This is a genomic window from Pontibacter mangrovi (assembly GCF_006385705.1).
Taxonomy (GTDB): Bacteria; Bacteroidota; Bacteroidia; order Cytophagales; family Hymenobacteraceae; genus Pontibacter; species Pontibacter mangrovi.
This window is the reverse complement of record NZ_VFRQ01000001.1, coordinates 346,029-461,371: the sequence shown is the minus strand read 5'-3', so window position 1 is coordinate 461,371 and position 115,343 is coordinate 346,029. Positions and strand designations below refer to the sequence as shown.

Annotated in this window: 104 protein-coding genes, 1 tRNA gene and 1 other RNA gene (2 of these 106 cut by a window edge); 34 read left to right on the top strand and 72 right to left on the bottom strand. The window is 50.1% G+C overall.

What is annotated here, in order from left to right; all coding sequences use genetic code 11:
- Both FJM65_RS02070 and FJM65_RS02065 read right to left on the bottom strand, forming a co-directional pair.
- Positions 1 to 118: the 5' end (the start) of a M16 family metallopeptidase gene (locus FJM65_RS02070; RefSeq protein WP_140618907.1), read on the bottom strand. It extends 2,732 nt beyond the left edge of the window; the window shows 118 of its 2,850 coding nt (coding positions 1-118); it begins with the start codon at positions 116 to 118; the stop codon falls past the left edge of the window.
- An 80-nt stretch (positions 119 to 198) separates the two neighbouring features.
- Complete coding sequence (locus FJM65_RS02065) at positions 199 to 603, bottom strand: hypothetical protein (RefSeq protein WP_140618905.1); 405 nt, start codon at positions 601 to 603, stop codon at positions 199 to 201.
- A gap of 726 nt (positions 604 to 1,329) precedes the next feature.
- On the opposite strand from FJM65_RS02065, the gene FJM65_RS02060 reads away from it, so the two are divergent.
- Positions 1,330 to 2,418, top strand: a complete 1,089-nt coding sequence (locus tag FJM65_RS02060; RefSeq protein ID WP_140618904.1) for a DNA topoisomerase IB — start codon at positions 1,330 to 1,332, stop codon at positions 2,416 to 2,418.
- A gap of 61 nt (positions 2,419 to 2,479) precedes the next feature.
- Here FJM65_RS02060 and FJM65_RS02055 read toward each other — a convergent pair whose 3' ends face one another.
- From FJM65_RS02055 to FJM65_RS02045, 3 genes are all read right to left on the bottom strand, one after another.
- Positions 2,480 to 3,169 carry a hypothetical protein gene (locus tag FJM65_RS02055; RefSeq protein WP_140618901.1) on the bottom strand — a complete coding sequence of 230 codons (690 nt, stop codon included), beginning with the start codon at positions 3,167 to 3,169 and terminating at the stop codon, positions 2,480 to 2,482.
- Between the two features lie 80 nt (positions 3,170 to 3,249).
- Entirely contained in the window at positions 3,250 to 3,873 is a 624-nt protein-coding gene (locus FJM65_RS02050) for a DNA-3-methyladenine glycosylase family protein (protein ID WP_140618899.1), read from the bottom strand.
- Between the two features lie 226 nt (positions 3,874 to 4,099).
- Positions 4,100 to 5,146, bottom strand: a complete 1,047-nt coding sequence (locus FJM65_RS02045; protein WP_140618897.1) for a threonine aldolase family protein — start codon at positions 5,144 to 5,146, stop codon at positions 4,100 to 4,102.
- A gap of 80 nt (positions 5,147 to 5,226) precedes the next feature.
- Between FJM65_RS02045 and FJM65_RS02040 the strand changes: the two genes are divergently transcribed.
- The gene (locus tag FJM65_RS02040; protein WP_140618895.1) at positions 5,227 to 5,418 is read left to right on the top strand and encodes a hypothetical protein; all 192 of its coding nucleotides are present in this window, start codon (positions 5,227 to 5,229) and stop codon (positions 5,416 to 5,418) included.
- A 112-nt stretch (positions 5,419 to 5,530) separates the two neighbouring features.
- Here FJM65_RS02040 and FJM65_RS02035 read toward each other — a convergent pair whose 3' ends face one another.
- Together FJM65_RS02035 and FJM65_RS02030 are read right to left on the bottom strand one after the other, a co-directional pair.
- Positions 5,531 to 6,031: a metallophosphoesterase family protein gene (locus FJM65_RS02035; protein ID WP_140618893.1), complete on the bottom strand. Its 501-nt coding sequence runs from the start codon at positions 6,029 to 6,031 to the stop codon at positions 5,531 to 5,533.
- An 88-nt stretch (positions 6,032 to 6,119) separates the two neighbouring features.
- Entirely contained in the window at positions 6,120 to 7,154 is a 1,035-nt protein-coding gene (locus tag FJM65_RS02030; protein WP_140618891.1) for a COX15/CtaA family protein, read from the bottom strand.
- A 148-nt stretch (positions 7,155 to 7,302) separates the two neighbouring features.
- On the opposite strand from FJM65_RS02030, the gene FJM65_RS02025 reads away from it, so the two are divergent.
- Together FJM65_RS02025 and dapA are read left to right on the top strand one after the other, a co-directional pair.
- On the top strand, positions 7,303 to 8,076 hold the full coding sequence (locus FJM65_RS02025; RefSeq protein WP_140618889.1) for a creatininase family protein: 774 nt from the start codon (positions 7,303 to 7,305) through the stop codon (positions 8,074 to 8,076).
- 206 nt (positions 8,077 to 8,282) lie between these two features.
- Positions 8,283 to 9,152, top strand: coding sequence for a 4-hydroxy-tetrahydrodipicolinate synthase (dapA, locus tag FJM65_RS02020; protein ID WP_140618887.1), 870 nt, complete (start codon positions 8,283 to 8,285; stop codon positions 9,150 to 9,152).
- Positions 9,153 to 9,216: 64 nt separating this feature from the next.
- Here the strand turns inward: dapA and FJM65_RS02015 are convergent, their stop codons facing one another.
- Positions 9,217 to 10,038: a hypothetical protein gene (locus tag FJM65_RS02015; protein WP_140618885.1), complete on the bottom strand. Its 822-nt coding sequence runs from the start codon at positions 10,036 to 10,038 to the stop codon at positions 9,217 to 9,219.
- A gap of 226 nt (positions 10,039 to 10,264) precedes the next feature.
- On the opposite strand from FJM65_RS02015, the gene FJM65_RS02010 reads away from it, so the two are divergent.
- The gene (locus tag FJM65_RS02010; RefSeq protein ID WP_140618883.1) at positions 10,265 to 10,456 is read left to right on the top strand and encodes a cold-shock protein; all 192 of its coding nucleotides are present in this window, start codon (positions 10,265 to 10,267) and stop codon (positions 10,454 to 10,456) included.
- Positions 10,457 to 10,517: 61 nt separating this feature from the next.
- Here the strand turns inward: FJM65_RS02010 and FJM65_RS02005 are convergent, their stop codons facing one another.
- From FJM65_RS02005 to FJM65_RS01970, 8 genes are all read right to left on the bottom strand, one after another.
- Positions 10,518 to 11,255 carry a LytR/AlgR family response regulator transcription factor gene (locus tag FJM65_RS02005; protein WP_140618881.1) on the bottom strand — a complete coding sequence of 246 codons (738 nt, stop codon included), beginning with the start codon at positions 11,253 to 11,255 and terminating at the stop codon, positions 10,518 to 10,520.
- A gap of 4 nt (positions 11,256 to 11,259) precedes the next feature.
- Positions 11,260 to 12,297 carry a sensor histidine kinase gene (locus FJM65_RS02000; RefSeq protein ID WP_140619482.1) on the bottom strand — a complete coding sequence of 346 codons (1,038 nt, stop codon included), beginning with the start codon at positions 12,295 to 12,297 and terminating at the stop codon, positions 11,260 to 11,262.
- A 351-nt stretch (positions 12,298 to 12,648) separates the two neighbouring features.
- Positions 12,649 to 14,667 (bottom strand): NAD-dependent DNA ligase LigA, encoded by a 2,019-nt coding sequence (gene ligA, locus FJM65_RS01995; RefSeq protein WP_140618879.1) that lies wholly within the window; start codon positions 14,665 to 14,667, stop codon positions 12,649 to 12,651.
- A gap of 271 nt (positions 14,668 to 14,938) precedes the next feature.
- An RNA gene (rnpB, locus tag FJM65_RS01990) (RNase P RNA component class A) lies at positions 14,939 to 15,328 on the bottom strand.
- Between the two features lie 128 nt (positions 15,329 to 15,456).
- On the bottom strand, positions 15,457 to 16,410 hold the full coding sequence (locus FJM65_RS01985) for a Smr/MutS family protein (RefSeq protein WP_140618876.1): 954 nt from the start codon (positions 16,408 to 16,410) through the stop codon (positions 15,457 to 15,459).
- Positions 16,411 to 16,551: 141 nt separating this feature from the next.
- Positions 16,552 to 17,391 carry a DUF2279 domain-containing protein gene (locus FJM65_RS01980; RefSeq protein WP_239022789.1) on the bottom strand — a complete coding sequence of 280 codons (840 nt, stop codon included), beginning with the start codon at positions 17,389 to 17,391 and terminating at the stop codon, positions 16,552 to 16,554.
- 630 nt (positions 17,392 to 18,021) lie between these two features.
- Entirely contained in the window at positions 18,022 to 19,005 is a 984-nt protein-coding gene (locus FJM65_RS01975; RefSeq protein ID WP_140618872.1) for a pyruvate dehydrogenase complex E1 component subunit beta, read from the bottom strand.
- An 88-nt stretch (positions 19,006 to 19,093) separates the two neighbouring features.
- The gene (locus FJM65_RS01970) at positions 19,094 to 20,875 is read right to left on the bottom strand and encodes a tetratricopeptide repeat protein (protein ID WP_181163613.1); all 1,782 of its coding nucleotides are present in this window, start codon (positions 20,873 to 20,875) and stop codon (positions 19,094 to 19,096) included.
- A gap of 138 nt (positions 20,876 to 21,013) precedes the next feature.
- Here FJM65_RS01970 and FJM65_RS01965 point away from each other — a divergent pair, with 138 nt between their 5' ends.
- Entirely contained in the window at positions 21,014 to 21,232 is a 219-nt protein-coding gene (locus tag FJM65_RS01965; RefSeq protein ID WP_140618868.1) for a PspC domain-containing protein, read from the top strand.
- On the opposite strand, the gene FJM65_RS01960 is transcribed toward FJM65_RS01965, so the two are convergent.
- The 12 genes from FJM65_RS01960 to FJM65_RS01905 all read right to left on the bottom strand — a co-directional run bounded on the left by FJM65_RS01960 (position 21,227) and on the right by FJM65_RS01905 (position 36,172).
- On the bottom strand, positions 21,227 to 22,249 hold the full coding sequence (locus tag FJM65_RS01960) for a glycosyltransferase family 2 protein (RefSeq protein WP_140618866.1): 1,023 nt from the start codon (positions 22,247 to 22,249) through the stop codon (positions 21,227 to 21,229). The genes FJM65_RS01965 and FJM65_RS01960 overlap by 6 nt on opposite strands.
- Complete coding sequence (locus FJM65_RS01955; RefSeq protein WP_140618864.1) at positions 22,239 to 22,574, bottom strand: YbaB/EbfC family nucleoid-associated protein; 336 nt, start codon at positions 22,572 to 22,574, stop codon at positions 22,239 to 22,241. Before FJM65_RS01955 ends, FJM65_RS01960 begins: the two co-directional genes overlap by 11 nt.
- A 117-nt stretch (positions 22,575 to 22,691) precedes the next feature.
- On the bottom strand, positions 22,692 to 24,641 hold the full coding sequence (locus tag FJM65_RS21140) for a T9SS type B sorting domain-containing protein (protein WP_181163612.1): 1,950 nt from the start codon (positions 24,639 to 24,641) through the stop codon (positions 22,692 to 22,694).
- Positions 24,642 to 24,740: 99 nt separating this feature from the next.
- Positions 24,741 to 26,231 carry a histidine ammonia-lyase gene (gene hutH, locus FJM65_RS01945; protein WP_140618862.1) on the bottom strand — a complete coding sequence of 497 codons (1,491 nt, stop codon included), beginning with the start codon at positions 26,229 to 26,231 and terminating at the stop codon, positions 24,741 to 24,743.
- Between the two features lie 4 nt (positions 26,232 to 26,235).
- Positions 26,236 to 27,630 carry a histidine--tRNA ligase gene (gene hisS / locus FJM65_RS01940; RefSeq protein WP_140618860.1) on the bottom strand — a complete coding sequence of 465 codons (1,395 nt, stop codon included), beginning with the start codon at positions 27,628 to 27,630 and terminating at the stop codon, positions 26,236 to 26,238.
- 91 nt (positions 27,631 to 27,721) lie between these two features.
- A complete protein-coding gene (locus FJM65_RS01935; protein WP_140618857.1) occupies positions 27,722 to 29,104 on the bottom strand; it encodes an undecaprenyl-phosphate glucose phosphotransferase in 1,383 nt (460 codons plus the stop codon).
- 81 nt (positions 29,105 to 29,185) lie between these two features.
- Positions 29,186 to 30,313, bottom strand: coding sequence for a DUF1972 domain-containing protein (locus tag FJM65_RS01930; protein WP_140618855.1), 1,128 nt, complete (start codon positions 30,311 to 30,313; stop codon positions 29,186 to 29,188).
- Positions 30,310 to 31,590, bottom strand: a complete 1,281-nt coding sequence (locus FJM65_RS01925; protein ID WP_140618853.1) for an O-antigen ligase family protein — start codon at positions 31,588 to 31,590, stop codon at positions 30,310 to 30,312. Before FJM65_RS01925 ends, FJM65_RS01930 begins: the two co-directional genes overlap by 4 nt.
- On the bottom strand, positions 31,571 to 32,743 hold the full coding sequence (locus FJM65_RS01920; RefSeq protein WP_140618851.1) for a glycosyltransferase: 1,173 nt from the start codon (positions 32,741 to 32,743) through the stop codon (positions 31,571 to 31,573). The genes FJM65_RS01925 and FJM65_RS01920 overlap by 20 nt, the downstream gene beginning before the upstream one ends.
- Positions 32,715 to 33,932, bottom strand: a complete 1,218-nt coding sequence (locus FJM65_RS01915) for a hypothetical protein (RefSeq protein ID WP_181163611.1) — start codon at positions 33,930 to 33,932, stop codon at positions 32,715 to 32,717. Before FJM65_RS01915 ends, FJM65_RS01920 begins: the two co-directional genes overlap by 29 nt.
- Positions 33,933 to 33,942: 10 nt before the next feature.
- On the bottom strand, positions 33,943 to 34,908 hold the full coding sequence (locus FJM65_RS01910) for a glycosyltransferase (RefSeq protein WP_140618846.1): 966 nt from the start codon (positions 34,906 to 34,908) through the stop codon (positions 33,943 to 33,945).
- A complete protein-coding gene (locus tag FJM65_RS01905) occupies positions 34,877 to 36,172 on the bottom strand; it encodes a flippase (protein WP_181163610.1) in 1,296 nt (431 codons plus the stop codon). The genes FJM65_RS01910 and FJM65_RS01905 overlap by 32 nt, the downstream gene beginning before the upstream one ends.
- A 214-nt stretch (positions 36,173 to 36,386) precedes the next feature.
- On the opposite strand from FJM65_RS01905, the gene FJM65_RS01900 reads away from it, so the two are divergent.
- Positions 36,387 to 37,262, top strand: a complete 876-nt coding sequence (locus tag FJM65_RS01900; RefSeq protein ID WP_181163609.1) for a chain length determinant protein — start codon at positions 36,387 to 36,389, stop codon at positions 37,260 to 37,262.
- 73 nt (positions 37,263 to 37,335) lie between these two features.
- Here FJM65_RS01900 and FJM65_RS01895 read toward each other — a convergent pair whose 3' ends face one another.
- The 9 genes from FJM65_RS01895 to FJM65_RS01855 form a co-directional block, all read right to left on the bottom strand.
- Positions 37,336 to 38,886, bottom strand: a complete 1,551-nt coding sequence (locus FJM65_RS01895) for a bifunctional GNAT family N-acetyltransferase/carbon-nitrogen hydrolase family protein (protein ID WP_140618840.1) — start codon at positions 38,884 to 38,886, stop codon at positions 37,336 to 37,338.
- Between the two features lie 168 nt (positions 38,887 to 39,054).
- Positions 39,055 to 39,711, bottom strand: coding sequence for a CoA transferase subunit B (locus tag FJM65_RS01890; RefSeq protein WP_140618838.1), 657 nt, complete (start codon positions 39,709 to 39,711; stop codon positions 39,055 to 39,057).
- Between the two features lie 12 nt (positions 39,712 to 39,723).
- Complete coding sequence (locus FJM65_RS01885) at positions 39,724 to 40,422, bottom strand: CoA transferase subunit A (RefSeq protein ID WP_140618836.1); 699 nt, start codon at positions 40,420 to 40,422, stop codon at positions 39,724 to 39,726.
- 218 nt (positions 40,423 to 40,640) lie between these two features.
- Positions 40,641 to 41,573, bottom strand: coding sequence for a bifunctional riboflavin kinase/FAD synthetase (locus FJM65_RS01880; RefSeq protein ID WP_140618834.1), 933 nt, complete (start codon positions 41,571 to 41,573; stop codon positions 40,641 to 40,643).
- Positions 41,557 to 42,255, bottom strand: coding sequence for a tRNA pseudouridine(55) synthase TruB (gene truB / locus FJM65_RS01875; protein WP_140618831.1), 699 nt, complete (start codon positions 42,253 to 42,255; stop codon positions 41,557 to 41,559). The genes FJM65_RS01880 and truB overlap by 17 nt, the downstream gene beginning before the upstream one ends.
- A gap of 2 nt (positions 42,256 to 42,257) precedes the next feature.
- Positions 42,258 to 43,091, bottom strand: a complete 834-nt coding sequence (locus tag FJM65_RS01870) for an undecaprenyl-diphosphate phosphatase (protein ID WP_140618829.1) — start codon at positions 43,089 to 43,091, stop codon at positions 42,258 to 42,260.
- On the bottom strand, positions 43,092 to 43,310 hold the full coding sequence (locus tag FJM65_RS01865) for a DUF3098 domain-containing protein (protein ID WP_140618827.1): 219 nt from the start codon (positions 43,308 to 43,310) through the stop codon (positions 43,092 to 43,094).
- A gap of 4 nt (positions 43,311 to 43,314) precedes the next feature.
- Entirely contained in the window at positions 43,315 to 44,211 is an 897-nt protein-coding gene (locus tag FJM65_RS01860) for a cell division protein FtsX (protein ID WP_140618825.1), read from the bottom strand.
- Between the two features lie 97 nt (positions 44,212 to 44,308).
- Entirely contained in the window at positions 44,309 to 48,796 is a 4,488-nt protein-coding gene (locus tag FJM65_RS01855) for a translocation/assembly module TamB domain-containing protein (RefSeq protein ID WP_140618823.1), read from the bottom strand.
- A gap of 65 nt (positions 48,797 to 48,861) precedes the next feature.
- Here FJM65_RS01855 and tsaD point away from each other — a divergent pair, with 65 nt between their 5' ends.
- The 11 genes from tsaD to cphA all read left to right on the top strand — a co-directional run bounded on the left by tsaD (position 48,862) and on the right by cphA (position 60,042).
- Positions 48,862 to 49,869 carry a tRNA (adenosine(37)-N6)-threonylcarbamoyltransferase complex transferase subunit TsaD gene (gene tsaD / locus FJM65_RS01850; RefSeq protein ID WP_140618820.1) on the top strand — a complete coding sequence of 336 codons (1,008 nt, stop codon included), beginning with the start codon at positions 48,862 to 48,864 and terminating at the stop codon, positions 49,867 to 49,869.
- An 83-nt stretch (positions 49,870 to 49,952) separates the two neighbouring features.
- Positions 49,953 to 50,372 (top strand): thioesterase family protein, encoded by a 420-nt coding sequence (locus tag FJM65_RS01845; RefSeq protein WP_140618818.1) that lies wholly within the window; start codon positions 49,953 to 49,955, stop codon positions 50,370 to 50,372.
- Positions 50,373 to 50,840: an SsrA-binding protein SmpB gene (smpB, locus tag FJM65_RS01840; RefSeq protein ID WP_140618816.1), complete on the top strand. Its 468-nt coding sequence runs from the start codon at positions 50,373 to 50,375 to the stop codon at positions 50,838 to 50,840.
- A 145-nt stretch (positions 50,841 to 50,985) separates the two neighbouring features.
- Positions 50,986 to 51,762, top strand: coding sequence for a C40 family peptidase (locus FJM65_RS01835; RefSeq protein WP_239022788.1), 777 nt, complete (start codon positions 50,986 to 50,988; stop codon positions 51,760 to 51,762).
- Between the two features lie 81 nt (positions 51,763 to 51,843).
- Positions 51,844 to 52,347, top strand: coding sequence for an HNH endonuclease (locus FJM65_RS01830; RefSeq protein WP_140618813.1), 504 nt, complete (start codon positions 51,844 to 51,846; stop codon positions 52,345 to 52,347).
- Between the two features lie 507 nt (positions 52,348 to 52,854).
- On the top strand, positions 52,855 to 54,738 hold the full coding sequence (gene rpsA / locus FJM65_RS01825; protein ID WP_140618811.1) for a 30S ribosomal protein S1: 1,884 nt from the start codon (positions 52,855 to 52,857) through the stop codon (positions 54,736 to 54,738).
- A 436-nt stretch (positions 54,739 to 55,174) separates the two neighbouring features.
- Positions 55,175 to 55,837: a hypothetical protein gene (locus FJM65_RS01820; protein WP_140618809.1), complete on the top strand. Its 663-nt coding sequence runs from the start codon at positions 55,175 to 55,177 to the stop codon at positions 55,835 to 55,837.
- Between the two features lie 89 nt (positions 55,838 to 55,926).
- Complete coding sequence (locus FJM65_RS01815; protein WP_140618807.1) at positions 55,927 to 56,451, top strand: hypothetical protein; 525 nt, start codon at positions 55,927 to 55,929, stop codon at positions 56,449 to 56,451.
- 83 nt (positions 56,452 to 56,534) lie between these two features.
- On the top strand, positions 56,535 to 56,696 hold the full coding sequence (locus FJM65_RS21135) for a hypothetical protein (RefSeq protein ID WP_181163608.1): 162 nt from the start codon (positions 56,535 to 56,537) through the stop codon (positions 56,694 to 56,696).
- A gap of 331 nt (positions 56,697 to 57,027) precedes the next feature.
- A tRNA-Cys gene (locus FJM65_RS01810) sits at positions 57,028 to 57,098 on the top strand.
- Between the two features lie 316 nt (positions 57,099 to 57,414).
- On the top strand, positions 57,415 to 60,042 hold the full coding sequence (cphA, locus tag FJM65_RS01805) for a cyanophycin synthetase (protein ID WP_140618805.1): 2,628 nt from the start codon (positions 57,415 to 57,417) through the stop codon (positions 60,040 to 60,042).
- A 395-nt stretch (positions 60,043 to 60,437) separates the two neighbouring features.
- Here cphA and FJM65_RS01800 read toward each other — a convergent pair whose 3' ends face one another.
- Entirely contained in the window at positions 60,438 to 61,379 is a 942-nt protein-coding gene (locus tag FJM65_RS01800; RefSeq protein WP_140618803.1) for a GumC domain-containing protein, read from the bottom strand.
- A 110-nt stretch (positions 61,380 to 61,489) separates the two neighbouring features.
- Here FJM65_RS01800 and FJM65_RS01795 point away from each other — a divergent pair, with 110 nt between their 5' ends.
- Positions 61,490 to 62,128, top strand: a complete 639-nt coding sequence (locus FJM65_RS01795) for a methyltransferase domain-containing protein (protein ID WP_140618801.1) — start codon at positions 61,490 to 61,492, stop codon at positions 62,126 to 62,128.
- Positions 62,129 to 62,271: 143 nt separating this feature from the next.
- Positions 62,272 to 63,081 (top strand): 3-deoxy-8-phosphooctulonate synthase, encoded by an 810-nt coding sequence (gene kdsA, locus FJM65_RS01790; protein ID WP_140618799.1) that lies wholly within the window; start codon positions 62,272 to 62,274, stop codon positions 63,079 to 63,081.
- 65 nt (positions 63,082 to 63,146) lie between these two features.
- Here the strand turns inward: kdsA and FJM65_RS01785 are convergent, their stop codons facing one another.
- Both FJM65_RS01785 and apaG read right to left on the bottom strand, forming a co-directional pair.
- Positions 63,147 to 63,932 (bottom strand): O-methyltransferase, encoded by a 786-nt coding sequence (locus tag FJM65_RS01785; protein ID WP_140618797.1) that lies wholly within the window; start codon positions 63,930 to 63,932, stop codon positions 63,147 to 63,149.
- Positions 63,933 to 64,016: 84 nt separating this feature from the next.
- Complete coding sequence (apaG, locus tag FJM65_RS01780) at positions 64,017 to 64,403, bottom strand: Co2+/Mg2+ efflux protein ApaG (RefSeq protein ID WP_140618795.1); 387 nt, start codon at positions 64,401 to 64,403, stop codon at positions 64,017 to 64,019.
- A gap of 99 nt (positions 64,404 to 64,502) precedes the next feature.
- Between apaG and ung the strand changes: the two genes are divergently transcribed.
- Complete coding sequence (ung, locus tag FJM65_RS01775; protein ID WP_140618793.1) at positions 64,503 to 65,165, top strand: uracil-DNA glycosylase; 663 nt, start codon at positions 64,503 to 64,505, stop codon at positions 65,163 to 65,165.
- Positions 65,166 to 65,277: 112 nt separating this feature from the next.
- Here the strand turns inward: ung and FJM65_RS01770 are convergent, their stop codons facing one another.
- A complete protein-coding gene (locus tag FJM65_RS01770) occupies positions 65,278 to 66,822 on the bottom strand; it encodes a hypothetical protein (protein WP_140618790.1) in 1,545 nt (514 codons plus the stop codon).
- Positions 66,823 to 66,987: 165 nt separating this feature from the next.
- On the opposite strand from FJM65_RS01770, the gene FJM65_RS01765 reads away from it, so the two are divergent.
- The 4 genes from FJM65_RS01765 to leuB are packed head-to-tail and all read left to right on the top strand — an operon-like array spanning position 66,988 to position 71,252.
- The gene (locus FJM65_RS01765) at positions 66,988 to 68,154 is read left to right on the top strand and encodes a 2-isopropylmalate synthase (protein ID WP_140618788.1); all 1,167 of its coding nucleotides are present in this window, start codon (positions 66,988 to 66,990) and stop codon (positions 68,152 to 68,154) included.
- 1 nt (position 68,155) lies between these two features.
- Positions 68,156 to 69,550: a 3-isopropylmalate dehydratase large subunit gene (gene leuC / locus FJM65_RS01760; protein WP_140618785.1), complete on the top strand. Its 1,395-nt coding sequence runs from the start codon at positions 68,156 to 68,158 to the stop codon at positions 69,548 to 69,550.
- Positions 69,550 to 70,146, top strand: a complete 597-nt coding sequence (gene leuD / locus FJM65_RS01755) for a 3-isopropylmalate dehydratase small subunit (protein ID WP_140618783.1) — start codon at positions 69,550 to 69,552, stop codon at positions 70,144 to 70,146. The genes leuC and leuD overlap by 1 nt, the downstream gene beginning before the upstream one ends.
- Positions 70,134 to 71,252 (top strand): 3-isopropylmalate dehydrogenase, encoded by a 1,119-nt coding sequence (leuB, locus tag FJM65_RS01750; protein ID WP_140618781.1) that lies wholly within the window; start codon positions 70,134 to 70,136, stop codon positions 71,250 to 71,252. The genes leuD and leuB overlap by 13 nt, the downstream gene beginning before the upstream one ends.
- Positions 71,253 to 71,390: 138 nt before the next feature.
- On the opposite strand, the gene FJM65_RS01745 is transcribed toward leuB, so the two are convergent.
- Positions 71,391 to 72,158, bottom strand: coding sequence for a LolA-like protein (locus FJM65_RS01745; protein WP_140618779.1), 768 nt, complete (start codon positions 72,156 to 72,158; stop codon positions 71,391 to 71,393).
- Positions 72,159 to 72,280: 122 nt separating this feature from the next.
- Here FJM65_RS01745 and arsC point away from each other — a divergent pair, with 122 nt between their 5' ends.
- Positions 72,281 to 72,622: an arsenate reductase (glutaredoxin) gene (gene arsC, locus FJM65_RS01740; RefSeq protein ID WP_140618777.1), complete on the top strand. Its 342-nt coding sequence runs from the start codon at positions 72,281 to 72,283 to the stop codon at positions 72,620 to 72,622.
- A 70-nt stretch (positions 72,623 to 72,692) separates the two neighbouring features.
- Here arsC and FJM65_RS01735 read toward each other — a convergent pair whose 3' ends face one another.
- From FJM65_RS01735 to FJM65_RS01720, 4 genes are all read right to left on the bottom strand, one after another.
- Positions 72,693 to 73,766: an outer membrane beta-barrel protein gene (locus FJM65_RS01735; protein ID WP_140618775.1), complete on the bottom strand. Its 1,074-nt coding sequence runs from the start codon at positions 73,764 to 73,766 to the stop codon at positions 72,693 to 72,695.
- Positions 73,767 to 73,901: 135 nt separating this feature from the next.
- Positions 73,902 to 75,206 carry a UDP-N-acetylglucosamine 1-carboxyvinyltransferase gene (gene murA, locus FJM65_RS01730; RefSeq protein WP_140618773.1) on the bottom strand — a complete coding sequence of 435 codons (1,305 nt, stop codon included), beginning with the start codon at positions 75,204 to 75,206 and terminating at the stop codon, positions 73,902 to 73,904.
- Between the two features lie 3 nt (positions 75,207 to 75,209).
- Positions 75,210 to 75,860: a DUF4290 domain-containing protein gene (locus FJM65_RS01725; protein ID WP_140618771.1), complete on the bottom strand. Its 651-nt coding sequence runs from the start codon at positions 75,858 to 75,860 to the stop codon at positions 75,210 to 75,212.
- Positions 75,861 to 76,032: 172 nt separating this feature from the next.
- A complete protein-coding gene (locus FJM65_RS01720; protein ID WP_140618769.1) occupies positions 76,033 to 78,282 on the bottom strand; it encodes an ATP-dependent helicase in 2,250 nt (749 codons plus the stop codon).
- Between the two features lie 265 nt (positions 78,283 to 78,547).
- Here FJM65_RS01720 and FJM65_RS01715 point away from each other — a divergent pair, with 265 nt between their 5' ends.
- The 3 genes from FJM65_RS01715 (at position 78,548) to FJM65_RS01705 (ending at position 81,379) form a co-directional block, all read left to right on the top strand.
- On the top strand, positions 78,548 to 80,221 hold the full coding sequence (locus tag FJM65_RS01715) for an ankyrin repeat domain-containing protein (RefSeq protein ID WP_181163607.1): 1,674 nt from the start codon (positions 78,548 to 78,550) through the stop codon (positions 80,219 to 80,221).
- Positions 80,222 to 80,353: 132 nt separating this feature from the next.
- Positions 80,354 to 80,944, top strand: a complete 591-nt coding sequence (locus FJM65_RS01710; protein WP_140618765.1) for a DUF3109 family protein — start codon at positions 80,354 to 80,356, stop codon at positions 80,942 to 80,944.
- A 27-nt stretch (positions 80,945 to 80,971) separates the two neighbouring features.
- Complete coding sequence (locus FJM65_RS01705; RefSeq protein ID WP_140618763.1) at positions 80,972 to 81,379, top strand: hypothetical protein; 408 nt, start codon at positions 80,972 to 80,974, stop codon at positions 81,377 to 81,379.
- A 109-nt stretch (positions 81,380 to 81,488) separates the two neighbouring features.
- Here FJM65_RS01705 and accC read toward each other — a convergent pair whose 3' ends face one another.
- From accC to efp, 3 genes are all read right to left on the bottom strand, one after another.
- Positions 81,489 to 82,835, bottom strand: a complete 1,347-nt coding sequence (gene accC / locus FJM65_RS01700; protein WP_140618760.1) for an acetyl-CoA carboxylase biotin carboxylase subunit — start codon at positions 82,833 to 82,835, stop codon at positions 81,489 to 81,491.
- A 102-nt stretch (positions 82,836 to 82,937) separates the two neighbouring features.
- Positions 82,938 to 83,429, bottom strand: coding sequence for an acetyl-CoA carboxylase biotin carboxyl carrier protein (gene accB / locus FJM65_RS01695; protein ID WP_140618758.1), 492 nt, complete (start codon positions 83,427 to 83,429; stop codon positions 82,938 to 82,940).
- Between the two features lie 3 nt (positions 83,430 to 83,432).
- Positions 83,433 to 83,996, bottom strand: a complete 564-nt coding sequence (gene efp, locus FJM65_RS01690) for an elongation factor P (RefSeq protein WP_140618755.1) — start codon at positions 83,994 to 83,996, stop codon at positions 83,433 to 83,435.
- A 436-nt stretch (positions 83,997 to 84,432) separates the two neighbouring features.
- Here efp and FJM65_RS01685 point away from each other — a divergent pair, with 436 nt between their 5' ends.
- From FJM65_RS01685 to FJM65_RS01670, 4 genes are all read left to right on the top strand, one after another.
- The gene (locus FJM65_RS01685) at positions 84,433 to 85,212 is read left to right on the top strand and encodes a TIGR02757 family protein (RefSeq protein WP_140618753.1); all 780 of its coding nucleotides are present in this window, start codon (positions 84,433 to 84,435) and stop codon (positions 85,210 to 85,212) included.
- A gap of 362 nt (positions 85,213 to 85,574) precedes the next feature.
- Positions 85,575 to 86,399, top strand: a complete 825-nt coding sequence (proC, locus tag FJM65_RS01680) for a pyrroline-5-carboxylate reductase (protein WP_140618751.1) — start codon at positions 85,575 to 85,577, stop codon at positions 86,397 to 86,399.
- 258 nt (positions 86,400 to 86,657) lie between these two features.
- Entirely contained in the window at positions 86,658 to 87,749 is a 1,092-nt protein-coding gene (gene proB / locus FJM65_RS01675; RefSeq protein WP_140618749.1) for a glutamate 5-kinase, read from the top strand.
- Between the two features lie 3 nt (positions 87,750 to 87,752).
- Positions 87,753 to 89,000, top strand: coding sequence for a glutamate-5-semialdehyde dehydrogenase (locus FJM65_RS01670; RefSeq protein WP_140618747.1), 1,248 nt, complete (start codon positions 87,753 to 87,755; stop codon positions 88,998 to 89,000).
- A gap of 75 nt (positions 89,001 to 89,075) precedes the next feature.
- Here FJM65_RS01670 and FJM65_RS01665 read toward each other — a convergent pair whose 3' ends face one another.
- From FJM65_RS01665 to FJM65_RS01635, 7 genes are all read right to left on the bottom strand, one after another.
- A complete protein-coding gene (locus FJM65_RS01665; RefSeq protein WP_140618745.1) occupies positions 89,076 to 90,494 on the bottom strand; it encodes a SusD/RagB family nutrient-binding outer membrane lipoprotein in 1,419 nt (472 codons plus the stop codon).
- Between the two features lie 11 nt (positions 90,495 to 90,505).
- Positions 90,506 to 93,628 (bottom strand): SusC/RagA family TonB-linked outer membrane protein, encoded by a 3,123-nt coding sequence (locus FJM65_RS01660; RefSeq protein ID WP_140618743.1) that lies wholly within the window; start codon positions 93,626 to 93,628, stop codon positions 90,506 to 90,508.
- Between the two features lie 460 nt (positions 93,629 to 94,088).
- The gene (locus FJM65_RS01655; protein ID WP_140618741.1) at positions 94,089 to 94,472 is read right to left on the bottom strand and encodes a DUF3037 domain-containing protein; all 384 of its coding nucleotides are present in this window, start codon (positions 94,470 to 94,472) and stop codon (positions 94,089 to 94,091) included.
- Positions 94,450 to 95,250, bottom strand: a complete 801-nt coding sequence (locus FJM65_RS01650) for a HipA family kinase (protein WP_140618739.1) — start codon at positions 95,248 to 95,250, stop codon at positions 94,450 to 94,452. The genes FJM65_RS01655 and FJM65_RS01650 overlap by 23 nt, the downstream gene beginning before the upstream one ends.
- Positions 95,251 to 95,267: 17 nt before the next feature.
- The gene (locus FJM65_RS01645; protein WP_140618737.1) at positions 95,268 to 95,765 is read right to left on the bottom strand and encodes a GNAT family N-acetyltransferase; all 498 of its coding nucleotides are present in this window, start codon (positions 95,763 to 95,765) and stop codon (positions 95,268 to 95,270) included.
- 94 nt (positions 95,766 to 95,859) lie between these two features.
- Positions 95,860 to 97,254: an MATE family efflux transporter gene (locus FJM65_RS01640; RefSeq protein WP_140618735.1), complete on the bottom strand. Its 1,395-nt coding sequence runs from the start codon at positions 97,252 to 97,254 to the stop codon at positions 95,860 to 95,862.
- Between the two features lie 138 nt (positions 97,255 to 97,392).
- Complete coding sequence (locus FJM65_RS01635; protein WP_140618733.1) at positions 97,393 to 97,848, bottom strand: YhcH/YjgK/YiaL family protein; 456 nt, start codon at positions 97,846 to 97,848, stop codon at positions 97,393 to 97,395.
- A 203-nt stretch (positions 97,849 to 98,051) separates the two neighbouring features.
- Between FJM65_RS01635 and FJM65_RS01630 the strand changes: the two genes are divergently transcribed.
- Positions 98,052 to 100,448, top strand: a complete 2,397-nt coding sequence (locus FJM65_RS01630; RefSeq protein ID WP_140618731.1) for an endonuclease MutS2 — start codon at positions 98,052 to 98,054, stop codon at positions 100,446 to 100,448.
- Between the two features lie 38 nt (positions 100,449 to 100,486).
- On the opposite strand, the gene FJM65_RS01625 is transcribed toward FJM65_RS01630, so the two are convergent.
- From FJM65_RS01625 to FJM65_RS01550, 16 genes are all read right to left on the bottom strand, one after another.
- Complete coding sequence (locus tag FJM65_RS01625) at positions 100,487 to 100,891, bottom strand: hypothetical protein (RefSeq protein ID WP_140618728.1); 405 nt, start codon at positions 100,889 to 100,891, stop codon at positions 100,487 to 100,489.
- Positions 100,892 to 101,051: 160 nt separating this feature from the next.
- Positions 101,052 to 101,513 (bottom strand): hypothetical protein, encoded by a 462-nt coding sequence (locus FJM65_RS01620; protein WP_140618725.1) that lies wholly within the window; start codon positions 101,511 to 101,513, stop codon positions 101,052 to 101,054.
- A gap of 328 nt (positions 101,514 to 101,841) precedes the next feature.
- Positions 101,842 to 102,243 carry a hypothetical protein gene (locus FJM65_RS01615; protein WP_140618722.1) on the bottom strand — a complete coding sequence of 134 codons (402 nt, stop codon included), beginning with the start codon at positions 102,241 to 102,243 and terminating at the stop codon, positions 101,842 to 101,844.
- A gap of 314 nt (positions 102,244 to 102,557) precedes the next feature.
- Positions 102,558 to 103,661: a signal peptidase I gene (gene lepB, locus FJM65_RS01610; protein ID WP_140618720.1), complete on the bottom strand. Its 1,104-nt coding sequence runs from the start codon at positions 103,659 to 103,661 to the stop codon at positions 102,558 to 102,560.
- Positions 103,662 to 103,675: 14 nt separating this feature from the next.
- Positions 103,676 to 104,392 (bottom strand): 4-hydroxy-tetrahydrodipicolinate reductase, encoded by a 717-nt coding sequence (gene dapB / locus FJM65_RS01605; protein ID WP_140618718.1) that lies wholly within the window; start codon positions 104,390 to 104,392, stop codon positions 103,676 to 103,678.
- Positions 104,389 to 105,039, bottom strand: coding sequence for a DUF5683 domain-containing protein (locus tag FJM65_RS01600; RefSeq protein ID WP_140618716.1), 651 nt, complete (start codon positions 105,037 to 105,039; stop codon positions 104,389 to 104,391). The genes dapB and FJM65_RS01600 overlap by 4 nt, the downstream gene beginning before the upstream one ends.
- 5 nt (positions 105,040 to 105,044) lie before the next feature.
- Positions 105,045 to 105,959: a ParB/RepB/Spo0J family partition protein gene (locus FJM65_RS01595; protein ID WP_140618713.1), complete on the bottom strand. Its 915-nt coding sequence runs from the start codon at positions 105,957 to 105,959 to the stop codon at positions 105,045 to 105,047.
- Between the two features lie 11 nt (positions 105,960 to 105,970).
- Positions 105,971 to 106,753 carry a ParA family protein gene (locus tag FJM65_RS01590; RefSeq protein WP_140618711.1) on the bottom strand — a complete coding sequence of 261 codons (783 nt, stop codon included), beginning with the start codon at positions 106,751 to 106,753 and terminating at the stop codon, positions 105,971 to 105,973.
- 7 nt (positions 106,754 to 106,760) lie between these two features.
- Positions 106,761 to 107,441, bottom strand: coding sequence for a metal-dependent hydrolase (locus FJM65_RS01585; RefSeq protein ID WP_140618708.1), 681 nt, complete (start codon positions 107,439 to 107,441; stop codon positions 106,761 to 106,763).
- Between the two features lie 588 nt (positions 107,442 to 108,029).
- Positions 108,030 to 108,836, bottom strand: coding sequence for a YsnF/AvaK domain-containing protein (locus tag FJM65_RS01580; RefSeq protein WP_140618705.1), 807 nt, complete (start codon positions 108,834 to 108,836; stop codon positions 108,030 to 108,032).
- Positions 108,837 to 108,888: 52 nt separating this feature from the next.
- Entirely contained in the window at positions 108,889 to 109,392 is a 504-nt protein-coding gene (locus FJM65_RS01575) for a YsnF/AvaK domain-containing protein (protein WP_140618703.1), read from the bottom strand.
- A 267-nt stretch (positions 109,393 to 109,659) separates the two neighbouring features.
- Positions 109,660 to 111,321 carry a beta-N-acetylhexosaminidase gene (locus tag FJM65_RS01570; protein WP_140618700.1) on the bottom strand — a complete coding sequence of 554 codons (1,662 nt, stop codon included), beginning with the start codon at positions 111,319 to 111,321 and terminating at the stop codon, positions 109,660 to 109,662.
- 68 nt (positions 111,322 to 111,389) lie between these two features.
- On the bottom strand, positions 111,390 to 111,857 hold the full coding sequence (locus tag FJM65_RS01565; RefSeq protein WP_181163606.1) for a DUF6438 domain-containing protein: 468 nt from the start codon (positions 111,855 to 111,857) through the stop codon (positions 111,390 to 111,392).
- Positions 111,858 to 111,885: 28 nt separating this feature from the next.
- Positions 111,886 to 112,482, bottom strand: coding sequence for a hypothetical protein (locus FJM65_RS01560; RefSeq protein ID WP_140618696.1), 597 nt, complete (start codon positions 112,480 to 112,482; stop codon positions 111,886 to 111,888).
- A 79-nt stretch (positions 112,483 to 112,561) separates the two neighbouring features.
- The gene (yidC, locus tag FJM65_RS01555) at positions 112,562 to 114,385 is read right to left on the bottom strand and encodes a membrane protein insertase YidC (protein ID WP_140618694.1); all 1,824 of its coding nucleotides are present in this window, start codon (positions 114,383 to 114,385) and stop codon (positions 112,562 to 112,564) included.
- A gap of 29 nt (positions 114,386 to 114,414) precedes the next feature.
- On the bottom strand, positions 114,415 to 115,343 hold the 3' portion of the coding sequence (locus FJM65_RS01550) for a CTP synthase (protein ID WP_140618692.1). 685 nt of this gene lie beyond the right edge of the window; 929 of the gene's 1,614 nt are visible here — the last part of the coding sequence; its start codon lies off the right edge, out of view; it ends in the stop codon at positions 114,415 to 114,417.

The following is a 115,343-nucleotide window of genomic DNA, read 5'->3' as shown; positions in this document are numbered from 1 at the left end:
AAGGAATCACCAGCTCGTCGCCTTGCCTGGTAACCTTTTCTACGAGTTTGGTCTGAGCTTCGGCTACGCTTACCACACTAGCGGTAAGCAGGATGCTCAGCACGGTTTTGTTCATCATGTGCTATAATGTTTAGGTGAATGTTTACCTAACAATATAGCAAATGGGAGGTGAAATTTGAAAATAATATAGACGAACCGCTATTTTGTTTCGCTGAAAACTTGTTTAGCAAACATCACGGAAACCGTAAGGGTAAGCAGTGAAATGACCAGCATGGCTGTGGTGAGCAGAAACGCCATCCCTGCGGTTTCTGTTGCGTCTGGGCCTTGTGGCTGCTGCACAATGCTGAGCAGGCGGATAAAGTAGGTGGCAGCACGCCATCCTAGCAGCAGCGTAAGCAAACCGGCCTCTATCGTGCCAAGTATGAATCCCCAGCGTTTACCCCTGTTCAGAAAATGCCCTGCTGTCAGTCCTATCAGGCCACCGGCAGCGCCTGTGAAAAGAGCAGTATTGGCTTGTTCGCCGGCCAGGTCTACGGCCACAACACCGCAGCCAAGCAGAAAGAAGCCGAAAAAGGCATAGAGGTAGGATATGTTCTTGTGCATGTTTTTGATACAAGTATAAAGCGGCTGTAAAGATAGAGGAGAAAACGGAAGTATGAAATGGCGCTGGTTGCTGATGCTGCGAACAGGCTGTATTTCCCTAGCCTTCTCTGGCGCAAGGCCTCATTTAGCCGGCGCTTCCTGCAACGTGAACTCAGCTATCTTTTCTAGCTTCTGTTTATCCTCAGTCTTTCATTCCTTTCGCTGCATTTCCAACTTTGGCTCCCTCCGAGGCCGGGAGGCCTCGTCCTGGGGGTAGGGGCCCTCGATTAGGGCATCGCGCTGTCTACATTTCCTTTGCTCCTGCGTCGCAATGCCTCGCTGTCGCTCGTCACCGGAAATCTAGAAGGCGCTCTTGTCGAGGGCCCCTAACCCCACCCAAGGACTGGGATAAATTCAATAGCCACAGCTTATGCAACCAGAACCTAGCTCCCTCCCCTGTTTTTAGGGGAGGGCTGGGGTGGGGTAAATTCCCCTACTCTGGACTACCGAGAACGGGAGTTCGAAGGTAGCGAGCGTAGCTCTAAGGGGTGGGTTAATTGTCTGCAGAAATCTCCCGGCTTGTTTCGGGGGAGGGATAGGGTTACGAAGGTAGGCACAGGTAGTAACCTTTACGCGCCATTCAGCCAGCTATGAAATTTATACGTCAGCCTAGCAGAAAATAGTACAACTTTAGCACCGAACTAAAGTATGAATCTCTGAGGCCGTGTTAAGAAGAAGCCTCTGACGATGACGAAAAAAGAAATTCACGAACTATACGCTGACCCAAGTAAGTCGGCAGCCTGGGCTGGCCTGCGCTATACTTCTGATGCCAAGCCAGGGTATACCCGCAAAAAAGCCGGTAAAGGATATTATTACCTTGATGAGAAAGGCGAAAAGATAAGCGATGAAAAAAAAATATCCAGACTGCAGGGGCTGGTTATTCCACCGGCCTGGACCGAGGTATGGATCTGCAAGTCTCCCAATGGGCACCTGCAGGTAACGGGGCGCGACGCGAAGGGGAGAAAGCAGTATATTTACCATCCGCAGTGGCAACAGGCCCGCAACCTGACAAAATTCGGTCGTATGATCGAGTTCGGGCAGGCGCTTCCGAGGCTTCGTGAGCGGCTGGAACAGGATATCAGCTCTCGCCAACTGGACCGCCATAAGGTGACGGCCCTTGTACTCACCATCATGGACAATGCACTTATCCGGATTGGCAACCGGAACTATGCAAAGGCAAATAAATCCTACGGACTAACCACATTGCGCGATAAGCACGTGAAGATAAACGGCAGCAGCTTAAAGTTCTCTTTTGTAGGCAAAAAAGGGGTGGCGCAGGAAGTAGACCTGAAAGACAGGCGCCTGGCCCGGCTGGTTAAAAAGTGCAGGGACATTCCTGGTTATGATTTATTTCAGTACTACGACGAGAACGGGGAGCGGCAGACGCTGGAGTCGGGAGATGTGAACGAGTATCTGCGCGAGGCCACCAAGTATGATTTCACGGCGAAAGACTTCAGGACCTGGGGCGGCACGGTGCGCATGGTAGAGTGCTTGGAAAATGTACTGGACGAGCAGCCTGAACTGGACAAAGAAAAAGCCATTAAAGCCGCTGTAAAAGATGTTGCCAATGGTTTGGGCAATACACCCAGCGTTTGCAGCAAATACTATATCCATCCGGAGGTAGTAAACCTTTTCCGGGAGGACAGGCTGATGAACTACCTCAAGCGCCACGATGCCACCAAGCCAAAATCAAAATACCTCTCGGGTACCGAAGAACTGGTGCTGAAGATGTTGCAGCGGGTGGCGAAGGAAAAAGAAAAGAAGGTGGCGGCGTAATTTATACTTTATACTTGTCCGGTTTGCCAACTTCCGGATTGGTCTCAGCCTGAAGTATAAATCAATAGCTGATTTCGTAAAAAGCGGTATCGCGCTCTACAAGTGGGATACGGATTCTTTTGTTTTCTGTAGCGCTCTCTGTTGTTACTTCCCAACTTAGAAGAACGAATGGGGTTCGTTTAAAGTAAAAGCCGCGCAATAGCTCTGCCGTTGGAACCACTGCATTGTAGTTAAAGATTTCTGCACTATACATCGTTCCAGGAAATGGAGGGGCCGATGCATCGTGCGGATATGAAAGTGTTACTTTTAAATCTTTATCGGGACTAGCTGCGGATGTCTTGTTTATATTTAATTTGAGATAAGAGGCTTTGGCCAAGTAGGTGTCCAGCACATTTCGTTCATGTGGCTTTATCAGTTTACCTATCGCATCTTTCACCTCCACGTATCCCACTTTCTCAGGAGCCACCCAATAAATTGTTTGGCCCTCACGAGATTTTTTTGCAAAGCTGTACTCTCCTTTACTGTTGGTGCTCCCTTCTATAACTTCAGGTGTTGTAAGACTAGTTTCACTCGAAAAGCCATTCCAAATCAACAAGTTTACTTTCGTGTCGGAAACAGGTTGGCTTGTGTCTAGGTCTATTACTTTTCCGGTAAATGCGGTAGTACTTTCTTCTTTTTCGCAGCCTGCCAGTAGCGCCAGTAGCAGCAAGATGCCTGTAAGTTTGCTTAGTCTTTTTATGAGGTACAGCATAGGATTGCCTTTATATAACAGACACAATATCCTGATAAGGTATGACTTTGCAAACAATCCTACCTGAAAATATGTAGCCACTACTTCGGCATGTTATCCAACGACTGCCAGAGGTATTTGCTGGCAATGGTGCGGTATGGGCGCCAGTTTTCCGCAATTTGCTGCATCTGCAGGCGCAGTGCCTTGCCGGTAGCCTCCAGCCCATAGTGCCGCTTCATGGCGTTCTGTATCCCCAGGTCATCCACAGGAAAAACATCGGGCCGCTCCAGGGCGAACATGAGCAGCATCTCTACGGTCCAGCGGCCCACGCCTTTAATCTGCGTCAGGTGCCGGATCAGATCCTCGTCCTCCATGGCATCTATGGTGGCGTGCTGCAGGTTGCCTTCGGCGGCAAAGGCAGCCACGTTGCGCACATACCCAATTTTTTGGAAGGAGAGGCCGGCACTTCGCAATTGCTCGTCGGGTGCAGCCAGTACGAGTTCCGGGTGCGGGTACTCTTCAGGAAACAGCTCTCTGAACCGCCTGAAAATTACTGCCGCCACTTTGGTGCTCAGTTGCTGCGACACTATGGAACCCAATAGCTTAAAGTATAAATCTTCGGATCGGGAAGACTCCAAAGGCTGACTGTTTTGGATAATGCCGCAGATGATTGGATCAGCGGCAAAGGCGGCCATTATTTCAGGGGTAGGGAAGGAGGCATTCATAGTTTTTAATATTTATAGATATAGAGAAGAAGGTAATGCACCATGAAAGGGCAGACGCGCGCATCCTCGCTTGTGACCAGCTATCATTTGGGCGCTGGCCCAGTTGAGTTGCAAGCTCAATACCCTGGCAAGCTACAAGTAGAAAGCTTGCGGCAGGTTTATTTGAAATGAAGCGCCTCAACACCGATTCCTCCTTGAAGCTAGGGGTTGAGGCACTTCTAATATCCTACGCCTTCACCTTCTCCTTGCCCAGGGAAGCTAAAACCTGCAGCAGGTGTTGGTGCATCTCTTCGGTGATGTCCAGGTGCGTAACGAAGCGGATCATCTGCGGGCCGAAACTGGAGGCAATGATGTTATACTTCGCCAGTGCCTGAATAAAAGCTGCATCCGTTGTGCGTTCGTTCAATTTAAAGATAACGATGTTGGTCTCCACGGGCATCACATACGCTACATAATTTGTTTGCAGCAGTGCCTGCTCCAGTTCTTTGGCCCGGCGGTGGTCTTCGTGCAGCCGCTCTAGGTGGTTATCCAAGGCATAGATGCCGGCAGCGGCCAGGAAGCCGGCCTGCCGCATGCCGCCGCCCAATACTTTGCGCACTCTTCGGGCCCGCTTGATAAAGTCTTGGGAACCCAGCAAGACGGAGCCAACCGGTGCTCCCAGGCCTTTTGAAAGGCAAACAGAGATGCTGTCAAAGTATAAACCGTAATCTTTGGCAGCATCGCCGGAAGCGGCCAGGGCGTTAAATACGCGGGCGCCATCCAGGTGCAGGGCCAGGCGGTGGCGCTTACAAACTTGGGAGATAGCCGCAATCTCTTCTAAAGTATAAAAGGAGCCGCCGCCTTTGTTGCAGCTGTTCTCAAGGGCTACCAGCCTGGTTTCAGGGAAGTGCACATTGTCGAGGGGCCGGATGTTGGCCTCAACCTGTTGTGGCAGCATTTTGCCCCGCTCTCCGTGCACCAGCGCGGTGGAAGCCGCAGCGTTGAAGGCAATGCCCCCGCCTTCATATTGGTGAATGTGGGCCGTCACGTCGCAGATTACTTCGGTAAGCGGCTGCGTGTGCACTTTAATGGCGATCTGGTTCGTCATAGTGCCGGAGGGGCAGAAGAGGCCTGCTTCGAGGCCAAACATCGCGGCAGCTTTGGCTTCCAAGGCATTAACAGTGGGGTCTTCGCCGTATACATCGTCGCCAACAGGAGCGGCAAACATGGCCTGCAGCATTTCTGGCGTAGGTTTGGTTACGGTGTCGGAGCGGAGGTCTATTGTTTGTATCATGAATTTGCTTTCGGAAAAAACTTTACATTGTAAAAATAATAACTTACTTTTGCCCTTCAAATTAAAAAAACATTGCAACGATGGGAGTTACTAGACTAAAAAGAAAAGATCGCAAGAATAAGGCAAGAGCTAACAACAAGCAAGCTAAAATTAAGCAGCTGCTGCTGACGCCAGTTATCAAGAATGTTGACATGGATGAGCTGAGAACGCAGTTCGGTGAGGCTCCAAAAAACAAGCCAGCTGAGCAGAAAGAAGAAGCTGCCGCTGAGTAATCTTTATTTCCCGAGAGAGTAAGTCCATCTGCTGCCGCTGCTGTTTAAAGCGAATGGCGGCGGCTTACTAAACAAGACTTCAAGTGTGTTTGCTAAAGCAGGCACACTTTTTTTATGCCCGCTTGCCTAGCTCCACAACTTGAAGGTCCTGTACCTTGCCATCAGTTATACTAAACTTCACCATCGTCCGGACCTTGTGGAAGCCGTGCCTGCCTGCCGCGCCGGGGTTAATGTGCAGCAAATTTTTCAGGCTCTTGTCCGTCATGATTTTGAGGATGTGCGAGTGACCGGTGATGTAGAGCTGCGGCGGGTGCTGCTTTATTATGTTGCGCACGTCGGGGTGATATTTGCCCGGGTAACCGCCAATGTGCGTCATCAGCACGTCCAGACCTTCCGCCTCAAAGCGGTTTACCTTTGGGTGCACCTGCCGGATGGCTGCATCATCAATGTTGCCATACACCCCACGCAGCGGCGCCAGCTGCTGCAGCCTGTCCGACACTTCCATACTTCCAAAGTCCCCGGCATGCCATATTTCGTCGCGGTCGGAGAGGTGGCGCAGGATTTGGTCGTCGAGGTAGGAGTGGGTGTCGGAGAGGAGGCCGATCTTGAGCATGGCTTTCGTTGTTTTGGTGAAGATAGAAAAACTCCTGCCCCGGTTGCAAACCGGGGCAGGAGTTTTTACGCGCGCTCAGCTGTAAGGATTAACTCGCTACGATATACTTTAGGCGGTGCACCAGCAGTAAGGCCACGGCAAACAGCACTACGGCCACCACCTGGTGCAGCACGCCCAGGCCTACCGGCACTGCCAGCACCAGCGTTGCAATGCCCAAGGCTACCTGCGCCAGGCAGGCCAGCAGCAGGAGCTGCGTGTGCCGCTTCACGATCCGGATGCCATCTTCCCGCCATACGCGAAGTGAAAAGGATGCTACCGCTATCAGTACAAGTATGGCCACCCAACGGTGGGCGAACTGCACCACCACGCCATTCTCCAGCGTCTCCTGCCAATCTACATGCTGCCAAACACCAGACGGGAAAAACTCGCCCTGCATGAGCGGGTAGGTGTTGTAGGAAATGCCCGCTTTCAGCCCTGCTACAAAAGCGCCCAGTATAATTTGTGCCACGATGGCTGCAAGTATAATATTGGCTCCTAAGCTAAGCGTTGCTGCCGATGCAGAACGTTGCCGGGTTCTGCCATACTTTAGGTCTGCCACGGTCCATAGAATGACGCCGATGAGCGTGAGCGCCAGGCACAGGTGCGCCGCCAGCCGAAAATGACTCACGTGCGGGTTGTCAACCAGGCCGCTTTTTACCATCAGCCACCCCATCAGCCCTTGCGCCATGCCTAAAGCAAGTATAAACAGGAGCCGGCGCAGCAGCCATCCCTTTACCCACCCCTTCCATACGAAGTATAAAAACGGCAGTATAAATACGAATCCTATCAGTCGGCCGAGCAGGCGGTGCAGGTACTCCCACCAGAAAATCTGCTGGAAGCCTGCCAGCGTCATGTGCATGTTCAGCTTCTGGTACTCCGGAAACTGTTTATACTTCTCGAAGGCTGTGAGCCAGGCCGCGTGCGAGAGCGGCGGCAGCGTGCCCGAGAGGAGGTTCCACTCCACAATGGAAAGACCCGAGCCGGTAAGCCGGGTAATGCCCCCGATCACGACCATGGCAAGTATAAGTATGGCCCCGCTCAGGAGCCAGTAGATGATATTCCTGTTGTTGGCTGAAGTTCTCATACGCGGCAAAGGTCCGCCAAAGAAAAATTATTTATGCTGACAATTGTCATTGCCTGTAAAGATTACACCTCTTACAAAGCCAATGGAAAAAGGAAAGTATAGTTTGGCTGGAAATCTTATCTTTACCTTGAACTCAACATAAAACCGCATGAGACCATACATTTTAGCTGAAACGAACTGGAAAGCACTGAAAGAACAGGAAGTGTCCTTGGCTGTACTGCCCTGGGGAGCCACGGAGGCCCACAACTACCATTTGCCCTACGCTACCGATGTGATAGAGGCGGACGCCATTGCCGCGGCCTCTGCCAAGATAGCCTGGGAGCGCGGCACGAAAGTGATGGTGCTGCCTACCATTCCGTTTGGCGTGAACACAGGCCAGGCAGACATTAAACTGGACATCAACCTGAACCCAAGCACCCAGCTGGCCATACTGGATGATATTGTGGCTGTGCTGAACAGGCAGGGCATCAAGAAGCTGCTGGTCATTAACAGCCACGGCGGCAACGATTTTAAGCCAATGCTGCGCGAGTTGGGCCTGCGCTACCCGGAGATGTTTCTGGTGAGCTGTTTTTGGATACAGGCTGCCGACCGCAAGAAGTTCTTCAGCGTGCCCGGCGACCATGCCGATGAGATGGAAACAAGCCTGCTGCTCCACCTGCGCCCGGACCTCGTGTTGCCTTTGGAGGAGGCAGGAGAGGGCAAAGAGCGTAAGTCCAGGATACGGGGCATACGCGAAGGCTGGGCCTGGGCGGAGCGGCAGTGGTCTATGGTGACGGAAGACACCGGCGTCGGAAATCCTAAGGAAGCCACCCCCGAAAAAGGAAAGGCGTTTTTGGAGGCAGCCGCAGCCAACATCGCCGACCTGATGGACGAGCTTGCAACGGTTGACATAAACGATCGCTATGCGGACAGCAATGCCTAGGAAGGAATGCTTAAATCGCTGGCTTACTTTTGTTTAGCCTAAACCCGTATAACCCAAGTATAGCCAATGGTGTAAAATGGGTAGCATCCCGGTTATGTATGATAATAGCAGGAGGGTCGCATCTTTTGCGGGGATGCAGATATACCTAGTGCGATAGTTGCAGATAATAAACCATAATCTGAACTTCGCACTCACAAGTGAAGAGGATGATTCAAGAACGATTAAGAGGAACAGGCGTGGCACTGGTAACGCCTTTTACAAAGGAGCTGGACGTAGACTACGAGGCGCTGCGAAAACTGCTGGATTTTGTGCTGGATGGGGGCGTGGATTACCTGGTGATAAACGGCACCACAGGGGAAAGTGTGACCACATCCGCAGCGGAAAAGGCCGAAATACTGCAGCAGGTGAAAAGGCACGTAAACGGCCGGGTACCGCTGGTTTATGGACTTGGCGGCAACAACACGCAGCACGTGCTGGACAGCGTGGCGGCAACAGACCTGCAGGGTATAGACGCCATACTTTCGGTGAGCCCGTACTATAACAAGCCATCGCAGCAAGGCATTTACCAGCATTATGTGCAAGTGGCCAATGCCTTGCCGGTGCCCGTTATACTGTACAACGTGCCGGGCCGCACGGGAAGCAACGTTACAGGAGAGACAACCCTGAAGCTTGCCAACCACGACAACATCATTGGCGTGAAAGAAGCTTCGGGTAACCTGGAGCAGTGCATGCACATTGCCAAGCACAAGCCAAAGGATTTCATGCTGATCAGCGGCGACGATTTGCTGACGCTGCCCATGGTTACGTTTGGGGCAGAGGGCAGCATCTCTGTGCTTGCCAATGCCTTCCCGGGCAAGTTTGCAGGCATGGTGCGCCAAGCACTGGACGGAGACTTTAAGCAGGCCTCAGCCACGCTGCTCAGCTTTGTGGACATCAACCCGCTTATGTATGAGGAGGGCAACCCGGTGGGCGTGAAGGCGGTGCTGGAGCGCTTTGGCGTGTGCAAGCCGTATGTAAGGCTGCCTTTGATAGAGGCGTCTTCCGGTTTAAAGGACAGGCTCTATAAATTACTCTAAAAAATATAGCTCAAAAAAGGCCTGCACGTCGCAAAGAGGTGCGGGCCTTTTTATGTCTTCTGATTTACTCCGAACAGCGGTAGGTATAAGTATATTTTACTTCGCGCCCGTCGCCATAGGTAACAGTATAGGTTTCAGGATAGCCCCGTTCATTCAGTTCATACGCGCTGGTAAAGCTGGCTTCCAGCACGTTCTCCTCCTCGTTTGTAGCATTCAGCTCCGTCATCAAACGCTGGTTAGGGTAGCCAATCCCTGGTTTGCGGAGTTGGTAAACCGGCACTGCCGACAAAGGGTCGCGGGAAACAGGATCAGTTATGGTTGTGGCCTTGTACAGCGTTTCTCCCTGCCTGCCCTTAACAGTGGCTACCACCGCTTTGTCTATCGGGTAGCTGATGGTGACAGATCCGTTAGCTCGCTCTTTGTTGTTGAGGAACAGGTAATCGGTGGCGGAGGTTAAGCGCCCTTGATTATCATATACCGCTTTAAAAGACGATAGCCGGTGCACCGTCTCCAGGCCCGGTATCTCCTGCTTCACTTCATACCTGGATAGCCGCCCTTTTGAGTCGTACGCATACACCATAAACATCTCCTCGGTGCTGTCGGGCTTAAGCACGTGCTCCTCCGCCAGCTTGCCTTCTGAAGTATAAGTATACCTTCGGATAGCCAGCAGATCCTCCTGCCTCAGGTGCTCTGTCTGCACCACCTGGTTCTGGTCGTTGTATGTATAGCGTATCGTGCTGTCGCCGTTCTCTGTCTCTATGTGCTGCTCCTCCAGGTAGCAGAGGTCCTGCGGCGCCGGAGTCGGCTTCACCACCGGCTCCTCATCCTCGCTGCAGCCCGTCAACAGTAGCAGGCCCAGCATCGGCACAAGCAGTTTGGTTTTCATAAGCATGTAATTTCTGATGACGAAGATACAGCATCCCCGCCTTTTATACTACCACCCCCTTGTTTTAAGTTTAACGACACCAGTTGGGCATTATGAGCCAAAATAGCCTTTTGAAATATAGCTGAAATGGCTTCTAATCAACTCTTTAAAAAATAATTCATAATTTCTTGAAAATTATGAACACTTTTGTGCTTTCAAACGTCTTACAGATACAATAAAAAAGATTATGAATAGAGGAAAAGTAAAATTCTTTAATGGAGAAAAAGGTTTTGGCTTCATTAAGGACGAAAGTTCAGAGCAGGAGTATTTCGTACACGTTACTGGATTAGTAGACGAGATCAGAGAAAATGACGAAGTAACTTTTGAGTTGCAGGAAGGTAGAAAGGGACTAAACGCCGTTAACGTTAGACGCGCTTAGTATAAAGATACGAGTTATTGAACAAAAGGCCCCGCATGCTTATGCAGGGCCTTTTGCTTTTTTACTGGATGTTGTTTTCCTCCACCCACTTCAGGAAAGCCTCTTTGTATACTTCGCCAATCGGAATTTCTTTGTTGCCGATTCGGATGCGGCTTTTTTCGATGCTGTCTATTTTCTGCAGCGACACGATAAAGGAGCGGTGCACCCGCAGAAATTTCGAGGAAGGCAGCTTTTCCATCATCTTGTTCATGGAGAGCAGCGTGATGATCTTCTGGTCCTTTGTCTGGATGATGATATAGTCTTTCAGGCCCTCTATCCAGAGGATGTCCTTAAAATCAACCCGGATGGTTTTGTAGTCGGCCTTCACAAACATGAAGTCGTGCTCTGGAGCGGCAGCGGGCGGGGCAGGAGCCACTTCGGCAGTACGGGCACTGCCAGTACGCTGCAGCCGCTCCTGTGCCTTTGTCACGGCCTTCAGGAACCTGTCGAAGGGGATAGGCTTGAGAAGGTAATCCACGGCATCCTGGTTAAAGCCTTCCAAGGCATAGTCGGGGTAGGCCGTTGTGAAGATGATCAGCGGCTGGTGCTTGAGGATGTTGAGAAACTGTATACCCGTTAGCTCCGGCATTTCGATATCCAGGAACATCAGGTCTACCTGCTCTTCCTGCAGCACCTGCATGGCCTCGGTGGCGCTGGAGCAGGTCTTTACCAATTTCAGGAAGGGTAACTTACTGATGTAGCTCTCAATGATGTCAAGGGCCAGGGGTTCATCGTCAACGGCAAGGCAGCGGATCGTCATAGTTTTATTTGTTTAATGGCTTGAAGTATAGTTTTAAGGTGGCGTAAAATGTGCCGTCTTTTTCTTCTAATGTCAGCGCGTGGCGCTTATCGTAAAGCAGGTTCAGGCGGCGCTTCAGGTTCTCCAGGCCAATGCCACCAAACTCGCGCTTCTTATGCGGGCTGGAGTTGTTTATGGTGCTGAAGACCAGGGCATCATCCTGCACCTTCAGGTTAAGTATAATACCTATCTCGTTTTTGCTGACAAGCCCGTGCTTAAATGCGTTTTCCACCAGCGTCATCAGCAGCATAGGCGCAATCTGCTTGCCCCGCAAGTCTCCGTCTATATTGAATTTTATACTTGTCTGCTCTCTCAGGCGCAGCTTCTGCAGTGCTATAAAATTATGGATATGGTCAACCTCCTTCTCCAGGCTCACCAGCGTGTCGTTGCTCTCATACAGCATATAGCGCATCAGCAGCGAAAGCTTCATAATGGCGTCCGGCGTTTCGGGGTGCTGTTTGTAGGCCAGCGAGTAAATGTTGTTGAGGGTGTTGAACAGAAAATGCGGGTTCACCTGCGATTTCAGGAAGGCCAGCTCTGCCGTTAGTTTCTGCGTCTCCAGCTCTTTGTTGCGCCGCTCGTTGCGGATGTAGTTGCCCGTTACTTTCAGCGCAGAGGAGATAAACGTCAGCACAAGGCCGCCCATGATATACTGCAAGATGCGTTCGCCGGTGTATACCTGCGTCATATCGCGGTTAAAGTCATGGAACAGGTAGAAGTCCAGCGGTGCCCGCAGCAGGGCGACTGCCACAAGGGTGGCCAGCACTGCTGCTATGTATAAGAAGATGCGGTTGCGCGCCAGGAACCTGGATATCAGCACATACCAGTTGAAGTAAAAGATAAAGACGTTGATCAGCAGGCCGACCAGCACATCCATTACCCTGCTAAACGTGAGGGTGCTGTTGCCATACAGAAAGTAGAATACCCAGGCGCCAAACAGCACCCAGGCCGCTACGTGCAAGGCAATGGTATAGCGCCTTTTGACAGCTCCCTGCGGTAACACTAAGTTGACTTTAGGCAATGTGGTATCCAAGTGATGTTAGGCTGTAGATTTTTATAGATAAAGATAAGCAAAGTATGGAATTTGTTTCCATCAACTGTCCAACTCTATACAAACCCGGCCATTACTGCTACTAAATATCTGATTGTTGCGATCAAACAAGATGCCTGCTTATTTTATACTTGGTCTATGGTTTTCAGGCGTTTGTATAGTATAGTTTTTTAGAAGTCATAAAGTTTGCTCTTTTGTGATAGGCATTGCAGCTATGCTAATGTAGCTTGAAAGAAGACTTCCTGATTGTTTGTTGTTTGTTAAAGTGAAAGGGCGGTACCTGTTTGCAGTACCGCCCCTTTTTTATCTCTCCTGGCTAACCATGTCCAGAAACTCACCTTCAGAAAGCATTTTTATACCCAGCTTATCAGCTTTCTCAAGTTTCGACGGTCCCATTTTGTCTCCTGCCACCAGGTAGGATAGTTTTTTGGAGATGGAGCTTACCACCTTACCGCCGTGGCTTATGATGAGCTGTTGCAGCTCATCGCGGCTTACGCTCTGGAACACGCCCGAAATCACGAAAGTTAAACCTTCCAGCTTGTTGCTCTGTACTTCCGGTGCCGTGTTTTCTGATTTAAATTTCAGTCCGGCAGCCTTTAGCCGCTCCAGCAGTTCCACATGGTCCGGGTCCTGGAAATAATGCAGAATAGAGTTAGCGATGCGGTCGCCGATCTCGTTGATCGCCACGAGCTCATCGTACGCAGCCCCACGCAGCGCCTCCAAATCCGGGAGCTGCTCGGCCAGCTTTTTAGCCACTGTGCTGCCCACAAACCGGATGCCCAGTGCAAACAGCACGCGCTCATACGGCGTCTCTTTTGACTTTTCGAGGCTGTTCAGGATGTTGTTGGCAGACTTCTCACCCATGCGGTCCAGCTGCACCAGTTGCTCAAAGGTAATGTCGTAAAGGTCAGCTACGTTGCGCACATAACCTGCCTTGTAAAGCTGCTCCAGTGTTTTAGGCCCGAGCTCATCCACGTTCATGGCTTTGCGGGAGATGAAGTGCTCCAGTTTGGCCAGTATCTGCGGTTCGCAGCCTTTTTCGTTCGGGCAGTAGAACTGTGCCTCGCCTTCTGAGCGCACAAGCTCAGTGCCGCAGGCAGGGCAGTGAGTTGGGTAAAATATAGGCTGGCTGTCGTCAGTTCTTTGGGCAAGGTCAACGCCGGTAATCTTAGGTATAATCTCGCCGCCTTTCTCCACAAAAACGGTATCGCCCAGGCGCAAGTCCAGGCGCTGAATTTCGTTGGCATTGTGCACGGAGGCGCGCTTTACCACAGTGCCGGCCAACTGTACCGGCTCTAGCAAGGCAACGGGTGTAACAGCCCCGGTGCGGCCCACCTGGTATTGCATGCCCAACAGCTTGGTGGCGGCATTTTCAGCGGCATACTTATAGGCAATGGCCCAGCGGGGGCTTTTGGCAGTAAAGCCCAACTCTTCCTGAAGGGCATAGCTGTTTACCTTTACCACCACGCCGTCTGTGGCAATCGGAAGCTCTGAGCGGCGCTTTTCCCACTCGTTGATGTAGTCCAGCACTTTGTCTATGCTGCTGCACTTGCGCCAGGTGTCGGAAACCTTAAAGCCCCACTTCTGTATGGCCTGCAGGCTCTCGGAATGGGTGTCGAAGGGTAAATTGTCAGCTAGTAAGCCATAAGAAAAGCATCCCAGCTTACGACTGGCAACCACCGAGGAATCCTGTTGCTTTAGGGTGCCGGAGGTGGCGTTTCTGGGGTTAGCCAGCAGCTGCTCTCCGGCTTCTTCCCGTTCTAAGTTTAGCTCCTCAAATACCCGGAATGGCATAAACACCTCGCCCCGAACTTCAAACAGGGCAGGATAGTCCTCGTCGGCAGCTTGTAAGGGTATGTCGCGTATGGTTTTTACGTTTGCCGTGATATTGTCGCCCCGCGTGCCATCACCGCGTGTGGCGCCCTGCACCAGCTTCCCGTTTTCATAGGTAAGGCTAATGGCTACACCGTCGAACTTCTGCTCGCACACATACTCCACGTCATCGCCCACGGCCTTTCGCACGCGCTTGTCAAACTCGCGCAGTTCCTCCTCAGAGTAGGTATTGCTGAGTGAGAGCATCGGCCAGCGGTGATACACAGTCTCAAAAGATTTGGTGATGGTGCCGCCTACACGTTGGCTCGGAGAGTGAGGTAATTTATACTCAGGATATTTTGTTTCCAGTTCTTCCAGTCGCTTCAGCATCTTGTCGAACTCAAGATCCGATACCTCCGAAACACTGTTCTGGTAATACTGGTAATTCAGGTGATTTATCTTCTGCGTCAGCTCCTGTATCTCCAGGGCCGGGTCTTGTGTCGTTGCCATTTCTCGTGCTTTATACTTCCTGTAAAAATAGGAAAAATGTCTGAATCTGGATTGGCGGGATGAGCAGGGATGCACAGCATGAATTAAAAATTTACGTTAAGGCGAAAGCGTCCGCTTGTGCCGCAACTTTACAACTGTTACTGCGCTAAGGTCTTAAAAGGCTCTACTTGTTTGTGCTGTTACACCGATAGAAACGGCAGGTGTTTTTGTGGGATCAAATGTAGCACAAGCGGACGCTTGCGCCAGGGAATTCGGAAGTATAAAACAAAACATCAACGGTAAGCCTGTAAGCCGGGTTCTGTCGCTGAGTTTGCACCCAACGTCTTATCATTTATCTAGGCCTGCACTCACGCACAGGCTCCATCGACCTACCCACTGACATCGGACGAGCAGCCCTTAGCCCCGCCGAAGCGAGGCGCTGTCAGCCTATTTGGTCTTTCAACTCCTAAGGTTTACCCAGCCGGACTGGTCACCCAGCCGCTGGTGCGCTCTTACCGCACCTTTTCACCCTTACCAGCACAAGGCTGGCGGTAATTTTCTGTGGCACTGGCTGTATCTGTTTCGTCTCCAAAACAGACCCTTCCCGTTAGGAAGTAGGATGCTCTGTGTTGCCCGGACTTTCCTCTCCCCCCGAAGGGGCAGCGATAAGACGGCTCACCGTTGATACTTTGCTGTGTGCAAAGATAACACAAATCCCGAACCGGAGGTTCGAGTATAGTTCTGAGTTCCGGGTTCCGGATTTCGAGTTAATTTTAGTCTAACTCATAACTAGTAACTCGGAATTCAGAACTACTTCAGTCTCACCAGGGTGGCGCCGTAGCCGAATTTTTCTTTGCGCGCGTCTTCGAAGTACTTGATGCCGGGGGTGCGGCTCAGGATTTTCTGCAGCTCCTTACGCAGTACGCCGTTTCCTGCGCCGTGGATGAAGACGATCTCGTGCATATTGGTAGCCATGGCCCTATCCAGCGCATCCTGGAAACGCTCCAGCTGAGTTTTGATGATGGCGCTGTTGCTCATGCCGCTGTGATCGTCCACCAGCTTCTCGATGTGCAGGTCTACCTCGTGCTCGGGCGCTGTGAGCTTATAGTTCTCGCTTTTCTCCACGGCCTCCGCCAGTTGCTCTTTTATCTTGTCCGGGTTAACAGAAACAGGTTTCTGGTCGAGCTGGAACAGGTAAGCCTCTTTGTTGAGAACGGGTGCTGTGCGCTTGCTCTTGTAGAAAGAACTGGCTTTAAACTGCACGCGCTTTACCACCGGCTCAAATAGGGTTGGGCTGCCGTTGCGATGCTGGATGAACTGGATAAGCAGGTTTGGCCACTTCTCAAATTCCTTCAGGTGGTAGTGCGTGATAACGCGGGTAGCTTTGGGCGCCAGTTTGTCGTTTTGCAGGCCACGGTAGTTTTTCTCGCGCTCCTCACCGCTGGTAAACAGCACATCGTAGTCTGAGTTATTGATCATGGTCACTGCCAGCAGCTCCTCTGACTGATGCACCAGCGCCAGGTATACCCCCTGTGCGGCCAGTACGGGGGCAACCGGTTCTTTGCGCTTGCTTGGCTGTAGGGTTGTCTCCTCCTGGCGCATGTATTTCTGTTCCTCGGCAGCAATCACTACCACCTCGCGCTTGGCAACCGGTATGGTAAAATCATTGTCTATGGCTACCTCTACCAAGTTATTATCTAAAATGCGCGTTATGATGCCTTCCTCACGGCCAGACATCAGGCGCACGCGGTCTCCTACGTTCATCTTTCGTTGTTAGATTATAGTTGTTCGTTGATCGCGCTCCGGATGCCTGTGCATACTTGCGGATCAACCTTATTTAAACAAAGATACGAATTGTGGCAGACACTGGCGGTAGGAAGGGGAAGAGCCTGGTGGAAGGGAGGATTAAAAGTATAGCGGGTGCAGCTTCAGGCCGTTCTTTCGGTTGTATTCTAAGGCTGGTGCTGGCACTTTGATGATGCTGAGCACGTAGAGGGCGGTATTCCATACTTTGCTGCGGCCTTTGAAATGCATCAGGTTTAGGTCGGGGCTGAGGTAGAACTGGCGGTAAGCATCCAAACCTGCGGCTGCGTTGGCCTCCGGGTCGTTGTACACCATTTGCTGGGCTCCATAACCCACGGCAATGTTCAGCCACTTCGGGTATTTGCTTTCCTCCTTCAGAAAAGCCCCCACATCCACCGACAGCCAATAGGTTTGTCCGTTATAATCTTTCAGCGCCTGTTCTCCCAGGTTACTACCTAGCACATTAGGACGCCTATCGGCATAGCGGGTAGTATGGAAAGAGTACTTCGGCATGATGCGTACTTCCTGCCAGGCCAGCTCCTGTGCCACCAAATTAGCAGCGCCCACCGTATTGGCCACTATATCGCCGGCAGAGGCGCCATAGTCGGATTGGTACCCGTCAAAGATTTCAATGGGCGTTTGCAGAAGGATTCCTGTGAGCCCGCCGTAAAGTATGGCTTTTTTCTCCGGCACGCCTGCCCAGCGCAGCATGTCTATGCCTGCTCGGCTCTGATGAAATGCTCCCCAGAAATGCCCCACCTTATCTACCTGTCGCCACTCTTTATTATCGTTAAACCAATGGAAGTCGGTTCGCTCCTCCTCCGAATACCAGGCATGGTTGAGCGAGACCAGCAGGGAAGTATAACCCACGGCAAAAGTGGAGCCCAAAACCAGCAGCCGTTTCTTATTCACTGCTGTGGTATCGGTTGCTGCCTGTGCCATACTTAGCTTTGGCAGGCAAAGCAGGAGCAGGAGGTATAGTATGAGTCGCTGGCGCATTGTGGCAAAGATAGGGATATTCAGTTTATGTGGTTAGTGTTAGCTGGTAGTGGAGGCTTAGGGGGTTGACTATACTTTCATAGCTGCTGCTTTTTACAGCTTGATCAAGCTATCCTTACTAGCTGCTGCTGATCCGCAGTCTTGTATACCTATAGTTTTATCTCTGGCTTTGGTTCCCTCCAGGCCGGGAGGCCTCGCCTTGGGGGTAGGGGCCCTCGATGAAGGGCATCGCGCTGTCTACATTTCCTTTGCTCCTGCGTCGCAATGCCTGCGGCACCGGAAATCTAGAAGGCGCTCTTGTCGAGGGCCCCTACCCCCACCCAAAGGCTGGGATCAGAAAAGATAGCCACGGCTTTGCGCACAGTCCCCCTTCGAAGGGGGCAGGGGGATGATTACACCTGCGGAAAATTCCCCTCCTTGGACAAGGAGGGGCAGGGGTGGTTGGACACGGCACAGCAAGCCAATCCTACTCATCCGCTAATCCTGTAAATCCTGATTCTGACAAGTGCTCCAAAACAAAAGCGGCGAAGCATTTCTGCTCCGCCGCCGGGTATATTCTAAAGCAATTTATACTTATGCTTTCTTGTACATTACTGCTTTAACAGCCTCTACAGTACGGTCTACGTTTGGCAGTGATGCCTCGATCAGCGTTGGGGCGTAAGGAAGGGGCACATCACGGCAGGTCACGCGCTTCACCGGAGCATCCATGTAATCAAAGGCGTTGCTCTGGATGTGGTACGCCAGCTCGGCAGAGATAGAAGCCAGTGGCCAGGCCTCTTCCACCACCACCATACGGTTTGTCTTCTTAACAGACTCCACCAGGGTTTTGTAGTCGATCGGGCGAACAGTGCGCAGGTCAATAACCTCAGCGTTGATACCGTCTTTGGCTAGTTCTTCGGCAGCAGCCAGGGCCACTTTCATCATCTTACCGAAAGAAACGATCGTTACGTCAGAGCCTTCACGTTTGATGTCGGCCACACCGATCGGAATAGTATACTCTTCCTCCGGCACCTCGCCTTTGTCGCCATACATCTGCTCCGACTCCATGAAGATCACCGGGTCGTTGTCGCGGATGGCTGATTTTAACAGTCCTTTAGCATCGTATGGGTTAGAAGGCACTACTACCTTCAGGCCTGGCGTGTTGGCATACCAGTTCTCGAAGTTCTGAGAGTGCTGCGAAGACAGCATTCCGGCGCTACCAGTCGGGCCACGGAACACCATCGGCGCGCCGTACTGGCCACCTGACATGGACATCAGCTTGGCGGCAGAGTTGATCACCTGGTCGATGGCCACCAGCGAGAAGTTAAATGTCATGAACTCAATGATAGGGCGCAGGCCGTTCATGGCGGCTCCTACACCGATACCAGCAAATCCAAGCTCGGCAATCGGGGTATCGATCACACGCTCCGGACCGAATTCGTCCAGCATGCCTTGGCTAACTTTGTAAGCTCCGTTGTACTCGGCAACTTCCTCGCCCATCAGAAACACGCTCTTGTCGCGGCGCATCTCTTCAGACATCGCTTCGCGCAGGGCTTCTCTAAACTGTATACTTCGCATATATGATGTTTAATTCTCGGTTCAGCAGGTAAAATTAAGAGAACTCTATCAATTTACAATGTACAAACTCGTTTTCTACAACCTAATCTTATTGAATAAGGGCTTCTTTATAGGCAGGCTTGTCGCGATACGCCTCAAACTCAATATCATTGATCGCTTTCTGCATAAAGTTTCTGTCGGCATTCACGGCACGGCGCAGGCCTTGCTTTAGCATTTCCTCTTTTTGGGTGCGGGCCCCGATAATGGCCAGGCTATAGTAAGCCAACGCATCGTCCGGTTTCAGTTCCAGTGCTTTCAGGTAAAATTCCTCCGCGCCTTCGTAGTTTTCCTTCAGCAGGTAGCTCAGGCCCAGGTTCATGTTGGTCTGGTAACTATCCCCGGCGTAGCGCAGGCTGGCGATGGCATCGTCATACCTTCCGGTTTCAATCTCCAGTGCCGCCTTATCTGCAAAAATCTGCTGCAGCAGCGCCTCCTCACCGCCTAATGACAAAGCATACTCATAAAACTCCAGCGCCTTGTCGTTCTCTCCCAGTTGATGGTAGGCACTGGCGATGCTGTAGTTCATTTCGGCTGTTGGGTGTCGGTAACTGGCATACGTTAGATTATGAATAGCTTTCTGCAGCAGCGCCTTTTTAGCGGCAGGCCTAAAATCCTTGCTAGCCATTTCTTTGTACACCACGCCAAGGTTGTAATAGGCGGGCCACTTGTCAGTGGTTTTTACGGCTGCTTCGTAGAGTTTGCGCTTCTCGGCCAGAATGGGAGTGAGGGTGGCAGCGTGCTGCAGCTCGTCCTCTGTCAGGGCATCAGCATCAAGCTGGTCATTTGCAATGCGCTGGGCCATCACGTACAGCTCATAATCCGGGCGCCGGCTGCGGTTGTAGTTAAACTGCACTTCAGCAGCCTGCAAGCTTGGCAGAACATACTTTTGCAGGTAAGCGTAACCGGCAGTGTTCTGTAGCGCCTCTAGCTTTTCCCTTTCACTGAGCGGGCCTTGCAGTAGCGCCAGTACTTCCTGTTTTTGAGCTTGGGGCAGGGCCGATTTCTCTACTTTTTGCTGCAGTAATTTTATTGTATTATCCTCTGCCGTTATTACGATGTTTACTTTTTTGCCGCTGTAGTCCAGCGTTTTCATTTTCTGGCGGTAATAGTTTTCAAGCGTCTCGGCCCGCTTTCGGGCCAGCTCGTTTCCTTTTTCTCCCGGCGCTCTCATGCCTATAATCCTGATATCCTGGGCCGCCACATTGTCCAGCACGTACTGGTCGAGCGTCTTTAGCTTTTCGTCTGAGAGGTCGTTTAGTTTAGACTGGTTCGCCTCAAAGAAAAAAACGACCCGCCCAATACTGTCTGTAGACGCGGCATATTGGTCATCGGCAAAGGTAAACGCGTTGTTGCGCACCAGCAGCAGTCCGGTGGTGTTCAGCCCTACGGCTACTTGTTCAGGATCTGTGTAGGCAATATCGTTGTCCTTTTTGTCCATGGCACGGCCCTGCACCATGAGGCGCCCTTTTGCTTTTTCGGGGGCATAAGGGAAAGACAGCTGCTTCAGGATGGTAGGTTTCTGGTCTTCATACACAAACTCTCCGATGGAAAAGTTGTAGGTGGCGATGTTTTCGCGCTGCTCGTTGCCGTAGGTATAGTATACATCCATTTTGTATACTTCTTTGTCGCGGATGAGCTTCTCCGGCACCTGGGCCTTTAGCTCAAACTCCACGCGCTCGCCATTAGTAACCAGCGGAGAGGGCAAGACTGTTACTTGCTGGTGTTTTTCGGCGGTTTTTACCATGCGCTGCAGGGTGCACCCAGAGCTGCCGATGCCCAGGCCGATGGTGATAAGAAAGATATAGGTGTTACTTTTTTTGTACTGTTGCATGTCCTGTTTTTTTCGCTTGCCGTAAATACGGGGTACACCATAAACTGATTTTTCCCGTTTAATGTTAAACTTCTTCAGCATAGCACAGTTTTGAAAAGTGGGGAACAACGTCTAAATTAGAATTTTAATCAGATGATCATGAAACGGCTTCAGTACTTTATCGAATCACAGGCTTTTGGTGTGTGCACGATGCTAGGCGAGAAGTTGGGCTTTGCCTCCAGCAGCATCCGCCTCACGTTCATCTATGTCTCCTTCCTGACGATGGGCTCCCCGGTACTCATTTACCTGATGCTGGCTTTTTGGATGAATGTGCGCAAGCATCTTCGCCGGGAGCGGAGTACAGTATGGGATTTATAGCTCCTGCACCGTCCGCTTTTGCCGGATAAAATACTGCCACACGATACTGCCTTTGTAAACGCCCGTGATGTATGGGAAATTGCCCTTGGGCTGCTGCGCTTTCCTGCGGGCCAGCCAGTACTTGCGGTGGCGTATAAGGTCCGTGTGGGCGTCCAGCACGGCCTGTGCGTCTTTTGTCTGTCCGGCCAGCAACATTCTAAATGCCGCAATCCAGTCCAGCAGCACGCGCAACAACAGGGCTGCCGCTAACTCTTTTCCGGGAATGTTCTTAAACAGCAGCGCCAGCCCGTTCCGGAAGTTCAGGTAGGTTTTTCTTGGGTTTGACTTGTGCAAGGTGCCGCCTCCCACGTGGTACACTCGGCTTAAACCATAGTACATCACTTTGTAACCGGCATTCTTGGCGCGCCAGCAGAAATCAATTTCCTCCATATGGGCAAAGAAGGCTGGCTCCAAGCCACCCAATTGGTGGTATGCTTGTGCCCGCACAAACATACAGGCTCCCGTTGCCCAGAACACCTCCTGTACGTCATCGTACTGCCCCTTGTCTTCTTCCAGCGTTTCAAACATCCTGCCGCGGCAGTAGGGGTAAGCCAGTGCATCCAGCATGCCGCCGCCTGCACCGGCATACTCGAAAAAGCCTGGGTGCTGCTGCGCCAGAATCTTAGGCTGGCAAACGGCAATACGTTCGTCCTGCTCCATCATATGCACGATGGGCTCAACCCAGCCCGCCGGCACCTCCACGTCTGAGTTTAGCAGCACATAATACGTTGCCTGCACCTGCTGCAGAGCCTTGTTATAGCCTTCGCAGAAGCCATAGTTTTGGGATAACAGGATGAGGCGCACCTGCGGGAAGTGCTCCTTTAAAAAAGCAACAGAGCCATCGGTAGAGGCATTATCGGCAACTATAATCTCTGCGTTGCCACTGTTAGCCACTACCGATGGCATAAACTGCTGTAAGTGTCGCAGTCCGTTCCAGTTAAGTATAACTACTGCGGTTTGCGCGGAATTATAGTCCAAAGTTGCCAAGGTCTAAGCCGGGGATATTTGGCAGAAGTCCTTCGGTATGTTTGCGCATTTCTTCCTGTGCCCGCTCACCGGCAGTCAGCATGGCGTTGTTTACTGCTGCCACTACCAGGTCATTCACCATCTCGCTGTCCTTTGGGTTCAGCAAGGATTCGTCTATCTCAATTTTCAGGAGTTGGCGCTGCCCGTTAACAGTGGCTTTTACCAAGCCTGCACCAGACTCTGCGGTTACTGTCACGTCTTTTAGCTTTTCCTGCGCCTCTTTTATTTTGGCCTGGGCTTCCTTTATCTTGCCCATCATGCCGAACATGTCAAACATAGTCTCTTCTTTATTGGGTGTAAAGAGGGCAAAATGATTCTGCCCCCGGTTTTATGCAAATATAATCACTCTTTTTAGCGTTTTCATACTTTAAGCCAACGTACCTGATGGCCCTAGCTAGCGCAGCAGCGTAATGGTGCCCGTTTTGCTTTTGCTGGTGCCAAAGCTGGTGGTAAAGGTTATTTCGTAGGCGTAGGCCCCGGCAGGCAGCTTTCGTCCACCCTTCGTGCCATCCCATAACGGGTCGTTGTTGGTGCCCTGGTAGACCACATTGCCCAGGCGGTTATACACCAGCAACGTATAGCCTGTATAGAATTTGCCCTTTATTTCAAATACATCGTTCAGCCCGTCGCCGTTTGGCGTAAAGGCGCTGGGGATGTAGAGCAGGGCAGTTTGCTCTATCTCCGCCAGGTTAGAGTAGGTCGTTCCGGTTCCGTTGGCTGAGCTGGCCTTTATGCGGTAACGCAGCACGGGCAAGTCCTTGCTTAACGTATTATCAGTATATGAAAGACCATCCGCAGTATAAGTCGCTGCCACAACGCCAGCTTCATCCAGCAGCTCTACGGTGTACTGGCCTACCTCATCCGGGAAACCTGTAAACGCCGACCAACGCAAATCTATACTTCCGTCTGCTTTTTGTTCGGCCTCTAGAAGTATAGGGCACGTTATGTTGCTGATGGCTGATGTGTTGCCGCAGGTATTGGTAAAGGAGGCACGATAACAGGCTTGGCGTGGTTGTGATTCGCTATCGAACAGGCTAAGCTGCTGCGACTCGGCTAGGGTGCTGTAGGTGGTGCCGCCGGTGCTGCGCTCGTATACAATTGTGGCCGCCTGCTCGCCTGTTGGTAGTTGCAGGCTCAGCTCTACTTCGTTTTGCAGGTTAAAGCTGGACAAAAGGTATGGAGCGGCAGGCCTGGCTGTGGAGTTAACTTCAGCTGTAAAAGCGGCAGAAACAGAAGTATATGTATTGCCATCGTGCTCAGTTAAAATGCCAACCACGTGGTAACTATAGTTTTGCCCGCACGTCACGTCAGCGTCGTTAAACGAGGAGGCGGTGCCAGGAAGTGATTGCAGGAGCGTACCGTTGCGGTATACTTCATATGTATTAAAATCTTTGTTGTTCAGGCTTTGCCATTTTAGCGCCACCAGTTGCTCATTGGGTTGTACCTCTAGTGCGATAGCACTTACGACATTGGAGTTGCGTAAGGTGTTGCCGCAATCGTCCTGTGGCCTTACCAAATACCAGGTGCCCTTGCTGGTGCTCACGTTCTCGAAACTAACAGTTGCCTCGCTGTTCGTGATGCCCGCCAGTACGCCAATTTCTTTGTACGGCTCCCGGAAATCACCGGTAAACTGCTCCACGGTATACGTATAGCCCGGCACCAGCCCCGAAAGCTCCAGTTGTATACTTCCAGCAGCAGACTGCTCCAATACAGTGAGCTTGTTCAACTGGATAGGATTGTCTGGATCCAACACCGGCAGCGTGGTGACTTGTTCTGTGTGCGACCGCCCGCAGGCAACATCCGTGTAGCTGCCCGTGAGCGTAACAGTGTAAGTGCCCTGGGAAGTAAAGGTATGGGTGATGGCGCTGCTGCCGTTTGTTTCCTGGGCAGTGCCGTCGCCAAAGTCATAGATATAGGTGTCGTACGTTGGCGTGTTGACGGTGAATGTTACAGCTCCGTTGGCACAGGCTTGCGCAGAAAACTCGGGAAGTATGGCCGCCCTCACTTCAAACACCTGCTCAAAATACTTCGTGTCGCCGCCGCCTTCACGGTTAATTACCTGGGTTATAGTATAGCTACCGGGGTTAGAATAGGTGATGGGTTGCTCTCCGGTCAGCATGTCGCTTTCGTCGTAGTTTTGAGGGTCGAATTTGTCGGGGCCGGGGTAATAAAAGACAACTGCATCGGGGTCAGAAGTGCAGTTTTGGAAAAATACAGGCTCATTGGTACAAATGGCCTTTACTTCTTTTCCGTTCTGGATAGCCTTAAAACAGCCATCCTGCGCCCAGGCGGCAGCTGACAAAAGTACAAGCCAGAGAAGCAGCAGTTTTTTCACGCTATCCATTTCTTTTGCCTTTACGGTTAAAATAACAAAAGTATGGCAATAAAGCGCTTTTGCTAAAAAGAAAGCCTCTGCCACGGTGGTGGCAAAGGCTTTTAAAACTTAGGAAGTATAATCTCTCAAGAATCGGATGCTCTCCTGCATGTCGTGGTGCAGGATGCGGTCCGTGGACACAAAAGGCACTTTCAGGCGGTAGGCCTTTACCAAACGCTCCAGCGGCTCTGAGCTTTGCAGGGGTCTTCTGAACTCCAGCGCCTGCGCCGCATTCAGCAGCTCAATAGCCAGCACCCGCTCCGTGTTATGCACCACCTGGTACAACTTGGTGGCCGCATTGGCACCCATACTTACATGATCTTCCTGGTTGTGGGATGAAGGAATGGTGTCTACGGAGGCAGGGGTGCATAGCTGCTTGCTCTGGCTCACGATAGAGGCGGCTGTATACTGGCTGATCATGAAGCCTGAATTTAGGCCTGGCTCGGCCACCAGGAAAGCAGGCAAGCCACGCTGCCCGGATATCAGCTGATAGGTTCTGCGCTCAGAAATACTGCCCAGTTCGGCCACGGCAATCGCCAGGAAATCCAGGGCCAGCGCCAGCGGCTGCCCGTGAAAGTTACCGCCCGAAATGATCTCATCCTCTTCCGGAAAGATATTCGGGTTGTCTGTCACGGCGTTGATTTCCGTCAGGAAAACCTGCTCGGCGTACCGGATAGCGTCCTTGCTGGCTCCGTGCACCTGCGGGATGCAGCGGAAAGAGTAGGGGTCCTGCACATGCTTTTTCTCCTGGGCCACTAACTGACTCCCTTGCAGCAGGCTGCGCAGCACCTCAGCCGTTTTCAGTTGCCCCTGATGTGGCCGTACCTGATGGATGAGTTGGTTAAAAGGTTCTACTCTGCCATCAAAAGCATCCAAAGACAATGCCCCAACCAAATCAGCCTGTTCTGACAAGCGCTTGGCCATGAGCAACGTGTAAACGCCATAGGCGCCCATGAACTGTGTGCCGTTCAGCAGGGCAAGGCCTTCTTTAGCTTTGAGCGGTACAGGTTCCCAGCCGAACATCTCCAGCACGTGGCGGCTCTCCAGCTTCATTCCCTGAAAGTATACTTCGCCCAGGCCCAGCAAAGGCAGGCATAGGTGCGCCAGGGGAGCAAGGTCGCCGCTGGCTCCCAAAGAGCCCTGCTGGTATACCACCGGGTACACATCGCGGTTGAAGAAGTCTATCAGGCGTTTTACCGTTTGCAGCTGCACACCGCTATGGCCATAGGCGAGCGACTGTATCTTGAGCAGAAGCATCAGCTTCACCACCTCCTGCGGCACTTCCTCGCCGGTGCCACAGGCATGCGACATCATCAGGTTGCGCTGTAGCTGCTCCAGATCAGCAGGTGAGATCTTCTTGTCATACAGCGAGCCGAAGCCCGTGTTGATGCCATAGATGCTCTGGCTGTTGTGGCTGATCTTTTGCTGCAGGTACTCGTGGCAGTGCGTAATTCGCTGCGTTGCCTCCTCCGAAAGCACCAGCGTATACTTTTGCTTCAGTATGGTTTCGATCGTTTCCAGCGTCAGGTAGGCACTGGAAATGTGGTGTTCCTGGGACATCCGCTTATTTGAGTTTCGAAATGATTTCCGCTACTGTCAGGTCCTGCTGCTGACCTTGCCTCATGTCGCGCAGCTTTAGTTTGCCAGATGCCATCTCCTCCGAACCGATTAAAATGACATAAGGTATACTTTTTTGATCTGCGTAACCCATTTGCTTCTTTAGTTTGGCCGGCTCGGGGTAAAGCTCTGCACTGATGCCGGCATCGCGGAGCTGCTGCAGCACAGGCAGTGCGTATTGCTCCGATGCCTTGTCGAACTGCACGATAAGGGCTGTGGTGCTTTGTTGGCTGCTTTCCGGAAAGAGCTGCAGCTCCTCCAGCACATCATAGATGCGGTCTACGCCGAAGGAGAAGCCGACGCCAGAGACTCCCGGCAAGCCAAACATGCCTGTCAGGTTATCGTACCGGCCGCCGCCGCTGATGCTGCCCATGCTTACATTGTTCACCTTCACCTCAAAAATGCAGCCGGTGTAGTAGGAGAGGCCCCGCGCCAGCGTGACATCGAGCATCAGGCGTGGCTCCCCTGACGGGTTCTCAGCTGTTAAGGCCATGCTTTGCAGTCCCTGCAGGTAGGCCCATACTTCGCGCAGGTCGTTCAGGCCGCGTTGTCCCTCGGCAGTCTCTCCAAGTATACGCTGCAGCTGCGCCAGCTTTTCTTCGTTGCTTCCGCTGAGGTCGTAGAGTGGCTCCAACTTACCGACAGCCGTTTCTGTGATGCCTCGCTCCAGGAGCTCCTTCCGCACGCCTTCACGGCCAATTTTATCCAGTTTGTCGATGGCAACGCAGATTTCGCCTTCGCGGCCTTTTTCACCGATGGCCTCAGCTATGCCAGCCAGCACGCCGCGGTGGTTTATCTTAATAGTGAAGTCAGTCAGGCCGAGGTCTGTCAGGGTGCCGTTGATCATCTGCACGATCTCCGCCTCGCAGAGCAGTGAATTTGTACCCACCACGTCGGCGTCGCATTGATAAAACTCGCGGTAGCGCCCTTTTTGCGGACGATCAGCACGCCAAACTGGCTGTATCTGGTATCTTTTAAAAGGGAAGGTGATGTCGTTACGGTTCATCACCACAAAGCGTGCAAATGGCACCGTGAGGTCGTAGCGCAGCGCTTTCTCGGAAATCTTGCGTGTCAGATGTTTGTAGCCCTGCTCAATATCCTCATGTTTTGTCTTAGCCAGAAAGTCTCCGGAGTTCAGAATCTTGAAGATGAGCTGGTCACCTTCATCGCCATACTTTCCTGTCAGCACCGACAGCTGCTCCATTGCCGGCGTTTCGAGCGGCAGGTAGCCAAACCTCTCGAAGGTGCGCTTGATGACGCCAAAAATATAGTTTCGCTTGGCCACGACAGCCGGACCAAAATCGCGTGTTCCTTTAGGTATAGATGGTTTCTCTTTGCTCATGCTCTTGCAGGTTTGCCGGCGAAGTTACTAAAAGTGGAGCAAAGGTGGGAAGTATGATCTGAGTTAAGAGAAAACTGCCTTAAGGAAAGGTTTAAAAAGCGGCTTTATCGCCCCTAATTACATTATAAACAGTATAGAAGATTATCTTCAGGTCGAGCCAGAAAGACCAGTTCTCCAAGTAAAATATATCCAGCTTCACGCGGCCACGGATTTGATAGGAGTGGGTGGTGTCGCCGCGGTAGCCCCGCACCTGCGACAGGCCTGTAATGCCCGGTTTGATGAAGTGGCGTACCATGTATTTGTCTACCACAGGTGAGTACTCTTGCGTGTGCTTAAGCATGTGCGGGCGTGGACCAACAATTGACATTTGGCCCATAAACACATTAAAGAATTGCGGAAGCTCATCAAGGCTAGTTTTTCTCAAAAATGCCCCTACAGGCGTTATTCTGGAATCCCCCCGCCTGGCCTGCTTAAAGTTTGCATCTGAGTTAACGTACATGGAGCGCAACTTCCAACAGCTAAAAGCTTTGTTGTCTATGCCCGAACGCGCCTGCTTAAACAAGATCGGTCCTTTGGAATCAAGTCTGATGACAATAGCCAGCAAAGGCAACAGCCATGAAAGTATAAATAGGATTACAATAGAGGAGAATAACAGATCAAAAGCACGCTTAAGGGCTTTGTTGGTGATATCATCCAAAGGAATTGGCCGCAGGATTAGTACTGGCATAAAATCATGCAAGTCCACCTTTAGTTTGAAAATTGGCAATTCCCCTGGTTCGGGCAAGAATTTAAGGCGCACCATATTATTGTCTACAAAACTTAGCAGGCTCTGCACTTGTTCCTTTTCAAGCTCAAAGGGGCAGCAGTAGATTTCATCCACATTATTTTGTAGCACAAATTTTTCCACTTCTGATATCTTGCCTACTTTTTCCGGTAACACGCGTTTTGTGTCGTCAAAAAAGCCCAGGAATCGGTAGCCATGCTCGGGGTGCTTTTTGAAAAACTTGGAAAGTTCGATGCCAGCTTCTCCAACACCAACCACGATGATATTTCTATAGTTATAGCCGCTTTTCCTGGCTTTTCTTAAGAAAATGATAATAAAGGTGCGCCACAGTATAACCATTATTATCAACAAGATATACCGATAAAGTAAAAACATTCGGGATACGTCTTCTACTCCGGTAATATTTAGCGCAGCCTCCGTTAAGACAATAAACAGGAAAGATACCTTAAGCACATTAACTATGGCCGTGGATATTTTAGATATCCTGTACACTTTGTAAAGCTCTAAAAGGGAAGCACATATAATCCAACCCAGGATTGAGTAAAGGAACAACAGAAGGTAATCCTGGGTAAACAGATTATCTATTTCTCCAAAAACCATATAATGCGCCCCTGCCGAGGACAAAGCAACGGCTGCTATGTCGCCAACGGAGTGTACAAGCTTTATGTATTTGGAGTAGAGGCCGGGCATTAATTCTATTCAGAAACAGGTTCTAATTTGAAAAAGGGATATTAGTTGCTGTGTTTGCTTCAAGGTATTTACAAACTGTAACTATAATACAGACTTATGTTTAAATGCCTGAAGGGTATTAAGCTTCGAGAGGAAAAGCTCTTCATAACTATCAATGATTTTTTGCCAGCTATAATATTTCTCAATTTTAATTCGGTTATGATTAACCATTAGTCCTGTGGAGCTACTTTCTTTACTTGTGCTGTTAAGTATTTCGGCTACATCCTCACGAGTTGTAAAGTATAAACTATCTTCACCTAGGATATACCTATTAAAAGGATTATTGTGTGCGCAAATCAGCGCTGACGAAGCCATTGCTTCTAATAAGGATGGGTTGGTACCACCTACAGTATGGCCATGAAAATAAATATTTGAATAGTATCGTAAATTATTCAAGGCTTCAATATCATAAAGGCCACCGAAGAAATTGATGTTACTGACCTCTTTATACTTAGCCTTTAGATACTCTCCATACTTTGTCTTATGATTTCCAATTATTAAAAAAGTTTTTTTATCAGTAGCATCGCTTACACCATCAAGAATAACTTCAATGCTATTTTCAGGCTCAAGGCGAGCTATCAACATGTTAAAGTTATATGGCTTCACATCATATTTTGCTAGCTTGCTGATATGAGGATCATGAAACAGATGCGCACCATAAGGTATGTAAGTTGAATCTATTTTATACTTGTTATGTAGATAATCTTTTATTCCAAGAGAATCAGAAATAAGATAATCACTCATCTTCACAGCCCAACGCTCAGCTTTTAACAGGAACTTTTGGACTTTTGGAGAAAACTTAGTTCTTTTCCATTCTAACCCATCCATGTTAGTAAAGACCATTGCATCTTTAGGTAACAATTTTCCCCAGATAGAGCTACTAGTATACCCCAATTGTAGGATAGCATCAAATCCTCTCTTTCTGCTATCTAAAATACAATTAAAATCATAAATAAACTGCCCAGCTGTTCCTATTTTTTCTTCTGGATCATAGCAGTGAACAATTTTAACACCATTCCATTCCGACTGTTTATAAGGGTGAAAGTGCGAATTGTATACAGTGACATCATGCCCTTTTTTAATAAGGCCTACTGAAAGGTATTCGGCAAACTGCTCAAAGCCGCCATAGTAATTTGGTATTCCTCTCGTACCGATAATGGCTATTTTCATGTGTTTTGAGTTGGCTTAGCTGTTAAAAGTGTATAAAAGAATCCAAAAAACATAATACCTTTATTTGTTGCTAAAACAACTTCTGACAAAAAGGCAAAACAGATTAAAAAAGCAAATATTAGTAACAGGTGTTGTTGACTGCTTGCATAAGAAGCTGAAGCTATGAGGCTTACTACCATACTCAAAAGTATGATGAGACCAATCAAGCCTAACTCGAAAAAGGTCTGAGCATATTGATTGTGCAGGTTATATCCTTCGAACCATCTTGGGGCGAGGTTATGCTTTTTGTAAATTCTATCTAGAGTTTCCTGGGCATCGCCAGGACTAAAACCTAAAAGATACGTTCTTTGTTGGTCCACCCCATGAAGTCCCAATTTCACTAGCAATAATCGAAGGCTGAACCCAGTTAATTCTCTTTTCTCATCATTGCTTAGCTTTTCATTTGTCCCAACTATTCTTAAATGTTTAATGCCATTATCATGGGCAATTACATTAAACCTATCCTGCACAATATCTACTGATGTAATTAACAATACAGCTGCGGTTATAAATACTGCAGTGGCCAAAAAAGCTTTGATTTTAAACTTGGAAAAACTAAGTATCAGATAAAGTGGCAACAGCAGGAACAGTGAAACAATTACTAGCTTAGATGCTGCAAATATTAAAGCCGATAGTAATATGCCTACTGCAAAAATGCGTAGGGCAGCAGTAAAAGTTAACAGTTTAGGTGACCGGGCTAGATCCTGCAGCAGAATAAGGGCAGCTAAGAAAGCATAATATGAAAAATATACTGCATGTAAATGAATTACATTACTAAAATCATGGTAGAAGCAAGTGCTGCAGTTGTTTACGATAAAGAAAAAATATGCTACCCTAACTAAGAGGACTGCGCTGGCTGCTACTATCGACCAAGCAAAAATACGCAGGAGTAATTTATGTTGTGTTACCTTAAGATCCGCGGCATAAACTATCAGCGGAAATATTAAAAGTGGAAGTTTCTTTTCAATAGCAAACAGCCCAACTTTTTGGTTATGGCTATACAGCAAAGCTATTAAGTGTAGTAGAAAGAAGGCTAAGATGGGCCAGCTAACGGGTTTCGAAAGAGAAGTTTTAATTTTATTAAATATATTACCTGTGAGTGCCCATGTAAGCACAGCTATTACCAAAACTAGATTGCTTAATCGAAACGGAAGTACAAACGTTGCAGCTATAAGCACCAATGCGATAAAATTCCAGTCTGGCAGCTTTAGGAGGGCACTATATTTTCTGAAAGTCATTTACGATTTCTGTAGCTTTAGCCTCCCAAGAATGGTTATCTACACAAAAGGGTTCGCGATTAGACTTAACCTCCTGTATCATATCATGGAATTGCTCTTTAGTGTGGGCAATATATAAGAACTCCCCGTGGTTTTCAATGCCATTGTCGTTTGTACCCACTACTTTTATACCCGCAGCAAGATACTCGTATACCTTTATTGAGTCGCCACCATGCTGACTTTTCCCAATCTTATATGGAATTATTCCAATATCAAAATTTGTAATATACGAGGCGTATTGGTTATAATGCTTATCTCCTAGGTAGTAGAAGTTTGGGTGATTTCCAATAGAATTAAAAACAGCTTTATCTAAAATTTGACCGATAAGCACAAAGCTTTTATCAGGATTGCGTTCGATAAGATGACGATAAAGATCAGCATCAAATAAATGAGTAACTTTGCCACCAAAACCTACAATTGGCCTCTGCAGACCCTCTAGGTCATTGGGTATCTCGTAGTTTTTTTTGAAAAGAGAGAAATCCACGCCATTTTTTAAGAGCTTTATATTCTTGGGGCCAAATGTGTCATGAAAATAAGCAATATTTTGTTGGGAGTTAGTATACCATTGCCTTGCCTGCTTGCTAAGTAATTGATAATTGGTGGTCAGGGTCTCTCTCAAGTCAGATAAACCTGGCATTAGTAGAAAATTATCCCAAGCATCGAAAAACAAAGGCATCTTGCCTAATTTCGAACATAGAGGTGCCGATAGTATATTTTGATTCAGAATTAAAGTGTCGTCTTCTCTTAAGCCAAGCTTTTCAATTGATTTTCTTTGGAATGCAACAAATTTGGTGGCCGCATAAGCCTTACTGTACCATTTCCGTCGGAATCGAGCGTGGTTAATTATATCATAAGATTCAAAATCTGTAATAAAAGTTTTGTCATCTATCTTAATAAGTTTGCCGCCTTTCTCATGTAAAAGGATGTCTCCAGAAACGGGTATATTCTTTTTCTTCAGATAAAGCTCTAAAGGAGTATAAGGTCTATTGATAATCAATACCTTATTTACTTTATGGTGTCTGCGTAGAGCTTCAATGAAATGTGCATCTCTCGTTCTAGCTCCTTCTAAAAGAATTTTTCTCCAATCATGATATGGAAGTATTATTATATTCATAAGGTTGCTGCTCCCTTCTGCAAAAGAGAAAAAAAGTAAAGGTAAAAGTTAGATCAACAGTAACAGTAGAAAAAATTGCATAAATAAAGAGCATCCCTAGAATAATACTCCCATATCGCTTCTTGTTCAGATTTCCCCGAACGTCAAAGTTAAGCAAAAACAAGATAAAGGCTACCACGCCTACTATACCTAAATCAAAGTAAAACCAGATCCATTGGCTAAAATTAGGATTCTGGTAAAATATCCCTGAAAGTATGTCAAAGTAACTATAAGGCCCATGCCCTAGCCACTCTACTTTATTATTAATAAAAACAACTAAAGTTTGAATACGGGTAGCTACGCCGGCTTCATACATTTTTAAGGCTCTATCATAATGAGCATTATTTATAAATGTAGTTAATGAGGCTTGCAATTTATTGGAATTCATGAAAAGCACGAGTCCAGCTACCACTGAAATTAATCCCAAAGCTAAGCTCAGGTAAACCAGTAGCTCTCTAGGCTTTACTTTGTTGTATGCTAAGTATAATAGCGTTACAGCCAATAATAAATGGGAAATGGTAGAATTTGTGAGCAGTATGGAAAGTACATACACTAACGAATAGATTTTTTTATATTTAATATGTTCTGCCTTTGGATCCAACCATAGGTATAGCAAGAGGCATATCAAAAAGAAAGCTAGGCCATGGTCGTTTTTTAAAAAGAATGTACCGAAGTTGAAGTCAATGGGAGCAACCTGTTGCGAGGTTCGTTTAAACTTGATTAGAAGGTCATATCCAAATTCCTGTATAAGCAGCACCGGTAGTTGCAACAGTCCAAGCAGAATAAAGAATTTGTTGAATAGTATATGCAATATCTTCGTCCTAACAAAATACCTTGTCGCAATATAAGCGCCTATTGGGAAAATGACGAAACTAAGGTAGAGGGCCGTTTTTACAAAAAACGTATGATTTAATAGGCTTGATAAAATGATTATCGATGCCAATAAAAGGCCAAACCCAATAAACTTATTGTAAAGAAGCCTCTTGTTTATAATGGCATGGGCAAAATATAAACCCAAAACAAGGACAATAGTAAGTGCAGTAGAAACTGTAAAAGAGAGGTTTACAAAGAACTGAAGTGCACCTCCTAGAACATATATATAAAGAAGTAAGCAAACAGTTATAACATCTGAAAAAGTGAGTTTAAGCATATTTTCAGTTTTACTTTCTACCTTTAATTCCTGCTTGTACACCCTTTAAAACTATCTTTAACTTTGGAAGGTGCTTAGGCTGTAATAAAAACTGTACAAGTAAAAGCAGAAGGTAGACAGCCATGTTAGTAAAATATACTATTTTACTTATTACGAAGTAGTGTTTTTCAAACCATATTCCATTCCTAACAGAATAAAATATACGATCTGAAGAATTCGTTTTAAAGAAACGATTCCAACTTTTCTTTTCCTTTTTAAGGTGAAAGGACGTTTCTAGGTCTTGTATTATACTGCTCGAGATAAGTTCGATTTGCCCATTCAAGTTTGTTATTCTGTAGCTAAAGTCATAGTCATCTCCATAAAGATAGAAATTAGTATCAGGCATGCCGATCAGTGAAAGAAGCCTCCTGTGGAAAAACAGTCCTCCGTAAGGAGCCACTGCCACTACTCCATTAGAAATGGAAGGATCTGCCTTAACTTTTGTTTTCGACTTTAGTAGATTAACAATATGGAACCCCAAAAAAGAATTTTTTAAGCCCAAAACAGCATAAGGCTGTTTGGTTTGTATGGCTTGCTTAAATTTAGGTCGATCATTCCTATAGGAAAGAAGTGCGGTTACTTTGTCTGAAGAAAAGCTGTTTTGGCACCAGTAAACTTTAAGTTCTTCCAACGCTGTCCCTTCTGGTAGGTTATCATCATCCAGAAGCCAAATAAACTCTTCAGTTAAATTATTCAACACATATTCCATGCCCACTTTGTATCCATTGGCCGAACCAGTGTTTTTGTCAAGACGAATTAAATGCAAAACATCGCTATAGGATTTTTGCAACTCAACAAGACAATCATGGTTGGAGTCAGGGGAACCGTTGTCAACAACTACAAGAGCGTTAATCCCCGCTTTAATTAGCCCAGCTACAACTTTCTGTAGAAGGTGTGCCCGATTACTATAGGTAACTGTTACCGCTGCTACGTTCATTTTTATTTTGTGATAGGGCTCTAAGTTTATAGACAACTAAACAGAACAGAGTAAACTCTGCCAGTGATAATGCAATTGCTGCTCCAATATCTTGAAGAATGTAAACAAGGATACAGCAAAGGGCAATGTTAACGGCTCCGCTTATCATGACCGTACTTGAAAAATATTTTTCGTAGCCTAAGTTGACTAATCCTACAACACCTATAAGGTAATTCAAGCTCCCAAACAATATAATAGGACTTAGGATTTTTATGTTGAGGATTACCCTTTCATTAATTTCGTCTATAAAATAGCCTGCCAGAGGTGCTAGAGCAAAAAAGATAGCGGTAAGAGCTAATAACCCAATAAAGTACAGCTTAGTTATGTGTAATAAAGTCTTAGTAGCAGCTGAATTGTTTTCTTTGGCTAATTTTAAACTAAACGAAGGGTATAGAGCCTGCGAGACTGGGTTGATTAGAGACTGTACTAATTTTGTTATCTTCTCTGCAATAGAAAAGTAACCAACAACTAATCCACTTGACATGAATCCAAGAATAACCAAATTCGTGTTTCTGTACAGGCTTATTGCTAAACTGGATATAAATATATGCCACCCCTCGCGCAAATGAATCATAATTTCCTTAACTCCAGGCCATGAAAAGGATACCTTAAATTCTTTATGAGCTATAATTAATGAGAATAAGCCTGCGGAGACAAATCCAGCTGAAGTAATAAGTGGGACAAGCTTATAATCTTCAGGCGCTTTTACTAAAAAGAACACCAGTATGATAAAGATTCCTTTAGAAACTACATTTACTATTGTAATGTACTTCATTTTCTCCATTCCCTGAAACAGCCATATTGGGAATAGTGCTTGACCAACAACCATTCCGAAATAATATAATAGAATTTCTTGTAGTTGATTCAACTGCTCTATAATATTTATGGCTGTTATTAATGAAAGTAGACTAATAGTTATTAACGCAGCCTTAATAATCAGTACTGAAGAGAAAATGCGGGAGATGACTTTAGGATTCGCTCTGTTTACGGATATTTTTTTAGTTGCTGTGAGATTAAATCCATATTCAGTAAACACAATTAAATATTGTGTGATAGCTTGGGAAAAAGCTATAAAGCCATACTTCTCAGCGCCAAGTGTAGCAATTAGGTAGGGTAGTGTTAATATAGGTGAGAGATAATTAATTCCTTGAAACAGAAAAAGGGAAGTTATATTTTGAAGAACAACACCTCTTTTTTTAATAGTTTGTTTTATTGTATGTATCAAGTAGATATATATTTTAGAGAGACTGCTTAAGCTAATCCTGATTGCACATAGTTTTAAGCGTTCCTGGCTGCCTCTCCCTGGGCAGTAGATTCAATTTGCAAAACTAAGCAAATTCATGTTAATGAAAATAAGTATCATAAGGCGTTAAGCATAATATTCGTATTTTTGCCTCAAATTTGACCACACTGCCACGAGTAGTCCTGTTATGGAAACAATGAAAGAAAAGGATGAAATAGACCTTACACCAATTTTTCAGGCCCTGCACCGCTTTTCTGTTCGCATGAGGAGAAGCTTCACCTTTGCGTTAAGAGCAGTAAGGCTTCATGCATTGCGAGTAGGCATTATTACTTTAATAGGCGTTGCTGCAGGGGCAGGATTCTTTAAAATTTCAAAACCCTACTACACCTCCTCCATGACACTTGTCTTGGCTGAAATTCGGAACCAGTTCGTGGAGAACCAGCTGAACAGGCTTTCGCTGATGATTGAAGATGAGAACTATGAGGCTGTGGCGGGTGAATTGGACATTAGCCCTGCCTCTGCGCGCAAGATCAAAGAGATGACATACACTAATCTGGACGAAAACCTTGTTTCGGAGGATAGTGTGTTGACGGGTTCGCCCTTTGAGATAGAGCTTTCTCTTTTTGATAACAAGCTTCTTAGCTCGTTGGAGCCGGCCTTAGCTAATTACCTGGAAGGCAACCGCTACTTTTCGAAGCAAAAACTGATAAAGCAGCGAGAGATGGAAAGTATGATAGGCAAACTAAAAGGTGAGATAGCTGCCCTGGATAGTATAAAAACCACAGCTGCCAACCCTCGCGGACCTGTGAATGGATTTGTTTACGGAGAGCCGTTGGACCCGTCCACGCTTTTTCGGGAAAGTATTAGAATGTATGAGCAACAGGTAAGGCTTGAGGCCAATCTGGAACAGTTGGATAACATTCAAATTGTAAATGGTTTTGCCCCACGACTACGTCCTACTGGGCCAAAACTGCTAAAGTACCTGGCAATCGGGGGAGGCTTGGCCTTTCTGATTGGTATTATCGTGGCACTCCGCCTGGAAAAGAAACGCAATAGAAAACTTGCGGTATAGTTTCTTCCTCCCCATAAAGCATAAAATAAAACAGCGGCTCCCATAAGTGACAGCCGCTGTTTTATTTTAGTTACTACTCGTCTTTTCTCATAACCCAACTTAAGCTATACAGGTCCTTTCTACGATCCTTCAGGTTCCGCACGCTTCCGGCCGTATTCAGGTCCTTCAGCAGGTCCAAGTCCAGGTCGGCGATGAGCGTCATTTCTGTGTTCGGCGTGGCCTCTGCAATCACTGCATCGTGCGGAAAGGCAAAGTCGGAAGGGGAGAAGACGGCGGACTGTGAGTATTGGATGTCCATGTTCTCTACCTTCGGCAGGTTACCTACACTGCCCGTGATGGCGACGTAGCACTCATTTTCGATGGCACGGGCCTGGGAACAGAGGCGCACCCGCAAGTAGGCGTTCTTGGTATCCGTCCAGAAGGGTACGAAGAGAATCTTCATGTCCATATCAGAGAGCATACGGGCCAGCTCCGGGAACTCCACGTCATAGCAGATCAGGATGCCGATTTTGCCGATGTCTGTGTCGAAGATCTTGAGCTTATGGCCACCGCGCATGCCCCAATAATGCGACTCGTCCGGCGTTACGTGCAGCTTATACTGTGCATCGTAGGTGCCATCGCGGCGGCAGAGGTAGCTCACGTTGTAGAGCTTGTTGTCGTAGTACTCCGGCATGCTACCGGCAATAATGTTGATGTTGTAGGATAATGCCAGCTGCACCATCCTTTCGCGGATCTCCTCGGTATACTCAGCCATACTTCGGATAGCCTCGGAGGGAGTGTCCTCGTTGGAGAGCGCCATGAGAGGCGCATTAAAGAACTCCGGGAACATCACAATGTCGGATTTGTAAGAGCTCACCGTGTCTACGAAGAACTCCACCTGCTGCATAAAATCGTCGATGTCCTTGATGGCGCGCATCTGCCACTGCACAATGCCAATGCGTACCACCGTTTTCTTGCCGCCGATCAGTTTCTCCTTCTCCTCAAAATATACGTTGATCCACTCCAGCAGCGTGGCATAGGCTTTGGAGTCTTTGTCGTCGGGCAGGTAGCCTTTCAGGATGCGGCGCACGTGGAAGCCGTTGCTCAGCTGGAAAGACAGCACCGGGTCAGAAAGCTCCTTGTTGCGCACCATCTCAATGTACTTGGCCGGCGTGAGCTTGTTCGCGTAATCCTTATACCCGGGGATACGGCCTCCGGCAATGATGCCGCGCAGGTTCAGCTTTTCGCAGATCTCTTTACGGGCATCGTAGAGGCGACGGCCCAGGCGCAGGTTACGGTACTCCGGATGCACAAACACATCGATACCATACAGCGTGTCGCCTTCCGGGTCATGGGTTTTAAAGCTGCCTTTGTCAATAATCTGGTCGTAGGTGTGCTTGTCGCCATACTCGTCATAGTCAATTACAAGGCTTAAAGCCGCTGCTACCACCCGTCCGTTATCCTCAATGCAGATCTGCCCCTCCGGAAACTTCTTCAGCAGGTTAGAGAACTCTTTGCGGGTCCAGGCGCCATCGATGCTGGAATACACAATGTCCATGATCTCCTTGACCTCTTTGTAATCCTTCAGCTCCAGCTGGCGCAGCAGTAATCTATGTTCAAAACTTGTTTCTTCTCTTTCACTCATTATGTAATCATTATTTTATACTTATGGCTCTATATACGTTGTGAGGCCATACTTTTGATATGGTATACCTGCACTATGCTTGCTGTACAGCCATTATGGTGCAAAAATAAAAGGAAAAGCGCAGTTTATGGCTGCGCTTTAGGGTAAACTGCCGGTGCAGCGTATTTTTTATACTTGTATCTCCGGCACGTCACCATCCACGATCAGGTTGCCCTCTGTGGCTGCTTTAATGTCCTCCACGCTGACGCCGGGCGCGCGCTCCAGCAACTTGAACCCACCTTCTACTACTTCCAGCACAGCCAGGTCTGTTACAATCTTTTTCACGCAGTGTACGCCGGTTATTGGCAGGGTGCACTCCTTCAGGAGCTTGGAGGAGCCGTCTCGGGCGGTGTGCTGCATGGCCACGATTATGTTTTTGGCTGAGGCTACCAGGTCCATCGCGCCTCCCATACCCTTCACCATCTTACCGGGTATCTTCCAGTTGGCGATGTCGCCGTTCTCAGACACTTCCATGGCGCCAAGTATGGTCAGGTCCACATGCTCGCCCCGGATCATGCCAAAGCTCTCCGAAGAGTTGAAGATGGAGGAGCCGGGCAGGGTAGTGATCGTTTGCTTTCCGGCGTTGATCAGGTCCGCGTCTACCTGGTCTTCGGTAGGGAAGGGACCCATGCCCAACAGCCCGTTCTCCGACTGCAGCACCACTTCTATACCCTTCGGAATGTAGTTTGCCACCAGCGTCGGGATACCGATGCCCAGGTTCACGTACATACCGTTCTTTACTTCTTTTGCGATTCGTTTCGCTATTTGATTTTTATCTAAAGCCATTTCAGTTTTGAATTAAGCAGTTCTGACTGTGCGCTGTTCAATGCGCTTCTCATACTTCTCGCCCTGGAAGATGCGCTGCACGTAGATGCCCGGGGTGTGGATCATGTTCGGGTCCAGCTCACCGGCAGGCACCAATTCCTCCACCTCGGCCACCGTGATCTTGCCGGCAGCTGCCATCATGGGGTTAAAGTTGCGGGCCGTGCCTTTATAGATGAGGTTACCGGCGGTGTCGCCTTTCCAGGCCTTTACAAAGGAGAAATCCGCTTTCAGCCACTCTTCCATCAGGTACATCTTTCCGTTGAACTCACGGCTCTCTTTGCCTTCGCCCACCTCGGTGCCATAGCCGGCAGGGGTGAAGAAAGCCGGAATGCCCGCGCCACCGGCACGAATGCGCTCAGCCAAAGTGCCCTGCGGAATCAGTTCTACCTCCAACTCTCCGCTTAGTAGCTGGCGCTCGAATTCAGCGTTCTCGCCCACGTAGCTCGATATCATCTTTTTGACCTGGTGCTGTTGCAGCAGAAGGCCGATGCCAAAGTCGTCTACACCGGCATTGTTGGAGATGCAGGTCAGGTGTTTCACGCCCAGGCGCAACAGCTCCTGGATCGCATTTTCAGGTATACCGCACAGGCCGAAGCCCCCCAGCATCAGGGTCATGCCGTCCTGAACACCCTGAAGCGCCTCCTGCACGTTTTTTACAGTTTTATTTATCATAGTAGTGTGTTTGGTAGTATGAAATAGCTGGTAAGTATACTTGCTCACAGCGCTTACCAGCCGACTAGGTTTCTAGAAAGTTAAATATAAAAATAGGCATATAAAAGTATGACAATCCTTTTTCGGGTGAAACGGGCGAAAGGTTTGCCCTACTTTAAAGCAGGGGCAGTAATCAAAGAGGCCAGCCTGTGGTGCAGGCTGGCCTCTTTGCTTGATGGCTAGATGTTTAAAAGTAAATGCGCCGTCTGTTCCTGATCATTTTTTAACTGTGCTTTTAAAGCGTCAAGGTCGTGAAACTTTCGCTCCTTTCTAAGCTGCTCTACAAACTGCACCGTTAGGGCTTTGCCGTATAGGTCTCCGCTAAAGTTTAGCAGGTGCACTTCCAGCCGAAGCTGCTTTCCATCTACCGTGGGGCGGTGGCCGATGTTCATCATGGCCGGGTGGCGCTTTTGGTCTACCACTGCCCATACAGCATAAACGCCACTGCCTGGTATAAGCTTGTGTGCGGGCGGCAGCGCCAGGTTGGCTGTCGGAAAGCCGATGGTGCGGCCGATCTTGTCGCCTTCCTCCACCACAGAAGTTATACTATAAGGCCTGCCCAGGTAACTGTTCGCTATCTCAATATCGCCGCTTTCCAGCGCCCGCCTGATCTTGGTGGAGCTCACGCCCACATCGTCCACATCCTGCCGCGGAATTTCCTCCACCTCAAAGCCATACTGTGAGGAGCGCGCCTTCAAATGCTCAAAGCTGCCCTCGCGGTTTTTGCCAAACCGGTGGTCGTAGCCGATCACGAGCACTTTGGTATTAATGGCCCGAACAAGTATGTCCGAGATAAAGCTACGCGAGGAGGTACGGGAGAATTCTTTCGTAAAGGGGAGGATCAGAAGGTAGTCTATTCCAAAGCTTTGGAGTTGCTCGATGCGCTCCTCAATGGTAGAGAGCAGTTTCAGGTCGTTGTCCTCCGGGAACAGCACCAGGCGCGGGTGCGGCCAATAAGTGATCACCACGCTCTGGCCATCGCTCTGGCGGGCCCGCTCCAGCACGCGGCGCAGTATTTTCTGGTGCCCGATGTGCACACCGTCGAACGTGCCGCTGGTGACAACGGCATGGCTCAGTTGCGGAAAGTCAGCTATATCACGAATTACCTTCATTCGCTTCCTCCAGCTGTTTTTTCCTGATCTCTATGATGTCTTCAATGGTAAGGGCGTCTTCCAGTTTGTACTCCCCTATGCGGGTTCGCTCCAGTTTAGACAAGTGTGCCCCAACACCCAAATTTTGTCCCAGGTCGTGCGCCAGACTGCGGATATAGGTGCCTTTGCTGCAAACTACTCGGAATGTTACCTCTGGCCCATCTATACTTGTAATGTCGAAGGCGCTGATGGTAACGGTGCGGGATTTTAGCTCTACCTCTTTACCCTTACGGGCCAGGTCGTAGGCGCGCTTGCCGTTTATCTGCACGGCAGAGTAAATAGGAGGGACCTGCTCTATGGTGCCCACAAAGCTTTCTGCGGCGCCTTTAACGTCAGCCTCACTCAGGTGGCTGATGTCGCGGGTTTCCGTTACTTCGGTTTCGCGGTCGTAGGAGGGGGTAATTTCTCCAAGGCGGATGACGCCGGTATACTCTTTCTCCTGTCCCTGTATCTCATCGATGCGCTTGGTATACTTGCCTGTACAAAGTATGAGCAGCCCTGTAGCCAGCGGATCCAAAGTGCCGGCGTGGCCTACTTTTTTTACGCGGATGGTGTTGCGCACTTTCTTTACCACATCGAAGGAGGTCCAGTCGAGCGGCTTGTTTATAAGGAGTATTTCGCCAGCGGCAAAATCGTATTGCATAATTAAACGGTTAGGTCAAAGCCCATGGCCAGCATGGCCAGTATCAGCAGGCCCAGCGCAATTCTATAGTATCCAAAAAGTTTAAAGCCATACTTGGTCAGGAAGCTGATAAAGAAGCTGATCGCCGCCATGGCCACAAAAAAGGCCACCACGTTGCCTATCAGCAGCAGCTGCAGGTCGTCCGCATGTATGACTTCAAAACTGTTCTGAATTTTTACGAGATCAAATTTGATGAGGTCTGATATTTCCAGCTTCAGCAGGTCGGTTACCAGCTTATAGCCAGCGGCGGCCAGCATGGTTGGTACGGCCAAAAAGAAAGAGAACTCGGCGGCGGCCTTGCGGCTAACCCCCTGCGACATACCACCGATAATGGAGGCCGCGGAGCGCGACACTCCCGGAATCATAGCGATGCACTGGAAAAAACCGATGGTTAGCGCGTTCTTATAGTTCACTTCCTCCTTATCGGCATGGCGGAACCACTTGTCCACGAAAAGCAGCACCACGCCGCCCAGCACCAGCATCACAGCGGTAATGGCCACGCTTTCCAGCATGGCATCTATGACGTCGTTTAGGGCAAAGCCAATCACGGCTGCCGGGATAAAAGCCAGCAGTAGCTTCTTATAGAAATCAAAGCTCTGCAGAAAGCGGCGCCAGTAGAGCACCACCACCGACAGGATGGCGCCGAACTGTATGTTTACCTCGAATATTTTGGTGATCGGGAGCTCGTTGATGCCCATCAGGCTGGAGGCAATGATCATGTGCCCGGTAGAGGAAACGGGCAGGAACTCGGTTAATCCTTCAACAATGGCTAAGATAATAGCCTGCCAGATGCTCATTTATTCCTTCGTTTTGTCTTTGGCCATGATGGCGAAAAATTCAATGGCAAACCCTGCCAGCACTACCAACGGCCCCAGCGTGATGCCCATAAAGCCCAGGCCATACTGCTCACTGTCCAGGGTCATGATAAAAAAGCCAAGCGCCAGCACCGCAATGCCGGCCAGCATCAACACGTAGTTCTTCTTGCCAAAGGCAAGGTTGTTTTTATTTTCCTCCATGGTGTTAGTATAATTCGTCTAAAGACATGCCCAGGTACTTGCGCACGGCGCGATAAGAGCTCATAAACCCGATTACCAGGCCAAGCGCCACAAGCGCGCCCATCAGGATGTAGGTTTGCTCGTCGTTGCGCAGCAGCTGCAGCTCCGTTATCTCGTTATAAGCGTAGTGCATCAGGCCAAACAGTAGGGCAGAGGCAAGTATGCCGCTTACTATGCCCTGCCAGGCAGCGCGGTTCAGGAACGGGCGTTGTATAAAAAAGGACGTGGCGCCCACCAGCTGCATGCTCCGTATCAGGAAGCGCTGCGAGTACAGGGCCAGTTTTATGGTGTTGTTGATGAGTATGATGACCACCAGCACGAGTATGGCGGCAAAGCCAATAAGTATAAGGCTGATCTTCTGAATGTTCTGGTTAATGGACTCGATGAGGCTTTCCACATACTGCACCTCGTACACGCCGTCCACGTCCTCCAGGTCCAGTTTTATGCTTTTGAGCATGGCGGAGCTGGAGTGGTCAGCGTCGATACGGAGCACGTAGGCATCGCGCAACGGATTGTCGCCTAGAAAAGTCATGAAGTCCTCGCCGGTTTCATCCAGAAAAGCTTTGGCGCCTTCTTCTTTCGACACAAAGCGCACCTGCGCCGTGTCATTCTGATAGGCGATGAACTCTTTGGCGGCAAAGGTTTTCTGAAGGCGCACCAGCTGTACTTCCGTCAGGTTGCGGTCCAGGTATACCTGCATCTCCATGTTCTCCTTCACCTTTTCAGAGAGCTCCTCAGCATGTATCAGCAGCAGCCCGAACACCCCGATTACGAACAGTGCCAGCGTGATGCTGAACACCACCATCAGGTGCGGGTAATTGCCCAGTTTCTTTTTTTTGATGTGTTTTACTTTCCTTGCCATAGCGGTAGCCTTCTCACAAAATTAGAAATATATTTCACAAATGCGCAGGCGGATTTCGGATTGGCTTAAAAAACGGTAGCCCTGAACAAGTTATACTTTAAAGCTCCAGCCGTGGGTCAGAGTCCAGAATGATGCGGTCGCGCTCCATCTCCAGGCGCTGCTGCCGGCGCGCGCGTTTTTCGCTGCGGAAAAGCTCCCGCAGGTTGTCGAAGCGCTTGGTGTGCAGCAAGCTCACGCTCTGGCTCTGGGTAATACGTCCTGTATAAATGTTTGGCGTGGAGTTATACTCTAATCGCGCGCGCAGCTCTCCCGACTGTGAGATATAGTAATCCAGGAGCCAATCTCCCACATAAGCGTTGCCGCGCGGGTTATCCGCGGTTCCTGCCGAGCCAAAGCCTGTCTCGTTGGTCACGCGCAGCCTGCCCTGGAAGAAAGTATAACTCAGGCGCAGCTGCAGCGAAGCCAGCGCATCCTCGCCGATGCTGCCGAGGCCGATGTCCACTTCCAAATTGCTGTCTATGCTATTAAAGAAGTTGTTGAGCTGGCTGGATAACAGGCTTCCTAAACTGCCGCCCACCGCGCCCGCCCCAATGCTGCTGTCAAAAGCCAGCGTGCCCTGTGGCGTGAGGCGCTGCAGCACAAGCAAACTGAACACCTGTCGGTTCAACTCACTCTCATCGCTCTTAATGGAGTTGATCAAGGAGTATAAAGATGTCTGGACTTCCTGCGGCAACTGGTCAAAGCTCAGGCCCAGCTGGATCTGTGGCGTCAGGAGCGGGCCGTTCAGGTCTATGACAGCCGTTACCGGGTAGCGACCTGTGATATTATCCGCTGCGCCAGACAGACCGCTAAACGATGCCATCTGCGTATAGTTGGCAGTGATGTCCATCACTCCGGCCGTCGGGTCGCCGTTCCAGGTAATCGTGCCGCCTGGTACTACTTTAAACTCCCGGGTTACCAAGCCCTCCAGAAGGTTCAGGTTGTAGGCTCCTTCCAAAATCTCGAAGGTGCCATACATATTAAATTCACCGCGGGTGTCTATGGTCATTTGGATGTCGCCGTTGCCCGAGCCCCGGATCACGTCACCGGTGGTCCGGTCAATGATGATCTCAAAGTATGCATCGTCCGTCACGTCCAGGTTAAAGTTTAGGTTAATGCCCGATAGGTCCACATTACGATTTTCCGTTTCTACTTCCACGGCAGCGCCAGCTTCCGGGTTGTTGTTCACAAAGCGGATAAAGTCCTTGCGCGATACGTCGGTTTGGTAGTCCAGCGGCAGCACGATGCGGGTGTTTTCGTCGCTGCGGGCATCCACGCGCACCTGCAGGTTCTCGGTGGGGCCCAGCACGCTGGCCGTACCGGTGGCGAAGGCTGTTCCGTAAAAAAGCTCATTCTGCACTTCGGTAGTATTGAGCACCATAAAGTTGCGGTAGCGGGCCTCCATGTCTATCACCATGTTCTGAAAGCCGTCGTGCGCGATACCGCCGGAAACGGTGGCCTTATTGCCGAAAAGGTCCTGCAACTGCGCATTCCGGAAGCTGATACTGTTCGGCCCGAAGTATATGCGGTCGGAGAAGCGGTAGGTGGTGTTCAGGTAGTTAAAGGTGAACTGCCCGTTGGTTACCATTACCGAGCCTTTCAGCACCGGATAGTCCAGGTTGCCCAGCACCCGGATGCGGCCTTCCATGTTGCCTCCCAAGTCGGAGAACAGGTCGCGGAGCACCGGCTCCACCAGCTTCAGGTTGGCCTGGTCCAGCACCGCCAGCATGTCCAGTTGGTCCTCCTCCGCCATAGGGTTGTAAAAGCCCGTCAGCGAAAGCACCTTTTTGTTATCTCTTCGGATACCTACGTCCACCGTGGCCCTTTCATTAGCTTTGGTCCAGTCGGTATTGCCTTTAATGTCGCCGATGTATACTTTATCCAGAAAAAAGGAATCTGCCTGAATGGCACCCTTCACCACAGCCTTGTGATACACATCTTTGGCGGTGAGTTGCCCGGTCAATTCCCCGGAAATCGGCATAGGCAGGAGCGGGTTTAGGTTTTCCAACTGGAAATGCTCCACGTTTAGCTGCAGGCTGCTCTCCGGGTCGTCAGAGACAGTGCCTTCTGCCCGGATGACCTGGTCTTTGTTCGTGAGCGCGAAATTCTCGAATACCAGGTGCCTACCTCCCTCGCTTATATAGATAGTGTTGCCCGGCACAAAAGCCCAAGGGTTCTGCTGCAGCGTGATGTTCGACTGGTCGAAAACGATCTGGATCTGATTCTGCAAGAAGTTGAGGTCGCCGGTGATGAGGGCGCGGTTGTTTTTCTGAGGCTGACGTAAACTGGTGGCAAACTGTATAGTGCGCTCGCTCCAAATGCCTTCCACAAAGAAATCCTGGGTAGTGCCGGCGCCCGGAAGCTCCTGGCGCTGAGAGGTGAACAGGGCCGCAGCCAGTACATCCGGGTTGTCCAGCATCTTGGAGGTATTCAGCTCGACCTTGTTTCCGTAGAGGGTGTAGCCGTCATAAAGTATGGTGTCTATGGCTGCGTATAGCTCCAGGATAGCAGTAACGTCATGGCGGAACGAACCTTGCACCAGAGTGCTGTCGGAGATGGTGAGATCGGGCACGAACAGCTCCAGGATAGGGTTTGCCTTTTTCAGGTTTAACGTATAGTCAATGGCGTAGCCTGGTTCATTTGTTTTTTTCTTGCGGTTGTAGTAGGCGGTGGTCGCAGGGTTGTTGCTCTCGAAGTTCAGCTTATACTCCTGTACCAGTTCCTGCAGGTCGGCCAGCAAGGTGGTGTAGTTAAAGTTACCAGCCAGGTTTACCTCAGCCAGGTCCGACTGCAGCTGCAAGCTGCGCTGGGCCTGCCCGAATTCGGAGTGTATGAGCACCGAGTCGAGCGGCAGGCTGTTGCCGTTGTAGCTGACAAAGGCGCTGTCGAAGCGTGCCGTGCCTTCGAAATCATCGAGTTTCAGCCCTTTAAAGTCGAGGTTGGCGTGGGCGCTAAGTATAAATGGATCTTGTGAAAGCTTGAGGGCCTGAAAATCGATGCGCTCCAGCTCGGCTTCCATGTTGAAGGCCTTGCGCTTTTCAGCCAGGTTTATCTCCCCGTTAGCGGTAAAAATCAGGTTGGGGTCATCAATGGAAACGTCTCCCACAAACACCTGGTTTTTGAGCACGCCGTCTGCCTTTATGTTCTTATAGTCGTACCCCAGCAGCTGCACCTGCCGCACTTCCAGGTCGGCTTTTACGTTGGCTGTTGGCAGCGTGAAGCCGGAGCCCTGTAGCCTACCGCTCATCGAGATGCGCTGTATGCGGTCTTCGGCGTTAAGCAACCGGCCGAGGTTAAACCCATTGGTGGTAACAAAGCCGCTGTAGGAAGAGGAACGTCTGTTATCATCAATCTTGAGGTTAATGTCGGAGCGGAGGCTGCCCAAGGCTGTCGTGAAATCTCCGTTGGCCACAAAGTCGTTGTAAAAGCCCAGAAAGCGGCCATCAAAACGAACCGTGCCCAGCCTTGCTGCCAATTGGTAGGCATCCTGCGGCATAAACTTTTTCAGGTCCTCGGCATTAATGGTGGAGGGCTTGAGGCGCAGGCTCGCGAATGTTTCTTTTATGTTAGGTAGCCCGTCGGCCTCAATGTTACCAACAATATGCGTGTTGCGGCCATACTCCAGGTCCACGTCCTTGGCTGAGAAGTTCTTAAACAGTCCCTTTAGCTTTAGCGAGTTTACCTGCAGGTTCTCGTCGTACTCCTGCAGCTGCGGGGCAAAAACGGCAATGTCCTGCGAGTATACTTTGCTGTCCTGCAGGTTTGCCGTCATACTGACGCTGTCAACAAATTGGGTGAAGTTGCCAAAGGTATGATAGTCGAAGCGGACGTACTGCTGCAGGTTGCTGTTGTTGAGCCGCAGATCCAGGTTATCCCACTCCCAAAAAGTAGGGGCATAGGTCATGCGGGTATCCAGGTTGTGCAGCTGCGTGTTAGACCTTGTTTCGGTGGCCTGCAGGTCGGTGATGTTTACCTGGAGCGTATCGTACAGCACAATGTCATCAAACTGGCCGTTAATGCCAGTATAAGTCATGTGCCTGTAATCCATGCCAAAGGCTGCGGGCGGATAGTTAAAGTCGTCGTAGGTAAACTTCCCGTTCCGGATGATCAGCTCCTCCAGGTCAAAATTGAAAGGTTTGGAAGCCTTGGTGGTGTCTTTGGCAAAAAGGTCGCTTAGCGCATGTATAAACGAGCTGAGGTTGAGGGAGTCGGCCCCCTCATACTTCACCAGGTTGGCCCGCGGCTCCTCAAGTTCCAAGGTGCCGATGCTCAGGTTGTTTGGGCTGAAAATGGAAAAAGCGTTGATGTTGGCCTCGGCACGCCCCACGTATAAAAGCTCCTGCTGGCGGTTGTCTTTTACCTGCAGCCGCTCCAGCACCAGGTTGCTAAAAAATTCAATATCAACCCGGCCTATACTTACCTCGTGCTTGGTGGCTTTGGAAAGGTAGGCTGCCACTTCCTGCGTCACCCTTGTCTGCACCGCCGGAAAGCGAATAGCGACAAAAACAGCTGCAAAAAGCAGGAAAAGGAACAGGAACAGCCCCAAAACTATTTTTAGAATAGCTTTTCCTATAACTTTGAAGTAATTTGTTGACTGTTCTTTTTCCAAAGATGACCGAACCTACAATCTTAGCGATAGAATCTTCTTGCGACGAGACCTCCGCCGCGGTAATCCGTGGGGGCAAGGTATTGTCTAACATCGTAAACACACAGGCCGTGCACGAGCAGTATGGCGGTGTGGTTCCTGAGCTGGCTTCCAGAGCCCACCAGCAGAATATCATTCCAGTGGTTTCTCAGGCCTTGCTTACGGCAAATGTAGCAAAAAGTGAGTTAAATGCGGTGGCCTTTACCCGCGGCCCCGGCCTTTTAGGGGCACTTTTAGTTGGCTGCTCCTTTGCCAAGTCGTTTGCGCTTGGTTTGGGTATACCATTAATAGAGGTAAACCACATGCAGGCGCACATTCTGGCCCATTTTATTGAGGAACCTAAACCGCAGTTCCCGTTCCTTTGTTTAACCGTGAGCGGCGGCCATACCCAGATCGTGCTCGTAAAAGACCACCTGGACATGCAGATTATCGGGCAAACCACCGACGATGCCGTGGGCGAGGCCTTCGACAAGACGGCTAAAATGCTGGGCCTGCCATACCCCGGCGGACCGATGCTGGATAGAACAGCCGCCCTGGGCAATCCAAATGCTTTCGAATTTCCGGTGGGAAACATGCCCGAGTATAACTTCTCGTTCAGTGGCATCAAAACCTCTGTTTTATACTTCCTTAGAGATAAAACGAAGGAGAACCCGGATTTTGTGCAGGAGAACCTGGCCGATATTTGCGCCAGCGTGCAGCACACGCTGATCAAGACGCTGCTCAAGAAAATGGTAAAGGCATCGAAGGATTTGGGCATAACGGAAATTGCCATAGCCGGTGGCGTATCGGCTAATTCAGGGCTGCGTAAAGCCATGCAGGAGTATGCAGCAAAGTATAACTGGAATGTGTATATTCCGGCCTTTCAGTATTGCACTGATAATGCAGGTATGATTGCCATGGCAGCTCACTACCAGTACCTTAAAGGCGATTTTGCCACACAGTACGTCAGCCCGGAGCCGAGGTTGAAGTTTTAATTGTTGATTGATACTTGATGTCTTGGTTGAACCAGCGGCTATTTTGTCATAGCATGATAGATGCTATACTTTAACTGATGATTATGAAAGACAACAACCAACAATCAGCAACCAGCAATATCAAACCCGGCGACACCCGTACCTATGTGAAGCACGTAACGGCGGCGGACTTTGCCCGTTTTGAGGATGGGCTGGTGCATGCGGTTTGCTCCACTTTCTCGCTGGCGCAGGCGGCGGAGTGGGCGGGGCGTTTGTTTGTGCTGGAGATGAAGGCGGATGATGAGGAGGGGATAGGCACCTGCCTAACCATTAATCATAAAGCACCTGCTTTTGAGGGGGAGGATGTGGAGATTGTGGCCACGCTTGAGAAGTATGAGGGCAACGAAGTGATCTGCAGCTACACGGCCAAAGTGGGCGAGCGCCTGGTGGCCGACGGAGAAACCGGGCAGAAAATTTTGAAAAAAGAAAAACTGGCGAAAATTTTGACGCCGAAGAAAGTATAAATGGCGAAAGACAAAGACAGAATACAGAAGCACGTTAACATCGTTAACCGCAAAGCCTCTTTCGAGTACCAGTTCCTCGACAAGTATATCGCCGGTGTGATGCTGATGGGAACCGAGATCAAGTCGATACGCGAGGGCAAGGTGAACATGCAGGATGGCTACTGCGTGTTTACGCGCGGCGAGCTGTGGCTGCACAACGTGCACATCTCCACCTATACCGAGGGTACCCACTATAACCACGAGCCCATGCGCGCCCGAAAGCTGTTGCTGAACAAGAGCGAGTTGCGCAAACTGGAGCGCGGCGCTGAGGAACAGGGGGTAACCATCATCCCGATACGCATGTTCATAAACGACCGCGGCTTTGCTAAAGTAGAGGTTGCGCTGGCGAGGGGTAAAAAGCTGTTCGACAAGCGACAAGATATTAAAGAGAAAGACGTGAAACGCGAAATGCAGCGGAGCGGATATTAAAATTGAAGATGTGCAGATGTAGGGCGGTGATGGCAATTCTACTGTGCTTTATACCAAAGTAATACCTGAGTTGTCTTGCATCATACTTTCAAATCCGAAGAAATTTCCAAATCTTCACATCTCCAAATCTTCAAATCAATAGAAAGTGGAATACGGAATAGGAATGCTGAGTGTGGTGCCCATGCGCGCCGAGACATCTGACAAGGCGGAGATCGTAACGCAGCTTACTTTTGGGGAGTGCTACGAGGTGGTGGCGCGCGACGGTAACTGGCTGCAGTTGCAGTTGGCCGCCGACGGCTACCGTGGCTGGATAGACTTTAAGCAGCACACACCAGTATCAGCGGAGTACTACAAGGAGTGGCGCAGCGCGCAGCACCCCCGCGCCATGGACCTGGTGCAGATGGTAAGCAATGCAGAGGTGCGGATTCCGGTAGGCATCGGCTGTTACCTGCCTTTCTTCGACGGGATGAGCATCCGGGTGGGAGAGGAGCGGTACCAATATACCGGCAGAGCCTCTAATCCAGGTACCCACGCAACGCCAGTTCAGCTTTTGAAGGTGGCAAACAACTTTCTGAAGGCGCCATACTTGTGGGGCGGCAAGTCCATCTTCGGCATCGACTGTTCCGGCTTTACGCAGTTGGTGTTCGGTATATGCGGCTACCAGTTACCGCGCGATGCTTACCAGCAGGTAGACCATGGGGAGGAGGTCCATTTCGTGACGCAGGCGCAACCCGGCGACCTGGCCTACTTTTCTAACCCGGAAGGCCGCATTACACACGTTGGCCTGGTGCTGGAGGGGCAGCAGATCATGCATGCGCACGGCGAGGTGCGCATCGATACGCTGGACCACAATGGCATCTATAACGCCGAACGCAAGCGTTACTCCCATAACCTGCGCATAATCAAACGCATACACTTCTAAAATTAGCCAATTTCTTTTGTCTGGTGCTACAGCTTTTCGGTGAATTCCGTAAAAGAGTAGGCGAAAGACGGAAAATTGGCCATGAAAGATAAAGTACTCATCCTAAACCAGGACTTCAGCGCCATTGCTGTTTGTTCTATCCAAAGGGCTTTCCGTTTGGTGTACCTCGATAAGGCAGAGATGGTCACCAAATCTGCCACGGAGATTCTCCATACGGTCAGCACTGCCTATGCGGCTCCTTCCATTATCCGTTTGCAGCGTTATGTGCGCGTGCCCTACTATGGCATTGCCTTAAGCCGACACAACGTAATGCGCCGCGACAACTACAGCTGCCAGTATTGCGGCTCGGTCAAGCACCTGACGCTGGACCACCTGTTGCCGCGCTGCCGCGGGGGAGAGACCAAATGGCAAAACCTGGTGACGGCTTGCTCGCGCTGCAATACCCGCAAAGGCGACCGCACTCCCGAGGAGGCAGGCCTCAAACTGCTGCGCAAACCTACGCGCCCATCCCTGCAAACCTTCCTGCAGCTGCACCTGAACCACAGCAACACCGACTGGAAAGTATACCTCGGAGTAGAGAATTAAGTGTACTTTGTAGTTGCTAATATAATTAGTTGGTTGTAATTAATAATCTGACGTTCAGTTATATTAACTATAAAGTATAAACTGATGCATGAAAGTATAAAATTGATCTCAGAAGTAAGGCTACCCGTTGCTAAACTTGAGCTTTTATGCCGTGTTATTCTTACTCCACTTCGCGTCAACCATTTCCGCCCCCAGCCAAAGTATAAGCTGATCTTACCTAAGCTATAGACCCTTTGCCGATGCTGTGAAGTATAAAGCTGACTCGCTATTTGCCCCATTATCCTTTCTGACCGCTACTAATAACTTTTAGACATCAACTAACTTTCTTAAGGCTCTTACTTAAAGAGGCTTACAATATTTGCCGAGAGTATTATATCTTGATTTTTTTTATTACTTTTGCGGTTCATTCGGTTGAATGAGCCCTGCCAATAGGCAAGGGTATGTATAACTAAACCAAACCGGCCACATTGCTCTAAGCCGGTGGCTACTCAAGAGCAGTAAAACAATATGAGTAATTCTCCAGAAAATTTCGACTGGGACAAGTTTGAGTCTCAGGGTTTCGGCTCTGGCTACAGCCAGGCAGAGAAAGCCGAAATGGAAAAAATGTATGACGACACCCTGACTACCGTACAGGAGCAGGAAGTTGTTAAAGGAACTGTTGTGGGCATCACTGATCGTGACGTGATCCTGAACATCGGTTTCAAATCTGACGGCCTGGTGCCGGTTTCTGAGTTCAGGGATATGCCTGACCTGAAAGCTGGTGACGAGGTTGAAGTGTTCATCGAAGACCAGGAAGACCCGAACGGTCAGCTTATCTTGTCTCGCAAGAAGGCGAAAATCGTTTCTGCCTGGGCTAAGATTTACGACGCGCTTGAGAACGACAACGTTCTGGAGGGTGTGGTTAAGAGAAGAACCAAAGGTGGTCTGATCATGGATATCCATGGTGTGGAGGCCTTCTTGCCAGGTTCACAGATCGACGTGAAGCCAATCCGCGACTTCGACGTGTTCGTAGGCAAGAAAATGGAAGTGAAAGTTGTGAAAATCAACGCCGCTTTCGACAACGTGGTTGTATCTCACAAAGTGCTTATCGAGAAAGACCTGGAGCAGCAGCGTGCCGCTATCCTGAACAACCTGGAGCGTGGTCAGGTACTGGAAGGCGTTATCAAGAACATGACAAACTTCGGTGTGTTCATCGACCTTGGTGGCGTAGACGGTCTGCTTCACATCACAGATATCTCTTGGGGCCGTATCAACCACCCAGAGGAGGTATTGCAGCTTGACCAGAAGGTACAGGTAGTAGTGCTCGACTTCGACGATGACAAGAAGCGTATCTCTCTTGGCATGAAGCAGCTTACGCCGCACCCATGGGATGCACTGCCTGCCGAAATCGAGGTTGGCTCTAAAGTAAAAGGTAAAATCGTTAACGTGGCTGACTACGGCGCATTCCTGGAACTGATGCCAGGCGTTGAAGGTCTGATCCACGTTTCTGAAATGAGCTGGTCGCAGCACCTGCGCAACCCTCAGGACTTCATCAAGCAAGGCGACGAGGTAGAGGCAGTAGTGCTGACACTGGACCGCGAAGAGCGTAAGATGTCTCTGGGCATTAAGCAGCTTACCGAAGATCCTTGGACAAAAGAAGACATTCAGACGAAGTATGCCGTTGGCACGAAGCACACAGGCATCGTTCGTAACCTGACTAACTTCGGTCTGTTCCTGGAACTGGAGGAAGGTGTTGACGGCCTGGTACACGTTTCTGACCTGTCTTGGACGAAGAAGATCAAGCACCCATCTGAGTTTGTGAAAGTTGGCGATAACCTGGACGTAGTTGTTCTGGAGCTGGACGTTACGAACAGAAGACTGGCGTTGGGCCATAAGCAGCTGGAGGAGAACCCATGGGATACGTTTGAGTCTGTATTCAACATCGGTTCGGTACACAAGGCTACCGTGCTTGAGAAGACCGACAGAGGCGCTACACTGGAGCTGCCATACGGCATCGAAGGTTTCTCGTTCCCTAAAGGACTTCAGAAAGAGGACGGTTCTCAGGTAGAGGCAGGCGAGAGCCTTGACTTCAAAGTGACTGAGTTCTCTAAAGATGATCGTAAGATTATCCTTTCTCACGCAGCTACACATTCTGAAGTAGAGTCTGCAAGAGCTGCAAGAGCTACGAAGAAAGCTGCCCCAGCTGGCGAGAAGAAGGAGAAAGCTCCTAAAGTTCAGAAAGAAGCAGAGAACAAGTCAACCCTTGGTGACCTGGATGCCCTTTCTGCCCTGAAAGAGCAGATGCTGGAGAACGAGAAAGAGGCTGGCGTGAAGAAATTAGAGGCTGCCGCTGCCAAAAAAGCGAAAGACTCTAAAGAAGGCGACACTTCTGACGAAGAAAGCAACGCTTAATTAATCTTAAGCTTGTTATACAAAAGAAGGCCCCGGAGCAATCCGGGGCTTTTTTGTTTTTATACTTTTACAATTTATCCATGTAAGGCTGCCAGTTCAAAAGAAGAACTTTCTCCTCCCCGAGCACCAGGTAGATGTGTTCATTAGCGTTTGGAGGAAATAACAAACCTGTGCTACTTCCAGGTACTGAACCAGCATCGACATACCCACACACCACCCATGCCCTGGATAAAATCGTCAGCCCGCTAGATTATCTCTTGCTTTTTGCTACATTAGCTAAAACATATATGCTCATACGCACCTACCTCACCAATACTAAATTTAGGCAGCAGACAAGCCAAAAATTACGCAACAGGAGTTACGTACATAGTGCAGATAAGTGTAAGTTCACGCATATCCAGTAGTTATGTGTCATGCTCATTTATAGAAACAACCAATGAAGCGATTACTGATTCTTTTATTCTTACTGCCAATAATTAGCTGTAACCCAGTAAAGCACAAAGAAACAGAGAATTTGGAAATAATATCGATAGGTAAGTATTCATTCAAGCTTCCAGCTGATTTCAAGCTCATTGAAGAAACTGGAATTGATTCATATGTAGGCAGAATTGAGGGAGATAGTATAAGCTTTTTCTTTGACTACGGTGTGTATTCCAATGAATTGGCTCCTACACCAGAACAGTATCTTGAAGATAGTACATGGGTAAAGTATGCTTCTTACCAATTCATGGAAAGTGGAAAGACATATAATGTTGATATGCTGCCAAAGGGTGATGTTCTATCTATGAGAAAAGCTCATGTTCAAGATAGCCTGAGATGGAAAGGAAGTGAGTATGTAGCAACAGGTAGACATGGGGAGTATATTTTTGATTTTCCCATTTATCTTCCCGAAGAGATAAAGGAACATGACATTTCTGTTGACACGATTGACAATCAATACAGGAAAATAGTAAAGGCAAAGAACCCTAAGATGGGCATAACTGGAATATACATTAAACCCATAAACAGCGATACAGCATTAACTATGGTGGCAGATAGTTTATCTGAAAGTCAACAGGAGTTAGTTGCTAGAATATTATCAACAGTAAGTGTCAAATAAAAAGCAAAACACATAACAAGATGCAGCTATAACCCTCACTATGTTTCGGGCTTCAGCTACACGAGTAACATTGTGGGTAATTTATAAGAATGAAAATATTCTATAAAGTATTAGGACTACTGATAATCGATGTAGTTCTAATTTGGTTCTGGGTGAAAAAAATGGACCCTGACCCAAGTGTGTCGATTGGAGTGCTACTATTCGTTCCATTCGTCTTTACCCTAAACTTAATAATAGCTGCTATTCTTTTCCTAATCAAAAGAAGGGAATACGTTAATCTATTTCTTATAAATTCAATAGCTTCATCAATAATAATGTTCTACCTCTTTGGTGAAGGGATAAAAAGACACCAAAGGAATCGATTAGAGAGTTGGGAGTTTGTGAAGGCTGACACGACATTTCAGATCATCAGGTGGAAAAAAGAAAATGAGTTCAGTATGTCATACAGCACAGACCCAGGCTCTTCGACTGGATTCTTAGATGGAAAATGTGAAAAGGAGAACGAGGGGTTTACCCTTTCCACAGATTCTACTCTGTATAGAATAAAAGACAATTACCTGATAGGGTTTAGGAAAGCTAATGACAGAATCAAACTTAAGAAAATAATAGAATAAAACTCCACACAACATAGTAAAAAAGTCAGCTTCGGCCGACGGCCTTGCCGACTTTTTTACTATCCGATACGTCATTTCCTAGAATGAAAAAGGGACAAAAATTCATACTTGCAACTTTCAATGGAACAACAACTCCTGCCAAAGATTGTGAGAAGCATGCGAATTACTGGAAGTTAATCCAAGAAGAAGGTACAGTAACAAGTTTTGCAGAAGACATGGGGTTTCCAGACAAAAACAGAGTTTAATTTCAATTTGACTGTGATGTAAAAGCTCGTGGTCTTGAATGCCATAATGAAGAATCGAATGCTCTATGGATAATAAAGACAGACCTGCAAGAGATATCATAAATAGTCTTTCAACTGAGTACAACCTTTAGACTCAGCTACCATTTCCTATAGCTGCACGAGTTACCTGAAGGTGGATCAACTCGAAACCTATGACCAGCAAAATTATTTTGCTTCTACAACAATATGACCATCAGTTTATTGGAGTGGACGTGCTATGGGCTTACAAAAAATAACCTCCTAAACTTTGACAAGTATACATCCCTGTGTATATTTGCACTCCCAATCACACGGTAACGTGGCCGAGTGGCTAGGCTCAGCTCTGCAAAAGCTGCTACAGCGGTTCGAATCCGCTCGTTACCTCTAATCCCCGCTAAAACAGCTAGCGGGGATTTTTTTTTTGCACCACCCCAAGTGCTTTCCTTCGTCTTCGCCTCTTTAATTTTCCGCATCAGGCCCTAATCTTTTAGCATCTAAATCCGTAAAGTGCCTTAACCAAAAGTACGGTTGTAAAGTATAGCCAGGCTATTCAGCGGCTTTAGGAGGAGCATCACCTAAACTGCTATGGCAACAGGCATACTGTCAAACGTCCGGCTGACGCGTTAGCCACTGTACAGAAAGAAAGAATGGGTAAATGCGCCCTAAAGTGTAAAAGCACGGCTTATACAGCAAGAAACGAATGAAAATCACTGATTTGCGCATTATGCGCGGACCAAACTACTGGTCAGTTAAACACCCGAAGCTTATCGTCCTACAACTGGCACTTGATGAGTTTAGCCAGGTTCCTACAAATGAAATCCCGCACCTCTTGTCCCGCCTCAAAACCATATTCCCTAGCATGCAGCGCCACCGCGCCGCAGAGGGTGTGGAAGGAGGCTTCTTTAAATCTGTAGAGGAAGGCACCTCGTTAGGCCATGTGGTGCAGCATGTAGCCCTGGAACTGCAAACGCTGGCAGGTATGGAGAGTGGCTATGGCCGCTGCTACCCTGCCCATGAGGAAGGAGGCATGGTAGTCGTTTTCTCTTACCAGGAGGAGAGGGCCGGAGAGTATGCCGCCTATGCCGCTGTACGCATAACAAATGCGTTGGTGAGCGGAGAAAAGTATAAGCTTGCTGACGACATTGCACGCCTGCACGATATCCGGGAGGATGAGTATTTTGGTCCCAGCACCTATTCTATCGTGTCGGAGGCTGTGAGCCGCGGCATTCCATACATCCGCCTGAACCGCCACTCGCTCATACAGCTGGGCTACGGCGTTAACCAAAAGCGCATCCAGGCTACCATGACCTCAGGTACTGCCTGTTTTGCCGTGGAGATTGCCGGCGACAAAAATGCCACGAAAGACATACTGGACGAAGCGGGCGTGCCGGTACCCAAAGGGCGCACGATTTATAGTATGGCGGAGCTGAAAGAGGCAATTGATTGGCTGGGCTTTCCGGTGGTGACCAAGCCTTTGGACGGTAACCACGGGAAAGGGGCCACCATCAACATCACCAACCTGAAAGATGCCCAGAAAGGCTTTACCGAAGCCAGGAAGTTCTCGCAGGGGGTTATCATGGAGCAGTATATTCAAGGATTTGATTTCAGGCTGCTGGTGATAAACGGCAAATTTGTGGCCGCTGCCAAGCGTACGCCTGCCATGGTGACCGGCGATGGCATTTCTACGATAAAGCAGCTGGTAGAGAAAGAAAACAAGGACCCTAGACGGGGAATTGGCCATGAAAAGGCACTCACGAAAATAAAGCTGGACAAGCATACCCTGAACATCCTGAAGCAGTTGAACCTGACCACCAAAAGCATATTGCCGGCAGGAGAGGAGCTATACCTGAAAAGCACCGCCAACATCAGCACAGGTGGCACTGCCACGGACGTGACCGACCTGGTTGACCCTTATAATATATTGATGGCGGAGCGCATTGCAGGGCTTATTGGGCTGGACATTTGTGGCATTGACGTGATGACCACCGACATTGCTATCCCATTGAACGAGACGCGCGGTGCCGTGCTGGAGGTAAATGCCGCCCCAGGCTTCCGGATGCACATTTCGCCAACCTATGGCTTGCCGCGCAACGTGGCTGAGCCAGTGGTAGACATGCTTTTTCCGCGCACTAAGCCCGCTCGCATTCCCATTATAGCCATTACAGGTACCAACGGTAAAACCACTACCACACGCCTGGTTGCACACATGGTAAAGCACAAAGGCTACCAGGTGGGCTATACTACCACCGAAGGCATCTACATACAAGACAAGTTACTGGAGAAGGGGGATACGACCGGCTCCTACAGCGCACAGTTCGTGCTGAAAGACCCGACCGTTAATTTTGCGGTACTGGAGTGCGCCCGAGGCGGCATGCTGCGCTCCGGACTTGGCTTTGAGCAATGCGACATCGGTATTGTGACCAACGTCAGCTCAGACCACCTGGGCCTTGGAGGCATCCATACATTAGAAGAACTGGCCCGCCTGAAGTCGGTTGTGCCCCGCAGCGTGAGCAAAGACGGCTATGCCATCCTTAATGCCGATGACGACCTGGTATATGCCATGGCCGAGGAAGTGGAATGCAAGGTGGCCTTCTTTAGTATGGATGAGGAAAACCCGCGTATTCTAAAGCACATTGCCAAAGGAGGGCTGGCAGCGGTATACGAGAACGGTTATATCTCCATCTTTAAAAACAGCTACAAAATTCGCATCGACCGCGTGGCGGATGTGCCGCTGACGTTTGGGGGCAAAGCCCGGTTTAACATTGAGAACATTCTGGCCGCTACGCTGGCCGGCTACATCTCGCATTTCGAGGTGGAGGAGATTAAGACCTCGCTGCGCACGTTCATCCCATCGCCGAGTAAAACGCCTGGCCGCATGAACCTGTTTAAGTTTCCGGAGTTTGAGGTGCTGGTGGACTATGCGCACAACGTGGGCGGTCTGAAAGCCATCGGCGACTATATGAATGCGCTGGAGGTGAGCAAGAAAATAGGCATAGTGGCTGCTGTAGGCGACCGCCGGGAGGAAGACTTTTATGAAATAGGGCGTGTTTCGGGTGAGATCTTTGACGAAGTGATTGTAAGGCTCGACTCAGACTTGCGTGGCAAAACTGCGCAGGAAATTTTAGGCCCGGTGCTGCAGGGCGTGAAGGACACTGCCCCGCATAAGGTTGTGCGGCAGATACCAGAAGAAATGCGAGCTATTGCCTTTGCCCTGGAGAACGCCGAGCCCGGTTCCATTGTAGCTATTTTTACAGAAGATGTGCACGAATCAGTGAAAATGGTAGAGAGTTTCAAGGTAATTCAGGATCGTAAGCTTTTTGCAGAATAAAGTGGTGTTTGCGCCGTTAGATAATCAAAAGAAGAAATAAATACATGTGAACGATGGACTAAAGCCCCTGCCCCAGGTTAGGGCTTTTTTTATTGTCCCTGCTACCAACCGTAATTCATACTTTCCTCTACGTTATAACCCTTGAACCTTTACCTTCTGAAAGTGCGCCATCAACAAATCTTCTGAATGGCTGGAGCTTAAACCCGCCCATAATCCTTACAAGCGTGGAATCAGTCTGCAGAAGTATAACGACTGGATGCATAAACCAACAAATAAGCAGTTTTCATGTAGAATTTATGCCGCAAGTAGTACAGGAGCAAAGTCTACACATAAAAAAAGCCCCTGCCTTGTTGGGGCAGGGGCTGCATACTTTGGCTTGGCTAAATTTTCATTGGCTATTTCAGCACGAAAGTTGTTTTGCCGATCAGGAAGCCGTCAGTGTAAAGCTCTACAGTGTGCTGGCCTTTTTTATAGGCGGCGTTTTTATCATAGGTAAAGCTCAGCGCCTGCTGGGTGTTGTCGAAAACAAAATCACGCTTGGCAGTATAGTACATGTCCTCACCATCTACCTGGAAAGTGCCCGAGCCGGTTGAAAAGTTATACAGGGCAGCACCATCTGGCTCTATCAGTCGCAGATAAACAGTCTTAGGCTCTTTTGGAGCTACATCATTCTTGGCAAGCTTAAAGTCGATGCGAAGCTTATCAACCCGCTTGGCTTTGTATTCATTGTCGTTATCGTCTTTCTCTTTGCCGCGCTGGTTAATAATGTTTACATTAATGCTCTGTGCCTCCAGTTTTGAGGCAATCCGTACCTGCTCGTTCAGCTGTTCGTTCGTGGAGCGCATGGTGGTCAGGCTGTCTGCCATGCGGGTTTGGGTGGTCTTCAGGTCTGTGTTCTCTGTAAACAGCACCTCGTTGTCCTGCTTCAGGCGCGCAATTTCGTCGTCCTTGTCCTTCAGCTGCTTTTCAAACGCGGAAGCCCTGTCGCGGAAACGGCGCTGGTCTGCCAGGCTGTAGCTACGCTTCCGAAAGCCGCGCAGCTCGTCCAGGTCTGCCGCGATGGTGGCAATCTGCGCCTCCAGCGAGTCATTCTCCAGGCCCATGGCAGACAGCTCCTGGCTTTGGCGCTCAAAATCAGCTTTCAGAGCCTCGTATACTTTAATCTGGTTCTCCAGTTCCTTGTTCTTAACATTGATGATCTCAGCCTGCTCTTCGGTTTTCTCCTTTTTCTGATAGTTCATGTAAATCAGAATTCCGTTTATGCTGATGAGCACCACTAACAGGCCTCCAATCAATAATTTGCGGTTACTGCGGTTCTCAGGAGTGTTTGCTGACATATATTACCTCGTTTATGTTTTAATTACCCGTAGTTATGGTTAGCTTTCGTTAAAGTGCTTTTCGAGCGCAAAAGTCAAATATATACAATTGGTTTTATAATTGAAGACAGATGAGCCAAGATTTTGATGCAGACTACTGGCAGCAGCGGTATGAGCAGAACCAAACCGGATGGGATGTTGGACAGATAACGGAGCCACTGAAAGAATATTTTGATCAGCTGGAAAACAAAAGGCAGCTTATTTTGATTCCGGGGGCAGGCAATGCTTATGAGGCCGAATACCTGTTCCGGAAAGGCTTCTCGGAAGTATACGTGGCGGATGTGGCGGCAGCCCCGCTTCAAAACCTGAAGCAGCGGATTCCGGAGTTCCCGGCAAGTCACCTGCTGCGCCAGAACTTTTTTTCGCTGCAAGGAAAGTTCGACCTGATGGTGGAGCAGACTTTTTTCTGTGCCCTGCACCCAAGCCACCGCGCTGCTTATGCCCGTAAGTGCGCAGAGCTCCTGCAACCCGGTGGCAGGCTTGCGGGGCTTCTTTTTGATACGACTTTTACGAAGCCGGGCCCGCCCTTTGGGGGCAGCCGCCAAGAGTATAAATCATACTTTGAGCCATTCTTTGAGTTCCTGCATTTCGAAACGGCCTATAATTCCATCCTGCCGCGGCAGGGCAAGGAGCTATTTATAGAACTAAGAGCGTTGGATAAAAAGGACTGGAAGCCTTCAAAGTATGTACCTGTAGGGAACAGCCGATGAGAAAAGCAGGTTAAATTTTGCTTCACAACGATGGAGTTATGTTCGCAAATTGTGTAAGCTAAATTCAAAATTTTGTCTTTCTAACCCTGTAACTCTTATTACCTTTGCAGTGCCGAGAAGGCGATACTAAAGTATGAACACCTATGTTTGAGATTCCAAAGTTAAAGTATACCGATAGCGGCAACTTCTTTTTAATGGCCGGTCCCTGCGCTATAGAGGGCGAGGACATGGCGATGGAAATTGCCGAGCGCATCAAAACGATTACAGATAAGTTGCAGATCCCGTGGATTTTTAAAGGGTCTTATCGCAAAGCCAACCGCTCGCGCCTTGACTCTTTCACGGGAATTGGGGATGAGAAAGCCCTGCGCATTCTGCAGAAAGTGGGGCAGGAGTTTGACGTGCCTACTGTAACCGATATCCATGAAAGCGGCGAGGCTGCCATGGCTGCTGCCTACGTGGACGTGCTGCAGATTCCGGCTTTCCTCTGCCGCCAAACCGATTTGTTGGTGGCGGCTGCCGAAACAGGAAAAGTAGTCAACATTAAAAAAGGGCAGTTCCTGTCTGGCGATGCTATGCGCTTTGCCGTGGATAAAGTGCGGGAGTCGGGCAATGAGAAAGTGATTCTGACGGACCGCGGCAACAGCTTTGGCTATTCCGACTTGGTGGTGGACTATCGGAACATTCCTGCCATGCAGGCTACTGGCGCACCAGTGGTGATGGATATCACGCACTCTTTGCAGCAGCCAAACCAAAGCTCAGGCGTTACGGGCGGTAAGCCAGCCTTGATCGAAACGATTGCCAAAGCGGCCATTGCCGTAGGGGCAGATGGCCTTTTCATCGAAACGCACCCGCAGCCAAGTATAGCCAAATCAGACGGAGCCAACATGCTGCCGCTGGACCAACTGGAAGGGCTGATGCAGAAACTAATCCGAATTAGAGAGGCGGTTCGATAGGGGGAAGCACGTATCAGGTAGCATGGTTCAAGTCCATAAGATCATGCTACCTGATACGTGCTACTTTAAAAATTCAGTGTAAAGTGCTCCTCAGGCTGCTGCGGCCGGAAAAACACCAGCCCGATAAAGAACAAATCTATAGTTTGCCGCACCTGCGGATGGTGCTTTATTTCTTGCCAGGCCCGCTTCATTTCCGCAGACCAGTAAATATCATCCAGCACCAGTACAGTGTTTTCGTGGCTTTTTGCCAAGCAGCTTTCAAAGTAGCGCAGTGTGGGCTCGTAGCGGTGGTTGCCGTCCAGAAATGCAAAATCCAGCTTCTCTAGCTGCTCCAACTGCGGCACAAGCGTCTCGTCCAGGTTTCCTTCTATAAGCTGTATGTTGCTGTAGCCGTTCTTTTTAAAGCCTTCCTTGGCTACTTGGCCAATACTAGGGCATCCCTCAAAAGTATAAATTTGAGCTTCTTTCCGGGCTTCTGCCAAGTAAGAGGTTGTCATGCCCAACGATGTGCCAAGCTCCAGGATTGTCTCCGGCTGGAAGCGGTTCACCAGCCGAAACAGCAATTGTGCATACTTAGCGGGCTTGGCAGAGGTGCGGGCGATGTCTTTTACTTTCCTCGTATTCCTGTTAATACTTCTGGAGCCGGCGCCGAAATCCGTCACCTGCAACTGACGGTCGTCGTGCAGCAGCTCCTGGCGCAGTGCCTCCACGTTGTCGTAAGCCTGAAAGTGGCCCGTGTGGTGCAGCACGTTGTGGTACAGATCAAAAACGAAAGGGGAATGTACGCCGTGCAGCTTAAGCGCGCGTACGCGGTACAGCAGGTAGTCAGCAGCTAATCTTAGGTCAGGCACAAGAGCAGGTTTGGGGGCAGGGCGTAAAGTATAAAGTTAGTGGCGCAGTGCTTTTGCAACGTATAATATTGATAGCGCCGGCGCTTAATTGAGCTTGTAAGGGACCACCAGCGTGAATTCCGGTATGGTTACGTCAAACTTTCGGCCATCTACCAGGCGCTCCATCAGGTAAGTGCCGCGCATTTTGCCTATGCCCGTCTTCAGGTTGCAGCCAGACACATACTCGTGCATCTCGCCGGGCTCCAGGGTAGGCTGCTGGCCTACCACGCCTTCTCCTTCCACCTCGCGCATCTGGCCGGTGGCATCATGTATGTACCAGTGCCGCCGCAGCAGCTTTACGGTAAACTCACTATTGTTCTCTATCTTTATCCTGTAGGCAAAAACAAAGTGCTGCTGTACCGGGCTCGAGTAGTCCGGCAAGTAGTTGGTGGTAACCGTAATTTTTACACCTTCCGTTGTTTTTGTATCCATGTTCCAGAGTTTTTTGTATACTTAGAAACCATTGTGGGGGCTAAGCTGCGGCAGCGAACCTTGGTCCCTAATTCCTAAACCCAACAAGCCCGTCAACCCATGCATGTAAAGATAGAAGAAAGCTGGCAAAATATCTTACAAGATGAATTCGAAAAGCCATACTTTAAAGAGCTGGTTTCATTTGTAAAAGACGAATACGCCTCCCAAAAAGTTTATCCGGCAGGTAACCAGATCTTTAATGCGTTTGAACTGTGCCCTTTTGATAAAGTGGAAGTCGTTATTTTGGGCCAGGATCCTTACCACGGGCCAAACCAGGCCAACGGGCTGGCATTTTCCGTGAACGACCAGGTGCGCACGCCGCCTTCGCTCCTCAATATATTCAAGGAAATAAAAAGCGACTTGGGCAAAGACCTGCCGCCAAACGGAAACCTGGAGCGGTGGGCAAAACAGGGGGTTCTGCTGCTAAACGCCACCCTCACAGTGAGGGCCGGAAACGCAGGCTCGCACCAGCGGAAAGGGTGGGAGGAGTTTACCGATGCCGTGGTGCAGAAGGTGAATGCTCTGAAAGAAAACGTCGTGTTTATGCTGTGGGGCGCTTATGCGCAGAAAAAAGGCGCTTTTATAGATGAGCGGAAGCACCTGGTACTGCGGGCGGCGCACCCCTCTCCGTTTGCTGCCGACCGTGGCTTTTTCGGGAGCCGCCACTTTAGCAAAGCTAACAAGTACCTGGAGGAGCACGGCAAGAAGCCTATCGACTGGTAGATTTCTTTTTAGGTATAGCTCCAACTTTATACGTGCCCAGTACCCTCGCCTTGTGCATGCTGGCAAGGGTACTGGGAAGGCACTTTGAATACCTGTGCCTGAAAAAGCCTCGCTACCGCATATGCTTAAACTTTTCCTGCATTACCTGCTGCACCGATAGGTTTCGGATTTTACTGTCGAGCCAGGAAATGATGTCCAGGTACAGGAAGGGGCGCCTGTAAAGCGGATTATCCGAGATCTGCAGCAATTTGTCTTTTAAGTCGGCAAAGGCTGATTTCAACTCTAGGGGCCTGATGTCCGGCAGGCGGCGCAGAAAGTCGCAAATGGCCACCTGCATGGGCTGGCGGTCGTTCATCTTGCCCAAAAAGTGATACACCGATTTTATCTGGTACTCCAGCAGTTCGTCTTTCCCAGCCTCGTAGTGCGCAATCAGGTTCAGGATTCGGGCAAAGCACTGGATATCCTCCCGCAAACTCACGTCTTTGTAATGGATGACCTTCTCCAGGTAAAGTATGGTACTGTTATAATCGCCGCTGCCAAAGTATAAACAGCCGATTTTGTAGTAGAAAACCAGCTGCCGGTGCGGGTCCAGCTGCTGCTGAAAAACGTTCAGGTTTCGCCTGATCTCCGGCACAATCTTCAGCCCTTCCGAAAATTTGCCCTCCATAAAATAGGCATTAATGCGGTTGGTGTAGATGTAGAGGAACAGCAGCGTTTCGATGTTGGGGCTGCTGCGCCGGTTGCTGTCTGCCGCAAAGTCTTCCAGCTTTTGCAGGGCCTCTTTAAATTTACTGTAATACAGCATGTTGTACAAAGCCAGCAGCAGGTTGTGTAGCCCTTTGATGTAATTGGTGGTCTGCTGCAGCTTCATCTGAGGCTCCTCCTCAAACAAATCGACCCACTTTTGCGCGTATCGGTAGCATGCCTTAAAGTCCTGCAGAATATAATTATACCATACCTGCGACTGGTAAAAGGAGAGCTTTTCGGAGAATGTCGCCTGTTTGGGGTCGAGCTGCGGCACGTTGGCGTTGAAAAACTCAGTCAACTTATCTAGCTCTTCTTGGTTTCGGGCATGCCCCAGTTTTATGTACAGGCCATACAAGCGCAGCGCCAAGCTGGAGTTATGGTGTATGCGGCCTAAATGCCCCAGCAGGCTGTCTGCTTCTTCGGTAAGCGCCTCCGCGCGGCCCTCCAGGCTGCGGGTGATATACTGCTGCTCAATTTGTTTCTCAAATGTAAGGGCCGACAGGGCAATGTGCGTGTGAGATGCCTGTTGCGCCGCCACCTTCACCTTCTCCAGCATCTTCAGGCTTTGCTGATACAGCCCTTTATTATAGAGCACGCGCGCGTAGTCCAGCTGCTCATGCAGTTGGATGTCGGGGTTATGGGTGGCGTGATACAGCCGCAGGCTAGCCAGCAGCTGCTTATACAGGTTAGCTTTCTGGTTGGCAAGCTGCGCTTTCTTTATACTCGGCACCTGCCGCAGCACCTGCTCCTCACTATACTGCGCCATACCATCCAGCGCATCAAATAGCTGCAGAAATTTTATATCGCTGCTGGAGCCCTGCCGCGTGGCAAACAGCCGGAAATGGCGCTTCTCGGAGCGTGCCAGCGATTTAATTAACTGAAAAACAGCATCTGTCGAAACGTTAGACATTGTAAACGGTGCAGTTGTAAAATGGTGACTACTAATAACTTAATTTAAAAAAACGGTCTTTTTGAAATAGTAGAAGCGTTTAAAATTTGTTTTTAGCCTCGGTTTAAAAGCCTGTATTTAGAATCAGCTTCAGATGTAAATGTAGTCCGAAAAATTAAAAAAGAGATGTCGGCACAGAAAATTCAAATATTCGATACCACCCTTCGCGACGGCGAGCAGGTGCCTGGTTGTAAGTTAAACAAAGAGGAGAAACTTGTTATTGCGCGTCAGCTGGAAGAACTGGGGGTGGACGTGATCGAAGCTGGTTTTCCGGTGTCGAGCCCAGGCGACTTTGATGCCGTGCGCGCCATTGCCCGCCAGACAAAGCAGGCGACCGTGTGCGGACTGTCGCGAGCAGTAGAGGAGGATATTAGAGTAGCTGCTGAGGCTTTGAAGGAAGCCCGTTACCCACGCCTGCACACCGGCATCGGCACATCGGAATCTCATGTAAAGTATAAACTTCGCCTGACGCAGGAGCAGGTTTTGGAGCGGGCGGTGCAAGCCGTAAAACTGGCAAAGTCTTTTGTAGAAGACGTGGAGTTTTACGCCGAAGACGCCGGCCGCACAGACAATGAATTCTTAGCCAGAATATGCTCAGCGGCTGTAAAGGCAGGGGCCACCGTGCTCAACATTCCGGACACCACGGGATACTGCCTGCCGCAGGAGTATGGCGCAAAAATAAAATATCTATACGAACACGTGGAGGGCATCGAGAATGTATGCCTGTCCACACACTGCCACAACGACCTGGGCCTGGCCACGGCCAACTCTATAGCAGGTGCCATAAACGGTGCCCGCCAGATAGAGTGTACCATAAACGGAGTAGGGGAGCGAGCCGGCAATACAGCCCTGGAGGAAGTGGTCATGATCATGCGTCAGCACCCGTACCTCGACCTGTATACCTCCGTCAATAGCAGACTTCTCACCGAAACATCCACGCTGGTATCACACATGATGCGCATGCCAGTGCAACCTAACAAAGCTATTGTCGGTGCCAATGCTTTCTCCCACTCCAGTGGTATTCACCAGGACGGCGTCATCAAGAACCGCAGCACCTACGAGATCATCGACCCGAAAGAAGTAGGGGTTGACAGCTCGTCCATTGTACTCACGGCCCGGTCTGGCCGCGCTGCGCTGGCTTACAGGCTGCAGAAGCTGGGTTATACTTTAGAGAAAGAGATGCTGGACATCGCTTATACTTCCTTTTTGGCTGTGGCAGATGTAAAGAAAGAGGTGCTGGACCATGACCTGCACCAGTTGGTAGAGGAGAAGAAACTTGTAATGGCAAGCTAGCATGGCAAAAACACTGATAGATAAAATATGGGATGCCCATGTGGTGCGGTCGCTGCCGGGCGGGCAGGATGTGTTTTACATTGACCGCCACCTGATACATGAGGTAACTAGCCCGCAGGCCTTTGATGAGCTGGCAAAACGGAACCTGGGGCTTTACCGGCGCAAGCAGATCGTCGCCACCGCCGACCATAACGTGCCCACGCGCAACCAGCACCTGCCCATCGAGGAGCCGTTGTCGCGCTCTCAGGTTGACAAGCTGACGGAGAACTGCGCCAAGTATGGCGTGGAGCTGTACGGGCTGGGCCACGAGCACCAGGGCATTGTACACGTGATCGGCCCGGAACTCGGACTGACGCAACCAGGCATGAGCATTGTTTGCGGCGATAGCCATACTTCCACGCACGGCGCCTTCGGGGCCATTGCCTTTGGAATTGGCACCAGCCAGGTGGCGCAGGTGATGGCGTCGCAGTGCCTTTTGCTGAGCCGGCCAAAGCGCATGCGCATCAACGTATCGGGCAGTTTGCGCAAAGGCGTGTCAGCCAAAGACATGATCCTGTACATTATTTCGCAGCTAGGCACAGGCGGCGCCACCGGCTATTTTGTGGAGTATGCCGGCCAGGCGGTGCAGGAGCTAAGCATGGAAGGGCGCATGACCGTGTGCAACATGAGCATTGAGATGGGAGCCCGCGGCGGCCTGGTAGCACCAGACCATACGACCATTGCCTATTTAAAAGGTCGCAAGTTTGCGCCGCAGGGTGAGCAGTGGGAGAAGGCAGTGGCCTACTGGAGCACGCTTTATTCTGATAAGGACGCCACTTTTGATGTAGAGTATACTTTTCAGGCAGAAGATATTTCGCCCATGATTACCTATGGCACCAACCCTGCCATGGGCATGAGCGTGGGGGAGGCCATCCCTTTATCTACCGCCGAGGTGGATGAGCAGGGCATGCTGAAGTCTTTGGGCTATATGGGCTTTGCCCCCGGTGAGTCGTTGTTGGGCCGCGAGATTACGCACGTGTTTATCGGCAGCTGCACCAATTCCCGCATAGAGGATTTACGGGTGGTGGCCGAGTATGTGAAAGGCAAGCGCAAAGCCAGCCATGTGGAGGCTATTATTGTGCCGGGCTCTAAATTGGTAGAGCAGCAGGCAAAGGCGGAAGGGCTAGACGCTATACTTGCTGAAGCAGGGTTTGAGCTGCGGGAGCCGGGCTGTAGTGCCTGCCTGGCTATGAACGAAGACAAGATTCCGGCGGGCGCATACTGCGTGTCTACCTCGAACCGCAATTTTGAGGGGCGGCAGGGGCCAGGGGCCAGAACGCTGCTGGCCAGTCCGTTGGTAGCGGCCATTACGGCCGTAGAGGGTAAGATTGTGAACATCATGGACTATGTAAACTGATGGATAAGTTTAATGTACTTGAATCCCGGGCGGTGCCGCTGCCCGTGGAGAACATCGATACCGACCAGATAATACCTGCCCGCTTCCTAAAAGCCACCACGCGCGAGGGATTTGGTGAGAACCTCTTTCGTGACTGGCGCTATAACAGCAATGGCAGTCCCAAAGCCGATTTCCCGCTGAACAATAGTCGTTACGGCGGGCAGGTACTGGTTGCCGGTAAGAACTTTGGCTGTGGCTCCAGCCGCGAGCACGCCGCCTGGGCCCTGTATGATGCCGGCTTCAGGGCCGTGATCAGCAGCTATTTTGCCGATATCTTTAAAGGCAATGCCCTGAACAATGGCCTTTTGCCGCTGCAGGTATCTGATAAAGTGCTGCAGCAGCTTCTGGCGCAGGTGCAACAAGACCCTGAAACAAAGCTGATTGTTAACCTGGAACGACAGGAACTGCAGGTGCCAGCACTGGAGCTAACGGTTCCGTTTGAGATTGATGCTTATAAGAAAGAGTGCCTGTTAAACGGGTATGACGATATTGATTTTCTGGTGAGTCAGAAAGAAGCTATTGAAGAATACGAAGCGAGGAGACCATGGGTGTATTAGAAAAGAAGATCGCTGTGCTTCCGGGCGATGGAATCGGACCGGAAGTATGCAATGAGGCAGTGAAAGTGCTGAAGGCCGTAGCCGAGAAGTATAACCATACCTTCAGGTTCAGCTATGCGCTAATGGGCGCCTGTGCCATCGATGAAACCGGCTCGCCGTTGCCGCCCGAAACGCTGGAGGCTTGCCAGGAGGCGGATGCCGTGCTATTAGGGGCCATCGGGGATCCAAAGTATGACCAAAACCCGCACGCCAAGGTAAGGCCGGAGCAGGGGCTGCTTGGGCTCCGCAAAGCGCTGGGCCTGTATGCCAACCTGCGGCCTGTGGTTGCCTACGAAAAACTGTTGGAGCACTCGCCGCTAAAACCAGAGCGAATAGCCGGCACAGACATTCTCATTTTCCGGGAGCTGACCGGCGGGACATACTTTGGCGAGAAGGGCCGAACCGCAGACACGGCTTTTGATACCTGTACCTACAGCCGCGAGGAAGTTGCACGCGTGGCGCACCTTGCCTTCAAGGCAGCGGCCTCACGGCATGGCATTCTCACGCTTGTAGACAAAGCCAATGTGCTGGAAACCTCCAGGCTGTGGCGCGAGGTGGTGCAGGAGATTGCGAAGCAGTACCCGAAAGTAGAGGTCGCTTACTTATTCGTGGACAATGCTGCCATGCAACTGATCCTGAATCCGCGGCAGTTTGACGTGATCCTGACAGAAAATATGTTCGGGGACATTCTTTCGGACGAGGCCTCTGTGATAGGTGGCTCTATCGGGTTGCTGCCCTCCGCCTCTATAGGCGATGGCGTGGCGCTGTTCGAGCCCATACACGGTTCCTTTCCGCAGGCCAAAGGCAAGGGCATTGCCAACCCGATGGCAGCCATACTTTCGGCAGCCATGCTGCTGGACTACCTTAACCTAGCCGAGGAAGCCAAATGCGTGCGCGAGGTGGTGCAGAAAGCCATCAACAGCAACATCCTGACGCAGGAACTGAACAAGAAGTCGCCATACACCACCGAGCAGGTAGGCAGTTTTATTGCCTATACTATACTGGAGGGAGTAGAAGTGGCGCCACACAAAAACAATATCGAGATTGGTCTTAGCACCATCATTTGATAATAATAGTTTTGATTAGTTTTTAATTCCAGATGACTAAGCTGCTACCCTGTGGGTCTCAGTTTTTTTAAAAGAAGTGCTATAGGCTCACCTGCAGCACGAAAAAGCCGCTGATTTGGGTTTCAGCGGCTTTCTTTTTTACCAGCGGGTGTTCGGGAAGTTGTCCGGCTCAAACCAGTCTGAGTTTACTTTCGCCGGGAAGCTGATGTTAAAGTATTCCTCTTTCAGCGTTGTTTTGCCGTCCGTTTTAAAAACGATCTCGGTGGCTACCCAGTTGTGCTCGATTTCCTGGTAATTGTTTATCTCTACGTCGCGCACGGTGCCGCTGTGGTTGGTAACCACGCGCAGCACATACAGCCGCTCTTTATCCACCCAAAACCGATTGCTGCTGGTGTCCTGGTCTGAGGAAGCACCAACCACATATACTTTGCGGCCTTGCCACTCTGTTTCGTGCAGCTTATCAAGGTCAAACTGCAGCTGCTGTAGCTTGGCCACTGTTTCCTTGGGCTGGTAGAAGTATACGTCGAAGCAGAGCAGTACGAGCGGGTGTATTTGCGCGGCTTTTCTTGCCAGGCTGTCGTTTTTAAACTGGTAAACGGAGTCCTGCGAAAAGATAACGCCGTTGCCGCTATCAAACCCCCCGAAGCGGATGTGCAGCTGACCGGGTTGGCTGTAAAGCTCCTGCCATACTTCCTCTTTCATTACTTTGTCGTTTTCGTAAAAGATGGCGCGCTGCTCAAACTGAAAGTTAGGGTACCATTTGCCTTGCCAGCGCTCGTGCATGGCCTTGACCACCTCGTGGCCTGATTTATACTTATGGGAAGAAGAAGTGGCACAGCCCAGCAAAGGCAACAGGCCCAGGCATAGCAGTAATACGCTGCCAGCATTCATCAATTGTTTTTTCATAGTTTTTATACTTGTGCATGTTTATCGGGCTAAATTACATATTTGCCCGGATGTAGTGCTATGTTTTTTGTGGCAGTTCTACTTCTGATTTTGTACCTTCATACCTCTATACTAAACATGATATGCTGAAAATATACCATAACAGCCGCTGCAGCAAAAGCCGGCAGACACTGGACCTAATTAATCAGGCAGGGCAGGAGGCAGAGGTGGTAGAATACCTGAAAACACCTCCCACTGCCGACGAGCTGCGCGTCATCCTGCAGAAGCTGAACATGAAGCCCGAGCAACTGCTGCGCAAAGGCGAGACGGTCTATAAGGATAAGTATAAAGGCAAGGAGTTCACAGACGAGGAATGGATACAGGCCATGGTGGAGCACCCCGTGCTGATCGAGCGCCCGATTGTGGTGAAGGACAACAAAGCCGTGCTGGGCCGCCCACCAGAGAACGTGCTAGATTTATTGTAAGAAGGACAAAGTATAAACTGAAAGAGCATCCCGCGAAGGATGCTCTTTCAGTTTATGGGCAGTATGTAAGCTATTTGATGAAGCTATACTTCAGCCCGATGCTGTTGTTTTTGGGGTAGTGCTCCATTTGCAGCATGTGGTTTAGCTCGGCAAACACAGCGAAATTTTTTGTCGGTTTATACTCAAAGCCAAGGCCAGGACTAAGGCGCAGCACAGGGGAAAAGCCTTTTGAACTGGTCTTAGTTTCAAAATTCTCCATGGAATACCAGCTCAGGTCAAACAAGTGGGCATTTATGTAAAAGTTAAACTTTTCCTGCTGAATCAGCTCATACTGGTACCGGGTTGAGAAGCTAAAAACATTCTCATTCCTCGTCTCATACTTATAGGCGCTACGGTCGAAGGAGAACTTGAGAGAGCCCCGCCCATTCTGGGCAAAATGGTATTGTAAGCCCAGGATAACGCCAAAGGAATTCTTTTCGGTTTCTTCGCCATAATACGTAGCGTAATTGCTGTACTGCGTAAAAACCGACGTATACGGTTCTCCCTTGGACTTTTTATTTGTGACCATGTAATAACTCACTTCCCCTTCTGCATACTCCGTGAGGATTTCGGTAAGATCCTCCTCCTCCAGCTCAATTTCCTGTAGTTTCTGAGTCAGGTCGAACCGGTCCTCCATCAGTAGGGTCAGCGTCACGATGTACTGATGATCGTAATTCCTGTAATTGCTGCCGTCCTCTGTCCTTTGCGTCAGCTTATTGTTTTCAAGCTTGTGCAACGCATCTCCTTTTGATACAAAGTATGCGGTGTTCGCTCCATCTTGCTTAAAAAGGCTTATTTTATTGTCCGTGAGCAGTATGGCCTGCAGCAGCAGGTCCTGCTCTTTCCACTCATCTTTATAGGTTTTGGTGATAAAGCGTTTGCCGTTGAACAGCTTTACTTCCCTTATCTGATCCGGTGTGAAGGCGGTTTTATTCCCCTCCATGTCATAGAAGGCAATGTTATTCGGGTCGTCAACATAGTAGCTTATTTTTCCGGAGATTTCTTTTCCATCAGCGAGGTAGACGGTACCAGGTTCGTTGTTAATTTGCGCTTGAGCGGAAAGGGAGAAAAGAAATAAAACAAAGAGTAAAAGTTTGTACTTCATAAAAAGATTGGTTGGTTTTGAATCCCCAAATATAAAGATAAACAGGTATATGTCAATAAAATAGGCGGTGAGCTCAAAAAGAAAGGGGCACCTGTTTAAGGCACCCCTTTGAAAAAAGTATGATGTTGTATCTATCTATATTCGTCTGATCTGCGCACCCAGCGCATTCAGGCGGCCGTCGATGTTCTGGTAGCCGCGGTCTATCTGCTCCACGTTGTCGATGATGCTTTTGCCTTCGGCCGAGAGGGCTGCGATGAGCAGGGCCACACCGGCACGAATGTCAGGAGAGGTCATGCGGATGCCGCGCAACGGCACCTGCTTGTTCTGCCCTATAACAGTGGCGCGGTGGGGGTCACAAAGTATGATCTGGGCGCCCATGTCGATCAGCTTGTCTACGAAGAACAGGCGGCTCTCGAACATTTTCTGGTGGATGAGCACAGTTCCTTTGGCCTGGGTCGCCGTTACCAGCGCCACGCTCAGCAGGTCAGGCGTCAGGCCCGGCCAGGTATGGTCTGAAATGGTCAGGATGCTGCCGTCAATATAAGTATCCACTTCGTAGCGGTCCTGCTCCGGAATAAAGATATCATCGCCTCTGAACTCCATCTTTATGCCCAATCGACGGAATGTATCCGGTATTAAGCCCAGCTCCGGAATCTGACAGTCTTTGATGGTGATCTCAGAGCCTGTCATGGCGGCCATACCTATAAAGGAGCCAATTTCGATCATATCGGGCAGCATGCGGTGCTCAGTGCCGCCCAGTTTTTCCACGCCCTCTACTACCAATAGGTTAGAGCCGATGCCGCTTATCTTTGCGCCCATGCGGTTCAGCATGCGGCTCAGCTGCTGCACGTATGGCTCGCAGGCGGCGTTGTAAATAGTGGTGGTGCCTTCGGCCAGCACGGCAGCCATCAAAATGTTGGCGGTGCCGGTTACAGAGGCCTCATCCAGCAGCATATAGGTGCCTTTTAGCTGATGTGCCTTGGCGCTATAGAAGATGTCGGGCGTGTCAAAGTTGAACTTTGCTCCCAGCTTTTCCAGACCTATAAAATGCGTGTCCAGTCTGCGGCGGCCGATCTTATCGCCGCCTGGTTTAGGCATCTTCGCTTCACCATAGCGGGCCAAAAGGGGGCCAACAATCATGACAGAGCCCCGGATAGCCCGGCCCTGCTCTACAAACTGTTCTGTTTTCAGGTAATCCAGGTTGATGTCATCTGCCTGGAACGTATAGGTGCCGGGGGCGTTGCGCTCCACCTTTACACCCATGTCGCGCAGCAGCTCGATCAGTTTATTTACGTCCCGGATGTCCGGCACATTGGAGATTACTACAGGTTCTGGGGTCAGCAATACGGCGCAGAGGATCTGCAAGGCCTCGTTTTTAGCACCCTGCGGATAAATATCGCCTCGTAGCTTGTTGCCGCCAATTACTTCAAAAGAAGCCATCTATTACTTATTTCTTTGATTAGAGGAACGGTTACTTTTTTTATTTCTCGGGCCCTGGTTTTGCGAGCGCTGCTGGTGGTGGCCGCCATCCTGCTTCACGTTAGACTCAAACAGGTTATTGCTTTCAATATACTGCAGGTTCATGTCCAGCTGCCCTTTGGAGATGTCTCTGATATCGCCTAATATCACGTCATCCGTGATGTTTTCTTTGTTATAGGACCTGTAAAGAGTCTTCATGAGTTTGCCAATAGAAACAATGGCAGCTTCCCGCTCTTTAGGATCAGTAAGTTCAGTGGCGCGTTGTATCAGAAGCTCCACGTTCTGACCGTAATGCTTATATTTTGGTGTTTCCAGTGGGTACTCCATCGGCTGTGGCTTATCGTTGAGGTACTCCATCGCGCTCAGCGGGTAAGGGGAGTCCACATCCAGCGTTGAGCCTGACATCACGAACAGGTGGTTCCAAAGCTTCTGCTGGTAGTCCTGCGTGTCGCGCAGTTGCGGGTTCAGCTTGGCCATCAGGTTGATGAGCAGCTGCGATAGGCGGGTGCGCTCTCTGCGGTCCTGAACCTTGGTGATGTAGTTTACCAGGTCCTGCACGTTGCGGCCATACTCGCGCAGCAAAAGCTCTTGTTTAAAGGTAGTACTCGCTTCCATTATATCTTATTTATGAGTTCAAAATTAGGAATTAGAAATTAGAAATGGTAAACAATGCACCAGGTGCACCTATGAATTACGAAATTCAAGTTAGAAGTTTTGAGGAATTACATGCGTTTAGGGTAGGACCGACCAAACTCAGAGCTTCAATTTCTAATTCATAAATTTCTAATTATTCATGTATGCGCAGCTTCGCAAAGCTCAGGAGCAGGGTTTTCTCGCCCACCTCATCAAAGTTGATAATGGCTTTGGTGCTGTTGCCCTGCGTGTCCATCTTGGTTACTACGCCGAAACCGAACTTAGGGTGCTCCACCTTCATGCCTGCCGCCAGGCTGGAGGTGTCGCTGGGCTTAAAGTCGGCAGGGGCGGTGTAAGCCGTGGCTGCCTGCTTGCGGGCCGGCGGCTGCACCAGACTGCTGATGCTGCTCTTGCGCTGCAGCACGCGGTTGAAAACGTTTCCTCCGCCGGATTGGCTCTCGCCATACTTAAAGTTGATGTACTTCGGGTCGATCTCGTCGAGGAAGCGGCTCTTCTCGCAGGCCCGCAGGTTACCCCATTGGTAACGGCTGGTGGCGTAGGTTAAGTATAGTTTTTTCTCGGCACGGGTGATGGCCACGTAAAACAGGCGGCGCTCCTCCTCCAAATCGGCGCGGGAGTTGAGCATCATCTGGCTCGGGAAGAGGTTCTCCTCCATTCCCACGATAAACACGTTCTTAAACTCCAGGCCCTTGGCCGAGTGGATCGTCATCAGCGTCACAAACTCTCCGTCGTCATCGGCTTTGGTATCGGCATCGGTCACCAGGGCAATGTCCTGCAGGAAGGAAGACAGGCTCTTGTCTTCCTTCTCCGGGTCATCCACATACTCTTTTATACCGTTCAGCAACTCCTGTATGTTCTCATAACGTGCCAGGCCCTCTACGGTTTTATCCTGGTACAACTCGTCTACAATACCCGAGTGCTTGGCAATGTGCTTGGCCACCTCAAAGGCGTCGCTGTTCTCGGCAATGCGGGCAAAGTCGCGGATCATGATCGAAAAGTTCTCGATGGTCGTGCCCACGCGGTTGCCCAGAAACTCGGAGGCGTTCTGTACTACCTCCCATACACTGTGGTTCGTGTCATTGGCCGTTACAAAAAGCCGCTGCTCGGTTGTTTCGCCGATGCCGCGCTTGGGGTAATTGATCACGCGGCGCAGCGCCTGCTCATCGTTCGGGTTCACCGTCAGGCGCAGGTAGGCGATCAGGTCCTTTATCTCCTTGCGCTGGTAGAACGACAGGCCGCCGATGATCTTATACTTGATGTTCATGCGGCGCAGCGCCTCCTCCATAGCACGGGACTGCGCGTTGGTGCGGTAAAGTATGGCGAAGTCGTCGTAGGAGAGGTGGTTGCTCATTTTCTCCTCGAAAATGGTGGTGGCCACCAATTTGCCCTCCTCGTTATCGGAGTTTGCCTTTATCACCTCGATCAGCGGGCCCTGTTCGTTGTCGGTATAAACATCTTTCTTCAACTGGGCCGAGTTGTTCTTGATAACCGAATTGGCGGCGTTCACGATGTTCTTGGTGGAGCGGTAGTTCTGCTCCAGCTTAAACACCTGCAGCTCCGGGTAGTCGCGCTCAAAGTTGAGGATGTTCTGGATGTCGGCCCCACGGAAGGCGTAGATCGACTGTGCATCATCACCCACCACCACAATGTTGCGGTTCTGGGCCGCCAGCTTTCTGGTGATCAGGTACTGCGAATAGTTCGTGTCCTGGTACTCGTCCACCATCACAAACTTAAAGATATTCTGGTACTTATTCAGCGCGTCCGGGTGGTCTTTAAACAGCACGTTGGTGTTGAACAGCAAATCGTCGAAATCCATGGCGCCGGCGCGAAAGCAGCGGTTCTGGTACATCTCGTAGATCTTGCCGATCTTCGGGCGCATGGCTGCCTCGTCGTCCGCCTGTATCACCGGGTCGTTGAGGTACTGCTTTACCGAGATGAGCTTGTTCTTGGCTGCCGAGATTCGCCCCAGCACCACGTTCGGCTTGTATAGCTTGTCGTCCAGATTCAGCTCCTTCACGATGTTGCGAATAAGCGTCTTGGAGTCGTCGGTGTCGTAAATGGTGAAGCTTTTCGGGTAGCCGATCTTGTCGGCCTCGGCGCGCAGGATGCGCGAGAACACCGAGTGAAAGGTGCCCATCCAGATGTTTTTGGCCTCGTTGCCGATCACCTTTTCGATACGGTGGCGCATTTCCTTGGCCGCCTTGTTGGTAAAGGTCAGGGCCAGTATGTTAAAGGGGTCAACGCCCTGGCTGATCAGGTGGGCGATCCGGTAAGTTAAAACTCTTGTTTTGCCGGAGCCGGCGCCCGCTATGATCATGGCTGGCCCATCGGTGTGCAGTACCGCCGCGCGCTGCGACTCGTTCAGTAAGCTGATATAATCCATCTTTTCTCTTCCGCGTGCTTAAAATCTATGCAATTTACGAATACAATTCCTTTTTCTGAACCGCTTCCTGTAACTTATGCCTGCTGCGGCACAAAGTATGAAGCCCGTACAAGAGGAACACCTTCTGAGCCTAAAGCGTTTAGCTTCAGGGCAAGTATAAGATTTGCATGAGCCCCCGCGTTTAGAGGCTGTTTTGGTGCCATTTTTGATTAAAGCGCTAATGCGCGTACTTTTGCAGGAACGCCGGAACCTAAACTTGTATACCTTGAGACATCATCATACTATATCTAGTCAACCACAAAGTATAAAGAAGCTCCTGATGCTTTGCCTGCTGCTTGGCTTCGGAACGGTAGGCTTTGGGCAAACCAGCCCCGGGACAAATGGGGCGGAAAACGCATCCACAGCGGCTAAAGACTCTGCCGTAGCTGCCGCCAAAAGGGCAACCGCGGCGGCCGCAGTAACGCCTGAAACGTCAATATCAGAGCTACGGCACGTTTGGCGTACGCCTGCCATGGATGAGGCGATGTTTTACTATACTTCCCTGGATTTCCAAAAAGCCCAGGAAAAATTTAGACAGGCTGCCGCAGAAGGAGAGTATGACGCGCTATACTTCCTGGGTCGCATGCACCAGTACCGTGAGCTGAAGTATGACTCGGTGGAAATCGACACAGTGAAGCAGGTTGAAAACCCTGGCGAGTACTTTGCCGCCAGCCGAGACTCCGCCAGGGTTTATTATGAAGCAGCGCTGGACAGTGGCAGTGTGCTGGCTAATCTGGGTATGGCCGAGCTGATGACGCTGCGCAACAAGGATGATGAGCAGCGCTTTCTGCAGCACATGCGTACGGCCGCTATCACTATCCGTGAGAAAGCAGTGGAGGGCGACGGCTTTGCCAACCGTATACTTGGCAGCATGTACTACACCGGGTATGGCGAAATGCAGAACTATGGTTTAGCCGCCAATTACCTGCGCCGCGCCGCCGACGCGGGTGACGTGGTGTCTTATACATCCCTTGCCAACCTGTACCTGAACGGGGAGGGTGTAGGCAAGGATTATGAGAAAGCGGTGAGTTGGCTGAAGAAAGGCGTTGAGGCCGGGGAACGGGAGGCGATGTATACGCTGGCGCTTCTGCTGGAAGAAGGAACCCTGGGAGAGGTGAGAGTAGACGAAGCGCGCAACCTGTACCGCAAGGCTGTGGAAAAAGGAAGTCGAAATGCCTATGAGCAGCTGCTTTACATCAACCAAACCCCGGACCAGAAAGTGGTGGTGGCAGCCATTCAACGTGACCCAGAGATGCTGAGCCGCGCCTTGGCTGCCGGCGGCGACCCCAACAGCCAGGCGCAGCCAGACGATTATGAAACGAACCTGGAGCGCCGCACACCGCTGATGCACGCCCTCTACATCCCGATGCTGTTGGAGGACTACGGCGTAGCGTATGAGCCGGAGGCCCGCCTGAAAGCGGCCAGTCTGTTACTCCGCAAAGGAGCTGACGTAAACGCGCAGGATGCTAACGGAAAGACAGCGCTGCACTACATCGTGAGTAGCTCCCGCATCCGCACGGAGTATTATGAACTGGAGCAGGTGCAGCTGCTAGATACGCTTCTGGCGCATGGCGCAGACCCTAACATTCGTGACAACGACGGAAACACGGTTCTGGCGCAGGCGCTGAACGCTACTATCGGGCAGCACATTGGCATTATGGAGCTGGAGCGGCTCCTGCAGGCCGGCGCTAACCCTAACGTGGTAAATAATGAAGGCAAGACGCCGTTGATGGTAGCCTGTGAGATGGAAGCCAACTTTGAGATAATCGTGACTCTGATACAGGCAGGCGCCGATGTGACTATTACCGACAGCCAAGGCATGGCCGCCATTGATTATACCAAGCACGAGAACGTGCAGAATATGCTGATGGCAGCTGGTTCTCCGCAAAGGAAGAATTAAATAGCATAACGCTATACTTCAACCGCTTGCGCTTGTACAGCAGCGTCTTTAAACTTATTTATCCCTACCTTTGTCTTTTAGTGGGGCAACTGCTAAGCTACGTTGCTCCAGCCTTTCTATATAAATCTTAGTATGATAGTTCTTCTGAATACCGTTATAAGCGACGATGTGCGCGACCAGTTTTTTGTGTGCAACCTAGAGAAGTGCAAGGGCGCCTGCTGTGTAGAAGGCGATTTGGGCGCGCCTTTGGAGGAAGACGAGCTGGAAATACTCAAGGATAGTTACGAGCAAGTAAAGCCATACATGTCAGAGGCTGGCGTAAAGGCGGTGGAAGAGCAGGGGCTATACATTAAGGATTGGGAAGGAGACTATTCTACCCCGACCATTGGCAACCGCGAGTGCGCCTATGCCCTGTACGATGAGAACAACTCCCTGAAGTGCGCCATTGAGCAAGCTTACATTGACGGCAAGATCAGCTGGAAAAAGCCGATCTCCTGCCATCTTTACCCTATCCGCATCACAAAGTATGATGGGTTTGAAGCCCTGAACTATGACCGCTGGGGCATTTGCAGTTCCGCCTGCAGCTTTGGGCAGGACCTGGGCGTGCGCGTATACCAATTCCTGAAAGAACCGCTCATCCGCAAGTATGGCGAAGGCTGGTATCAGGAGCTGGAGCAACTGATGGAGACGGAGCTTCAGCAAGCCTCTTCGAAAGAGAAATAAGTATAGAGCGTTCTCATTAAGGTATCCATGGCATCTTTAACAAGCCCCGGGCTAGACTATTACAAGATTGAAGTAGACGAGCAAAAAAAGCTCATCAAGTCGGTGTGGCTGCGGCCAGTGCACGGGCATGAGATTATAGCCGGCGCGACTCGTTTGTATGAAGTGCTGCGCGATACGAAGTTTGAACGGGCTATAGCGGATGCCAGGCTGATCACATCCGTATCGGCGGATATAAAAGGGTGGCTTTCTTACGACTTCTTTGAACTGCTCTCCAGCACACAGCTAAAGAAGCTGGCCCGCGTCATACCGGCACAGGAGTTGGTCCGGCAGGAGCTGGTGCAGGTGGCGGCTAATGCCCAGCAGCGAGGGGTTGTCCGGTTTCAGGTGAATAGCTTTCTAAACCCGGGGGAGGCGCTATCCTGGTTAGCGAGCTAAGGGCTTAGCTACTCCTTCTTCGGCTCAAAGTATAAGTATAGCTTGGGCAGCAAGTATAAAAAAGGGCTCCGGTATTAATCGGAGCCCTTCCTGTTTATTTCGTAGAAAACTATTCAATCGCACTGAAGTCAAAATCCTCCAGGTACTTCGTCGTGAAGTCTCCTTCTTTAAACCCAGGGTCGTCCATCAGCTTCAGGTGGAACGGTACCGTGGTTTTAATTCCCTCAATCACAAACTCGCTCAAGGCGCGCTTCATCTTTACCAAAGCCTCCTCACGCGTCTGCGCGCTCACGATCAGCTTCGCGATCATGGAATCGTAGTTTGGCGGGATTACGTAGCCGGAGTATACATGAGAGTCTACACGCACGCCGTGGCCGCCTGGCACGTGTAGCGTGGTGATTTTGCCTGGGCTCGGGCGGAAGCCGTTCTTTGGGTCCTCAGCATTGATACGGCACTCGATGGCGTGCATCTTCGGGTAGTAGTTTTTGCCTGTGATCTTCTCGCCGGCAGCCACTTTGATCTGCTCCTTGATCAGGTCGTAGTCAATTACCTCTTCCGTTATCGGGTGCTCCACCTGGATACGCGTGTTCATCTCCATGAAATAGAAGTCGCGGTTTTTGTCCACCAGGAATTCGATCGTGCCCACGCCCTCGTAGTTAATGGCTTTGGCACCGGCAATGGCAGCCTGGCCCATAGCGTCACGCAGCTCGTCGGTGATGAATGGGGAAGGGGTTTCCTCTACCAGCTTCTGGTGGCGGCGCTGAATAGAGCAGTCACGCTCCGACAGGTGCGCTACGTTGCCGTACTGGTCACCGATCAGCTGAATCTCGATGTGGCGTGGCTCCTCCACAAATTTCTCCAGGTAGATGCCATCGTTTCCGAAAGCGGCCTTGGCTTCGGCGCGGGCATCATTCCAGGCTTTCTCAAACTCCATATCGTTCTTCACGATACGCATGCCGCGGCCACCGCCACCTGCAGTGGCTTTCAGTATGATGGGGTACTTGATCTTCTTCGCGATCTTGATGCCTTCTTCCATGTTCTTCAGCAGTCCTTCCGAACCCGGGATGGTGGGCACGCCTGCTTTCTTCATGGTGTCTTTGGCAGAGGCCTTGTCGCCCATCTGGTTTATCATCTCCGGAGAGGCGCCGATAAACTTAATGCCGTTTTCGGCACAGATGCGTGAGAAGTCTGCGTTTTCTGACAGGAAGCCATAGCCAGGGTGTATGGCATCGGCGTTGGTGATTTCCGCCGCCGCTATAATATTGGGGATGTTGAGATAGGAGTGGGAGCTAGGGGCCGGGCCAATGCAAACGGCCTCATCGGCAAAGCGCACATGCAGGCTCTCCTTGTCGGCTGTAGAGTATACAGCCACCGTTTTAACGCCCATCTCCTTGCAAGTGCGTATAATGCGCAGCGCAATCTCGCCACGGTTAGCGATTAATATCTTTTTAAACATGTTCTGCAATTAGAAATTAGAAATTAGAAATTAAAAAAAAGCCAGGAGAGAACAAGGTTCTTTGTATTCCCAGCTTTCAATTTTTTAATTTGTAATTTTTAATTAAGATGGATCTACCAGGAACAGTGGCTGGTCGTACTCTACCGGAGAGGCATTGTCTACCAGTACCTTTACGATTTTGCCTGATACCTCAGACTCTATCTCGTTGAACAGCTTCATAGCCTCAATGATGCAGATAACCTGTCCTTTCTTAATCTCGTCGCCGATGTTAGCAAAAGACGGTGACTCCGGGCTGGAGGCACGGTAGAAGGTACCGATCATGGGAGCCTTAACCGCTACATACTTGCTCTCGTCGGAGGCGGCTGGTGCAGCAGCTGGAGCCGGGGCGGCGGCAGGGGCTGCCGGTACAGGCTGAGGAGCGGCAGCAGGGGCAGGGGCTGCCGCAGGTGCAGGCTCAGCGCCCTTCACATACGTAACCTTCTGGTCCGGGTCGCGCTTAACCGAGATCTTAAATTCTTCTGTCTCAATGTTTACTTTATTCAGGCCGGATTTGGCGATAAAGTCGATCAGTTCCTGGATTTCTTTCGCTTTCATGTTTTATTTAACTCTTTCTGCGTATGAGTATGTACGAGTATCTACTTTAATTTTCTCATCCTGGCCAATAAATAACGGCACCTGAATAGTTGCGCCTGTTTCTACGATGGCTGGCTTAGAGGCGTTTGTGGCGGTATCGCCCTTGAGGCCCGGCTCTGTATAAGTAATGGTCAGCTCCACAAACGGAGGAATTTCGCACGTGAGCGGCGTCTCAGTTTCGGCGTGGAAAAGGATGGTTACTTCCTGGCCTTCCTTCATCAAATCAGCAAAAGGCACCATCGCCTCGTTCAGGGCTACCTGCTCAAACGTGTTCAGGTCCATAAAGTGGAACCCCAGGTCATCTTTGAAAATATACTGGTGCGGACGCTGCTCTACGCGGGCTGTGGTAATCTTGTGGCCGGCCGAGAAGGTGTTGTCTATTACTTTTCCGGTCTTTACGTTTCTAAGCTTAGTTCTTACGAACGCAGGGCCTTTTCCGGGTTTAACGTGCTGGAAATCAATAACCTGGTAAAGGTCGTTGTTAAAGTCCAACACGACGCCGTTTTTAATATCAGCTGTGGTTGCCATACTTTATATTAATCTTTAATTCCTGTAAAAGACGGTAAAACTATATCTGAATTTGTTGTATTGCAAAACAAAGTTACTCATTCTGCTGAAATTGCTTTTAAATTGCTCCATATTTCTGCGCTGGTGCCTCTTTTGCAGCTTACCGTATTCCGGGTTTCCTATGCAACGGTTTTCGCCCTCGCCGCCGCATCTGCTTTGAAGTAAAGTATCCTGCCGTTTAAAGTATACTATGCATGGCTGTAAACGGCTGTATAACAGGCTGTATAAGTAGGGGTGATGCTTAAATAAGGTTTGCTTTCTAAACCTGACCATGCCAACTGATGCATCTAAGGTACTCGTAAAGGGATAGCGCTCTGGCTCTACAGTTTCTTTGACCTGCAGTGGCAGGTTATACTTCAGGCAACCATTTTTCGCGTTTTATAAGTATACTGCAGGCATGGTACAACCAGATTTCTCTTCCGTCAAAGCCTTGCTCGATGATCGGGTGGAAAAGTATAACAGCCCCGACTTTATACCTCACGACCCGGTCTCTATCCCGCACCGCTTCACTAAACCGCAGGACATCGAGATCAGCGGTTTCTTTGCGGCCATACTTGCCTGGGGCCAGCGCAAAACCATTATCAATAACTGCGTTCGGCTGATGGAGCTGATGGACAATGCACCGTACGATTTTGTGCGCAACCACCAGGAGCACGACCTGCAGCGCTTTCTTGGCTTCAAGCACCGCACCTTCAACGACACCGACCTGTTATACCTGCTTCACTTTTTCAGGTGGTACTACAACACTCACGAGAGCCTGGAAACTGCCTTTATGGGAGAGGGAAATGAACTGCAGACGCAGAAGGAGCGGCTGATATACTTTCATAACCTGGTGTTTAGTTTGGAGGACGCGCCGCAGCGCACGCGCAAGCATGTGGCAACGCCTGCCCGTAAGTCTTCCTGCAAGCGCCTGAACATGTACCTGCGGTGGATGGTGCGCCAAGACCGTTGCGGCGTGGACTTTGGCATCTGGCCCAACATGTCCATGGCCGACTTGGTTTGCCCCTGCGATGTGCACGTGGAGCGGGTGGCCCGCCGGCTGGGGCTCATTACCCGCAAAGGCATGGATTGGGAGACTGCCGAAGAACTGACAGCGCACCTGCGCAGCTTTGACCCAAATGACCCGGTTAAGTATGATTTTGCCCTTTTCGGACTTGGAATCGAGGAAAAGTTCTGATTTTTTTCCCGCTCCGGCATCTGCAGATATCCCAAGTTTCGGTCAAATTCTAATTTTTAGAAACCAATGTTGTTGCTGCGGTTTCCGCTATCTGGAATTTTCACCGCTCAGCGGCATCGAGGCGACAAAAAAAGCCTGTTTTAGCCGAGTATAAGTTACCGTATGATTGCGCGTAATTTGTATATTCCCGTTGTGATGGATGTGCAGATAATACTATTTTAGTTGGTCTTGTGATGATTGGTGGGCTTTCTGCCATTTGTGTCTTTGGATCGGTTTTTGTACTTTTGTGGTTGTAAATCCGAATCTTTAGCGCAGGTCTACAGTACGTTATGCCTGCCGAAAACACATTAAACACACACAGTATGCACACAGATAACGTAGCTATCTTGGGAACAGGTAATCTTGGAAAATCCATTGCAGAAGGACTTTTAAGCAACGGGCAGTATCAGCCAGAGAACATCTATGTTACCAGGAGAAACACGAAGTCACTACAGTATTTAAAAGACAAGGGCGTACAGGTCTCAAACGACAACGCGTTTGCGGTTAACAATTGCCGTTACATCCTGCTATGCGTGCAGCCGGCCCACCTGGAGAACGTCCTGAATGAAATTAAACCACACCTGGACCCTGAGAAGCACGTGCTGCTAAGCGTTATCGCTGGCATCACCATCGACTTTATCCGCGACATTGTGGGCGACTTTGCCATTGTGCGCAGCATGCCCAACACAGCCATTGCCGTGCAGCAATCCATGACTTGCCTTGCCTTTAACGAGAAGGCCGCTTCTGTAGAAGATCAGGTGAAGGACATATTTAACTGCGTTGGCGAAACGCTGGTTATAGAAGAGGAACTGATGGCAGGTGCCACGGTGCTCTGCTCCAGCGGCATTGCCTTTAACATGCGCTTTATCCGGGCGGTAACACAGGGCGGTATTCAGCTTGGCCTGGATGCCGAGGATGCCCAGAAAATTGCTGTTCAGGTAAGCAAAGGAGCCTCCAATCTGCTTACCATCAACAAATCGCACCCAGAGCAGGAGATTGATAAAGTAACCACACCGGAAGGCTGCACCATTACCGGCCTGAACGAAATGGAGCACCAGGGCCTTAGCTCTGCCGTTATCAAAGGCTTGGTAGGGTCGTACAAGCGTATCCTGGACCTGAAAGAGCAGCGCGAGAAAGAAGCTGTTTAATACTTTCATATCATGGAGCTGCTCTGTGGCCGTTTCTAACTGCGGATTCTCCGTCCGCTGTGCCACAGAGCAGCTTTTTACTTAAGGTTTCTTACCGCCTGATAAAGTATAAATGCCTCCTAAATGCAGAAGGAAGCGGGTTTATACGTTGATCATCTTTCGCTTTAAAGCATGAATTTATACTTCTGGCGGCACCTTTGGCGCAGCGGCTTGTGCTGCTGCCGCAGTTAAACTATTGTTTCATAAACACCCAATTATATGGATTATCAGCCACAGCTAGTTGTTGTGAAGGTTGGCTCTAATGTACTTACACAAGAAGACGGCTCACCGGACAGGCAACGCATGGCTTCCCTTGTCAAGCAAATTGATTTCCTGAAAAAGCAGGGCATCCAGGTGGTGCTCGTGTCCTCAGGGGCAGTGGCTTTTGCAAGGAACAACATCAACTTAGACGAAAAAACCGAATCCGTGGTGCGCAAGCAGATCCTGGCCTCCGTGGGCCAGATTGACATTGTGCAGTCGTATAAAGCGCTTTTTCAGGAGGCAGGACACCAGATTGCCCAAATCGTGGTGACGCCTCAGGACTTTTTGTCGCGGCGCCACTACCTGAACATAAAAGACTGTCTGCTGGGCCTGCTGCAGCACAACATCATTCCCATTATTAACGAGAACGATGCCGTGGCCGTGACCGAGCTCATGTTTACCGACAATGACGAGCTGGCCAGTATGACAGCCGCTATGATCGATGCAGACACGCTAATATTGCTCACCAACGTAGACGGCATCTACAAAGGCCACCCGGATGACCCTAAATCCAAGTTAATCGAGCGGGTAGGCAAGAAAGCCTCCGGCATAAGCCGCTTTATCGCTTCTTCCAAATCCAGCTTTGGGCGGGGCGGCATGAGCAGCAAAATGAAGATGGCCCGAAAGGCCGCCTACCTGGGTATACATGTGTACATCGCCAACGGCAACCGGGAGAATATCTTACTGGATTTTTACCACAAGCGCCTGAAGGCAACCTATTTTGAGCCGGACTCCTCGAAACCGAACCCGAAGAAATGGGTGGCCCACAGCGGGAATTACACCAAAGGCGAGGTGATCGTGAACGACGGCGCGAAAGAGGCGCTGCACGCAGAAGAAGCAGCCAGCCTGCTGCCGGTGGGCATTGTCGGCATCAGCGGTAACTTCTCTAAGGGAGACATCATCCAGATAAAGGATACGCAAGGGGAGAAGCTTGGCCTGGGCAAGGCAGAGTATGGCTCCCGAAAAGCTGGAATGACCTTGGGCCAAACCAACCAAAAGCCCATCATTCATTACAATTATCTATACTTATACAAATACCACAGCCTATAAACTATGAAAATGCAACCTATTTTTAAGCAGGTAAAGCTGGCCAGCAGGAAGCTGAACCTGCTGCCGGAAGAGAAAATTATAAACGTGCTGGAGCAGCTGGCAGACCAAGCGGTTGCCAACGCAGATGCCATACTTGCCGCTAACCAACAGGACCTGGCGCGCATGGACGCCGCCGACCCAAAGTATGACCGCCTGAAACTAACCCATGAGCGCATCGAAAGTATAGCCACCGACATCCGTAATGTGGCGAAGCTGCCTTCGCCGCTGGGCAAGGTGCTGTCGGAGAGGACGCTGGAGAACGGGCTGGAGATGAAGAAGGTGTCGGTTCCGCTGGGCGTGATCGGCGTTATCTATGAGGCGCGGCCCAATGTGACCTTTGATGTGTTCAGCCTGTGCCTGCGCTCGGGAAACGCTTTGCTGTTGAAAGGCGGCAGCGATGCCCGGGACTCTAACGCAGCCATTGTTGCCATTATACACCAAGTGCTGGAGCAAAACGGGGTAGACAAGAACATCGTGCAGCTACTGCCGCCAGACCGTGAGGCAACGCACGAGATGCTGCACGCCGTGGAGTACGTGGACATCATCATTCCGCGCGGTAGCCAGGGGCTAATCAACTATGTGCGCGAGAACTCCAAAGTGCCGGTAATTGAAACCGGCGCCGGCATTGTGCATACCTATTTCGATGCGTTTGCCGACCTGCAGCGCGGTAAGGAAATCGTGGTGAATGCCAAGACCCGCCGCGTGAGTGTCTGCAATGCGCTGGACTGCCTGGTGATACATGAAGATCGCCTGGGGGACCTGGCAGAGATTGGCAAAGGGTTGGCAGCGAAAGGCGTGGAGGTGTTTGCCGATGCGCCTGCTTATGCCGCTCTCAAAAATAGCTACCCCGCTGACAAGCTGCAGCAGGCTACAGAAGAGCATTTTGGCACTGAGTTCCTGTCGTTGAAGATGTCAGTGAAAACGGTGTCCGGGATGGAAGAGGCCATTGAGCACATCAATGCCTATTCTTCGCAACACAGCGAAGCGATCATCTCGGAGAATGAACAGCATGTAGATCAGTTTTTAAAAGCGGTGGATGCCGCCGCCGTTTATGCCAACGCGTCCACTGCCTTTACCGATGGCGCCCAGTTTGGACTGGGGGCAGAGATCGGCATCAGTACGCAAAAACTGCATGCCCGCGGCCCCATGGCCCTGGATGAGCTGACGAGCTACAAATGGGTAGTAAAAGGCTCCGGACATATACGGGCCTAAATCAATTTATTAATCTGTGTGTAAAAGAGAAGCCGCTGTATTTTATGGCGGCTTCTCTCTTATACTTTATACCTGTTAGGCATCCCACCAGAGCGGATCGGCCAGGTCCGTTACATCTGGGGTGTTGGGGTTTTTGGCAGTTTCATCGCTTGGGTAGGCCACGCGCCTGATAAATGTCGGCAGCACCGCGTTTACGGGCACGGTAAAGTCTTCATACTGGTAGTCGAAGCGGCGGGCATCGTTCCAGGCCTCCGGGTTAAGATAGGTTATCACGTACTTTTCCCGAAAAATATCTGCTAGCGTGAGGTTAGAAGCGCCCACCGACACAGCCGGATCGGAAATATAGGCATTGGCGTCTGCGGAAGCTACCTCCAGCATGTCCATACTTGCCTGTATGCCTTGCAAGTATGCCTCATACGCCCGCTCCGTTTGCCCCGCCCGCAGAGCGGCCTCAGCTTCGATCATTTTCACCTCCGGGTAAGACACCAGGATGATGGGGGAGGTATCTGACGTTAGCGGGGAGTTGCGGGAAATATATGTCTCGTCGCGAATTGTGTTGCTGGCTGAGCCAACGTTGCCTACGCTATTCGGCGTTCCCACATAATCGCCGTTAATGGTTGGGTCCGTTATTTTAGGCAGGCGTGGGTCTTCCACGCCGGTTGTCGTGCCCTTTAGCTGCTCTATCAGCTGCTCAGAAAGCCAGCCGCCCAGTATCAGGTTTTCATTTTCCAAAGCTACCTCGGCCCAAGGGTTTCGCTCCTCAAATACGCCCATTTCGGCATTGTCTGCGTTGGAAGTGTATGAGTTTTCCACGGCAGCCAACACGGCCTGAGGATCGTAGGAAGAGGTGCCGGAAAGCTTGTTCAGTTGGCGTGCCTTGAGCGCATAGGCTGTCTTTATCCAGTTTTCGGTGCTGCCCCCATGGATCAGGTCGTTGTTGGCATCCAGGAGCACACTTGATTCTGCTTTGCCCAGCTCTACAATGGCCTCGTCCAACAGCCGCAGGGTTTCCTGGTATAAATCCCCTGCCGGATCAAACGTAGGGGTAAGGGTGGTGCTGATAAAGGCATTGGAGTAGGGGGCATCGCCCCACAGGTCTGTCACCAAGCTCAGGTGGTAAGCCATCAGCACATCGGCTACGCCCACGTAATGCGAGGCACCCTCCTCTAAAGCCTTCTGCCGCATATCGTAAATATCCGCCATGGCCAGGTATAGGGCATTCCAGGTGCCGGAATAGTCGGTCACTTCGTAGGAGTCGGTGGAGCTGCCTTGGGTAGAACTGGCCAGGTACTGCACAAAATAAGAGGTAATGGAAGCGACACGATAATTGTTCAAGGCTGTTTTCTGCGTGGCAGTGGACAGCATCGTGCTGAGGGGCGGATCGTTCACTAGGTTCGGGTTGTCCTCCAGGTCAAAATAATCTTCGCATCCCTGCAGGCCGGCTACCGTGCCGACAAAAACCAGGGCAAGCATATATCGCATTATCTTTTTCATGGCGCTATACTTTAGAATCCAACATTTAGGGTGAACAGGTAGCTGCGAACAGCCGGGTACGTAAATCCGGAGAAGCCATCCACGTTACTGCCGCTCGGCGAGAAGCTCGTTTCAGGGTCGAAGCCTTTGTAATCGGTGTGGAGCCACAGGTTATTGCCAGTGAAACCCAAGGAGGCGTTCCGGATAAAGATGCTTTCGAACCATTTCTCGGGCAGGCTATAGTTTAAGGAAAGCGAGCGGAGCCGCACCCAGGAGGCATCCTCCACAAAGTTCTCGGACACGCCGCGGTAGTAGTTGCGGTAGTAGCCGTTGCCATAGTCCACGCCGTCCGGCCCGATGCCCTGCCCCAGCCATACTTCCTTGGTGTTAGGCGTTCCGTCCTCCAGCACGCCCTCAAATACTTTCGTGTCGTTTCGGTTCTCGGTATACTCGGCAATGCCGAAGGCGGCAAAGAAGTTATCCATCTGGTTATACTTCTCCAGGCCGATACGGGCATCCAGAAGCGCAGTCAGGCTTAGGTTCTTATAGGTGAAGGTGTTTGTAAAGCCCCCGATCCAATCCGGTTGCGAGTTGCCGAGAATTTTCTGGCTTGTTAGCGGCGCCCGCACAGGGAAACCGTCTTCGCCGATCACGATAGGCCTTGATTCATCTATAAAAAGCGGGTCTTCTTCCTCGCCGGGGCCATAGTACCGCTGGAAGTGGGAACCATAGATATTACCGTAAGGCTCCCCCTCAACTAAGCGCATGGACACAGTTGAGCCCACGTAGCCAAACTGGGAGGCATACACAATCTCATCCAGCTCCTCGGGTATTTTCAGGATCTTGTTGCGGTTGGCGGAGAACACCAGTTTGGCATCCCAGGTAAAATTATTGCTCTTGATAGGGGCACCGTTCAGCACCAGTTCCACGCCTTTGTTGCGCATTTCCCCGGCGTTTATGGCAGCAAGTATATAACCGGTGGTGTTGGCCACGTTGATGTTCAGGATCTGGTCTTTGCTGAGGGAATAGTAGTAGGTAAAGTCGAAGCCCAGGCGGTTATTGAAGAATGCCATTTCCAGGCCAGCCTCAAAGGTGTTCGTGAACTCCGGCTTCAGCGCCCGATTTCCTAACAAGGCATCGCGGGTGACGCCGGTGTATCCCGTAGGTAAACCGGCGTAAGGCGCGTAGCCGGAGGAAATGGAGTAGGGCTGGGCGTCTTTACCAATCTGGGCATAGGACAGGCGCAACTTACTCTGGTTGATAATGTCCGGCAAATCAAACTGCTCCGAGAAAAGATAGCTCACGCTGACGGATGGGTAGAAAAAAGAGCGGTTGTTACTGGCAAGGGTAGAGGTGATGTCGTTGCGGCCGGTCAGGGTCAGGTACAGGAAGTCTTTGTAGTCTACGGAGGCTTCTGCAAAAATGCCCATGAGCCGGTATTCTGTCTCTTGCTCGTCGGTGCTCAGAAAGCGGGCATTGGAGAGCCTGAAGTAATCGTACACCGCCAACTCCTGGCCGATAACGCCATAGCTCTTGGACTGGCGGTCCAGCAGGTCGTGGCCCAGGCGCAGCGTACCAGAAAAGTTTTCGCCAAAGTCGGAGTTCAGTGTGGCAATGAAGGTGGAGTTGATGGCCCGGAAGCGGGTGGAGTACTCATGCACAAAGCCCAGTTCATTATCCTCATACACGCGCTCGTCGGGCAGGCCGCGCGGACCTGGCGCGGTGCGGGTGCGGTCGTCGCTGTAGGTATCCAGGCCGATGCGGTAGCTCAGGTCGATCCAGTCCAGCGGCTTATAGCCAAAGGTTAGGCCGCCGATAAAACGGTTCACCTCATCCTGCAGTTTGTTTGTGGCCGCACCGTAGATTGGGTTGTTGTTGCCATACGTTTTCATGGTGCCATCCGGCTTCCGGAAATCCGTCACATCCCAACGCGGCGACCAATAGCTGAGGCTTTCGTTAAAACGGTCGGCGTTATAGCGGTCGCCGCCGGAGTTGATGTAGTTGAAGTTGCCCCCGATGCGTACCTTCTGGCTCACCTGGGCATCAGCATTAAGTCTGGCTGAGATGTTCTGGTAATTTGTGAAGGGCAGTACCCCTTCGTGCCGCAGATGCGAGAGGGAGGTAAAGAAACTCATGGCCTCACTGCCTCCGGAGAAAGATAGCGTGTTCCGGAACTGGCTGCCTGACTCGTAGGCATCTTTAAAGTGGTTGTACAATTTAGAAGGGTGCGTGGGGTCAATCTGGCGGGCTTCCTCTACCGTAGGTCCCCAGCTAGGCCAGAAGCTGGTGGAGTCGTACTCCCCTAAATAACCCTGCGTATAGGTGTCTTGTATATCAGGAAACTTGTTTACTTCCTCAAAGCCCACCGTAGAGGTAAAGTTTACCCGCATTTCGCCTTTCCGGCCGGCTTTTGTGGTAATCACCACCACCCCGTTTGCCCCTTGTAAGCCGTAGAGGGCCGTGGCAGCGCCGCCGCGCAGGATGTTTATACTTTCGATGTCGTTCGGGTTGAGGTCTGCCAGGCGGTTACTCATGCCTCTGAGCTCCGAACCCTCGCCAAAGGTAGAAGTCGAATTGTCCATGATGATGCCGTCGATCACGAAAAGCGGTTGGTTAGGCCGACTGGGGTCGATGGAGTTGATGCCCCGGATCTGGATGCTGGAGCCCTGGCCCGGCGCACCGCCGGTGCTGGAAATAGTTACGCCTGCCACCTTGCCTTGCATGGCATTCAGCACGTTGGGCTGTCGGTTCTCCACCAACTCCTCTGACTGTACCTCCTGCGCCGCAAAGCCCAGCGCTTTCTTTTCGCGGGTGATGCCCAGGGCGGTCACAACCACTTCCCCAAGCTGTTTGGTGTCAGTCACCAGCGTCACGTTTATGACGTTCTGGTTGCCGACCTCTACCTCGCGGGTAGTATAGCCCAAGTAGCGGAACTGCAGCACGGCATCCTGGCCTGGCACTGTAATCTCGTAATTGCCCTCTGCGTCTGTGGTGGTGCCGGTGGTGGTGCCTTTCACCGTCACGCTTACCCCCGGAAGAGCCGCGCCAGATTCTTCGCCAGAAACTTTGCCACTGACGGTGGTGCCTTGGGCATGCGCACCGGCTGCACACCACAGCATCAGCAGCACAACAAATGATGTAAAACTCAATCTCATAGGTATAGACTTAAAATGAATGAACCTGAATTTTATTCGGAAAAATGGAATAAAGGCATTCGCTATCGTGCAGCATGAAACCGGCGGTGGCCTGTAGGACTATATCTACAGGCTTTTTCAAGTAAACTTGCTCAGCTGCACGGTTCGGCTAAGGGTGTGGCCGTTAGTCAGGATACGGTTATACTAGGTTATTATAATGTTTATATGGTATTATAGTTAAAGTATAAAATAAGGTTGCGTATTGAAGGATATTTATAATGAAGTATGAAAATTTGAGAAGGCTGAGGCTAAGGGTTCACTTACCCTAAGGGAGGCGTGGGTGCAATTCAAATAAAGAGCATGAAGAGCAGCGTTGCGGATAAAGCTACTGTTACAGCTTACAGGGGTTGTTATACTTAGAAAAATAAGAGCGCCTCTACTTAAAAGGAGAGGCGCTCTTATGAGGTATAGTGGCTGCGTATTAAAGCACAAGTTGCTCCATCAGGTGCTCAATCGTTTCGTCTGGGTTTTGGCACCGGCCAGGATGTACGGGGGAGGTTTGCACGATGGTGCTGCGGTTGGCGGTGAGCCACCTAAAACGGGAAGCAGTGCCTAGTTGCCCAATAGGGCCGCCTTCTTTACGGCCGGCGCATACTTTGCAAAAGGCATTTAAACGTTGCTGCAGTTCTGGCAGGTCCACGGACGGGCAGAGGGCGCGCAGGCGGTCTTCGTTCAGTTCATACCTTGTTTGCAGAAACCCTTTGGACGCACAGAAAAGTATAACCCCCACATTCAGAAACTCCTCGCGCTCCACCCTTGGCACTACGCGCAGCACGGCGTACTCAAATAAGTGTTTTTCTTGCATCCTGGGCTCCTTTTACAAATATTTCGGAATGGGAGAGGCGTGTCTCCAGAAAAGAGGCGTAGGCTTGCCGGTGCTCTTCGGCTGTCTCGAACGGCGACTCCACGCCGGTGAGCCAGGCATCGGGAATGGCAGCAAGTATAGCCTGCAGAACCTGAGGGCTAAGTATGGCTTTCATTTCCTGGTCTATACTTTCCAGGTCGGTGGCCAGGGGTAGCAGCACATGGTCTTTTATTTGCGGGAACGGCCGCTTGGCCTGCTCTTGCCAGTTGCTCCAGGAGTGATGAAAGTATAAAGCAGCGCCGTGGTCTATCAGCCACAGTTCTTTCTTCCACATGAGCATGTTGGTATTCCGGGCTGTGCGGTCCACGTTCATCACCAGGCTATCCAGCCACACGATCTGAGAGGCTAGCCTGGCACTCGGTGTGTTCACCACCGGGTCGAATGTGATAGCGCCGGAGAGGTAATGCAGCGCCAGGTTCAGTCCCTCGCTGGCGCGAAGCAGGTCTTGTATTTCCTCATCTGGCTCGGTGCGACCGAAGGCTTCATCCAGCGTGGCAAACACAATCTCTGGTATTTTAAAGCCGATTACCCGGGCAATTTCCCCCACAATCAGCTCCGCAATGAGCACTTTTATACCTTGCCCTGCTCCGCGGAACTTGAGTACGTACAGAAACTGATCATCCGCCTCCACAATGGCCGGCAAGGACCCGCCTTCACGCAAAGGCGTGAGGTATCGGATCACATCCACAGTTCTGATTTCTGGTGAACTATAGTTCATAATTTCTAAACTTGCTACTATTTGGCGTTTGCCTGCTGACCTTGCTGCAAATTGTTTTTCTCTGTGCCCAGGTCCTTCTGCATGCAAACACTACTTTCAACGCCGGCATACTGCCCATAGTTCGGAATAATGGTATATCCTGATTTTTGATACAGCCTGATCGCTTCCGTTTGCTTGATGCCTGTTTCCAGGATGCAGGAAGTATAGCCTGACTCGTGGGCCCACAGCTCCAGTTCCGCCAGCACGCGCGTGGCGATGCCTTGGCCGCGGTAGCGCTCCTCCACAAACATGCGCTTTACCTCGGCTATGGTGGGCGTGTACGCTTTAATAGCACCACAACCAGCCGCAACACCATCCTGGTAAGCCACCACCACATGCTGTATCTTGTCGAGTTTGTTGAACTGGGCGAAAAAGGCATGCTCTTCGCCGTCGTTCTGCTGCAGGTTCTGGTCGAGCTGCGCCACGAGCCTATGGAAATCATGGTTAGCTGAATCGGTGCGAAGAAGGTGGAGCATAGAATTAACTGGTTTATACTTTGCGGTGGCAAGTATAAGCAAAAAGTATAAAATGCTCCCATTTCTCATATGGCGGCATCCGGCAATGTATGGTTTATACTTTAACACCTTTCCAGGTGCCCCGCTTAAACAGCCAGCCGCTCACCACGGCATGAAACGAGTGGCAGAAGGCAATGGCGATGAAGATGCCGGTGGCTGCCAGGTTAAAGTAGATCGCCAGCATATAGGCCAACGGTATCTCTATCAGCCACAGCACCACAATGTTAATGATGGCAGGCGTGCGGGTATCGCCGGCGCCGTTAAATGCCTGCACCATCACCATGCCCAGCCCAAAGAAGATATAGCCCAGGGTAATGATCTGCAGGGCCTCTGTGGCAATGCTGATCACCTCGGCATCGTCAGCGAAAAAGTCGGAGAGGTGCTTGCCGAAAAGTATAAAGATCAGCGTGACGGCGGCCATAAAGATCATGTTGTAGCGCGCCGTAAGCCACACCGCCAGCTCAGCCCGTTTGGCCTTGCCTGCGCCCAGGTTCTGCCCCACCAGCGTGGCCGCCGCCGACGACAGTCCCCAGGCAGGCAAGAGGGTGAAGATGATGACGCGAAAGGCAATGGTATAGCCGGCAAGGGCGTTGCTGCCAAACTCGGCCATGAGCCGGGTTAGGAAAATCCAGCTGGCAGAGTCGATCAGGTATTGGCCTACGCCACCGGAAGAAAGCCTGAGGATGCGAAGAACGACAGAGAAGCTGATCACCAGGTTGCGCTTCACGATTTTAAGCATGTGCCTGCCGCTGAAGAGGTGGTAGAGTTGATACACAACCCCTAGGCTTCTGCCGATGGTAGTGGCCCACGCCGCACCCGCCAGCCCGAGCCCCTCCAGGTTGCCGATGCCGAAAATGAGCAGCGGGTCCAGGATGATGTTGGCCCCGTTGGCCAGCCAGAGCGCGCGCATGGCCAGGTGTGGCTCTCCCGCACCCCGAAATGCCCCGTTGATCAGAAAGAGCAGGATAATGGCCACGTTCCCCGCGAATATGATCCGGGCATAGCTAACTCCTTCGGAGATCACCTCCGGGGCGGCTCCCATCAGAGCAAGCGTTTCGGCGGCAAAATACGTGGCAACGCCTCCCATCAGCAGCGCCAGGGCCACGCCCGTCACGATCAGCTGAAAGGTTATACTTCCGGCTTCTGTATAGTTTTTCTCCCCAACCCGCCGGGACACCATGGCCGTGGCCGCAATGCTGATGCCCATGCCCACGGCATAAATGATCATCAGCACCGACTCCGTCAGCCCCACCGTAGCCAGCGCGTTTGGACCGAGCTTGCCTACATAAAAAATGTCTACAATGGCAAAAAGCGACTCCATCACCATCTCCAGGATCATCGGGATGGCGAGCAGCACAATACTATGCTTAATGCCCAGCGTGGTGTAATCCTGCTCCTTACCCTTGATAGCAGACCACACGAGCTGCAGAAATGCTTTTACGTTGGGCATAGATAGGAAAAGGAGTTTATACCGTGATGGATGAGTACCTATTAATACGTGACGGACCTACAAAGTATAATGCGCTGCTCCAGTACTAGTTAATTAAAAGCGCTGATGGCAATCATCACAGTGCGCTGCTTAACTTGTTCATACTTCTACCTCAATCTTCAGCACCACCTTGCGCACCACGCGCTCGCCGGTCACCATGGCGGCATGGGCATCGTCGGGGTAAAAGATGGTGAAGGAACCGGCGGGCACGTCGAACCAGCTACTGGTCCTGTCTGGGAAGAAGGCAGCGTCACGCTCCTCCTGATACGGGTCGTTAGGCGCTGCGCAAAGTGCCAGGTCTTTCCAACCCATATGGTCTGTGCCAGAAAAGATGTACTGAATATCGATGTACCTGCGGTGCACTTCCAGTTTATACTTTGCTTCTGAAACACCTGGTCCGTCAGAAATGATCGCAAAAAGCTTTTTCCCGTTTATTTCGTGCACGCCTGTTTGGGCAGCGGCCAGGTCAGTTTGCTGCAGGTATCGGAAAGCCTGCTCAAAGAGCGGGTGCAGTGAATAGTAGCGGCCAGAGTTGGCTAGTTTATCAAGAACCATACTTTTAGTTTAGAGTTAAGAGTTAAAATAGGGGGGAGTTATAGCTGTTTTGAATCCGGACGGAAGACTTTGAATGTGGCACAATAACGTCGTTTATCTTTTGCCTGAAAATCCTTTGCCAGGAAGTATACCTAATCGAACAAAACCAGGCTGTATACTTGTTATAGATATTGCTAATTTTGCAGTAAATTAAAAGATAAGAATTGATCTATCCAGAAAACTTTGAAATAAAAATAGGGTTTGCGCAGGTGCGAGAGATGCTGTCGGAGCTTTGCCTGAGCCCGCTAGGCCGCCACTTCGTAAACCGCATGCAGTTTCTGAACCGCCACGACCTGGTGGAGCGGCTGCTGCAACAAACCGAAGAATTTAAACTACTGCTGGAGTCGGATGCTGATATTCCGCTGCAGCACTACTACGACCCCAGCACTTACCTGGACCGCGCCGCCATTGAGGGCACTTACCTCGATGTGTCTCAGTTCTTCGAGATCAAGATGTCGCTGCGCACCATACGTGATTCGCTGCGCTTTATATCGGAGGCCGAAGAAGGAGAGTATGAAGCCCTGAAAGCCTTAGGTGCCAATGTAACGGTAGAGCGCTCGCTACTGGCCGCTTTAGACAAAGTGGTAGACGATGCCGGCGCGGTGCGCGACGATGCCACACCGGAATTGCAACGCCTCAAGCGCGACCTGATCGCGCAGCAGGCCGTTCTGCGTAAGACGATCAGCTCCATCCTGAAGCACGCCAAAACACAAGGCTGGACGCCTTCGGATTCGGAGCCGACCATACGCGGTGGCCGCCTGGTGATACCGGTTATAGCAGAGCACAAGCGCCGCATCAAGGGTCTGATACACGACGAGTCGAACACAGGGCAGACAGTATACATTGAGCCGGAGTCTATTTTTGAGCTCAACAACGACATCAAGGATCTGGAAAACGCCTATCACCGGGAGCTGATCCGTATTTTAATTGGACTGACAAACACGCTGCGCCACCATATTCCGGAGCTGCGCAAGGCATACCAGTACCTGGGCCTGCTGGACTTCATCCGCGCCAAGGCTGCCTTTGCACGTCGCATTGAGGCCAGCAAACCCAAGCTGCACAAGTATCCCTTCATCGATTGGAAGCAGGCCAAGCACCCGCTTTTATACCTGGCGCACCGCCAGGTAGGCAAACCCACAGTGCCGATGGATCTGGAGCTGAACCGCGACCAGCGTATACTTTTGATCTCAGGCCCTAACGCAGGCGGTAAATCAGTGAGCCTTAAAACAGTAGGCCTGGTGCAGTACATGCTGCAATGCGGCATGCTGATTCCGGCAGCAGATGGCTCGGAGGCAGGTGTTTTCCATGATATCTTCATTGATATTGGGGATGAACAATCCATCGAGAACGACCTGAGTACCTACAGCTCGCACCTGACAAACATGAAAAAGTTTGTGACGGTGGCCGATAAGCGCAGTCTGGTGCTGATAGACGAGTTCGGTACTGGTACGGAGCCTATTTTGGGCGGTGCCATTGCGGAGGCTGTGCTGAAAACGCTGAATGACAGCCAGGTTTACGGCGTGATTACCACCCACTACACCAACCTGAAAAACTACGCCGAGCGCACGCCGGGCATCGTGAACGGGGCCATGCGCTACGACCATAAACACCTGCAGCCGCTCTATCAGCTGGAGATCGGCAAGCCGGGTTCGTCCTTTGCCATCGAAATCGCCCAGAAAATTGGCTTGCCGAAGCATATCATTGACACGGCCAGCAAGCTGGTGGGCAAAGATAAAATCCGCTACGACCGCCTGCTGGAGGAGTTGGAGACAGAGAAGCAGGAGCTGGAGAAAAAAGTACGCGAGGCAGCCAAGCTGGAAGAGAAGCTGAAGCGGCAGGTGAAGGATTACAGCGATTTGAAAAACTTTCTGGAGGACAGCAAGCAGGAAATTATGCGGGAAGCCAAGGGCAAGGCCAAGCTGTTGCTGAAGGATGCCAACCAGAAGATCGAGTCCACGATTCAGCAGATAAAGCAGAGCCAGGCCGAGAAAGAGAAAACCAAGGAGGCCCGACGAGACCTGGAGACTTTTGCCCAGGAAGTGCGCAAAGAAGAGCCGCGCCCCGTGCACAAGCGCGTCACAAAGGGAAGTATAAAGGCCGGAGACAATGTGGCGCTGATAGGGCAGGACTCTGTAGGGCAGGTAGTGAGCATAAAAGGCAAAACTGCAGAGGTGCTTTTCGGGGGCCTGAAAACCATCGTGAAGGTAGACAACCTGGAGCGGGTGGAAGGGCAGGTGTCCCAGAAGCCGAAGAAAGACAAAGCTGAGAACACAGGTGGCTTTAGCCGCGGCATGAACATGACACAGCGCATGGCCGATTTCACGAACACGCTCGATATACGTGGCGAGTATGCGGAGGATGCCCTGACGAAAGTGATGAACTTTACGGACGAGGCGCTGATGCTCGGCATTCCGGAAATAAAGATCATCCACGGCCGGGGCAATGGCGTACTGCGGCAGGTAGTTCGAGATTACCTGTACTCGGTGCCAGAAGTGGCCAGCCTGGGCAACGAGGCTGAGGAGCGTGGCGGCGATGGTGCCACGCTTGCAGTACTGAAATAATTAAACAGGGCTCTCATACTTCTGTGAGCCCTGTTTAATTATCGTCTAAATCTAAACTCAATTCCGTCCTGCTGGTAGTGCAGTTCGTCGTCATCCAGCTTGGAGATGACAACGGTATACTCATCACTGTCGCCTTTGTCAAATAGGATTACCCTTTCATCGTTTTCATACTCCCAGGTGCCGTTAATTTCCTGCGTATCATACGTATCGGAATAGGTGCCGTCTCTGTTAAACAGGGAAGTATACTTTGTAAAGTCGATACCGGTCTCCTGCTCAAAAACGTCGGTTTGGTCCTGTCCTCCAAAGTATACTGCCTGGCCTGTCCACTGGCCATCCGTTAGCAACCTTAGGTTTGGGGAGACATCCTCGTCATCATCTTTGTTGCAACTGATCAGAAGCGGCACAAAAAGGCAGAGAAACAACAGCGGGAATAACCGGGGCATATTCATAAAAGTATAGTCAGAGAGGTTTCACATCTCTCTGTATATGCCTATACTTCTAAAAGGTTATAGTTACCGATGTAAAATATTCTGGAAGTGTAGCAAGCGCCGCAGGTGCGACAGCCATTTGTTTAAAACACTCTTGATCAGGAGCTTTTCTTGGTCAATGTCCGAAACGCATTTCGACGGCTAAGCTTACAGGGTTTCCTTCCTCATCCTCTAATTGCCAAGTCTGATCAAGAAAAAGCTCTGTGCTGGTAAGCCTAGCTATACTTGCTTTATCCTCGTTTTGTGTGCCTTTGTCAAAAACTATTTCCTGCTCACTATTAGCAAACTCCCATTTTCCATTTTCGGAAGGCATGTTATCAAACGTACTTATGTATGTGCCATTTTTGTCAAGTTTTAAATTCCATTCTCTCAAATCTAAGTCAATCGAGTCAGCCATCATTTGGGTAATATCTTGCCCATTGGCATATAGCGACATTCCATACCACTCTTTCTGAGTCAGAAGCTCCATGCGTGATGGGGCTACAATGTCATTCCCATCGTCATCATCATCGCAGCTCACAAGCGAAATAGTTATAAAAGCAAGGAGCAAGTAAAATAGTGATCTGAATGTTTTCATAGCGAAAAAAATTAAATTAATAAAAGCGGTAAAAGAAAATTTGTCTCATTCCAAAAAGATAATTAAAAATTAATATCGTTATATTATTAACGCTTTTGTATTGCCGGTGTTGCTGATCTTCGTCATTTATTTTGTTGATAGTTAATTGTTTGCGAAGAAATGGTTCTGAGAGAGAAGGGAGGAGGGAAGTGGCGGAAGCGATCCTGAATCTTACATTATTGGCGAGGGCCTTCTGAAATGTGCGTGGAGGTAACGAGGCAGTTTGAAGTATGGAATCCTCAAAAGCCTAAGGAAATTTAATATGTCCCAATACTGGCAGCTTCCTAGGTCAATGTCCGAACCGCATTTCAACGGCAAAGCTTGCAGGATTTGCCGTTTTGTCCGGTATTTCCCAAACAGGAACAAGGTGCAGTTCTGTAGAGTTAAGCTTAGCTACAGCTACCTTTGCCTCGTTTACTGTTCCTTTGTCAAGTATAATTTCTTGCTGATTAACAGCCAATTCCCACTTGCCCGTTTTATCAGGTACGCCATTGAACATATTACTATAGGTGCCGTCTTTGTTCAATTTCAGCTTCCAAGTGGCGTTAAATACTTGCCCCACCCACTCTTTCTGAGTTAGAAGCTCCTTTTTTGAAGAAACTATTAGTTCTCGGTCATCATCAGCACAACTTAGCATTGGAACTGCTATGATAGAAAGCGATAGTATATAAAGTAGCTTTAAGATTCTCATACATTTCACAAATAATTAAAAGCCACGAAATAACAGGTTAAGCAATACTTATATTAAAACGCTTCCTCAGCTGCTTTGTTATTGACTTCGGAATTATGAAAATGGATTTGCGGAAAGGGACTCTAGGCTTGGGTGAGGGTAATGCAGGCAAGGGTAGAAGGCATACTTTATAATAAGTATAGGGAGGTGCAGAAGAGTGTATCAGGGCAAAAACAGGCAAGGCTCCCATACCTGAGAGCCTTTCCTGTTCTTTTAATTCTGCTATTCTCATTGAGCCGGAATCGGGGCTCAGTGCAAGTTTTATACTTGTTGTTTTAATGAATGATATTGAAGATGCGGCTCCAGCGAATTTTATCAAACATTTTGCCTTCCGGGTTGGTCGACATCCAGATCATCACAGCCTTTCCTACCACATGGTCTTCCGGCACATAGCCCCAGTAGCGCGAGTCGGCAGAGTTATGGCGGTTGTCGCCCATCATGAAGTAGTAATTCTGCTTAAAGGTGTACTCTTTCACTTCTTTTCCGTCCAAGTAAAGCTTTCCGTCACGCACTTCGGCATTTTCGTTGTGCTCATACTCCAGTATCACGCGCTCATAAAATGGCAGCGACTCCGGGGTAATAGCCACGGTAGCACCTTTTTCCGGGATATAGATGGGACCGAAGTTGTCGCGGTTCCAGGGATACTTGCTAGGCACGTTCGGGAAAATGCCGGCTTCGGCCTCATCCGGGTGCTTGTACAGGATCACATCTTTGATAAAGTCTAGCTTCTTGATCTCTTCTGCCATTTCTGGCGTGATGTCTACCAGGTAGCCGTTGTCAAACATCTGCACCTCGCTCATCCGGATGTCGCGGTCCTCGAAGAACTTGTTGGAGAGTTGCATGGTAGGCACCAGGATGTACTTAAACTGCATCTGCTCCGGGTTCTTGATCGCTTCGCCATTGATGTAAACCTGCAAATCCTTAATCTGCAGCGAGTCGCCGGGCAGGCCGATGGCGCGCTTGATGTAATTAGTGCGCAGGTCGGCCGGGTGCTGGTCTTCAGGTGGGTAGTTAAACACCACCACGTCGTTCCGCTTCACTTCAGAAAAGCCGGGCAGTCGGTACGACTTCAGCTGAATGGCATCGGAGTAGGAGGGGATGTTGGTGCCCCAGATGGTTTGGTGCGTAAGCGGCACCTGCAATGGCGTCATGGGGGTTCGCGGGCCGTAGTGTAGCTTGCTTACAAACAGAAAGTCGCCCACCAACAGGGATTTCTCCATGGAAGGAGTCGGAATGGTATAGGCCTCAAAAGTAGCCCATCGGATAAGGCTGGCTGCGATAACGGCGAAAAGGATGGCGTCGCCCCATTCTCTAAAAAAGCCCTTTTTCTTTTTAGGTTCTTTTGTTACTGGTTTCTTTTCCCAGAATTTTACTTTCATCTGTCAGGTTATGGTTACAGGTTCAGCATGTCCTTCATGCCGTAAACACCAGCGCGACCCTGCAGCCAGGCAGCAGCCATAAGAGCACCTTCGGCAAAGCCGGAGCGACTATGGGCAATGTGGCTAAGTTCAATGGTGTCTACTTCTGAATGGTAGGTAACAATGTGTGTGCCTACCACGTCAGGTTCTCGCTCTGAAGCAATGTTTAATTTAGTTTTTTCTTCCGGATTATCACTAACCCACCCGCTTAAATCTTTGTAGCTCGCCAGGATGCCTTCTGCTGCCGTAATGCCGGTGCCGCTGGGCTTATCTACCTTTTGCAGGTGGTGCACCTCGCGTATTTGCACATCATAGGACTGATAGTCTTTCATTTTGCTGGCTATGTATTCATTAAAATGAAAGAATAGGTTTACCCCAACGCTGAAGTTGGAGGCATAAAAGAAGGCACCTTTATACTTGCGGCACAGTTCTTTGGCCTGCTCATACTTCTCCAGCCAGCCGGTAGAGCCGGAAACAATTGGTATGCCACTTTGAAGGCAGTAACTGATATTCTCGAAAGCGGAAGCTGGGTGGGTAAACTCTATGGCAACGTCGGTGTTGGCAGAGGTATAGTTCTGAAGCTCTTGTGCATTGCTGTGGCTGATTCTGCCAACTACTTCATAGCCCTTGCTTTGGGCAAGCTGTTCGATGGTTTTGCCCATTTTGCCATAACCAATCAGAAGGATTCTCATTTGGATCGTGTGTAAAGCGTAAGGGTTAGGCCAGGCGCTAGGTTGCCAGGCTGTGAGCGCAGCGGCACGAGGTTAGGCTGCACGCGCAATGTCAGCTCGTCGCTCACGTCAAACTCTTTTAAGTGGGCATGCACGTAGGCCTCTGCAATTTGCAAAGTATAAGCTGCCACCGAAATGATAATGGTCAGATCACGGTATCTGCGCCATCCATCTCGTCTAAATTTGAGAAGGCTTTCTCCGTTAGAGGAGTTCTCACCAAGATAAAGGTCATCGGCAAACTCGTCCCTGGTAGTTGGGTCACCATCCCTTCGGAGTAGATAAGCTTTGCGATAGGTCTGGTAGTTATTATTGTTCTCAATGTAGAAGTAGGCCAACACTCCGCCGGTGGCGTAAATGATAGGCACCTTCCAGTAGGCTTTGTTGTATATCTGCCCGGCACCAGGTATGATGGCCGAAAGAAGGGCTGCTTTAGCTGGTTTGTCCCACTCGCTCAGAAAGAAGCCGCGTTTCCCTACTGTATCTGCCGCTGCCAATGGCACACGCACAGAGTCGGGACCTTCGGTGATGACCTGCCCATGCGTCTGAGCGGGAGCAAAGTATAGTAACAGGCCCAACAGCCATACCATAGCCCCAACTTTTAGCCTCATGCTACTTAGTAGTTTAGTATCTCAAGTATACGGTTCAGCTCCTCCACAGACACAAAAGGAATTTTAATTTCGCCTTTTCCGTCGTTGTTTGCCTTAACCTGTATTTTAGTGCCGAACTGCGAGGCAAGCCTGCTTTCCACAGTCCTCAGCTCTTCATCATACTTGTTAAACTGCAGTTTTTGTTGCGCGTCGGGTTTTTTCTTGGCATTCTGCAGGTTACGCACCAGTTCCTCTACCTTACGCACCGACAGCTCTTTGGCCACCACCTCCTTAAACACGTCCAGCTGCTGCTCAATGGTGTCGATGTTGATGAGGGCGCGGGCATGGCCCATGCTGATGATGTTATCGCGCAAGGCAATCTGTATATCCGGTGGCAGCTTGAGCAGGCGCAGGTAGTTCGTAACGGTGGTACGTTTCTTACCCACACGCTCTCCCAGTTCCTCCTGTTTCAGGCTGCACTCAGTTAGCAGGCGCTGATAGGAGAGGGCGATCTCGATGGCATTCAGGTTTTCGCGCTGAATGTTCTCGATCAGGGCCATCTCCAGCATCTGCTGGTCATCAGCCTTACGGATAAAGGCGGGTATGACCGTGAGGCCGGCAATCTTAGAGGCCTGGTAGCGTCGCTCACCCGAAATTAGCTGATAGCTGTTTGAGCCAAGCTGGCGCACGGTTATCGGCTGGATGATGCCCTGTACTTTAATGGACTCTGCCAACTCCTCCAGTGCCGCCTGGTCGAAATGCGTGCGGGGCTGGTACGGGTTGGTCTGTATGTGTTCAATGGCTATGTCTGCGATGGTATTAACGTCGTTTAAAGTGGATGACTCAGTTTTGCCGGTATACTTGTTGCCCTCCAGAAGAGAGCCAAGGCCTCGGCCGAGGCCGCCTTTACGTTTCGCTGCAGAATTTTTATTATCAGACATGTACTCTCTTGTTATTTTGCCAGCGCTACGCTGTTTTTCTCTGCTATCTCGCGCGCCAGGTTCAGGTAGCTCAGGGCGCCTTTGCTCTCCGCATCGTGCAGCAGGGCAGGTATGCCAAAACTTGGCGACTCGCTCAGTTTCACGTTTCTTGGGATGATGGTATCGAACACCATTTGCTGGAAGTGCGTTTTCACCTCTTCCACCACCTGGTTGCTCAGGCGCAGGCGCACGTCATACATCGTCAGCAGGATTCCCTCAATGGCCAGTTCCGTGTTCAGGCGCGACTGTATGATCTTGATCGTGTTGAGGAGCTTGCCAAGGCCTTCCAGCGCAAAATACTCACACTGCACCGGTATCACGACCGAGTCGGCCGCAGTCAGCGAGTTTACCGTAATCAGGCCCAGCGACGGGGAGCAGTCGATGATGATGTAGTCATACTTCTGCTTCAGGCCGCTCAGCGCCTCCCGCATCTTCTCCTCGCGGTTGGGCATGTTGATCATCTCCACCTCGGCACCCACTAGGTCGATGTGCGAAGGAATCAAGTCCAGAAACTCGATGCTTGGCGACTGCAGTACAATGTCCTCTGCCTTCACGTCCTCCACCATGCACTCGTAGATGCTGCTGGTAATGGTGGCCGGATCAAAGCCCAGGCCAGAAGTGGCGTTTGCCTGCGGGTCGGCATCCACCAAAAGTGTCTTATATTCCAGGGCTGCCAGGCTGGCCGCAAGGTTTATGGCCGTAGTAGTTTTACCTACGCCACCTTTTTGGTTGGCAACCGCAATTATTTTTCCCATGTTATACTTATAGTTCAATCGTTTGACCTATCTCCATCAGAATGAGCTCTTTGTCGGCCATCTTCGCCATTTCCTGTACTTCCTCGCGGTCTATCTGGATGTATGGAAACGTGTCGAAGTGCATGCCGATCACCTTGTCTACCTGCACGAAGTCGGCGGCGATCATGGCATCGTGAATGTCCATGGTAAAGTTGTCACCGATGGGCAGAAGCGCAAAGTCCACATCAAACTGCTCCGGTATCAGCTTCATGTCATAGGTGAGGGCCGTGTCGCCGGCGAAGTAGAAGGTTTGATCTTCTGTCTCCACCACAAAGCCTGCGGCTGACCCACCGTAAGAACCATCTGGCAAAGAGCTGGAGTGAATGGCGTTTACCATCTTCACCGTGCCGAAAGGCAGCGTCACTTTACCGCCGGTGTTCATCGGGTGCAGGTTCTCCAGGCCTTTGGCGCCATACCACTGCGCAATCTCAAAGTTGGCGATAATGGTGCTGCCGTTGTTTTTGGCGATGCGCTCTGCATCGTGCACGTGGTCTTGGTGGCCGTGCGAGAGTAGGATGTAATCGGCTTTGACATCGTCTACGTTGATGCTGGATGCTAGCTCATTGGGTGAGATGAAGGGATCGAACAAAACGCGGTTCTTCCCAATTTCGAATAAAAAGCAAGACTGGCCGTAGTACGTTATTTTCATAATGATGTCAGATTAAGCTTTGCTGTAGCTATGCAAGATAGCTAATCCTTTCACAAATATACAGCTTTTTGGGCACTTTTAGCGGATGCCGCCTCCTGCGTTGCCCTTTATTTATCCACACTTTTGGCCCATTTTTCAATCTAGATACAGCACGGTTTAATAAAACCTTTTGCGGATTTAAAAACTGAAGAATTATACTCCAGTTGGGGTTATGTCTATCTATTTCCGGCTTATATGCAGTTATGTTCTAATTGCGTTAAGCTCCGGCTGCACCTCTACCTCCAACTTACAGCTGTGGCAGAATTAAGCAAGCATAGAATTCAGCCATAGTTAAAATTTTGTTCTGATAGTAAAAGTATGAGACAATTAGTAAATAACTTTATTTACAACTAGTTATAGTATGGTGTATAAAGTATGTCTTCAAGCATGTGGGAGGATGGGTTAAAGCTGTAGGTCTTCTTCCTATAATGTTTATACTTTCCTATGGCCAGGGTGGAGGCCAGTATTAGCCATATGTATGAATTGCAAAGAGAGACCTTAACTATACTTTAGCTAAGGCCTCTCTTTTACTGTTCTTCGGCAGGATTATTATTTATTGATATCCCTGCGTTTGTTTGGGTCATTGGTTTCGTTACGCGGGTTCAGTTTATCTACCTCTACGTCCTGTTTGTGTATCTTGTCCTGCACCTTCTCCGTATGCTCGCTCGTCTCCTTGTTCAGCCGAACTTCCTCCACCACGCGGGCTTCCTTGTTCACCATCGGGATTTCGGCATGCTCGGTCATTGTTTTTTCACCATCCTTAAAGCTTGCCAGGTCTTTTTCATTCGCAGGGCGGTTAACGGGTCTGCGTTCCACGTTTACGTGCTCTTCGCGCAGCCGCAGGTTCTCTTCAACAGGACGCTCAATTATACGGCTTCGGAGCCTTACGCCACCTGTTTCCACTTCCCGTTTGCCAACCTGCATGTTCTCTTCCACTACAGGTATAGAAGCACTGGAGTTGGTCCACTTGCCTTTGTTAGAGGAGGCCATATTGCGCTGCTGTGCAGCACGTTCGTTCACGTCGATAGCGCCAGCCTTATCCAATATTTGCGAAACTTTACGAGCCTCTTCGTCAGAGGAAGTATGTACGGTTACAAGAGATCCGTTCTGGGCAGCCTGTGAAAATTTGGCTGACTCATCGCGGTTATCTATTAACGAATTGAAGAAATTGCCAACTCGACTGTCATTTTCTCTGTTCTGGGGCTGCTGTTGCGGGCTTGCACCTGATCTGTCGCGGGCCCCATGCACGGCAACGTCTATTTTACTGCTGGGGATGCCGCTTTTCTCAAGTTGCTGCGCAGCCTGCTGCGCGTCTATACCATAATCAAAAATTCCTACTACTGTTTGTCGTTTCATAGCTTAATTAGTTTGTTAATATATATAGTGTAAATAAATGCAAGCCTGCTTGTTAGGCCTGCCTGCGGTCGTGAGGCTGAGATTTAACCCGTTCAATGTTGATTTCCTCTTTGCGGAGCGGGATTTTTTCGGTGCGGTGGTTTTCTACCTGCTTCTTCGTAACGTGCAGTTCTTCTACCAAAACCAAACGCTTTTGCATCACAACCTCTTCTTTTAAAACCGAAATGATCATTTTGTCACCTTCGTAGCGAACCGGGGCAGGGGCTTCATCCACAAGCTTATTGAATGCTACGCGCTCTACTTCAACCTCCTCGTGCATGGAGGGGATGTCGATATCTTTGAGCTCTTCGTGCACCTTTTTAGAAATGTGCACCTTCGCTGTCTCTACCTCTCTTTTCCCAATCTGCACCTGTTCCTCTACCACCGGAATGGTCTCTGCCTCGCTTTGGCGTGTAGCCGGTGGGGGAGCGCCTGCTTCAGGTCCAATTCGTCTGTTCCGAAAGTGATCCTCAAATTCAGATTTTAGTATTTTATCATTTGATTTCTTGTTTTCCATAATTCATAACCATATTAAAATATAGTTTTTACAAGTATGCATTTTACTTGTCGCTCTCTAATTCCTACGAAGCCGTGGGGCCATTGTTGGCAGTTATTTAGGGAAGCGCCTATAAGATGAGGGTAAGCTTGTTTGTAATATTTTGGTTAATGCTGCATATAGTTTAGCGAACTGCCCACCGTTGGTTGTGAGCACATCAAATTTAATTAACCATAAATCTGTAAAGTATAAAAAGAAAGAGCCGGATCGTAAATCCGGCTCTTCATGCTATTGCATCTCTGCTTTCTTGCTGTCTATCGTCCAGCGGGAATAATCGTGGAAGTAATTCGCGCCCCAGAACTTATACCTTGGGATCAGGTTCTGCTCCAGCCTCCGCTTAAAGTCGTTATAATTCTTGGCTTCAGGGGCAGACCATAACGCCTCGCTTAAAGCAGTCATTCTTGGCAGCACCATGTACTCTACCTTAGCCGGAGAACCCATATACTCCGTCCATACATTGGCCTGGGCGCCTAAAATATACCTGGCTGCGGGCTTCCCCTGCAACTCATCGGGCATAGGGTTGAAGTTATAGACGGCATCAACAGGGTTATAGCCGTGAATGGCCAGGCTATCGTTCGGGTCCTGCGACTGGTAATGGTCGAAATACATGGGTTTGCCTGGCGTCATGATAACATAATGGCCGCGTAAGGCAGCATCTGCGCCGGTTTTGTTATCAGCCCAGTTCATGACAATGGCAGTAGTGTCCAGGTCACCCTCCAAAATCTCATGCCAGCCGATTACTTTCTTGTCTTTTGCTGCCAGGTAGTCCGAAACCTGCTCAATAAAGTATGTCTGCAGGCCTTTCTCGTCTTTTAGGTTGTGAGATTTGATAAACTCCTGCGCCTGCGGGCTGGCTTTCCACCACATTTTGCTGCACTCATCGCCCCCAATATGTATATAAGGAGAGGGGAAAAGGTCGGCCACCTCCTCAAATAAAGTCTTCAGAAATTTAAATGTCTCCGGGCGCGGCGCCAGCACGTTGTTTTGGCGGTTATACATGCCCCAGGTGGTGGCTACATTCCAGGTGGTATCTGGCTTAGTGCTAAACTCCGGGTAAGCGGCAATCGTGGCGCGGCTGTGGCCGGGTATGTCTATTTCGGGGATGATGTTGATGCCCCGCTGGTCGGCATAGGCTATGATCTCGCGAATTTCGTCCTGTGTGTAGAAGCCTCCGTAACGGGTGGAGTCGTAGCGGGCGGGCTGGTCTTTAAAATGGCCGATCAGGGTGGCATTGCGCCACGAGCCTATGCTGTTCAGCTTCGGATAGCTTTTGATTTCGATGCGCCAGCCCTGGTCGTCGGTCAGATGCCAGTGGAAGTTGTTAAACTTATGAAAAGCCAGGTAATCGATGTATTTCTTGATGAACTCAAGCGGGAAAATGTGTCGGCTGACATCCAGGTGCATGCCCCTGTAAGCAAAGCGTGGGTAGTCTTTAATCGTGACAGGCTCCACTGAAAGCGTGCGGCTCTGCTCCAGCGGCAACAGTTGCAGCAGGGTTTGCACCCCGTACACGATCCCGTTCTTATCCTGGGCACGGAGCGTAACGGTACCGTTGCCGGACTTCAGCACATACATTTCAGGGCGGTTAGCTGCCACCGTGTCATACTTCAGCACAATACCTTTAGGTAGGTTTTTGGCGTTGCTTAACTTGCTGATATTTAATTGCAAGCCTGTCTGAGACTTAAGCTGATCCTGCAGGTAAACAGCCTGGCGTTCAAAAGGAGCCTCATAATACACAATGCTTTTAGCCGATAGTTTTACTGGCTGGCCTTTAAGAACGGTAACCTGCTGCGGCTTCGGGATAATGCTGTTGGCGCGCTGCCCCTGGGCCAGGCAGGAAGTAAGGCCTAAGACCAAAACAAGCAGCAGTTTGCAAGGGTGGAGTTTCATAATAGATTGTTTGTTGCAACAGCCAAGTTACAAATTACTTTGTAATCCGCCCATTCACAATTTATTGCCTACTGTTGGGACTGTGCCTTTTCCTGCACCAACTGCATTATTTGTTCATGCAGTGTGGTTATAAAATCCTGCAGTGCTTTCGGCCCGTCCTGCTGGTGCTTCACGCGTTTCTGCTCCTTTCCATTTTCATAAAAAGTAAGGTAAGTAGAGGGGAGGTCGGTGTAAGAGGAGAGGTAAGTTTTCTGTAAAGAGGGATAGTTCAGTTCCTGGAGCGCCTTTCGCAGTTCAAGAAACTCCTTTTCCGGCAACTGCAGCTGCAGCGAGTCCTTGATGGGCACATACCTGAGCCCGACATAGGCTATGCTACCATCGGTATAAAGCGTAGCGTTATAAGCGGGGCAGGTGCCAAAGCAGGGCGTTTTCTGGAACAGGAGCAGCTTTTCGGGAGCTTTATCGCCTCGGGACTCAACTTTGTCAGCAGCGGCGCAACCTGCTATCAGCAACACGCCCAGCAGCAAGGTTGGCAACAGCAACAAGAGGTTTATACTTCCTGGCTTACTGCTTGGGCAATTTCCTGAATTTTCCATTTTCAAAAACATAGGCTTCGGGGCTGCAGTTGTTGCAGGCGTCGTAGTTAACAGTAGAGTCTGGCGGATTAAGTATAAAGAGCCTGCTGTCCGCGCTATAATGTGCGCCCATGCTACCCTGCAGTTTGTCCAAAACTTTGCCTGTCTGGTTGTCAACTACGTAATGCAGTTGGCAGGCTGTGCCGCAACCCACGCTCACCACGGTATACTTGCCGGCAAAATTTATGCCTTCCTCCAGGCCTTTGCGCAGCATCGTGCGGTAAGTTTTTGCATCCGGGTGGCTAGCTTCGTCTAAGGGAGCCAGCTTGCCTCTGTACATGTTGCCAACGCCATAGTGCCCGCTGTTCAGGTATTGCTCCGTGGTGATGCGGTAGCGGTCATACAGGCCGCCGCCAGTTGTGTCTGAGTAGGGCACTGTCAGGGAGTCCTCCGCCAGTTCTTCGGCCAGCTCCGGGTGCGTGCCGGCAAGACCTTCCTGCTTCCTATCACTCGACTCGCAGCTGATGGCAGCCACCGATAAGGCTAGTAAGCCAACGTATTGTAGGGGTGTTGATGTCTTCTTCATATATAGTGCCTATACGAAACAGGGGGCATTGGAGCCATAAAAAAAGCCTTTCCAAAACTGGAAAGGCCTTAAGTAACTATTATTTTTTTGCTTTATTCTGTTTCTGCTGGTCTTGCGCCTGTCGCATGGCTTCCTGCATACGCTCTGTAAACGAAGGGCCGCCTTTTTTCTTTTTCTCCTTAATCTTGTGCTTATTCTCTTCCAGTCTGGTTCTGATCTTCTTCTCGTCAACAAAATAACGGATGGCAGTTTGCTGGCCAAACGTTACCAGGTTAGACACGAAATAGTAGAAGGACAGGCCGGCAGGGAAGGAGTTCAGTACAAACATAAAGATGATAGGCATCAGGTAGCTGTAGAACTTCATAGGCCCTTGCATAGAGGAGTTGATCTGGTTGTTAGACCAAGTATAAAGTATAGTGGAGGCCGTCATCAACAGCGTGAACATACTAACGTGGTCACCATAAAACGGAATCGTGAACGGTAGTTTTGCAAACACATCATAAGTAGAAAGGTCGGTTGCCCACAGGAAAGCCTCCTGACGAAGCTCGATGGAGTTCGGGAAGAAGTTGAACATCGCAAACAGGATCGGCATCTGCAGCAGCATCGGAATACAGCCACTCAGCGGGTTTACGCCCATTTCCTGGTACAGCTTCATGGTTTCCATCTGCGTCTTCTGCATGTCGCCGTCGTTGCGCTCCTTAATAGCGTCAATCTCTGGCTTCAGCACCTTCATCTTCGCCATCGACAAGTATGACTTGTAAGTCAGCGGGAAGAGGATGGTCTTGATGTAAAGCACCAGCAGGATAATGATGATGCCATAGCTGCCGATGAAGTTCTCCAGGAAATCGAAAGCCGGGATAATGATCCACTTGTTTACATACGAGAAGATACCCCAGCCCAAGTATAAGTTATGGTCGAACTCATTACCGATGTTCTTCAGCACCTTGTAGTCGTTCGGACCGAAGTAGAATATAAACTCTCCGCCTTTGCCGGACACCACTTCCTGCGCCGGGATAAGGATCTGGGAAGCCATGGTTTTCACCACCGATGAGTCGGCTGGGTCTACCGAGGTTTCCATTTTGGCACCTGCAAATTGGTTGCCGGCAATAATACCTGCCGTAAAGAAATTCTGCTTGTTGGCTACCCATTTCAGCGGCTCCTCCACCGTTACCGTCTCCTGCTTGTCTGAGATGGAAAGGTTGTCGAAGCCATCCTCTACGGTGGCGTAGTTGATAGTGGACTTGGCGCGGTTCTGCTTCAGGTCGCGCTCCAGCTGCTTCAGTTTGTCATTCCAGCTAAAGGTCAGGTTGTTGCCTGATACCATCTTGTCCAAGCCTTCAAAATCGAGTTTGTAGCCCAGCAGGAAGTTGTCCTCGTAAAGCGTGTATACCTGGTCAATGAACTGGCCGCTTCCAAGTTCGGCACGGAACGTAATAGATTTGCCCTTCTTGCCGTCGGCCGTCACTTCTTTTGCCTCAGAGGCAGTAAAGTATAAATCGGAAAGCTGTACTTTTTTGCCGTCGTTTGTGGCAAAGGACACATCGGTTTTGCTGCTTTTTTTGTCGAACAGGGTAAGTGGCTCTCCCTGGTACGTCTTATAGTTCTTTAGCAGTACTTCCTCTACCTGGCCGCCCTTGGTGCTAAAGGTAACGCGGATGTTCTCGTTTTCGAGAATGGTTGTGCTTTCTTCACCAGTTGCGGCGGCGCCAAAGGCCCCCAGTGCCGTCGCGCGGCGTACCTGTGCCAGCGAGTCGTCTGCCACAGGAGCGGGAGTGGGTTGCGCCTGCTCTACCTTGGCTGCTTTCTGCGCTTCGGGCTGCGGCTCTGGGCTCGAGAAAAAGAACGAGTATGCCAGAAGCAGCACGGCTATCAGTCCAAAGCCAATCGCTTGATTTCTATCCATTTACTTGTTTTAAATTGTGTGTATTGCGCTTATTTAGATTTAGCATAGTTGATGGCTGCCTTCACAAACCGTACAAAAAGCGGGTGAGGGTTCAGCACGGTGCTCTTCAGTTCTGGGTGGTACTGCGCGGCCACAAACCAAGGGTGGTTCTGCAGCTCGATCACCTCCACCAGCCCAGTGTCCGGGTTGATGCCTGTGGCGTGCATACCAGCCTCCTCAAATGCCTCCAAGTACTTGTTATTGAACTCGTAGCGGTGGCGGTGGCGCTCAGAAATCCGGGACTTCCCGTAAATAGAATAAGCTTTAGAACCTTTTTTTAGTTCACAAGTATAGGCTCCCAGGCGCATCGTGCCGCCCATCTGCTTAATCTGCTTCTGGTCTTCCATCATGTCGATAACCGGGTGCGGAGTGTTCGGGTCCATCTCCGTAGAGGCAGCTCCTTCCAGGCCCAGCACGTTGCGGGCAAATTCCACGGCGGCACATTGCATGCCCAGGCAAATGCCCATAAAGGGGATGTTGTGCTCACGCACAAACCGGATGGCCTCTAGTTTTCCTTTAAAGCCGCGCTCCCCAAAGCCGGGTGCCACCAGTACGCCATCCATGTTTTGAAGCAGCCCGGCCACATTCTCGTCGTTCACGTTCTCAGACTGGAACCACTTGATATTTACCTTGCACTCGTTGGCAGAGCCGGCATGCACAAACGACTCTATGATGGATTTATAGGCATCCGGAAGCTCCACATACTTGCCAACCAGGGCTATGTTCACTTCAGAAGTAGGGTTCTTCAGTCTTCCCAGGAATTCTTTCCAGGTATCCAGGTTGGGCTCTGCTTTGTGGGCCAGTTTCAGCTTGGCGATTACGCGCTCGTCCAGCTTCTCCTTGCGCATCAGCAGCGGCACGTCGTAAATCGTTTCCGCATCAATAGACTCGATAACGGAGTTTTGCTTCACGTTACAGA

Coding starts and splice junctions, on each gene's coding strand:
- FJM65_RS01795 (WP_140618801.1), top strand. CDS start 61,490: ATGAGCCAAGATTTTGATGCAGACTACTGGCAGCAGCGGTATGAGCAG.
- FJM65_RS01615 (WP_140618722.1), bottom strand. CDS start 102,243: ATGAGAATCTTAAAGCTACTTTATATACTATCGCTTTCTATCATAGCA.
- leuD (WP_140618783.1), top strand. CDS start 69,550: ATGGATAAGTTTAATGTACTTGAATCCCGGGCGGTGCCGCTGCCCGTG.
- hutH (WP_140618862.1), bottom strand. CDS start 26,231: ATGTCCCAGGAACACCACATTTCCAGTGCCTACCTGACGCTGGAAACG.
- yidC (WP_140618694.1), bottom strand. CDS start 114,385: ATGGATAGAAATCAAGCGATTGGCTTTGGACTGATAGCCGTGCTGCTT.
- FJM65_RS01705 (WP_140618763.1), top strand. CDS start 80,972: ATGGCATCTTTAACAAGCCCCGGGCTAGACTATTACAAGATTGAAGTA.
- FJM65_RS01895 (WP_140618840.1), bottom strand. CDS start 38,886: ATGAGTGAAAGAGAAGAAACAAGTTTTGAACATAGATTACTGCTGCGC.
- proC (WP_140618751.1), top strand. CDS start 85,575: ATGCACACAGATAACGTAGCTATCTTGGGAACAGGTAATCTTGGAAAA.
- accC (WP_140618760.1), bottom strand. CDS start 82,835: ATGTTTAAAAAGATATTAATCGCTAACCGTGGCGAGATTGCGCTGCGC.
- FJM65_RS01570 (WP_140618700.1), bottom strand. CDS start 111,321: ATGAAACTCCACCCTTGCAAACTGCTGCTTGTTTTGGTCTTAGGCCTT.
- FJM65_RS01815 (WP_140618807.1), top strand. CDS start 55,927: ATGAAAATATTCTATAAAGTATTAGGACTACTGATAATCGATGTAGTT.
- FJM65_RS01985 (WP_140618876.1), bottom strand. CDS start 16,410: ATGAACGTAGGAGACCGCGTGCGCCTGATGTCTGGCCGTGAGGAAGGC.
- FJM65_RS01915 (WP_181163611.1), bottom strand. CDS start 33,932: ATGCTTAAACTCACTTTTTCAGATGTTATAACTGTTTGCTTACTTCTT.
- FJM65_RS01975 (WP_140618872.1), bottom strand. CDS start 19,005: ATGCGAAGTATACAGTTTAGAGAAGCCCTGCGCGAAGCGATGTCTGAA.
- FJM65_RS01665 (WP_140618745.1), bottom strand. CDS start 90,494: ATGAAAAAGATAATGCGATATATGCTTGCCCTGGTTTTTGTCGGCACG.
- FJM65_RS02005 (WP_140618881.1), bottom strand. CDS start 11,255: ATGACGATCCGCTGCCTTGCCGTTGACGATGAACCCCTGGCCCTTGAC.
- leuB (WP_140618781.1), top strand. CDS start 70,134: ATGGGTGTATTAGAAAAGAAGATCGCTGTGCTTCCGGGCGATGGAATC.
- tsaD (WP_140618820.1), top strand. CDS start 48,862: ATGACCGAACCTACAATCTTAGCGATAGAATCTTCTTGCGACGAGACC.
- truB (WP_140618831.1), bottom strand. CDS start 42,255: ATGCAATACGATTTTGCCGCTGGCGAAATACTCCTTATAAACAAGCCG.
- FJM65_RS02030 (WP_140618891.1), bottom strand. CDS start 7,154: ATGAGAACTTCAGCCAACAACAGGAATATCATCTACTGGCTCCTGAGC.
- arsC (WP_140618777.1), top strand. CDS start 72,281: ATGCTGAAAATATACCATAACAGCCGCTGCAGCAAAAGCCGGCAGACA.
- FJM65_RS01720 (WP_140618769.1), bottom strand. CDS start 78,282: ATGGATTATATCAGCTTACTGAACGAGTCGCAGCGCGCGGCGGTACTG.
- hisS (WP_140618860.1), bottom strand. CDS start 27,630: ATGAGCAAAGAGAAACCATCTATACCTAAAGGAACACGCGATTTTGGT.
- dapB (WP_140618718.1), bottom strand. CDS start 104,392: ATGAGAATCCTTCTGATTGGTTATGGCAAAATGGGCAAAACCATCGAA.
- FJM65_RS01560 (WP_140618696.1), bottom strand. CDS start 112,482: ATGAAGAAGACATCAACACCCCTACAATACGTTGGCTTACTAGCCTTA.
- dapA (WP_140618887.1), top strand. CDS start 8,283: ATGATTCAAGAACGATTAAGAGGAACAGGCGTGGCACTGGTAACGCCT.
- FJM65_RS01640 (WP_140618735.1), bottom strand. CDS start 97,254: ATGCCCAACGTAAAAGCATTTCTGCAGCTCGTGTGGTCTGCTATCAAG.
- FJM65_RS02040 (WP_140618895.1), top strand. CDS start 5,227: ATGGGAGTTACTAGACTAAAAAGAAAAGATCGCAAGAATAAGGCAAGA.
- FJM65_RS01575 (WP_140618703.1), bottom strand. CDS start 109,392: ATGGAAAACAAGAAATCAAATGATAAAATACTAAAATCTGAATTTGAG.
- FJM65_RS01830 (WP_140618813.1), top strand. CDS start 51,844: ATGAAAGATAAAGTACTCATCCTAAACCAGGACTTCAGCGCCATTGCT.
- FJM65_RS01650 (WP_140618739.1), bottom strand. CDS start 95,250: ATGAACTATAGTTCACCAGAAATCAGAACTGTGGATGTGATCCGATAC.
- FJM65_RS01820 (WP_140618809.1), top strand. CDS start 55,175: ATGAAGCGATTACTGATTCTTTTATTCTTACTGCCAATAATTAGCTGT.
- FJM65_RS01770 (WP_140618790.1), bottom strand. CDS start 66,822: ATGTCTAACGTTTCGACAGATGCTGTTTTTCAGTTAATTAAATCGCTG.
- FJM65_RS01890 (WP_140618838.1), bottom strand. CDS start 39,711: ATGGCTTTAGATAAAAATCAAATAGCGAAACGAATCGCAAAAGAAGTA.
- FJM65_RS02035 (WP_140618893.1), bottom strand. CDS start 6,031: ATGCTCAAGATCGGCCTCCTCTCCGACACCCACTCCTACCTCGACGAC.
- FJM65_RS01620 (WP_140618725.1), bottom strand. CDS start 101,513: ATGAAAACATTCAGATCACTATTTTACTTGCTCCTTGCTTTTATAACT.
- FJM65_RS01920 (WP_140618851.1), bottom strand. CDS start 32,743: ATGAATATAATAATACTTCCATATCATGATTGGAGAAAAATTCTTTTA.
- FJM65_RS21135 (WP_181163608.1), top strand. CDS start 56,535: ATGAAAAAGGGACAAAAATTCATACTTGCAACTTTCAATGGAACAACA.
- FJM65_RS02025 (WP_140618889.1), top strand. CDS start 7,303: ATGAGACCATACATTTTAGCTGAAACGAACTGGAAAGCACTGAAAGAA.
- FJM65_RS01870 (WP_140618829.1), bottom strand. CDS start 43,091: ATGAGCATCTGGCAGGCTATTATCTTAGCCATTGTTGAAGGATTAACC.
- FJM65_RS01660 (WP_140618743.1), bottom strand. CDS start 93,628: ATGAGATTGAGTTTTACATCATTTGTTGTGCTGCTGATGCTGTGGTGT.
- FJM65_RS01865 (WP_140618827.1), bottom strand. CDS start 43,310: ATGGAGGAAAATAAAAACAACCTTGCCTTTGGCAAGAAGAACTACGTG.
- FJM65_RS01725 (WP_140618771.1), bottom strand. CDS start 75,860: ATGGAAGCGAGTACTACCTTTAAACAAGAGCTTTTGCTGCGCGAGTAT.
- efp (WP_140618755.1), bottom strand. CDS start 83,996: ATGGCAACCACAGCTGATATTAAAAACGGCGTCGTGTTGGACTTTAAC.
- ligA (WP_140618879.1), bottom strand. CDS start 14,667: ATGGCAACGACACAAGACCCGGCCCTGGAGATACAGGAGCTGACGCAG.
- FJM65_RS01745 (WP_140618779.1), bottom strand. CDS start 72,158: ATGAAAAAACAATTGATGAATGCTGGCAGCGTATTACTGCTATGCCTG.
- FJM65_RS02065 (WP_140618905.1), bottom strand. CDS start 603: ATGCACAAGAACATATCCTACCTCTATGCCTTTTTCGGCTTCTTTCTG.
- FJM65_RS01765 (WP_140618788.1), top strand. CDS start 66,988: ATGTCGGCACAGAAAATTCAAATATTCGATACCACCCTTCGCGACGGC.
- FJM65_RS01800 (WP_140618803.1), bottom strand. CDS start 61,379: ATGTCAGCAAACACTCCTGAGAACCGCAGTAACCGCAAATTATTGATT.
- FJM65_RS01980 (WP_239022789.1), bottom strand. CDS start 17,391: ATGGCACAGGCAGCAACCGATACCACAGCAGTGAATAAGAAACGGCTG.
- kdsA (WP_140618799.1), top strand. CDS start 62,272: ATGTTTGAGATTCCAAAGTTAAAGTATACCGATAGCGGCAACTTCTTT.
- FJM65_RS01955 (WP_140618864.1), bottom strand. CDS start 22,574: ATGTTTGACATGTTCGGCATGATGGGCAAGATAAAGGAAGCCCAGGCC.
- FJM65_RS01965 (WP_140618868.1), top strand. CDS start 21,014: ATGAAACGGCTTCAGTACTTTATCGAATCACAGGCTTTTGGTGTGTGC.
- FJM65_RS01635 (WP_140618733.1), bottom strand. CDS start 97,848: ATGGTTCTTGATAAACTAGCCAACTCTGGCCGCTACTATTCACTGCAC.
- lepB (WP_140618720.1), bottom strand. CDS start 103,661: ATGAAAGTAAAATTCTGGGAAAAGAAACCAGTAACAAAAGAACCTAAA.
- murA (WP_140618773.1), bottom strand. CDS start 75,206: ATGGCTTCTTTTGAAGTAATTGGCGGCAACAAGCTACGAGGCGATATT.
- FJM65_RS01645 (WP_140618737.1), bottom strand. CDS start 95,765: ATGCTCCACCTTCTTCGCACCGATTCAGCTAACCATGATTTCCATAGG.
- FJM65_RS01900 (WP_181163609.1), top strand. CDS start 36,387: ATGAAAGAAAAGGATGAAATAGACCTTACACCAATTTTTCAGGCCCTG.
- FJM65_RS01685 (WP_140618753.1), top strand. CDS start 84,433: ATGGTACAACCAGATTTCTCTTCCGTCAAAGCCTTGCTCGATGATCGG.
- FJM65_RS01930 (WP_140618855.1), bottom strand. CDS start 30,313: ATGAAAATAGCCATTATCGGTACGAGAGGAATACCAAATTACTATGGC.
- FJM65_RS01880 (WP_140618834.1), bottom strand. CDS start 41,573: ATGAAGGTAATTCGTGATATAGCTGACTTTCCGCAACTGAGCCATGCC.
- proB (WP_140618749.1), top strand. CDS start 86,658: ATGGATTATCAGCCACAGCTAGTTGTTGTGAAGGTTGGCTCTAATGTA.
- FJM65_RS01845 (WP_140618818.1), top strand. CDS start 49,953: ATGAAAGACAACAACCAACAATCAGCAACCAGCAATATCAAACCCGGC.
- FJM65_RS21140 (WP_181163612.1), bottom strand. CDS start 24,641: ATGGATAGCGTGAAAAAACTGCTGCTTCTCTGGCTTGTACTTTTGTCA.
- FJM65_RS01970 (WP_181163613.1), bottom strand. CDS start 20,875: ATGCAACAGTACAAAAAAAGTAACACCTATATCTTTCTTATCACCATC.
- FJM65_RS01655 (WP_140618741.1), bottom strand. CDS start 94,472: ATGCAAGAAAAACACTTATTTGAGTACGCCGTGCTGCGCGTAGTGCCA.
- FJM65_RS02050 (WP_140618899.1), bottom strand. CDS start 3,873: ATGAATGCCTCCTTCCCTACCCCTGAAATAATGGCCGCCTTTGCCGCT.
- FJM65_RS01670 (WP_140618747.1), top strand. CDS start 87,753: ATGAAAATGCAACCTATTTTTAAGCAGGTAAAGCTGGCCAGCAGGAAG.
- FJM65_RS01710 (WP_140618765.1), top strand. CDS start 80,354: ATGATAGTTCTTCTGAATACCGTTATAAGCGACGATGTGCGCGACCAG.
- cphA (WP_140618805.1), top strand. CDS start 57,415: ATGAAAATCACTGATTTGCGCATTATGCGCGGACCAAACTACTGGTCA.
- FJM65_RS01925 (WP_140618853.1), bottom strand. CDS start 31,590: ATGACTTTCAGAAAATATAGTGCCCTCCTAAAGCTGCCAGACTGGAAT.
- FJM65_RS01935 (WP_140618857.1), bottom strand. CDS start 29,104: ATGCCCGGCCTCTACTCCAAATACATAAAGCTTGTACACTCCGTTGGC.
- FJM65_RS01590 (WP_140618711.1), bottom strand. CDS start 106,753: ATGGGAAAAATAATTGCGGTTGCCAACCAAAAAGGTGGCGTAGGTAAA.
- rpsA (WP_140618811.1), top strand. CDS start 52,855: ATGAGTAATTCTCCAGAAAATTTCGACTGGGACAAGTTTGAGTCTCAG.
- FJM65_RS01860 (WP_140618825.1), bottom strand. CDS start 44,211: ATGGCAAGGAAAGTAAAACACATCAAAAAAAAGAAACTGGGCAATTAC.
- FJM65_RS01600 (WP_140618716.1), bottom strand. CDS start 105,039: ATGAGGCTAAAAGTTGGGGCTATGGTATGGCTGTTGGGCCTGTTACTA.
- FJM65_RS02060 (WP_140618904.1), top strand. CDS start 1,330: ATGACGAAAAAAGAAATTCACGAACTATACGCTGACCCAAGTAAGTCG.
- FJM65_RS01625 (WP_140618728.1), bottom strand. CDS start 100,891: ATGCCCCGGTTATTCCCGCTGTTGTTTCTCTGCCTTTTTGTGCCGCTT.
- FJM65_RS01910 (WP_140618846.1), bottom strand. CDS start 34,908: ATGAACGTAGCAGCGGTAACAGTTACCTATAGTAATCGGGCACACCTT.
- FJM65_RS01580 (WP_140618705.1), bottom strand. CDS start 108,836: ATGAAACGACAAACAGTAGTAGGAATTTTTGATTATGGTATAGACGCG.
- FJM65_RS02010 (WP_140618883.1), top strand. CDS start 10,265: ATGAATAGAGGAAAAGTAAAATTCTTTAATGGAGAAAAAGGTTTTGGC.
- FJM65_RS02015 (WP_140618885.1), bottom strand. CDS start 10,038: ATGAAAACCAAACTGCTTGTGCCGATGCTGGGCCTGCTACTGTTGACG.
- FJM65_RS01735 (WP_140618775.1), bottom strand. CDS start 73,766: ATGAAGTACAAACTTTTACTCTTTGTTTTATTTCTTTTCTCCCTTTCC.
- FJM65_RS01595 (WP_140618713.1), bottom strand. CDS start 105,959: ATGTCTGATAATAAAAATTCTGCAGCGAAACGTAAAGGCGGCCTCGGC.
- FJM65_RS02045 (WP_140618897.1), bottom strand. CDS start 5,146: ATGATACAAACAATAGACCTCCGCTCCGACACCGTAACCAAACCTACG.
- ung (WP_140618793.1), top strand. CDS start 64,503: ATGCATGTAAAGATAGAAGAAAGCTGGCAAAATATCTTACAAGATGAA.
- FJM65_RS02055 (WP_140618901.1), bottom strand. CDS start 3,169: ATGCTGTACCTCATAAAAAGACTAAGCAAACTTACAGGCATCTTGCTG.
- accB (WP_140618758.1), bottom strand. CDS start 83,429: ATGAAAGCGAAAGAAATCCAGGAACTGATCGACTTTATCGCCAAATCC.
- FJM65_RS01885 (WP_140618836.1), bottom strand. CDS start 40,422: ATGATAAATAAAACTGTAAAAAACGTGCAGGAGGCGCTTCAGGGTGTT.
- leuC (WP_140618785.1), top strand. CDS start 68,156: ATGGCAAAAACACTGATAGATAAAATATGGGATGCCCATGTGGTGCGG.
- FJM65_RS01585 (WP_140618708.1), bottom strand. CDS start 107,441: ATGAAAATAACGTACTACGGCCAGTCTTGCTTTTTATTCGAAATTGGG.
- smpB (WP_140618816.1), top strand. CDS start 50,373: ATGGCGAAAGACAAAGACAGAATACAGAAGCACGTTAACATCGTTAAC.
- apaG (WP_140618795.1), bottom strand. CDS start 64,403: ATGGATACAAAAACAACGGAAGGTGTAAAAATTACGGTTACCACCAAC.